The organism is Streptomyces reniochalinae (genome assembly GCF_003323735.1).
Taxonomy (GTDB): domain Bacteria; phylum Actinomycetota; class Actinomycetes; order Streptomycetales; family Streptomycetaceae; genus Streptomyces; species Streptomyces reniochalinae.
The window spans coordinates 1-115057 of record NZ_QOIM01000028.1; the positions used below are offsets into that span (position 1 = coordinate 1).

Consider the following 115057-nt stretch of genomic DNA (forward strand, 5'->3'; position numbering starts at 1 on the left):
TCGTGCTTGTCCATGATGGCCTTGGCCTCACGGATCCAGCCGTCCAGGTTGTCGGGGTAGGACTTGCCCTTCTCGGCCTTCTTCTCGCCGGCCTTGTCGGCCTTCTTGTCGCCCTTGTCGGCCTTGTCGTCCTTGTCGGCGGCCTTGGTGGCGTGGGCCGCGGGCTTGGCCTGGGGCGCGGTGGCGGCGTGGGCGGTGCCGCCCAGTGCGGTGGTGGCGATGCCGGCGGCGCCCAGGAGGGTCAGGCCGGTGGTCAGCTTGGTGTTGCGCAGAGCAGTACGCATGCGAGCGGGATGCCTTTCGAGGGGGGACACATCCGGCCGCGTCTCCGGGCGGGTGTGCCCGGTCTCGTCGCGACCTGGGTGCCACCCTGCGGACCGGCTCCCCGCCCCGACAACTATGTGACGTACTATCCCGCTTCGTCCGCTTCACCGGCCGCCGTGCGCCACTCCACCCCACCCTCCCGGTCCCGGGCCCTCGGACATCCGAAGGCGCTTCGTATGTGACCTGGCCCCTATGGGTGCCCTCACACCCGGCCCCCGCCACCCCCACCCCCAGCACACCGACCCCTCACGCCCGGCCACCATGCCGGGCTGAGGGGCGGCTCCCGGTCAGCGGGGGAGGGGGAGGCGCGTTTTCGAGGCGGCCACCAGATCGGGGACGGTGGCGAACTTGCTGCGCGGCCTGCCGCTGCGGCTGCCCCTGGCCTGCTCGGCACGGTCGATGGCGGCCAGCCCGCGCGCGTCCACCACGTGGCGGTTGCGGCGGCGTACCAGGCGCCGGAACGCCTTGGCCGAGTACGCGGGCCGCGCAAGTGCACCGCTTGCGGCGTCGTCGAGGAGGGTGGCCACGGTCTCGGCCGCGCAGGCGCGGTTGGCGCCTATTCCGCCGCTGGGGCCGCGCTTGATCCACCCGACCACGTAGGTGCCGGGCCAGCCGGCGACCCGGCCCTTCTCGTGCGGAACCGTCCCGTCGCTCTCGTCGAACGGCAGCCCGGGCACGGGTGCTCCCCGGTAGCCGATGGCCCGCAGCAGCATGCCCGCACCGATGTCCACGTGCCCCGCGCTTCCCGTGACCCGGACGCCTGCGACGCCGGGTGCGGCCCGGCCCTCTCCGTCGGCGCGCACCTCGGCGGGGGCCGAGTGGAACCGGAAGACCAGGCGCCGCCTGTCGGCGTGCGGCGGCTGCGCGTAGTCGACCTGCTCGCGGTCGATTCCCCTCAGCAGCGTCGCCTTGTCCTCGGGGCCCGCCTCCTCGATCGCGGGGCCGATGCGGGGGTCGTGGTCGTCGACGACGAGGTGGACGCCGGGCAGGTGGGTCAGGGCGAGGAGCTCGGGCCGGGTGCAGGCGGCGTCCTCGGGGCCGCGGCGCCCCAGCAGCACCACTTCGCGCACCGCGCTGGTCCGCAGCGCCTCCAGCGCGTGGTCGGCGATGTCGGTGCCGGCCAGTTCCTCCGGGTCGGTGAGGAGGATACGGGCCACGTCGAGGGCGACGTTCCCGGTGCCGACCACGACGACACGCGGAGCGGACAGGTCGATCGCGTCCGCGGGGATGTCGGGGTGGGCGTTGTACCAGGCGACGAACGAGGTGGCGGAGATGCTGCCGGTCACCTCCTCGCCTGGTATGTCCAGCCGTCGGTCGCCGGGGGCGCCCACCGCGTAGACGACGGCGTCGTGATGGGCGGCCAGCTCCTGCGCGGTGAGGTGCTCGCCGACCTCCACACCCAGCATCATCCGGACCCGCGGGTGCTGGTGGAATCTGGCGAAGGTCTCACCGATCTTCTTCGTCGCCGGGTGGTCGGGCGCCACGCCGTACCGCACGAGTCCACCAGCCACCGGCAGCCGGTCCAGGAGCGTGACCTCGGCCGCCGTGTGCAGCAGCAGGTCCTCCGCCGCGTACATGCCGGCCGGGCCCGTTCCCACGATCGCGACCCGGGGCGCGGTGAAGTCGGCGGGCAGGGTCCGGGTGAAGGCCGGCTCGCTCCAGCTGTGGAAGTTGGGGCTGTCGGCGGCCGGCTGCGGTGTCGGTGCCTTCGCGTAGTAGTCGGCGTTTATCCGGGCGTACGTGCGCTGCGGCCCGGTGAGGCTCTCCACGGGGAAGACCGCGTCCACGGGGCAGGCGTCGGCGCAGGCACCGCAGTCGATGCACGCGGCGGGATCGATGTACAGCATCTCGGTGCTGCCGAAGTCCCGCTCTCCGGGGGCCGGATGGATGCAGTTGACCGGGCAGACGGACACGCAGGTGGCGTCGTTGCAGCAGTTCTGGCTGATGGCGTAGGTCATGGGGCCCAGTTCTGTCGGCGCCTGCGTCGGCGGAGGGTCAGATCAGGTGGGCGCGCTTGTAGAAGACGAGCGCCGGTTTGGTCAGCAGCCGGGCCGAGGCGAGGAACTCCATCAGCCCCGCGCAGCTGGAGCGCATCATCGACTTGTGGTGCTCGTTGGCGCCGGCCTCGGCGAGCGCGCGCTCCTCGTCGAGCCCGGCGGTGGCGTACACCTTCTTGTTCACCATGCTGGTGACGATGACGTAGGAGGCGATGGAGATCACGAAGGCGTTGATCTGCCGGCGCACCCACCCCGCCTTCGCCAGCCGCTTGCGGGTCTCGTCGCGGGCGAACTTCATGTGCCGCGACTCCTCCACGACGTGGATGTTGTTGATGGTGCGCACGAACGGGACGACCCGCTCGTCCCGCATCCAGTCCCGCTGCATGACGTCGAGGACCTCCTCGGCGACCAGGATCGCCGCGTAGGCGGCCTCGCCGAACGCGAGGGTCTTGAAGGCGCGGCCCAGTTCGCGGGCGAGGAAACGCGGCTGGTAGGCGGGGGCCCGCAGCTTCTTGGCGCCGCGGGCGAACATGATCGAGTGCCGGCACTCGTCGGCGATCTCGGTCAGGGCCCACTGGACCTTCTCCTGGGAGGGGTCCTTGGCGTAGACGTCGCGCAGGATCATCTGCTGGAGGATGATCTCGAACCAGATTCCGGTGCCGGCCACCGAAGCGGCTTCCTGGCGGGTCAGCTCCTTGCGCTGCGCCTCGGTCATCTCACGCCAGTAGGAGGTGCCGTACAGCGTGCTCCACTCCGGGCTCGCGCCGTGGTAGCTCTCGTCGAGTGGCGTGTCCCAGTCGACCTCCGTCCGGGGGTCGTAGGACAGCTTCGCGGAGGAGTCCAACAGTCGTCGGGCCACGTCGTGTTCGTCGTGTGCGGCGTGCCGGTCTGTGCTCGCGGGGTCGGCGCTCGCGGGAATGTCCGGCCGGGTGGTGCTGCTTGCCATGCTGCGACTCCTCGGTTCGGATCTCGGGCCTTCCCGGTCGGCCGCCGGTGCGTCCTGGCCGATGCCGGCCGACGGGCGGCCGCCCTCTACCGGGCCTCGCGGTGCGAGGACCGGCCGCTGGCAGGCGTCTGGGTGGGGCGTGCCCGGAGACGCCCCACGCCTCTTGTTAGACGGACTGTATAACAAGCGCCAGGCCGTGCCTACCCTCCAGTAGAAACCGCCTCCCGGCCCCACGTACGCGCGTTCTCGCGGGTGAACCGGCCGGGTCGTTCGCGGGCGCGGCGGATGTGGTGGTGTCGGTATCGTGGCCGTTCAGGGGCCGGATAGGCTGCGTACCGTCCAGGCGGGGCATGTGCCCGACGCGTGGCGGGAGTTGGAGCGAGCGGCGGAGGAACTATGACGCACACCGGCAACACGCACGACGAGACCGCCCCGGGAGCGGCGGAGGGCGCCGCGGGCGCCCAGGAGTCGAGCGGAGCCAGCCTGCGGATCGGGGAGGCGCACTCGGCCCGCATGTACGACTACCTGCTGGGAGGCAAGGACAACTACCCCGCCGACCAGAGCGCCGCGGAGAAGGCGGTGTCGGCCTTCCCGACGCTGCGCACCGCGGCCAGGGAGAACCGCAAGTTCCTCGGCCGGGCCGTGCGGTACCTCGTCGAGGAAGCCGGCATACGCCAGTTCCTCGACATCGGCTCAGGTCTGCCCACCGCGCACAACGTCCACCAGGTCGCCCAGGCCCACGACCCCTCCGCGCGCGTCGTCTACGTCGACAACGACCCCATCGTCCTCGCCCACGGCAGGGCGTTGCTGAGCACCGACGAGCGCACCACCGTCATCCAGACCGACATCCGTGACCCCCGCGGGATCATCGAGCATCCCGAGACGCAGGCCCTGCTCGACTTCACCCAGCCGGTGGCGGTGCTCGCGGTGGCGATCCTGCACTTCTTGTCCGACGAGGAGGATCCCGCCGGCGTCGTCGAGCAGCTGAGGGGGGCGCTGGCCCCCGGCAGCATGCTCGTCCTCTCGCACGCCACCGCTGAGATCTCCCCCAGCACGGCGCTCGGTGTCCAGACCGCCTACCGCGCCCAGGGCGTCCCCCTCACTCTGCGCGACCGCACGGCGCTGGCAGACCTGTTCGACGGCTTCGAGCTCGTCGACCCCGGCATCCAGGTGGTCTCCGACTGGCGTTCCACCGTGCCGGAAGCCGAGCGCCCCTCCCACGCCGAGGTCTCCTGGTACGGCGGTATCGGCCGCCTCGCCTGACGGACCGCCTCCGGCGCACGCGGGGGCCTCCGCGCTGCTCGTGCCGCACGCGGCGTCCCCGGGCCCCACGCACCAGCCACAGCGGCCTGGCGGTCGTCGTGTCGGCGGGCGCTGACGAGCTGTCAGCGCCCGCCGACCGCACTCACTTCCCGCTCACTGCGCGCGCGGGCCCGGCGGCGCGCGGCAGCAGCCCGACGAGCAGCACCGAGAGGGCCGTGAGCGCGGCCGCCGCCAGATACGCGGCCGCGTAGCCGTCGGCGAGTTCGCCGGGCGAAGGGCGGGCGCCGTGCGGGGCCGTGGCCGCGACGACGGCGCCCAGGACGGCCAGCCCGAGCGCGCCGCCGATCTGCCGCGAGGTGTTGACCAGCCCGGCCACCACCCCCGCCTCGCGGACTGCGGCCCCGGTCGTCGCCGCGTCCGTCAGCGGCGTCATCAACAGGCCGATGCCGCCCGCCATCAGGACTCCGGGGCCCAGCAGGCTGCCCCAGAAGGTGCCCTCGGCCGTCAGGACGAGCCCCTGCCAGGCGAACCCCGCCGTCGCCACCACGCCGCCCGCGGCCACCATCAGACGGGTGCCGAACCGGTTCATCAGCCAGGGCGCGGCCTTGGACCCGGCGATGACCGCCGCGGTGTGCGGCAGAAAGCACAGCCCGGCCCGGATCGCCGAGTAGCCGAGCACGTTCTGCATGTACAGCGAGAGGAAGTACCACATCGCGAAGGCGCCGGTCATCGCGACGAGGGTCACCACGTTCCCGGCCGCCACGGCACGCAGCCGCACCAGCCGCAGCGGCACGAGCGGCGCGGCGGAGCGTGCCTCCACCGCGACGAAGGCGGCCAGCGCGAGGAGCCCGCCCGCCAGCGGCGCCACCACGCCGGCAGCCGTCCACGAGTGCGACTCCGTCTGCCCGACCCCGTAGGCGAGGGCCGCGACCCCCACCGTCACCAGAGCGGCACCCGGCAGGTCCAGACCCCGTCGGCCGTCCCGCTCGCCACGCTCCCGCAGCCCGAACACGACGACCGCGACGACCAAGGCCCCGACCGGCGCGTTGACCAGCAGCACCCAACGCCACGACAGCAGGTCCGTCAGCACCCCGCCGACCAGGCCGCCTGCCGCACCACCGGCCGTCCCCACGGCCGTCCAGGTGGCGATCGCCCGTGTGCGCGCCGGCCCTTCAGGGAAGGTGGAGGTCAGCAGCGAGAGGGTGACGGGGGCGAGGACTGCGGCGCCGATCCCCTGTGCGGCACGCGCCGCGACGAGCATCTCCGCGGTCTGCGCCAGGCCGCCCACCAGGCTGGCCGCGGTGAACAGACCCAGCCCCGCGAGGTAGACCGGCTTGCGCCCGAACAGATCGGCGGCCCGCCCGCCCAGCAGCAGGAAGCCCGCGAAGGTCAGTGCGTAGGCGTTGACGACCCACTGCAACGCCGTGCCGCTCAGCGCCAGCCCCTCGCGCATGCTCGGCAACGCGACGTTGACGACCGAGACGTCGAGGACGACGAGGAACTGACCGATGCTGGAGGCCAGCACGACGGCCCACGCGCGCGAGGCGGGCCCGGGCCGAGGCCGCGTGTCAGGACCCGCCGCGTGCCCTGGAGCGTGCCGGGTCTCGGCCGCGACGACAGTACCGGAGGCGCTCCGGGACCCGGCGTCGCCGCCGGTCCCGTTCCCGGCTCCGGCCCCGGGTATCGAGGGTGAGGGTGTGGTTGACATGGTGGCCATCGTGCGGGCCCGCGCCGCGCGCGGGCATCGGCACAAAGGCGTGGTCCGTCCCGCTCTTTCGGCCTAGGCGGTTTCGCGGAGATGATCCACTCGTCGGTCGGGGTGTGTCGCCGGCTGACGGGCGGTGGGCGCGGATCCTCCCGTTACCGGGTCCATCAGACGCGGCCCCGCGCGTGAGCGGCCTGTACTCACGGCGTCTTCGACTCCTCGGCAGTCCGGCCCCCGTCGTCGGGTGTCAGGCGAAGGAGAAGCGTGCCGCGGCTTCGGCGGGCGTGGTCCCTTGGCGGCGTCCGGGGACGTCGTGGACGGTGGTCGCGCCCTCGGACCGGAGCCGGCCGGCCCCGGCGTCCCGGGTCATGACGGCGGCGTAGGCGCGGACGTCCGCGCAGGTGAGGTCGGTGCGGCCTCGCTCGCCGTACTGCTGGAGGAGGTCGGTGACGTCCGGGTCGAAGCGCAGCATGGCCACCGGGGCGTCGAAGCGCCTGGCGATGGCGATGATCCGTGCGCGTGCCCGCGGCGTGACGTTCGTCGACTCGGCGACTGCTGTCCGTCCGGTGGCGAGCCGGGCGACGATCCTGCGGTCGCGCTCCTCGAAGACCTGTGCCTCCGCCGCGTCGGATTCCGCTTGTGCGGGCGAGGCGCCGAAGAGCTCAGCGCGGATCTCGTCGCTGGACACCCCGGCTTCCGCGTCGATCTGACGGCGCGCGAGCAGCGCCCGAACGAAGCTGGTCTTGCCCCAGGCTGGTGGGCCGACGAGGACGACGAGTCCGGCCGGCACCCGGATGGCGTCCGCGTGGGGCGAGCGTGCGCGGGCGCGGCGGTTCCGGCGCCGGTGCAGGTGCTGTATCGATTCCGGAGGGTTCTTCGGCACGGTCCCATCCTGCCGGGTGCCGCGACGGCGCCGCACAGCTGTGGGAGGACGGGAGCCGACTGGTGTCGATCCCGGTCGGCTTCCGTCCGGGATCGAGACCCGGGGCGGCGAGCACGTACGGCGTGCCGTGCCGCCGGGCGCGCACGTGCTCAGACGCCCGCGCCGACCGCCTCCGACGAAGCCGGGCCCGCGTCCGGAGCCCGTTCCGCGTGCGTACGGGACTCCATGTCCGCACTCGGCTCCGCGTCCGCACGAGCCGCCTCGCAGGGGCACGGCCGGTACGCGAGGCCGAGTTCGCTGTCGACGGCTTCGCTGCTGCGGGTCGCGGCGTCGCTGACCGCCTTCCAGGAGCCGTACTTGGCGTGGAGCTGGTCGGCTGTCGGGCCGAGCGGGTTGCCGTACTTGTCCCGGTTGCGCTCTTCGAGCCGCTTCACCTCCTCGGAGGACATGCCGGCGCGCGTGATGTCCTTGGCGTCGTTGCGCATGCGCACCAGCGTGCGGGCGATGTCCTCCTCGGAGCGGCCCTCGGCCCGCATGGCGCACTCCTTGCGGTCCATCTCGCCGAGCAGCGCGTGGTAGCGCATGCGGGTCTCGCGGGACTCCGCCCGTTCTTGCGGGGTCTCGGCCCGGATCATGCACACGACCTTCTCGGGGCTGGTGCACGGGCCCGTGCTCGGCGGTTCCTGGGAGAGCGGGGCCACGACGACGGAGCGGCCGCAGGACTGCTGTGCGCAACCGTCGTGCGCCGGGGCTGCGGCTGCCGCGGCCGTGCCCACGAGTGCCTGTGCGGCCACGACCAGGGGCAGGGACAGCCGGGCGAGGGAGCGGAGACGAAGAGGTGCCATGGCCCGCATCCTGGTCACGGCGCGCGGGCCGAGGGGCGATACGGGGTCACGTTCCCCCGTTCGGGCAGGCACCTCCCTCCTGGGGGTGACGGGGCCCCTTCTCGTCAGTCGCCCGCCGCTTTGGCCGCGGTTCGCGGACGGGCTCCGCTTCGACGAGCAGCCGTACTTCCTGTGTGCGGTCGGACGAAGGCCCTGTCTCCAGGGCGAGTTCGCCGGGCTCGACGGCCGGTTCGAGGTCGCGGCCGATCGATGCCAGCGTCTCGTGGCCGATCTCGAAGACGGCTTCCGCCGCCTGCCCGGGCGCGAGGGCGAGCCGGGTGAAGCCGCGCAGTTCGCGGGTGCGCGGCCACGACGAGCCGCCCCACACGCGCCGTACGTACAGCTGCACCGTCTCGCGTACGGGCCGTTCACCGGTGTTGTGCACGGTGACACGGCACGTCAGAAACGGGCGGTCGGTGGTGACGCGGGAGCGGGACAGCCGGGGTGGCGCGTAGCCGACCGTGGTGTAGGACAGGCCGTGGCCGAAGGCGTGGCGGGCGCGGGCGCTCTGGTCGACGTAGCCGCGGTAGCCGTGGTCCTTGCCGTTGTAGTAGGCGGGGAGTTGGGCCGACGAGCGGGGCACGGAGACCGGGAGGCGCCCTTCGGGGCCGGCCGTGCCGAACAGTACGTCGGCGAGGGCGCGCCCGCCCCAGGGGCCCGGGTACCAGGCGCTCAGCAGGGCCCCCACCGTGCCGGACAGCTCGGGCAGTGCGTGCGGCCGGCCCTGGATCAGGACCACGACGACGGGCACCCCCGTGGCCGCCACGGCCCGCAGCAGTTCTTGCTGGCCGGCGGGCAGCCGCAGGTCCGCGAGGTCGGTGCCTTCGCCCGCGGTGGTGCCCGACAGGTCGCTCGTCGGCGGCAGTGCGGCGCCGTTGGCTGCGAAGGCGGTGTCCTCGCCTCGGGCGCTGGATCCGCCCAGGACGAGGACGGCGACGTCCGCGTCCGCCGCCAGTGCCACGGCGCGCGGGACACCGCCGAGGTCGGCGCCGACCAGCCGGCAACCGGGTGCGTGGGTGACGTCGGTGCCGGGCGGTGCGGCCGCGCGGATGCCGTCCAGGACCGTGTGACCGACTCCGGGCCTCTGTGGGGCGGTGTAGTCGCCGAGCTGCTGGGGGAGGGAGTCGGCGCCCGGTCCCAGGACGGCGATCCGGCGCGCCCGTTCGGTGAGCGGCAGGGTCCGCCCGTCGTGGGCGAGCAGCGTGACCGAGGCGCGGGCGAGGCGCTCGCTCAGCCCCCGTAGCGGCGGGTGCGGGGGCGGGAGGTGTTCCGGCGGCGCTTCCCGGGCTGGGGACTGCTCGAACAGGCCGAGCCGGAACTTCAGCGTCAGTACCCGGGCCACGGCACCGTCCAGGGCCTGCTCGGTGACCAGGCCGCGGGCGACGGCCTCGGCGAGACGGGGGAAGCAGGTGTCCCACAGGCTCAGGTCGCACCCGGCTTCGAGCGCCAGCGCGCCGGCGGCGACCGGGTCGCCCGTGAGCCTGACCAGGCGGTCGATGGCGGTACCGTCCGCCATGACGAGGCCGTCGAAGCCCCACCGTCGCCGCAGCAGGTCCGTCAGCAGCTCGCGGTTGGCGACGCAGGGCATTCCGTCGAACTCGTTGTAGGCCGCCATCACCCCCGCGGCGCCCGCCCGGATACCGGCCCTGGCCGCCACCAGGTGTATCTCGTGGAGTTCGCGTGCGCCGAGTTCGGTCGCCGCGCTGTTGCGGCCGCCGAGCGTCGCGCCCTGGCCCGCGAAGTGTTTGAGTACGACGGCCGCGCCCGCCGTGCGCATGCCGCGTACGAGGGCCTCGGTGAACCGCGCGGCCAGGTACGGGTCCTCGCCGAAGCACTCCTCTGTACGGCCCCAGCGCGGATCGCGGACGAGGTCGAGGGCGGAGACGAGGGCCACATGGCCGCCGCGGCCGCGCAGTTCGGCCCCGGCTCCGGCGGCGGCCGCCTCGTACAGCTCGGGGTCCCAGGTGGCGCCCACGGCCAGGTTGACGGGCAGGACCGTGCCGTCCAGCGCCTGGTGGCCGTGGGGCACCTCCTCCACCAGGAGCACCGGGATGCCCAGGCGGGTGTTCTCCACGACGTGCCGCTGCACCGCGTCGGCCACGCCGGCCGCGTCAGCGGCCGTGATGCCGTCCGCGTGGCCGACGCCGGACCAGGCGTCCGCGCGCTGGAGTCCGTAGAGGGCGCCCATGCCGTCGTAGGCGGCGACCTCGGCGCGGAAGGCGTCGCTGATCCGGTGTCCCTGGGGCATACGGGTGTAGGCGTGCCAGCCGTACATGCGCTGGTTGACCTGGCCGACCTTCTCCCTCAGCGTCATGCGCGCGAGCAGGTCGCGCACCCGCTCGGGCACCGGCGCGGACGGGTCACGGTAGCGGGGCCCGCTCACCTCAGCTCCAGCACCCGCACGCCCCAGGGGGCGAGCGTCACCGCGGGCTCCGGGGCGCCGGAGCGCAGGTCGTGCAGGGTGCCGTCGGCGGCCGGGCGGACGGTGCGCTCCTCGTCGCACTGGCTGATCAGCCACACGAAGCGCCGTCCGTCCTCGTGGACGATGACGTCGGCGCCGACGTACGGGTCGTCGACCGTCACGGGGCGGTGGATCCCCGCGACGTGAGCGAGCGCCGCGTACAGGCGGTGCGTGTCCTCGGGGTTGACGCGGGCGGTGCGGGCGGCCATGTGCTCCAGCGGGTAGGTGGCCAGGACGGTACGCCCGGCCCCCGTCTCGTGCACCAGCAGTGCGGGCCTGCCGTGTGCGTCGACGGCCACCACGCGGGCTCCGCGCGGGACGACGGGCAGGTAAGCCCGGCTGTCCTCGTTGCCGGCGACGGGGAAGCGCAGCACGTCACCGGCGGCCAGGGAGCCGAAGTCCTGGGTGAACGTCATCTCCAGCTCGTCGTCCTCGATGGGTTCGGCGACCCCGTAGGACAGCTGGAGTTCCACGCCGAAGAGGCCGTCGAGGTCGTCGAACCAGGGCCCGCGGGTGCCCGGGTGCTCGCCGGAGCAGAACGAGAGGTAGACCGTCGCTCCCTCCTCTGCCCGGCGCCGGAGCGCCCGCCGGGTGCGGGTGGTGAACTGCCGGGTCGCCGGCAGCAGGTACAGGGTGGCCTCTCCGGTGAGCCCGTCGGCCTCCCTGGTGAAGCCCACGGGCAGGTCGGCGGCGCGTGCGCTCACGTAGCTCTGGTGCAGCGAGGTGAAGATCAGCGGGCGGTCGGCGGGACGGCTGTAGGGGTAGTCGCGCTCCAGGAAGGCGGGCACGACCAGGGCGGCGTCCGCGTCCGTGCGGCGGCAGCGGGCGAAGTCGACCGCTTCCAGCGTGTCGGCGAACGCGGCGAGTTCCCGCAGCGGTTCCTTGGGTGCCCCGGTGCGGTCGGTGATGCCGAAGTGCATCTCGAAGGGGTGGTGGTCGTAGGGGGCGCGGTCCCACAGGTCGTCGTAGTCGGTGTTGTTCCACGCCATCCAGCCGGTGGCGCCGCCCAGCAGCGAGGTGTGCAGCGTCTGCCGGTAGTAGACACCCGCGTTGCGGGCGGAGACGGTGTCCGTCGAGACGCCGAACTCCTCCAGGACGACGGGCTGCCCGGTGACGGCGGCCAGTTCGCACTCGAAGGCCGCGCGGTGGTGCTGGCGGGCGCGGTCGGTGTCGGAGCGGTAGACGTGCGGTCCGACGAAGTCGACGTACTCGGCGGTCTCCCGCAGGGAGAAGCCGTTGTCCCGTCCGGTGACCTCGATGCCCCACGCGCCGTCCCCGAGGGAGACCGGCTGGGTGCCGCCCGCCGCCCGCACGGCGTTGCACATCGCCTGTGCCCAGGCGGTGACGACCTCGCAGGAGGGCGGATCGACCTGGTACACGCGGCCGTACCCCGGCATCTCGTTGGTGATCAGCCAGCCGGTCACCGCGGGGTGGTCCTTGAAGCGGCGGGTCATCTCGGAGACGAACCATGCCTGCCTGCCCACCATCCACACGTCCTCGTACAGGTCGCGGCCGCCGCGCCAGGCCGGGTCCCAGTTCTCGCCGGACATGTGCCCGACGATGAAGGTGGGCACCGTTGCCATGCCCGCCTCGGTGTGCGCGTCGAGGAAGTCGGTGAAGTGGCCGCACAGCGCCTCGTCGACGCGGTGCGGTTCGGGGTGGAAGTCGGGCCAGTAGAAGAACGAACGGGTCATGTTCAATCCGTGCTCGCGCAGGACCCGCAGCTCCTCGCGGACCGTCTTGGGACAGTAGTCGCGCCACATCAGCGGCCCGCCGGTGCGCGACCAGAAGTTGGCGCCGAGCCAGGGCAGGACGGCGGGGTCGTGGGTGAGTCGGGCGCTGTGGCGTCGCATGGTCCTTCTCGTCCTCGTGGTGCGGTGGGTGGTTCCGGTGGCTCGGTGGCGGGCAGGTGGTCAGCCGGGTGCGGGTCCTGTGGACTCGCGGACGACCAGCCGTGGCCGGTCCTCCAGTACCGGTGCGGCCACGTCCTCGCCGCAGCGGGCGAGCAGGGCGCGGGCGGCCGCGCCGCCGACCCGCTGCACCTGCTGGTCGACCGTGGTCAGCCGGGGATGCAGCCAGCGGCCGAGCGGCAGGTTGTCGTAGCCGACGACGGACAGGTCCTCGGGCACGCGCAGGCCGGCGCGCTGTGCGGCACCGGCGCCGCACACGGCCATGGAGTCGTTGGCGTAGACGATCGCGGTGGGCCGGTCGGGGGCGGCCAGCAGCGCCTCGGTCGTGGCCGTGGCCGACACCTCGGTGAAGTCGGTGTGCAGCACGGCCCACGGCCGCAGCCCGGCCGCTTTCAAGGCCGTCTCGAAGGCGTCGCGCCGCAGCCGTGTGTGGTGCAGCTCGGCGGGACCCGCCACGTAGGCGATGCGTTGGTGCCCGAGTCCGGCCAGGTGTGCCACCACCTCCTCCACGCCCGCGCCCTGCCGGCCCAGGCCGACGCTCGGCACGGGGCCTGCCGCGTCGGGCGGCCCGAGCACCACGGCGGGCAGCCGCAGGCGGGCCACCAGCGCGGGGCGGGGATCGTCGGCGCGGGCGTCGGTGAGGAGGGCGCCGTCGACCCGCCCCTCGGCGGCGAATCGCTGGTAGAGGGCGGTCTCTTCGCGCACTCCGGCGACCAGGTGGAGGAGGAGTCCGTAGCCGCGGGGCGACAGCTCGCCCTCGATGCCGGTGATGAGTTCGCTGAAGTGCGGGTCGGCGCCCAGTACGTCGGTGGGGCGCCGCACGACGAGCGCGAGGGTACGGGTGCGCGCGCTGCGCAGTGCGGCGGCCGGCGCGTTGGGCGACCAGCCCAGCTCGAGGGCCGTCGCCAGGATGCGCTGCCGGGTCGCTTCGGCCAGGCGGCCCTTGTCGTTGAAGGCCTGCGAGACGGCGGCGGTCGACACCCCGGCCGCGGCCGCCACCGCCTTGATGGTGGGGCGTTTGGCGGGAGGCTGTCCGGTGGGCGCGCTCACATCTTCACCGCCCCGCTGACGAGGGCCTGCTGCATGCGCCGTTGGAGCACCGTGTAGACGATCCAGACGGGGACGAGGGTGAGCACCGTTCCCGCCGTGAGGACGCCGTAGTCGGTGCCGGTGATGGCCTTGAGCGTCGGAAGGGCGACCTGGACGGTGCGCTGGGCCGGGTCGGGGCCGATGATCACCAGGGAGTACAGGTACTCGTTCCAGAAGGTGAGGAAGTTCAGCAGCAGGACCGTCGCGATGCCCGGCAGGCACATCGGCGCGTAGACGTGGCGCAGCACCGCGTACGTGGAGGCCCCGTCCATCCGTGCGGCCTCCTCCATCTCCCGGGGAACGGTCCGCATGAACTGGATCAGGATGACGACCGAGAGCGGCATCGCCGTCGCGGGCAGGAACAGCACCATGAACGTACGGGTGTGGAAGAGACCGGTCGCCGCGGCCAGCAGGAAGGTGGGGAAGAGGGCGGCGAAGGTCGGGATGAGGAACCCCAGCGAGAAGACCTTCTCCACCGCCGAGGCCAGGCGGCCCGTCGACCGGGCGAGGGCGAAGGCGGCGGGCAGCGCGAGCGCCAGCGTCAGCACCAGCGCGACGCTGGTGACCAGCGCCGAGTTGACGACGGCGAGCCCGAGGTCGGCGCTGCTGAAGGCCGTGGAGAAGTTGCCGAGGCCGAAGGAGTCCGGCAGTGCGAACGGGTGCGCGAAGATCTCCTCGTTGCTCTTGAACGCCGACGCGAGGAAGTAGTACAGCGGCACGAGCAGCAGCACCGCGTAGCTCCACACCAGCAGGTGTGCGGGTATCCAGCGTTTGCCGAACTTCATGGTGCGTCCGATCAGTAGTTCTGCCGGAAGAGGCGGCGGATGGTCAGCAGTCCGGCGAGCCCGGCCAGGAAGAGGATGACGCCGACGGTCTGGCTGTAGCCGAGGTCGGCCGCGATGAACGCCTTCTGGTAGACGAGGAACGACAGCGTGGTGGAGGAGCTGCCGGGGCCGCCCTGGGTGAGCAGCAGCACGTGCTGCGCCGACCCGAAGAGCGTCCACAGGAACTGCAACATGGTGACCACGCCCACGTAGTCGCGGATGACGGGGAAGTGGACCCGCCACATCGTCCGCCAGTGCCCGGCGCCGTCCAGCTGCGCGGCTTCTCCCAGCTCGTCCGGCACGCTGCCCAGCCGCGCGGCGAACAGCACCGCGGTGAAACCGATCCCGGCCCAGACGTCCAGCGCGATGAGGCAGGCCAGCGCGGTGGAGGGGGAGGCGAGCCAGGCGTCGGTGAGCGAGGAGAGCCCCGCGGATTCGAGCGCGCCGTTGAGCAGCCCGTCGGGGGAGAGCGCGGCGTAGAAGACCATGGCCTTCGCCGGGGTGGAGATCAGCCCGGGTACGAACAGCAGGTAGCGGATGACGCGGTGTCCCGGTGGCCGCTGCGCCACGTAGTAGCCCACCATGTAGGCGCACACGATCATGAGGGGCAGGGCCACGGCGAGTTGGACGGCGGTGTTGCGCACGGCGGCCCAGAAGACCGGGTCGTCGAGCACCGCGCGGAGGTTGCCGAGTCCCGCGAAGGAGACCGGCTGGAGCATGCCGGGCCAGCGCAGTGCGGCGATCACGAAGATGGCCACCATCGGGCCGACCATGAAGACCAGGTACCACACCAGTGCGGGCACGGCGAGGATCGTTCCGCCCTGCTTGCGCGGGCGGGGCCGTGGGCGGCGCCCGGCGGTGCGGGGCGGCGCACCGGTCAGGCCGGGCTCTGCCGCGCCGGGTGTCGGCGTCAGCGTCGTCATGGGGTGTCTCCCGTGGGCTGGGGCTCGGGACGTGGGGGAGCGGAGGCGGGGCGCGGGCTCATGCTCAGCGGTACGCGGCTTCGAGCGCGGCACGTACCCGGGCGGCGCTCACACCGCGGGTGAAGGACGTGCTGGTCGCGGTGATCAGCGGCTGGTTGGCTGTGGGCGGCACGTACACGTCGGGCAGCAGTGCCTGGCCGACGTCGGAGCCCAGCCGCTGCGCCGCGGCCACGAGGGGGAAGTCGGTGCTCAGCGCGTCGGAGCGCACGGCCATGTCGCGGCCGCTCTCGGTGATGAACGCGGAGACGGTGTCGGCCCTGTACATGAAGCGGAGGAACTTCTCCACGGCGTCGATCTTCTTCGTGCCGTTGGGGCTGACCCAGAACCCGATGAGAGTGTAGGAGCGCAGGATGGTGGGCTTGTCGTGGACGGCTCCGTCGGCCAGGGGCCAGCCGCCGACGTCCGTGTGGCGCGCCACCCGCTCGGGCACCTCGGCGAGCGCCGAGGACATCGCCGACTCGATCGCCGCGGTCTGCGTATTGAACTGCGTCATCATCGAGTCCGAGGTGAGGCCCTGCGGTTTGTCGGTGAAGACGCCGGAGTCGCGCAGTTCGACGAAGTAGTCGATGCCCTGCCGCGCGCCCCTGCTCCCGAAGTCCCCGCTCGAGTAGGCGTGCCGGGCCTCGTCCTCGGTGAGGAAGGTCTGGATGATCTGGGCGAGGAGCTTCTGACCTGTCCAGTCGTTGCCGCCGACGGTCACGGGCGCGGTCCCCTTGGCACGCAGCTTGCGCGCGGCGCGGATCAGCTCGTCGCCCGTGGCCGGTATCTCCGTCACGCCCGCCCTATCCAGCAGCGCCCTGTTGTAGGCCACGGGCCAGTTGGTGGCGAAGTACGGGAAGGCGCGCAGCCTGTCTCGGCCGTCGGTCCACGCCGCGAGCGCCTGGGGCAGTACCCGCTCGCGCAGCCCCCAGTCGTCCAGGTAGCCCTTGACGTCGACGGTGGCGCCGACGTCGGTCCACGCCAGCGTCTTGTCGTAGAGGTTGACCATGACGACGTCCGGCTCCTTGCGGGCCAGGCGCGCGGTCTCGTAGACCTGCGCGAGGTCGTCGCCGTTGACCAGGTTCTTGACCTTCAGCCCGGGGTTCTCGGCGCGGAAGCGGTCGAGCGCCCGCAGATAGGTGGCGGAGCCCGGAGCCGTGGTGCCCAGCTGGCTGTGCACGACGAGTGTGTCGGGGGCCCCTTCCGAGGCGGCCAGCGCGGAGCAGCCGGACAGGGCGGGGAGGGTGGTCGCGGCGAGGCCGCAGCCTGCGGCCAGGAGGCCGCGTCGGGTCAGCGGGGACGAGCGCACAGTGGAAGGTCTCCAACCAGGCGGTTAACGAGTGGTTAATCGATGTACCTCTGGAGGTGCGAGGAACCTAGACCTCCCTGGGGCTTCGGTCAAGACCCGTCCCACGAGCAGTGGGCACACACGTGGGAGGGTGGCCCTCACCCGGTGGAGCCACCCTCACGCGTGCGTGCTCTTCCGCGCACCCGACGAAGGCCGAGCGCGGTCGGCGGGACGGTCAGCGCCGTACGGCCGCCAGTACCGCCCGGGGCATGGCCTGGTGTCCCGCGGCGTCGGGGTGGAGGCCCGCGGCGTCCACGGCCTGGTCGGTGGACGCGTTCAGCGCGTCGGACTGCGGCGGATCGAACGCATCGACCCCACGATCGACGCGGTGCTCCGCACCGACCCGACGGCCCTGCGGCAGGCGGCCGCCAGCGACGCACGGCACCGGCACGGCAGGGCCCGCGGCCCGCTGGACGGCATCCCCGTCCTCCTCAAGGACAACGTGAACACCCGGGGCCTGGCGACGGCCGCGGGGTCGCTGGCGCTGGCGAAGCATCCGCCGAGGACCGACGCCGCGCTGGTGACCCGGCTGCGGGAGGCCGGAGCGGTGATCCTCGGCAAGACCAACCTGTCCGAATGGGCCAACTTCCGTGCCGGGAAGCCGACCTCGGGCTGGTCGGCCGCCGGCGGCCAGACCCACAACCCGTACGTACTCGACCGGAACCCGTGCGGCTCCTCCTCCGGGTCGGCCGCTGCGCTCGCCGCGTCGCTCTCCCAGGTGGCGGTCGGGACCGAGACGGACGGTTCCATCGTCTGCCCGGCGGGGATGAACGGCGTCGTCGGCCACAAGCCCAGCCTCGGACTGGTCAGCGGGTCCGGCGTGGTGCCGATCTCCGCCGAGCAGGACACCGCGGGGCCCATGGCCCGCAACGTGACCGACACGGCGCTCACCCTCTCGGTACTCAGCGGCGAGAGGGACGGCAACGACGCGGGGAGCGACGGGGGTACCGCCCGGTCGGGCCACGCGTCGGGCGGCGTCCTCGGCGACCGCGAGGCCGAGCCGACGCACCCCGGCGGGCTGCGCGGCAAGCGGATCGGCCTGTGGCGGCTGCCGTCGCTGGGCTCCGAGGTGGACGCGGTGATGAGCCGTACGGCCGAGAGGCTGCGCGCCGCCGGGGCCGAGGTCGTCGAGGTGACCCCGCCCTACCAGGACCGACTGGCCGAACTCGAGTTCCCTGCGCTGCTCAGCGAGTTCCACCGGGACATCAACGCCTACCTCGCCACCCGCGACGGGCCTTCCGACCTCGCCGAGCTGATCGAGTTCGACCGCACCCACCCGGCGGAGCGCACCTGCTTCGCGGGGCAGGAGCTGTAGGAACAGGCGCTGGCCGCACCGCCCACCACCGACCCGGAGTACCGGGCGAAGCGGGCCGAGCTGGAGGACCTCTCCCGGCGCTCCCTCGACGAGACCATGGCCGCCCACCACCTGGACGCCCTCGCCTCTCCGGCGAACCCGCCCGCCTGGACGACCGATTGTGCGCGGGGCGACAACGGCGTGATCCCGTCCTCCACCCCCGCGGCCGTCGCCGGATACCCGTCGCTGTCGGTGCCCGCCGGGTCCGTGGGCGAACTGCCCGTGGGGCTGCTGCTGATGGCCGGCGACCACCAGGACGGGAAGCTCCTGTCGCTGGGCGCGTCGGTGGAGCGCAGGCTGGACGCCTGGCGCGCACCCCATTGCCTGCCGTCAGTGGGGTCCGGCGCCGCCCGCTGATACGGCGCCGCCCGTCGCCCCGTCCGGTGCCGGGCCGCCCAGCACGCGCCCGGCGAAGTCGGCGAGCTGTGCCCGCAGTCGCTCGCGGGACAGCTGTTGCCTGCCGGCCAGGTGGTCGACGAGGTCGGCGCGGACCGCGGCGAGCAGCGCGTGTGCGGCGAAGTCGCTACCCGTGAAGCCGGGAAGCCGCTCCAGTACGCCGCTGAGCGTGGCGTGCCACCAGTCGTAGTGTGCGGCGCCGTAGGGGCTGTCGGACGCGGCCTCCTCCAGCGCCAGCGACAGGTGCCGGTGGTCGAGTTTGAAGCACAGGAGTGCGTCCAGCAGGGCGAGGGCCCTCTCCCGGGGCGGGGTGGCGGGGCCGAGCGGGTGCGGCCCCTCGGTGACGGCCTGGCGCACCGGTTCGAGACGGGCCTCGAAGAGCGCGTGGATCAGACCGGTCCGGTCCCCGAAGCCGCGGAAGAGGGTGCCCTTGCCGACGCCGGCCGCTGCCGCGATGTCGGCCATGGTCACCTGCGCGGGTCTGTCGCGGTTCGCGATGAGCCGGTCGGCCGCCTCGAGTACGGCTTCCCGGTTGCGGGCGGCGTCGGCGCGGGGCTTGCGCTCGGGCACGGGTCTCCTCCAGTTGCTTAAGCGGACCCTCGGTCCGTATAGTCGTCGACGGAAACGGACCAAGGGTCCGCATTCTATCCCGGAGGGAACACCCATGCCCACGCATCCGCGTCCTGCGGATCTCTTCCGCCACGGCCTGCGACTCCTGCTGGAGAAGAACATCGCCGCCTGGGTCGACCTGTGGGACGACGACGGCGTCTTCGAGTTCCCGTTCGCGCCCGACGGGTGGTCCCGGCGGCTGGAAGGCAAGGCCGCCGTGGCCGACTACATGCGCCACTACCCCGACCACATCGACCTCCACGCCTTCCCGCACGTGCACCTCCACGAGACCGGCGAACCGGACACCGTCGTCGTCGAGATGCGGGGGGTGGGACGGCTGGTGAGCAGCGGTGCCCCCTTCGACATGACCTACATCGCCGTGGTGACGGCCGTGGACGGCCGCATCACGCACTACCGCGACTACTGGAATCCGCTGGACCTCCCGCAGGACGGCGCGGCCGACTTTTCCCGGAGGACCCGATGACCTCGCAGGACACCCACCCCGACGCGCGGCCCGCCGTCCTGGTCATCGGCGCCACCGGCACCACCGGCAGCCGCGTGGCAGCGCGCCTCGTCGCGGAAGGGCACCACGTCAGGGCGGCCGGCCGCCGAGCGGCCCCGGTGCACGGCGCACAAGCCGTCCGCTTCGACTGGTACGAACCCGGCACCCACCAGGAGGCGCTGCGTGGAGCCGACCGCGTCTACCTGCTGCCGCCCGTCGGGTCCACCGAACCGGCTGCCGTGGTGCGCCCGTTCCTCAAGCTGGCACGCGCGAGCGGAGTACGCCGCGCCGTGCTGCTCAGCACCTCGGCGATCGCCGCCGGAGGGCCGGCGGTCGGACAGGTCCACGAGATGCTGCCCTCCTCCTTCGACGAGTGGGCGGTCCTGCGGCCTTCGTGGTTCATGCAGAACTTCACCGGCGACCATCTGCACGCCGCCACCATCCGCGCGGAGGGCGTGATCCGGACCGCCACGGGCGAGGGGCGCGTCGGCTTCGTCGACGCCGAGGACATCGCGGCCGTCGCCGTCCGCGCGCTGACCGACGCCCGCAGCCCGGACACCGACCTGGTGCTCACGGGCCCCGAGGCGCTCAGCTACTCCGACGTCGCGCATCTGATCACCGAGGTGAGCGGGCGTGCCGTCACCCACAGCGCGTTGACGTACGAGCAGATGCGGGACCACCTGTCCGCCCAGGTGCCGCCCGACTTCGCCGCCGCGCTCGCCGGCATGGATCTGGCCATCGCCGAGGGGGCGGAGGACCGCACCACCGACACCGTCACACGCGTGACCGGACGTCCCGCCCGCAGCATGCGCACACACCTGGCGGAGGCAGTGACACCCGGGAACAAGGAAGTTAGGCTCGCCTAAGTCGTAAGCCCGGGGGAGCGTACGCCGCCCCCGCGGGCCCGAGGGAAGGGGAGGGGGGCCGCCCCGCGCCGGACGGGCAACCCGGCGCGAGGAGGCGGCGGCCCCGGCCCCGTCCCCACCGGCCCGCAGCCAACTTTCAAGGAAGCGAGGCACTGTGGTCGCAAGCGATCTGTGGACCTTCCGCGACGACCGGGGGCAGGAGGTGAGAGCGGCACGCACGCCCCGGCGCCTCGTCGCCTACGCGCAGGCGGCGGCCGTGCTGGCCGAGCACGGGGTGCCCGTTGCCGCGGTCTTCGGCTCACCGCACGACGAGCCGGGGACCGACCCCGTGGAACGGGAGACCCCCGGCCTCCGTGACGTCGCCTATCTGGGCGCCGGAGCGGAACTGACCGCGCAGGGCATCGCGGGTGCCGAGCCGGAGTTGCTGGTCACCGTCACCTACGACGGCGACCGGCTCTACGGCATCGGGCCCGACCTGCAAAAGGCGCTCGAACCTTCCTTACCTCTGGCCGCTCTCCACGTCGGCCCGGGCACGCGCCTGGCGGACGTACGGCACCGGTTCGCCGCACTGGCCGGCACGCTGGGCCCGGCCCACCCGGACGCCATGGCGGGCGCGACGGGCCAGGGACGGCGACAGGAACAGGGACTGGACGGCAGCATGGGACGGCTCCGCGCGGCGGCGCAGGCGGCCCCGCACGTCCGGGTGCTGGCACTCTCGCCCGCGGGCACCGGCCAGGCGCACGTGGCACGCCCGGCAGGCTGGCCGCTGCTGGGCGAGCTCACTCTGGCGGGCGTGCGGGTGCTCGACCAGCCCGCCGCGGGCGCCAGTTGGGCGACTCTCGGCTGGGAGGAGCTGGCAGGACTCGAGCCCGACGTCATCCTGCGCGACATCCGGGCGAACGCGACCCCGGACGCCCAGCTGGCGGACGTGGCCGCCTGGCAGCGGATGCGCCGCCGCGCCCTAGTGCTGCCCTGGAACCCCGAACTGCCCTTCACCGCCGAAGCCCTCGCCTCCTTCCTGGACACGGTGGCTGGCGCGCTGCGCCGGGCCGCGACGCCGTAGCTCGCCCGTCAGAACCGCCCTTGCGGTGTGTCAGCGCGGCCTCGTCCCGCCCTTCGCCGGTACCCGGCCGTCGTCGCCCAGCGCCCGCCACAGGAAGGTGTGCACCACGGCCTCGACGTAGGCGGCCTGCTCGTGGTCGGCGGCCCCAGCGTGGCCGCCGCCGGTGTTCTCGTAGTAGTGGACGGGCAGCCCGAGTTCCCGCATGCGCGCGGCCATCTTGCGGGCGTGGCCCGGATGGACGCGGTCGTCGCGGGTGGAGGTGGTCAGCAGCAGCGGCGGGCAGGCGCCGCCCGCGCCCCGGCCCGTATCGGGGCGCAGGTTGTGATACGGCGACCAGCGCAGCAGGTGGGCGCGGTCACGGGGGTCCTCAGGGTCGCCGTACTCGGCGACCCAGGACGCCCCGGCCAGGAGCCGGTGGAAGCGCAGCATGTCCAGCAGCGGCACCTCGGCGACGACCGCGCCGAAGAGCTCGGGGTGGCGGGTGAGCATGACGCCGGTCAGCAGGCCGCCGTTGCTGCCTCCGCGGATGCCGATCCGGCCGGACGTGGTGACGCCCCGCAGGACCAGGTCGCGGGCCACCGCCGCGAAGTCGTCGAACGCCCGGTCGCGGTCCGCGCCCAGAGCGGCCTGGTGCCAGGCGGGACCGTACTCGCCGCCGCCGCGGATGTTGGCGACCACGTAGGTGCCGCCGCGCTCCAGCCACGCCCGGCCCGTCACGGCCGAGTGGAAGGGCGTCAAAGAGACCTCGAAGCCGCCGTACCCGTACAGCAGGACGGGCCGAGGACCCTCCTGCCCGGCGGGCCCGACCACGAAGTAGGGCACCCTCGTCCCGTCAGCCGAGACGGCGAAGTGCTGCCGCACCAGCAGCCCCTCGGTGGAGAAGCGGGACGGCGCCCGCTTCAGCGTCTCCACGTCCCGCTCGCCCGCCATGGTGCGGCACAGGGTGGCGGGCTGCACGAATCCCGAGACCGAGAAGAAGACTTCCTCAGCGCTGTCACCGTCCTCGGCCGGCGAGGTCGCCGTCACCCCGGCCGACGACAGCGCGGGCACCTCACCCAGCGGGCGACGCGACCAGCCGCCCGAGCCCGAGGGGGTCAACAGGTGCAGGTGGGAGGAGACATCGGTCAGCGTCTCCAGGACGAGGTGGTGGCGGGTGGTGGCGTACCCCTCCAAAACCGTGCGCTCGTCGGGTGTGAACAGCACCTCGTGGGAGCGCTCGCCCCGCAGGAAGCCGTCGAAGTCGAATGCCAGCAGCGCCCCGGCGGGCCGCTCCAGCCACGGCGACCGCAACGTGATCAGCAGCCACTGCCGGTGCACGTCGACCAGCGCGTCGTCGGGCACCTCGATGCGCACCGCGGGGCCGTCAGGGCGGAGGAGGAAGTGCTCACTGTGCCAGAAGTCGCGGTTCCTGACGGCCAGATCGCGCTCGAAGCCGGGCGTGGGGTCGTGCCAGGCCGTGACGGACACGTCCTCGTGGCTCCCCTCGAAGACGACCGGCGCCGTCTTGAGCTCAGTGCCGCGGCGCCAGCGCCGCACCGTGCGCGGGTAACCGGAGGCCGTGAGGTCACCCGGCCCCGCGTCGGTGCCGACGAAGACGTGGTCCTCGTCGATCCAGCTGACGGAGGTCTTGGCCTCGGGCAGCCGGAACCCGTCGGCCACGAACCCGGCAGCGTCCATGTCGTATTCCCGCACGACGGTCGCGTCCGCGCCGTCCCTGGAGAGTTCCACCAGCGCCCGCCTGTGCTCAGGCCGCAGCACCGAGGCGCCCGCCCACGTCCAGGGCACGCCCTCCTCGTCGGCCAGCGCGTCCACGTCCAGCACCGTCTCCCAGCGGGGGTCGGGCGTGCGGTACTCCTCCAGCGTGGTGCGCCGCCACACCCCGCGCAGGCGGGTGGTGTCGCGCCAGAAGTTGTACAGGTGCGGGCCGCGCCGCACCACGTACGGGATGCGCGCGGAGTCGCCGAGGACCTCGCGCACCTCCTGGCGCAGCGCCTCGAACCCCGGGTCGGCGGTCAGCTCCGCCACGGTCTCGGCGTTCCGCTCGCGCACCCAGGTGAGCGCGGCGTCGCCTTCGATCTCTTCGAGCCACAGATACGGGTCGTCGTCCTCCATCACCCCGCCATTGTCGGACCCGCACCGGTGAGCCCTCCCCACGCCCCGTGTGGGGAACGTGAGGAGGGCTCACTCCGCGCGTTCCGGAGCGCCGCGTCAGGAGCCTGAGCGCGCGGCAGGGGGCCGCGCCTGCTCGCGGGGCGCGGGACCCTCGTCGACGAGATGGTCGGCGGGCCCCTCGGGATCGAGCAGCCTGCCGAGGCGGCCCGGCACGTCGAAGCCGACGAGCAGGACCACGATCATCGTCCCGGCGAAGGTGAGGAGGGCCAGGGACTGGCCGAGGTCCATACCGGAGGCGAGTCTGGCCCCCAGCACGGGGGCCACGGCGCCGCCGAGCGCCCCCACGTTGTAGGTGAAGCCCAAAGCCGCGGCCCGGCTGCGGGTGGGGAAGTGGCCGCCGATGTAGCGGGGCAGCAGTCCCGAGATGCCGAAGCTAGTGGCCTGGAGGAAGAACAGCAGGACGCCGAGCAGCAGCAGGTTGTCCTCGACCGCGAAGACGGGGAAGACGAAGACCAGCGAGGCCACCAGGGTGAACGCGTACGCCTTCTTGGTGCCGATCCAGTCGCCCACGAAGCCGGCCAGCCAGCAGCCGGCCATCGTGCCGAAGCCCGCGTAGTACAGCGCGTCGGTGACCTGGCCGGGGCTGTAGCCGAGGTCCGACTTCAGATAGGTCGGGAGCAGCGCCTGGATGGGCCAGGAGTACAGGAACGCGAAGAAGATCGTCACGATCATCGACACGTACAGCAGCCAGCCGCGCCGTCCGCCCAACTGCACGGCGAAGGCCACGAGGGCGAGTCCGGCGACGAGAGACAGCACCGGCACCAGGCCCTCGCCCAGCGGTGTGAAGACGGCGAAGAGCGAGACGGTGGCCGCCACGGCCAATACCACGTTGGCCGTCCCCCTGGCCCGGGTGGCGAACAGCGGGCGGAACGGGTTGGGCCGCTCCTCCTGCTCGCCGACCTCCGCCTTCCAGTCCGCCGCCTCGGGCAGCGCGCGGCGCATCCACAGCGCGATCACGATGGGGATCAGCCCCACGTAGAACATCCAGCGCCAGCCCAGCGTGGGCACCACCCACTTGTAGACCTCCGCGGCCAGGACGGTGCCCACCGAGTATCCGGAGATCAGGAAGCCGCTGGCCCGGTTGCGCATCCGTACGGGCCAGCTCTCCATGACGTAGGTCGCGCTGGCGGAGTACTCGCCGGCCATGCCCATGCCGATGGCGAGCCGGGCGACGAACAGGCTGGTGTAGTCCCAGGCGAACCCGCAGGCGAAGGTGCCCAGCGAGTACAGCAGGATGCTGACGACCATCGACAGCTTCCGCCCGAAGCGGTCACCGAGGGCGCCCAGCGCAGCGCCACCGAGCCAGCGGGTGATGAACGCGGCCGAGACGAGGCTCGCCGCCTGGACGGTGTCGAGGCCGAAGTCGTCGCTGATCTCGGTCAGTACGAGCGTGATCAGGACGAAGTCGAAACCGTCGAGGAGGTAACCGATCCAGGCGGCGAAGAACGCCTTCCACTGGCTGCGGCCCACCTGGCGGTACCAGCGCGGCTGTGAGGGGGCGGTGTGGTGCACGGTGACTCCAGGATGCCGGACGCACTCGTCGTCGAGCGCCGTCGGGAACGAGCGCCTTGCGGCGCGGCTGCGTCAGGGGCGGGCGAGGCGCTCCACGAAGCGGCCCGCCAGCGCTGTGGGTGCGGTGATGGCGGTGCCGACGACGACGCGGTGAGCGCCCAGGGCCAGAGCCTCGGCCGCCTCGTCGGGGGTGTTGATCCGGCCCTCGGCGACGACGGGCACGTCGAGTGCTTCGGCTAGGGCGGCGACCAGCCGCAGGTCGGGGCCGGCCCCTCGCGGCGTCCCCGGCACGTAGCCGGACAGGATGGAGGAGACCAGGTCGGCGCCCTCCCGTGCCGGGGTCGGCCGGTGGTGCCGCCGCAGTACCGCACCGTCGGGACCGACGAGCGCTGCCGCGGTCTTGGTGCCGCCCAGATCGAGGCCGATCACCGCCGCGGTCGGCGCGGCACGGGCGGTGGGCTGCGAGGCGCGCGGTGGTGTCATCGGACGGTGGTCAGACCGGCGTCGCGCAGCCGCGCGCCGACCTCGGCGGTCGCCGTGGCGTCCAACTGGATCTGCGGGAAGGCGGTGTCGCCGCACTCGATGACGCCCAGCAGCCGCAGGGCCGCCTTGAAGGCGCCGAGCGCGGAGGAGCTGCGCCCCATCTCGGCCTCGGGGCCCGCGTCCACCAAGGCGAACAGGGAGGTGAGCCGCTCCTGCTCCTTGGCCGCCAGCAGCCAGTCGCCCGACCTGGCCGCCTCCCACAGCCGTACGTAGCCGGCCGGGTCGACGTTGCCGAGGCCGGGGACCACGCCGTCGGCGCCGGCCAGCATCGCCGCGTCCACGGTCAGTTCGGAGCCGGTGAGCACGGAGAAGCCGGGGGCGCATCCGCCGGCCCGCCCCTCGCGGCCGCCGAGCTCCACCAGCAGGCGGCGCAGCGATCCCTCGTCGCCGCTGCTGTCCTTGAGCCCCGCCAGGGTGCCGTCGGCCGCGAGCTCGCGCACCAGGGCGGGGGAGAGCTTGCTGTGCACCGAGACGGGCAGGTCGTAGGCGAACAGCGGCAGGTCGACGCGGTCGCGGATCCGGCGGAAGTGGCCGGCGATCTCGCGCGGGTGCGTACGCGTGTAGAAGGGGGCGGTCGCCACGAGGCCGTCAGCACCGAGCTTCTCCGCTTCGCGTGCGTGGTCGAGCACCCGGTGCGTCGTGGTGTCGATGACGCCGGCCAGCACCGGCACCCGGCCGCCGGCGGTCTCGACCACGGTCTTGAGGGCGGTGCCGCGCCGGCTGTCGGTGAGGTAGGCGACCTCGCTGGTCGAGCCGAGGGCGAACAGCCCGTGCACCCCGCCGCCGAGCAGGTGCTCGACCAGCCGGGAGAGGGACGCGGTGTCCACCTCTCCGTCGCTGTCGAGCGGGGTGCACACGGGCGGGACGATCCCGCTCAGGGGCGCGGTCACAGGCATGGTGGTACTCCACAAGTCGCTGAAGCGGGCGGCAGATTGCTCGACGGGCCGCCCGCGCACGTAGGATGTAAGACGTCTTATGTCTGGACTCTAGGTGGCCCCGACACGTGTCATCAAGAGGTAATGGGCCACAATCCACAGCGGGCCGTCGGAGACGGGTCGCCGCAGCCGGGCCATCCGAGAAGGGAACGCACGCGTGCCACGCACCACGGTGTCTGAGGACTTGCAGGCGCGGATCCGGCAGCTGATCCTGGACCGCGGTCTGGGCCCGGGCTCGCCGATGCCCACGGAGACCGAGCTCGTGGAGCTCTTCGACGTCAGCAGGGTATCGGTGCGCGAGGCGCTCAAGGCCCTACAGGCGCTGCGCGTGGTAGAGATCCGGCGCGGCTCGGGCACGGTCGTCGGCTCGCTCTCGATGGCGCCCTTCGCCGAGGGACTCGCGTTCCGCGCCGCGGTGCGTCACCGCCACGGTGAGGCGGGCCTGTACGAACTGATGCGGGTACGCGAGGCGCTGGAGGCCGGCCTCATCGTCGGCGTGGCCACGTCCGTGCCGGCCGAGGACCTCGACGTCCTCCGGGGGATCGTCGCCGCCATGGAGCGCGAGGCGTGCGACGAGGGCTCCATCGCCAGGGCCACCGACCGCGCCTTCCACCTGGCCCTCTACAGATCGCTCGACAACCACCTGCTGAGCGAAGTGCTCGACGCCTTCTGGGCGGCCATGGAAAAGGTGCGCGGCGACTTCGACGGGGGCCATCAAGACCCTCTCACCACCTGCGCCCAGCACCGGGAGATCGTGGACGCGGTCGCGGCCGGCGACGGCCCGCGCGCCGAACGCGCGATGCGCACCCACTTCGACGGCATCCGCGAACGGCTCCTCGCGGGCCAGGGCTGACGGCTCGTCGACGTCCGGAACCAAGTGCGGCAGGGTGACGAGCGACACCGTGCCGGGCTCGGCGAAGTCGAGTGTCTCGCCGGCGTGTTCGAGAACCACCCCGGGGTCGCGGACGTCCGCCTCGGCCGGCTGCTCCTGCTGAAGCGCGGCGCGGGGCGACGTGGCGGCGGAGCCACCGGATACCCGTGTCCGAGGTATTGACCGGTCATTTGAGCCACTACTACGGTCCATTCATGTCAGCGCCGTTGTACCTCCGGATCCGCAGCGAGTGGGAAGCCCGCATCAGGTCCGGCGAACTGCCACCCGGCTCCCGGCTCCCCACCGAGGCCGAGTTGCAGGAGCAGTACGGGATCGGCCGCGCCACCGCGCAGCGGGTCCTGCACGAACTGGCCCAGGCGGGGCTCGTCGAACGGCACCGCCGCCGCGGCACCTTCGTGGCGGACAGCGCCCGTAAGGAGAACCTGCTCAGGTTCGTGAACCCCCGGCTGACAGGACCGGAGATCCCGGGACGGCACGAAGTGCGCAGCGCCGCCGTCGTCCGCGCCGCGGAAGTGACACCGCCGGTGCCGGTGCTGGCGGACGACACACCGGTCAACCACCTGGTGCGCCGCAAGTTCGACGTCGAGGAGACCCCCCTCGCCCTGGAGTACACCACCGTCCCGTTCGCGCTGGCCCCGCACCTGCTCGACGAGGACCTGGCCCACCTGACCCTTCTCTCCTACTTCCGCGCACACCGCGTGCCCGTGGCGACCTCGCGGATGTACCTCGACCCCGTGCTGCTCGACGAACGCGACGCCGGGCTGCTCGCCTGCGACCCCGGCGTCCCCGTGCTGCGCCAACGCAGACTGACCTGGCTGGCGAACGGGGAACTCGCCGAAGCGGCGGCGTACCTGCTGCGGCCCGGCCTCATGGAGTTCTACATCGAGCAGTCGGTCAGCGGTGACTGACCACCCCACCCGCACCGTGTCTTCACGCGTTCCTCCGTAAGGAGCTTGCTCATGACGGCTTCCGCGCCCCGTGTGGCGATCGTCGGAACCGGCGTCATCGGCGCCATGACAGCCTGGCAGTTGGCGTCGCGGGGCGCCGACGTCCTCGCGTTCGACGCCTACGGCCGCGGACACGACCGGGGAGCTTCGGCCGGCGAGTCCCGCATCTTCCGCACCGTCTACAAGGAAGGCGCCTCCTACGTCCCGCTGCTGCGCCACTCCCACCGGCTGTGGCGGGCGCTGGAGGCGGACTGCGGACGCTCGCTGCTGACCCTGTGCGGCGGCCTGACCATCGGAGCGCCCGACGAGCCCGACGTATCCGCGGTACGGCGCTGCGCCGAAGAGGCCGGGCTCCCGCACGAGGTCCTCGACGCGGCGGCCGCCGCCGAGCGGTACCCCCAACACCGGCTCGACCCGGGCGAGATCGCCGTCCGCGACCCCGACGCGGGCGTCCTGCGCCCAGAACCCTCGGTTCAGGGCGCGCTCGACGCGGCCGAGCGCCACGGCGCCCGCGTCCTGCCCTACCACCGCGTGGACGAGTGCGCCGAGACAGCGGCCGGCTGGCGGATCACGGCCGGGGGAGAGACCCACGAGGCCGACCACCTCGTGCTCACCCCGGGACCGTGGTCACCGCACCTGGCGCCCACGCGCCGCATCCCCGTGCGGGCGCGGCAGATCACCGCGTTCTGGTTCGCCGCCCGTGACGTGCCCGCCCACCAGCCGGAGCGCCTGCCCATCGCCATCCGCCGCCACCCGCAGGCCGGCTTCTCCTGCTTCCCGGTCCTCGACGGCGTGGCCGTCAAGATCGTGCCGCACCACCTCGGGTGGCCCCACCTCGACGACCCCGCCGCACTCCCGCGCAGCGCCGCCCCCGACCTCGCCCGCGCGGCCTCCTCCGCCGTCCGCCGCCTGCTGCCGGGACTGGCACCCGACCCCGTCCGCATCAGCACGTACGCGGAAGGGTTCACCCCCGACGAGCACCCCGTCGTCGGACCGCTCCCCGGCGCGGCGAACGCCACCGTACTGACCGGCTTCTCCGGGCACGGGTTCAAGCTCGCGCCGGTCTTCGGCCAGATCGCCGCCGACCTCGCTCTGACCGGCAGCACGGAACACGACATCACCCCGCTCGACCCGCGGCGGTTCGCCCCGGCGGTAGCGGGGCGGTAACCACCGCCGCAGCCGGGCCGCCCCGGTGTCCCCGCCCGGTCACCGCGGTTACCGCCCCTGTTCCTCCCCCCGCATCCCCTCGACCCGTTTTCCCCGCCCGTCTCGACCCCGCTCGACCCGGCACCCGGCCCGCCACGCCGCGCCGCAGCGGTGAAACCCCTCGCCGCCAACGCGCGTGCGCACAGCGACGCGTCGCCCCCGCCCGACCGTGCCCCTTCCCCTCCGCCGGGCACCGTCGCCGATCCGCCGGCGCCGCCGCCGCGAGGTCGCTGGCCCTGGCCGGAGCGGAGGTGACGGTCTTCGAACGCACCGCACCCGCGGCCGGCACCACCGGCACCACGTTCGCCTGGATCAACTCCCACCAGTAGAACCCGCTGTCCTACCACGAGCTCAACGTCGCCGGGATCGCCGAGCAGGAGGCTCTCCAGGAACCCGGTGGCCAGTGGTTCTTCCGGGGCGGCAACCTGGAGTGGGCACGCCCGAGCGGCCACGCGCACCTCGCCGCGGCGCTCACGGAACTGCGCCGCCGCGGCTACCCCGCCGAGTGGATCACCCCCGCGCAGGCCCGGAAACTGGTGCCGGACCTGCGCGTACCGGACGACGTGACCGACATCGCCTGGTATCCGCGGGAGGGCTACGTGCTGCCTGCCGCGCTGCTGGGCCGGCTGTGGGGGGAGGCGCGCGACCACGGTGCCGTCCTCCGGTGCCCTGAGGAGGTTGTCGCCGTCACCGACGAGGGCGGACGGGCCCGGCTGACGTCGGCGTCCGGCGAGAGCGAGCGCTACGACGTGGCCGTCCTGGCGGCGGGCCGCTGGAGCGAGGGCCTGGCGGGGGGGGGTCCGGGCTCGCCCTGCCGATGGCCGACCCGGAGGCCGCCGGCTCTGCCACCGTCGGCCTGCTCGGCTACACGGCGCCGCTGGCCACCCGCCTGGGCCGGGTGCTCACCACTCCCGACCTGAACGTGCGCCCCGAGGGCGGCGGCCGTCTGGTCGTACAGGGCCTCGACCTCGACACGGACGCCGACCCCGCCGCCCCACCGCGGCCCGACGGCGCGCACGCCCGTGAGCTGGTCGCGCGGCTGCGCGGGCTGTTGGCCGGCGCCGAGGGCGCCCGGCTGGAGTCCCTGCGCGTGGGGCAACGCTCGATGCCCGCCGACGGCAGGACGGCCGCCGGGTTCGACAGCGGTGGCTCCGTGTACGCGATCGCCACGCACAGCGGTATCACCCTGGGCCCGCTCCTGGGCCGGCTGGCCGCGGAGGAGATCGTCCTGGGCAGGGAGAGCCCGCTGCTCAGGGAGTTCCGCCCCGACCGGTTCGCCGGTGTGGACAAGGACGCCTTCGCCCCGCTCGCTCTGGCCCGGTTCGCCGGCCAGCAGTAGCGACCGGCGCGACGCGCCGGCGAGCAGCAGCGGCCGGCGCCGTCACGGGGGAGGCGTACCTCCCGTGACGGCGCCGGGTGCCGGTGGCCAGACCGACGAACTTGTACGTGACGAACATGTTCGTTATGGTCGTGGGTATGACACACCGACCTGCCCCCGAGAGCCGCCGGGAGCGCCCGGCGAAGCCCGCGCTGAGTCATGACCGCATCGTCGAGGCGGCCGTCCGCGTCATGCGGACCGAAGGGCTGCGGCGCGTCACCATGAGACGCCTGGCCACGGAGCTGGACACGGGTCCCGCTTCGCTGTACGTCTACGTCGCGAACACGGCCGAGCTGCACGCAGCCGTCCTGGAGGAGCTACTGGGCGCGGTGGACCTGGGCCCCGTGACGGCTGCGGGGGAGTGGCGTGAGCGGCTCGCCGCCGTGCTCGTCTCCTACACCCGCGTGCTCTTCGCCCACCCCCAGCTCGCGCACTCCGCACTCGTGGCCCGCCCTTCGGGACCCCACTACCTGGCCCTGGTCGAAGGGGTGCTGGCCCTGCTCCACGAGGGCGGTGTCCCCGGGGGGCAGGCGGCGTGGGGCGTGGACGTGCTCCTCCAGGTGGCCACCGCCACCGCCGCCGAGCAGTCCGCACGCCAGGACGACGACGCGGCGGAGGAGGAGCACCACGCGCTGGTACGCGCGCTGGCCGAGGTGTCGCCCGACACCCACCCCCGGATCGCCGCGCTCGGCGACGACCTGACCTCCGGCACCCCGCACCAGCGTCTGCGCTGGGTCTTCCGGGCGGTCGTCAACGGCACGTCGGCCACACCCCGGGACGCGACCTGACCCCCGCCCGGCCGAGCGAGCAGCGACCAGTACCGACCGCACCACACCTGACTCCCCGAAAGGCCCAGCACATGACCGGCACCCCTCATCTCCCGATCGCCGTCGTCGGAGGCGGGCTCGGCGGCCTGACGCTCGCCCGCGTGCTGCACGTTCACGGCATCGACGTACCCGTCTTCGACCTCGACGCCTCCCCGCACGCCCGCACCCAGGGCGGCATGCTCGACATCCACGAGGACACCGGACAGGCCGCGCTGCGTGCGGCGCGCCTGCACGAGGACTTCCTGGCGAAGGTGCACCCCGGCGGCCAGGAACTGCGCGTCATGGACAAGCGTGGCCGCGTGCTGCGCGAGGACGGCGACGACACCGGGGGACGGCCCGAGATCGACCGGGGCGACCTGCGCGACCTCCTGCTGTCCTCACTGCCCGGGGACACCGTGCGCTGGAACGCCAGGGTGCTCTCCTGCCGCGCGCTCGCGGAGGGCCGGCACGAGGTCACGCTGGCCGACGGCACGGTGTTCACCACGGATCTGCTCGTCGGCGCCGACGGCGCCTGGTCCCGGGTCCGGCCTCTCCTCAGCGGGGCGACGCCCGCCTACACCGGGGTCTCCTTCGTCGAACTCGACCTGCTGGACGCGGACGCGCGCCACCCCGAGTGCGCCGGGACGATCGGCCGCGGCATGTTCTTCGCGCTCGGCGACGAGAAGGGCCTGCTCGCCCACCGCGAGACCGACGGCAGCCTGCACGTCCACGTGGCCCTGCGTGCGGACGAGGTCTGGTCGGCGACCCTGGACCTCACCGACGGCGGGGACTCGGTGAAGGCCACCCTGCTGCGGTACTTCGAGGACTGGGACCCCGCCCTGCGCAGGCTCGTCGCCGAGGCGGACGGCCCGCCCGTACCGCGCGCCATCCATGCGCTGCCCGTCGGGCACCGGTGGGCCCGCGTCCCGGGAGTGACCCTTCTCGGCGACGCGGCCCACCTGATGTCCCCGTTCGCCGGGGAAGGCGCCAACCTCGCTCTTTTCGACGGCGCCGACCTCGGCCGCTGCCTGGCCGCCCATCCACAGGACGTCGAGGCGGCGCTGACGGAGTACGAGGAGACACTCTTCCCGCGCTCCGCGCATGCGGCCGGGGAGTCCGCGCGGGGTCTGGAGATCCTCTTCTCCCCCGACGGGCCCCGGCCGCTGCTGGAGATGTTCGACGGTTTCGACGCGGAACCGCCCCGGCCCTGACGCGGAACCGCCCCGGCCCTGACGCGGACCGCCCCGGCCCTGGCGCGGACCGCCGGAGCCCTCGACTCGGGCACCCCGCGGTCCGCTCAGGCCGGCCGTCGCCTCCGACGAGAGGCGCTCTACGACCACACGTCGCCGACCCACTCCGGGTGGTCGACGAACGGGTTGCGGTTGTGCTGGAACTGGTCGTATATGACGTCGTTGCGCCGCTTCTCGAAGTCGTCCGGCGGGTCCTGCTCGCTCCACTGCTTCAGTACGGACAGGCGCCCCAGGTTGGGCGCTGAGCCGTTGTCCACCTTGTCGTTGGGTTCCAGGTCGGGGTGGGAGTCGTCGCCGTCATAGCGGACGGCCATGTACAGCACCATGCGGGCCACGTCGCCCTTGACCTCGTCACGCGGCTCGAACGAGTCGCCGTCGGTGAAGTTGCCCGGCGCCTCGCCGACTTCCTCGCCTCCCTCGTCGAAGTCCTTGTTGCCGCGCTCGCTGTTCACGCTGACGTCCGTGGGGCGCAGGTGGTGGACGTCCGTGCCGGGGCCCGGCGAGGTCCCGAAGTCGCCGTGGGACTTGGCCCACACGTGTTCGCGGTTCCACTGGTCGGCTCCTCCGCCGTTGTCGTCGGCGCTCTGCGAGCGGCCGGAGTAGAGGAGGACGACCTTTGAGGAGTCGGCCGGGTCCTGGTCGGTGGCCTTGAGCGCGTCCCACACCTGGTCGTAGGAGAGCGTCTCGGACTCTTTGATGATGCCGTGCAGCGCCGTCTTGAGCTCCGGGCCCGTCTTGCCCTCGGCGTCGTTGTAGTAGTCGTCGGGCGCGGCGTAGGGGGAGGCCGCGGGGGAGTGGGGGGAATCAGGGCTGAGCGGCATCGCCGCCACCGGCGCCTGGGCCAGCGCCAGCAGCGTCGCGGTACCGAGGGTGGCAGCCAGAGGAGCGCGAAGAGCACGCATGGGGGTCCTCTCGACGGTGCGGTCCCGCCTCCGGGGCGTCAACGGCTCCGGGAGCGGCCCGCATTGGGCATGTGACCGGGCAGCCTGCCACACTTTCGAACACGTGCAAGGGGGGCACGTGTTCGCGGCGGTGTGCTGTGCGCGCCCCGGCGGGGCCTGCGGCGCGCGTCGGCCCCCGTCCGTGCGGGGTGGGCTCGCCGTTCGCCGAAGCGTTCAAATTCATTCACGGAGCGGTCAGTTCCGAAACGGCGCCGGTCATTATGCGTGTACTCCTGGCATGTTCCAGTGGAATTTGCCGGAACGCACGACCCCTGGCATGCGAATGCGTAGCGTCAGCCTCACCGTCCGTGTCCGGGCGGTACCAACCGTCGTTCGTGTGCCGTGCCGTGCCGTGCCGTGCCGTGCCGTGCCGGGGAGGGGGTACCAGCGTGTCCGGAATCGACGCATGCCTGCTCGAGGTGATGCGCTTACCCGGTGCGCGCAGTGCCGCCGTCGTCGACTGGATCAGCGGGCTGGCGCTCGGGGTCGCGGGGGACGCGCCCGGCGGCGACCACGAGGCGGCCGCCTGCGAGACGGCCGAACTGGCCCGCATGGTCGCCGAGAACCGCTCGTTCGGACCGCTCGCCCAACCCACCGCACCGCCCCCGCAACACCTGGGCGGCGCACCGGCCGTCGAGGACGTCATCGCGACGAACCGCGACAGCTACCACCTGCTGCGGTTCGTCACCGGCGCGCTCGAAGGCACCGTCTTCCTCCACCTGTGGCTCGCCCGCGACGAGGGGAACCTCGCACTGGCCCGCATCCGGCTCGGGGAGATAGCGGATCGGATGGTGCTCTGATGCGGTACGCCGTTCCGCTGCCCGTCCCCGTCCTCGGCCCCGCGGCCGCACCCCTGCTGAGGGTGCCGCCCGAGCCAGGACAGCAGCGTCCCCCTCGCCCCCGTCCGGCCCAGGCCCCCCGTACGGGCGCCGTCCCCACCCCCGAGGAGCGGCGCGCCCCGGCGCGCCCCGCCCAGGACGTCTCTCCGCGCGACGTCGAGTCCCACGCCGGCGCCCCGTCGATGCTGCGCCGGCTCGCCCAGGAGCGGGCAACCGGCGCTTTCACGCGGGCAGGAGGCACCCTCTTCCTGGTCGAGGGGCGGGTCGCACACGCGGAGAGTCCGGCGGCGCCCGCGCTCGAACTCCTGCTGGCGGCCGCCGGGGTGTCCTCCCGCGCAGGTCGGCATCACCCCACGGCCCCTACGGATGCCGTTTCCGCGAATCTCGTCCCGCCGGCCGATGCGGACACCCACGCGATCCGGTGCCTCGTCGAGGCGGGCCGCGTGCCGGGCGGGATGCTGGAGCTGTGCGCACGCCTCGCGCTGTACGACGCCGCGTTCTTCGTGCTGGAGTCCGCGGGCGGGCCCGGGCGCTTCCGCAAGGGGGTGCGGCACTGGCTGGAGGGCATCGCAGCCGGTGCCGGTGCCGGTGCCGGTGCCGGTGCCGGTTCCGTGACGCTCGCGGCAGCGGAGCGGGAGACGGTACGCCGCCGGGCGCTTCTCGACCGCGTCTGGCCCGACGCGCGCCTGGACGTCCTGCCGCCCGTACCGACCGCGGCAGCGGCCCGACCCTTCACGGGACCGGGCACGTCCGGGGCGCCGGTGCGCACGGCGGCGGGCGGCTCGGCCGTGCCGGTGCCCGCGCGCCGCCTCGCGGTGCTGGAACTGGCCGACGGCGTGCGCAACGCCACCGACATGGCGCGGGCCCTGGGTCGGCCCGCCTTCCACACCCTCATGGACCTGCGCAGGCTGGCGGCCGCCGGGCTGGTCGTACCGCAGCGCGCCGGGGCCCTGGCCGGCACGGACACCCCGGCTCGGCCCGTCGAGCCCGCGCCCGTCCGGTTACCGGAGGCGACCCCGCCGCCGTCCCCGGCGAACGTCCCCCCGCACGCCACGGTGGCCGACGCGCCCCCGGCCACGCTGGGCGACTCGCCCCCGGCCACGCTGGGCGACCCGTCTCCGGCCACGACACCTGACCCGCCCTCGGCTGCGACGGCTGACCCGTACTCGGCCGACCCGGGGGAGGGGGCCGACGTGTCGCCGCCCGCCGTGTTCCCCGACCCGGACGTCGCGCTGCTGCGCCGGCTCAGGGACGCACTGGAGGCGCTGTGATCAGCAGGTTCCGGCAGCGTGCCGAAAGGAGAGTGCTCGTGGCGGCGGAGCCGGGCGTGAGCGAGGAGTTGCACGGGCTGCTGGCCAGAGTTCCGCAGATCGGCGGGGCGTTGGCCGCCACCGTGGACGGGTTCGTCCTCGCCGAGGCGCTCGGTCCCGTACGGACAGCGCGGACCGCCCAAACGGGCCACGACGGCCAGGCCGCGCTGCGGCCCGACGCGGAGCCGCTGGCCGCTTTGACCGCCGCCGCGCTGGGGCTGGCCTTCCGGATGAACGAGGCGACGGGCCGCGGTGCCTTCCGTGAGCTGCTGATCCACGGGGAGCTGGGGTATGTCGCCACGTACGCGGCGGGCCCTTCCGCCGTGCTCACGCTCCTCGCGGACGACCGTGCCAACGTCGGCCGCCTGCATCTGGAGGGCCGGCGGACCGCGGGGCGCATCGCTGCGACTCTCGCCGCCTCCCGGCACTCACCGCCTTTGCCGGCGGCCTCGCCCCCGGCTTCGGCCGGTGGCGCCGTCGTCGCCCGCGACTCTCCCGAGGACGAGTCCCGCAGGCCACCGCTCGAACGGCGCAGGCGGAACCCTCCGTCGCCGCCGTGACATGCGGGCCAACCGCACCACTACCCGCGAACCGCACCACCCACCCGACGAAAGGCGGCACAGCGTCATGGCCAACACCGAAGCCTCCCTCAAGGAAGCGATGGGCAGCATCGACGGCGCGATCGGGGTGGCCCTGGTCGACTACACCAGCGGCATGGCCCTGGGAACCGTCGGCGGCGGCAAGAACTTCGACCTGGAGGTCGCCGCGGCCGGGAACACGGACGTCGTACGCGCCAAGCTGCGCACGATGGAACACCTCGGACTCCAGGACGAGATCGAGGACATCCTGATCACCCTCGGCACGCAGTACCACCTGATCCGCCTGCTGAGAGCCAAGAGCGGCAACGGACTGTTCCTCTACATCGCCCTGGACGCGGGCAAGTCCAACCTGGCCATGGCGCGGCACCAGTTGCGCCGGATCGAGGCGAACCTGGAGGTGTGAGAGACCCGGCAGTACCCGCCGCGCCTCTCCCGCCCGGCAGAGCGCCCGTCGGGGCGCTCTGCCGGAGCGGGGAGGCGCGGTGCGGCATGCCGGGCGGGCTCAGGAGCGCCGCACCGGCTTCGCCGTGCGGGGCTTCTTGGCGGTGTCGCCGGTGAGCGTCACCGCCAGGGGGGTGGCGGTGAAGACGGACGACCAGGTGCCGACGACGATCCCGATGAGCAGCGCCAGGGCGAAGTCGGTGAGGGAGTCGCCGCCCAGGACGGCCAGCGCGGAGAGGATGAACACCGCGCCGAGACCGGTGTTGACGGTGCGGGGCAGTGTTTGCAGGACCGCTTGGTTCGCCAGCTCGGGGAAGGGCACGGTGCGGCGTCCCCTGCCCAGCTCCCTGAGCCGGTCGAAGACGACGATGGAGTCGTTGACGGAGTAACCGATGACGGTGAGGAGCGCGGCCAGGAACACCCCGTCGAGTGGTTTGCCGAGCCAGGCGAAGATCCCGACGAGCACGAGGACGTCGTGCGCCATGGCGACCACCGCCGCCGAGCCGAGCAGCCAGCGGAAGCGTGCCGCGAGGTAGAGGAGTTGCGAGCCCAGGGCCACCGTCAGGGCGATGAGCGCTCCTTGGCGCAGTTCCTCGCCGATGCTGGGCCCGACCACCTCGTCGCGCAGTTTCTCCGCCTGTCCGGCCAGGCCGCTCACCGTCTCGGTGACCTGGTCCTCCTCCGCGTTGGTCAGTTCGTCCGTGCGCACCGTGAGGTTGTCGTCCCCGGAGGACTGGACGACCGCGCGCGGGAAGCCGGCGTCGGCGAGGGCGGCTCGCGCCCGGTCCGGGTCGACGGGGTCGGTGGTGGTGTACTCGATGAGGCGTCCTCCGGTGAACTCGACGCCCAGGTCCAGGCCGCGCACGGCGATGCCCGAGGTGGCGAGCAGGACGGCGGCCGCGGAGGCGGCCAGCCACCGCCGCGGGTGGCGCATCAGGTGCGGGTTGCGGCGCAGCAGCCGGGCCCGCACCGCTCCGGCCCCCGCGATGCCCGACAGCCGGGGACGCTGCCGCAGCACGCGGCGCGAGGCCGCGAACTCGGCGAGCACCCGCGTGATCACCAGGGCGCTGAACATGGACGCGAGGACGCCGATGCCCAGGGTGACTCCGAAGCCGCGTACCGGCCCGGAGGCCAGGAAGAACAGCAGGCCCGCGGCGATGAGGGTGGTGATGTTGGAGTCGGCGATCGCGCTGAACGCGTTGCGGAAGCCGGCCGCGAGGGAGGTCCGGATGCTGGGCCTGCGACGGGCCGTGTACTCCTCCCTGGCTCGCTCGAACACGAGGACGTTGGCGTCCACGGCCATGCCGATCGCCAGCACGAACCCGGCCAGTCCCGGCAGGGTCAAGGTGGCCCCGAGACCGGCCAGCGCGGCGTAGGACAGCAGGCCGTAGCAGGCCAGTGCCACGACGGCCAGCGCCCCCATGAGGCGGTAGACGGCGACGACGAACAGGGCGGTCAGCCCGGTGCCGACGACGGCGGCCCACGCGCTGGCTTCGATGGCTTCCGCACCCAGGGTGGGGCCGACGGTGCGCTGTTCGACGGTCTCGACCGGCACGGGCAGGGCCCCGCCGTTGATGAGGAGGGCCAACTCGCGAGCCTCCTCGTGGCTGAACCGTCCCGTGATCTCGGTGGAGCCGCCGGTGATGCCGGTACGGCAGGTGACGGACGGGTCGACCTGCGGCGAGGAGATGACCTTGTCGTCGAGGACGATCGCCACCCGGCGCGCGGGGTCGCCGGGCTGCCGGCAGGCCGCCTGACCGGTCAGCTCGGCCCACCCGTCACGGCCCTTGCCCTCGAAGTCGACGGTGACGTGCCACCCCGTGCCGCGCTGCTGGTCGATGCGGGCGTCGGCGCTCTTGACGTCCTCTCCGGTCAGCGAGGCAGCCGCCAGGCGCAGGGGCTCGCCGGAGTCGTCCTTGAGTACCCGCTCGCGGTGGGGGCCGCGCTCCTTGCCCTTCTGCGTGCCCTTGTCGGTCTTCTCCGCGGCGCCGAGCACCTCGTGGAAGGTCAGCTGTGCGGTACGGCCCAGCACCTCGGTCGCCTTCTCGGGGTCCTGCACCCCGGGCAGTTCGACGATGATCCGGTTGTCCCCGGACCGGGTGAGCGTGGGTTCGGTGACGCCGAGGGCGTCGATGCGGCCCCGCAGCACTTCCACGGTGCGGTCGGTCGCCTCGCTGTCGGCGGCCGTCGTGGGGGTCGAGCGGGTTTCCAGAACGATCTGGGTGCCGCCCCGCAGGTCGAGTCCGAGGCGGACCGGCACGGTGGCGGCGATGAAAACGGAGAGAGCGAGCACGGCGAGTGCGCACAACGCCCTCACGCGCAGGGAACGCGTCACAGGGATCTCCAACAGGCGTGCCGCGGCCACGGCAGGGGCGCAGCGGCAGGAGGAAAGAACGAATCTCAAGAAGGTGAGGAAGGTGAAAAGAGCGAAGGGCTCAGATGCCTGGAGGAGGGGGAGGGCTGCGGCCCCGCTGCGTGGGCTGCTGTTCTCCGTCCGGTACGTCACCGGCGCAGGACGTCGGCCACGGGTTGAGGGGGGCGGGGCGGATCAGGGGCGCTGAGGGGAGCGCGGCCGCCGGATGGGGCGGGGAGTTCGGCCGCTCCCTGCCGCCGGCGGAGTGGGCCCACGCCGGGGCGGCGCGCGGGGCCGCGCACTCCTCATCCGGCTGCGTGCACGCCTCCTCGACGGGCGAGGCCGAGGGGACGGTGAAGGCGGAGGTGGCCGGAGAGGCAGGAAGCTCGGATGGGAGCAGGGCGGCCGGGGAGATCGAAGACTCGGACGGGACCGAGGCGGCCGGTGAGGCCGAAGAGGTGGACGAGGTGGCGGTGACAGCGAAGGCCGACGTGGCGGAGGCGGGCGCGACAGGGGCGGACCACGGCCCGTTCCCCGTACCGGCGTCGCCGGCCAGGCCCGCCCAGAGCGCCAGGAAAGCCGCGAACAGGGCGAGGAGTGCCCGCACCCGGCAGGCACGGCCACGCGGTGGCGCGGGGCGCGGCGTTCGGCTCATTCCCCGCCCCCTCCCTCGCAGCGGACTCGCACGGTGATGTCGGATCGTGTGCCGCACGCCGCGGCCCGTGGGGCGTACGCGCGGCGGCACCGGCGGCTCAGGGCTCGATCAGGCCGCACCTGATGGCGTAGCGGGTGAGCTCCAGGCGGTCGCGCAGACCCAGCTTGTGCAGCAGGTTCGCCCGATGTCGCTGCACCGTCTTGACGCTGATGAACAGCAGTGCGGCGATCTCCTTGGAGGAGTGTCCTTCCGCGACCAGCTTGAGGACCTCCTCCTCCCGTGCCGTGAGCACCTGGTCGGGCGATTCGTCGCCACGGCGGACGTGTTCGAGATAGGTGCGGATGAGGGCGGTCACGGCGCCCGGGTAGACGAATGGCTCGTCGCGCATCGCGGCACGGCAGGCGGCGACCAGGTCGCGGTCGGCGACCGACTTGAGGACGTAGCCCGAGGCTCCGGCCTTCAGCGCCTGGAAGAAGTACTGCTCGTTGTCGTGCATCGTCAGCATCAGCGTCCGTACGCCCGGCTTGAGCGCGGACAGCTCCCGTGCCGCCTGTAGCCCGGTCATCCGGGGCATGGCGACGTCGAGCACCGCGAGGTCGAACTCCTCGGTGCGCGCCACGGCGAGGGCCTCGGCCCCGTCACCCGCCTCGGCCACGACCTTCAGGCCGGGCTCGCCGTCCAGAATCAGGCGCACCCCGCGGCGGACGAGGGTGTGGTCGTCGGCGAGGAGGATCCGGACCGGGGTGTCAGACATGGGCGGGGCGCTTTCCTGTCGTGGGGACGGTCAGCCGGATCCGGGTCCCGCCGTCGGGGGCGGGGGTGATGTCCAGGCCGGAGCCGATGAGCAGGGCACGCTCCCGCATTCCGCGGATGCCCGCGCCTTCGGTGGCCACGCCCATACCGCGGCCGTTGTCGGTGACGGAGAGGACGACCGTCTCCTCCGTACGGTCCACGGCCACCTCGGCGCGGTCGGCCCCTGAGTGGCGGGCCACGTTGGTCAGACCCTCCTGGGCGATGCGGTAGAGGACCAGTTCCGTCTCCCAGTCCAGCGGCGGCAGATCGGTGGCCAGACGGCGCTTCACATCCAGCCCGGTGTGGGTGGCGAAATCGGTGGCGAGGGAGGTCAGGGCGCTGACCAGACCGAGGTCCTCCAGAACCCCGGGGCGCAGCCTGCGTGCCAGCCGGCGGACCTCGTCCAGGCTGTCCCTCGTGGTCTCCTGCGCCAGCAGCAGGTCCTCGCGCAGCGGTTCGGGCGCGCGGTCCGCCGCCCGCTTGAGCTCCAGCAGCACGGCGGTCATGCTCTGGCCGACCTCGTCGTGGAGTTCCTGCGCGATCCGGCGCCGTTCGCTCTCCTGCGCCACGAGGGCGCGGGCGCTGCTGGTCGCGCGCTCGCTCTCCAGCCGGTCGAGCATCGCGTTGAAGGCGCGGATCAGCTCGGCGATCCCGCCGGGCCCGGGAACGGGCAGCCGCTGTCCCGGCCGCAGCAGGTCGACGGTCGCCATCAGCCGGGTCAGCCGGTCCAGCGGGGCCAGTCCGACACGCAGCAGCGCCGCGTTGGCGACCAGCATCACGGCCAGGCCACCCAGCAGGATCAGAGCCTCGGTCAGCACCACGGGAACGGAGACGGTCACGGGGGCCCACAGCAGCAACGCCGTGGCGGTGCCGAGCACCACGGCATTGAGGGCGAAGATTCGCCAGAACAGGGACACCGGGCTCACGCCTCCTTCTTCGCTGGTACGGCACCCACTATCCGCCATCGCGGTGCGGGCACGGAGCACGCCCACCCGCACGGAGTGCTCGGCCGTAGGCCCCCGGCGCCCGCCGGACCTGCACCGATGGCCCCGGCTCAGGGCCGCCGGCGCGCGCGCCCCGCGGCCTGGGCCGGTGGAGATGGGTCCTTCTGCGCAGCGGATATGGGTGCCGCGCCCCATGGGACTTTCCGTCCTCATCGGCCACTGTGGAATGGCGGCACAGCAGTGCCGCAGCACCGACCGGGCGCCACGCCCCACCCGCAGACAAGGAACCGCCATGTCGTTCGAGACAGCCCGGCCCGCCGCTGCCGCACGGCTCACCGCACAGGAGGCCGGCCAGCGCCTCGAGCACGAGCGCAACGCACGCCTCACCCAGCTGAAGGCTCTCGACGCGGCCGGCTCCGACGCGGACGCGCACCTCGGTTCCGTGCAGAAGGAGGCCATCGAGCGCGTGCTGGCGGAGATCGAAGCCGCCTTCGGAAGGGTGCACGCCGGTACCTACGGGACCTGCATGGCCTGTGCGAAGACCATTCCGGCCGAGCGTCTTGAGATCCTCCCCTACGTCCGTTTCTGCGTCGGCTGCCAGGGCCGTGCGAACTGACCGCTTCTCCTTCTCCGACGCTCTGCCCTTCCGATGACTCTCCGCCCTGTCCAAGGGGTGACGTGGTGCACAACACATCCATCGACGACCGTCGGCCCGCCTTCCGAGCGGACGACCTGGCGACGCTCGCGGAGAACCTGCGCGAGCAGCGGCTCTTCCGGCGCGAGCAGCTGCGCCGGCTCGCGGTGACCCCCGCGGCCTGGCAGGGCACGCGGCCGGGACGGCAGGTGGCGGCACAGGCCGAGGTCCGCCGCCAGCTCGCCGCCTGCGCCCGGATGGTTCTCGTCGATGTGGAGGCGGCTCTGCGCCGGATGGAGGAGGGCAGCTACGGGGCCTGCCACCTGTGCAGGCGCGCCATCGCGCTGGAACGTTTGATGATCGTGCCGCAGGCCCGCTACTGCGGCCGCTGCCAGCAGGTACGGAGGGGGGACCGATGACCGCCTCGCACCGGGTACCGGCCACAGGGCCCGGCAGCGTCTGGCCGCTGTGCCTGCGGTGCTCGGGTGTCGCCCTCGATCTGGGCAGCGCCCGTACCCGTGCGCTGGTGGCGGGGCGGCAACGCGTTCTCGACGTGCCCACGGTCACCTTCCCCGGTGCCTCGGCCGTCCGGCCCATCCAGCGGGGCACCATCGTGGACACGGCGGGAACGGCCCGGCTGCTCGACCGCATGCTCAGCCGCCGACTGCCCCGCTTCGGCCGTCCCCTGGTCGTGCTGACCGCCCCGGTGCTGGGCGGGGTGGCCTACCGCGCCGACGCGCGCACCGCGGTCGAGGTCCTGCGGCCGCGCACCGTGCTGACCATCCCCACCGCACGGGCCGTCGCACTGGCCGCCGGGGCCGACCTGGCACGCCCCCTGCTCGTCGTGGACATCGGCGCCCATCTCACCGAAGCGGTGCTGCTGGCCCAGGGCGCGGTGTTCGACGCCCGCCGTGCCGCGCTGGGCACCGGCGACCTCGACGGGGCGACCACCGCGACCCAGTTGATCGACGCGGTGGTCACCATGGTCGGGGCGATGCGCGAGCAGGACGGCACCTCCCACACCTCGGACGCCCTCCGGCGCGGTGTCGTGCTGGCCGGGGGCGGCGCGCTGTCTCCGGGCATCACCCCGCGCCTGGCCGAGGGACTGGGCGTCCGTGTCACGGCGGTTCCCGCACCGCACACCGCGGCCGTCCGCGGCGCCGCCACCCTGCTGCGCTCCGCTCGCAACCACCCCTCCCTCAGGGGCACCGCACCGCCGGCCGCGCCGACGAACTGACGACAGGCCGCCGGTGCCGTGGCGCACGCCCCATGTCTCACGGGAGCCGGACGAGAAAGCAGACACAGGTGACCAGCGCGATGGCGAGCAGCAGCACGAGCGTCGCGCGGGCCAGGACGCGGCGCCGCAGGTGGAGGTAGCGGGCGCTGTACTCCTCGCGCAGTTCGGCGCAGCGCTCGGTGAGGCCGTGCAGCACGCGACGGGTGAGGGCCATCCGGTCCGCGGTGTAGAGGCGCACGACCTCGTCCCGCTGCCCCGTGGTGAGCCAGGGCATGCGCGCCGCGAAGGCTTCGGCCTGTGCCTCGGCCTCGCCGCGCTCGGCCTGGAGCAGCAGATATCCCTCGATCCGGTTGATGTCCGCCGCGGTCTGCCGCGCGGCGGGGGCAGTGGCCCGCACCGGTCTCATTCCCTGTCCCGGTCGCGGCCGAGCGGGGGTGCGACGCCCGCGCCGGGTTCGACGGCGTCGCGGCGGCCCGCCCACTCCGCCTGGTCCAGTTGGGAGACCTCGGGGTGGTGGAAGTCGAAGGCGGGCGACTCGGAGCGTACGCGGGGCAGTGCCACGAAGTTGTGCCGCGGGGGCGGACAAGAGGTGGCCCATTCGAGGGAGCGCCCGTAGCCCCACGGGTCGTCCTCGTGCACGAGGGGCGCGGTCCTGGCGGTCTTCCACACGTTGAACAGGAACGGCAGCGTCGAGGCGCCGAGCAGGAAGGCGCCGATGGTGGAGAGGGTGTTGAGCGCGGTGAACCCGTCGGCGTCCAGATAGTCGGCGTACCGGCGGGGCATGCCTTCCGCGCCGAGCCAGTGCTGGACCAGGAACGTCAGGTGGAACCCGACGAACAGGAGCCAGAAGTGGACCTTCCCCCAGTACTCGTCGAGCATCTTGCCGGTGAACTTCGGCCACCAGAAGTAGAAGCCGGCGAACATGGCGAAGACGACCGTGCCGAAGACGACGTAGTGGAAGTGCGCGACCACGAAGTAGGAGTCGGAGACGTGGAAGTCCATCGGCGGGGAGGCCAGCAGCACGCCCGTCAGCCCGCCGAAGAGGAAGGTCACCAGGAACCCCGTGGTCCACAGCATGGGCGTCTCGAAGGAGAGTGACCCCTTCCACATGGTGCCGATCCAGTTGAAGAACTTCACACCGGTCGGCACCGCGATCAGGAACGAGAGGAAGGAGAAGAACGGAAGCAGCACGCCCCCGGTCACGAACATGTGGTGGGCCCACACGGTGACGGACAGCCCGGCGATGGCGATGGTGGCCCCGATCAGGCCGACGTATCCGAACATCGGCTTGCGTGCGAAGACGGGGATGATCTCGGAGACGATGCCGAAGAACGGCAGCGCGATGATGTAGACCTCGGGGTGGCCGAAGAACCAGAAGAGGTGCTGCCACAGCAGCGGGCCGCCGTTCTCGGCGCTGTAGACGTTCGCGCCGAACTTGCGGTCGGCCTCCAGCGCGAACAGCGCGGCGGCCAGCACGGGGAAGGCCATGAGCACCAGGACGCTGGTGAGCAGGACGTTCCAGCTGAAGATCGACATGCGGAACATGGTCAGTCCCGGGGCGCGCATGCAGATGATGGTCGTCGCGAAGTTGACGGCGCCCAGGATCGTTCCGAAGCCGGAGAGCGCCAGGCCCATCACCCACAGGTCGGCGCCCATACCGGGGGAGCGGATGGCGTCGGAGAGCGGGGTATAGGCGAACCAGCCGAAGTCTGCGGCGCCCTGCGGGGCGAGGAAACCGGCGATGGCGATGAGCGCGCCGAACAGGTACAGCCAGTAGGAGAGCATGTTCAGCCGGGGGAAGGCCACGTCGGGGGAGCCGATCTGCAACGGCATGATGGCGTTGGCGAATCCGGCGAACAGGGGCGTGGCGAAGAAGAGCATCATCACGGTGCCGTGCATCGTGAAGGCCTGGTTGTACTGCTCGTTGGAGAGCACCTGCGTGCCGGGGCGTGCCAGCTCGGCCCGCATGAACAGCGCCATCAGCCCGCCCAGCAGGAAGAAGACGAACGCGCTGATCATGTAGAGCGAGCCGATCTTCTTGTGGTCCGTCGTGGTGAGCCACGCGACCACGACGTTGCCGGGCTTCCGCTGCCGAGGCTCGTGAGGCGTGTGTGCCTCCGTCGCCTCCGTGTGTACTGCCACCTTCCGCCCTCTTCCCGTGTCCTGATGCCCGTTGGGGACCGTTCGCCGGGCGCGCGGCCAAAAGCGCGGGATGAAGCGCGGCGCGTCGCCCTCGCACGTGGGACGCGCCCAGCGGTGCTCGCGGGCAACTACAGCGTGTCCCGGCCTCTCTCGCGTGCATTCAGCCATTCGTGGGCGCGCAGCGGAAGGAGATCACCGTTGTCACCTCTTGTGGTGATTCTGTGACGGACCTTCGTGGCCTGCGCCACGCTCGGCTGGGCGCGCTCCTGGCCGGGCGATCCGATGCGTGCCGCCTCCCGCCCGCGGCCTGCGGAAACCCCGCGGGGCCCGAGCGGGGCGGAGTGGAGATCACCGGCATGCGGTACCGCTCCCGGCTGCCACCACACCGCCCTCTCGGCCCGGTACCGGATCACCAACCCGGCACCGAACCCCTCGCCCACGCCGTCACGTTCACGTTCGTTCCGGCGTCGGGAGAGGCGATGTCGACCACGGAGCGGACAGTGGGCCCTGCGGGGACCGGGCGGACGGTGCGGCACTCCCTCCCGTACGGAGGCGGACCGAGGCGCGCGAAGGCCGGTGCCCGTCATGGTGACGCCCGAACTCGTCCTCGGAACGACGGGCAAGCTCGGCGTCGGCCCGTGGAGAAAGGAGACCGGTCCCCCGGGCCGGGCCGACCGCCGGCCGTGACAGCCGGCCGGCGGTGGAAGCCTCCTGGGGGCGTAAGGCGCCCGGAGCGGGCGGCCGCCCGGCCGTGAAGGGCGGCCTGCCGCCGGCGGCGTCCGGATCAGCCGTCCACCGTGTGGCGGTCGGCCACGGTGAGCGCCTTGTCCAGGGCCTCCAGTCCCTCCCGCGCCTCGTCGGCGCTGAGGGTGCACGGCGGTACGACGTGCAGACGGTGGTAGTTGGTCATCGGGATCATCCCGCCGGCCTTGCAGGCGGCGACCAGCTCCGTCATGGCGGTGCTGGTGCCGCCGTAGGGGGCCAGCGGCTCCTTCGTCGCCCGGTCGCTGACCAGGTCCAGGGCCCAGAAGACGCCCATGCCCCGCACCTCGCCGACGCAGGGGTGGCGCTCCGCCAGCTCGCGCAGCCCCGGACCCAGCACGGTCTCGCCGATCAGATCCGCGTTCTCCACCACGCCCTCGTCCTTCATGACGTTGATCGTGGCGACGGCCGCCGCGGTGGCCAGCGGGTGACCCGAGTACGTCAGCCCGCCCGGGAAGGGCCTCTCGGCGAAGGTGTCGGCGATCCGGTCGCCCAGCGCGACGCCGCCCAGCGGCACGTAGCCGGAGTTGACGCCCTTCGCGAAGGTCATCAGGTCGGGGACGACGCCGTCGCGCTCGATGGCGAACCACCGTCCTGTGCGCCCGAAACCGGCCATGACCTCGTCCGCGACGAAGACGATGCCGTACCGGTCGGCCAGCGCCCGCACGCCTGCCAGGTAGCCGGGCGGCGGCGGCATGATGCCCGCCGTACCCGGCACGGACTCCAGCACGATCGCGGCGAAGGAGCCGGGTCCCTCGAAGGCGATGACCTCTTCCAGGTGCCGCAGCGCCCGCTCGGTCTCCTCCTCGGGGCTGCTGGAGTGGAAGGGGGAGCGGTAGGGGAAGGGGCCGAAGAAGTGGACGGTGCCGGCGGTCCCGTAGTCGTTGGGCCAGCGGCGCGGGTCACCGGTGAGGTTGATGGCCGTGCTCGTGCCGCCGTGGTACGAGCGGTAGGCGGAGAGCACCTTGTAGCGCCCGGTGTGCAGGCGGGCCATGCGCACGGCGTGCTCGACGGCGTCGGCGCCGCCATTGGTGAAGAACACCTTGTCGAGCGTGCCGGGGGTCAGCTCGGCGATGAGCCGGGCGGCCTCCGAGCGCTGGTCGTTGACGTGCTGCGGCGCGATGGTGCACAGCCGGTCGGCCTGCGCCTTGACGGCCTCGACCACGCGGGGGTGCTGGTGCCCGATGTTGGTGTTGACCAGCTGGCTGGAGAAGTCCAGATACCTGGTGCCCTCGCCGTCCCAGACGTAGCTGCCGCGTGCCGCGGAGACCACCATGGGGTCGATCCGGGCCTGGGCCGACCAGGAGTGGAAGACGTGGGCGCGGTCGAGTTCGTACGCGCGTGCCGCGGCGGCGGTGTCGATGAGGGGCTCGGTCATGCGGGTGCTCTCTTTCCGCGAGAGGTGTCAGACGTTCTGCGGGAAGCCGAGGTCGATGCCGCCGTGGCTCGGGTCGAGCCAGCGCGAGGTGATGACCTTGCCGCGCGTGTAGAAGTGCACGCCCTCGGCACCGTGCGCGTGGGTGTCACCGAACAGGGAGCTCTTCCAGCCGCCGAAGGAGTAGTAGGCCATGGGGACCGGCACCGGCACGTTGATGCCCACCATGCCGACCTCGACCTCGTTGTGGAACCTGCGGGCCGCGCCGCCGTCGTTGGTGAAGATGGCGGTGCCGTTGCCGTACGGGTTGGCGTTGATCAGCTCCAGCGCCTCGTCGTAGGTCTCGACGCGCAGCACCGACAGCAGCGGGCCGAAGACCTCGTCCGTGTAGACGGACATGTCCGGCGTCACGTGGTCGATGAGGGTCGGCCCGAGCCAGAAGCCCTCGGTGCCGCCGTCGGCCTGCACCTCGCGGCCGTCCACGACGAGGGTGGCGCCCTGCTCGGCACCGGCCTGCACGTAGGAGGCGACCTTGTCCCGGTGGGCGCCCGTGACGAGCGGGCCCATGTCGCAGCCCCGCCGCCCGTCGCCGGTACGCAGCGCCGTGGCGCGCGCGGCGATCTTCGCCACCATCTCGTCGGCGATGTCCCCGACGGCGACGAGGGCGCTGACGGCCATGCAGCGTTCACCGGCCGAGCCGAAGCCCGCGTTGACGGCCGCGTCGGCGGCCACGTCCAGGTCCGCGTCGGGCAGGACGACCATGTGGTTCTTCGCGCCGCCCAGCGCCTGTGCGCGCTTGCCGGCCGCGGTGCCGCGCTCGTAGACGTACCGTGCGATCGGCGTGGAGCCGACGAAGGACACCGCCTTGACGTCCGGGTGGTCGCACAGCGCGTCCACGGCCGTCTTGTCGCCGTGGACGACGTTGAAGACACCGTCGGGCAGCCCCGCCTCGGCCCACAGCGCCGCGAGCCAGTTGGCGGCCGACGGGTCCTTCTCGGACGGCTTGAGGAGCACCGTGTTGCCCGTAGCGACGGCCACGGGGAAGAACCACATCGGCACCATGGCCGGGAAGTTGAACGGGCTGATGACCGCGACCGGGCCCAGCGGCTGCCGAATGGACGCCACATCCACCTTCGTGGAGGCGTTCTCCGTCATCCCGCCCTTCATCAGGTGCGCGATGCCGCAGGCGAACTCCACGACCTCCAGGCCGCGGGTGACCTCGCCCAGCGCGTCGTCGAGCACCTTGCCGTGCTCCGCGGTGATGATGTCCGCCAGCTCGCCCTTGCGGGCGTTGAGCAGCTCCCGGAACGCGAAGAGCACCTGGGTGCGCTTCGCCAGCGAGGTGTCGCGCCAGGCCGGGAAGGCCGCACGGGCCGCGGCGACCGCCGCCGCGACGTCGTCCTCGGTCGCCAGCGCCACGTTCTTGGTGGTCTCGCCGGTCGCCGGGTCGAAGACCTCGCTCGTGCGGGAGGCGGCGGGCAGGAACTCCGCGCCGCCGACCCAGTGCGGAACCGTCGTGACACTCGTGCTCATCCAGGACCTCCCAGCCCGTACGGCCGGGACTCTCCGCGGCCGCACTGGCCACTATGGGCGCCGAGGAGGCTGCCGGTGCCCTGCACAGCGTAAGAGAGTGCGGGCGTTCTTTTACACTGTGGCAATGCCTCTCTCCGTCCGTGACGTCCTCGCTCTGGAGCCACTGCGTGCGGGTTCCCCGCAGGTCGTCGCCGGTGCCGAGCGCCTCGCCAGGCCAGTGAGGTGGGTGCACGTGAGCCAGCTTTCCGACCTGACGGGGCTGCTGCGCGGCGGCGAGCTCGTCCTCACCACCGCTGAGGGGCCCGCCGGGGCCCGGGACGAGCCGGCCCTGTCCGCCTACCTCGCCCGGCTGGACGCGGCGGGGGCGGCAGGTGTGGTGATCGAGGCCGTGGGCCCCGCGAGCGGCGGCGAGACGGGGGCGGACGAGCGGCCGCGGGGCGGCGAGAGCCGCCCGCCGGGTGGCGGAAGCGGCCTGGGCGCGGAGCGTCTGGACGCAGACGGCCCGGACTGGGCGGAGGCCCTCGCGCGGGCCGCCGAAGGACTGCGGTTCCCCGTGATCCTCCTGCGGCAGGAGGTGCGGTTCGTGGATGTGACCGAGGCCGTGCACAGCCAGATCGTCAACGAGCACTACGAGGAGCTCAAGTTCGCCCAGCGCACGCACGAGGCGTTCACCACGCTGAGCCTCGAACACGCCGCGCTGGAGACCGTCGTGGGACGCGCCGCCGCGCTCTCCGGCACGGCCGTCGTCTTCGAGGACGTCGCCCACCGCGTGCTCGCCTCCACTCCCGGCCCCGGCGGCTCCACCGTCGATCTGCTGACCGGCTGGGAGAGGCGGTCCCGGCTGGCGCCGGAGCTGGACCGCACCGGCGTCGGCGGCGGCGAGGACTGGCTGCACACACCCGTCGTCGTGCACCAGCGGGTGTGGGGCCGGCTCGTCATGCCGGACGCCCGGGGAACGGACGGCGGCCTCGCGCCCAGGGTGCGGATGGTGCTCGAACGGGCGGCCCAGGCGCTGTCGCTGCGGCTGATGGCCGAGCAGGACCAGGCCGACGTCGAGCGAAGGGCCCAAGGCGGGCTCCTCAACGACCTCGCGGAAGGCCGCGTGTCCGCGGAGCCGGAGGCGCTGGCCCGCGCCGAGGCGGTCGGACTGCGCCCGGGGGCCCGCTACCTTCCGCTGGCGCTGCGCTTCGCCCACCCGCCGGCCGCCGACCCGCTCGACGTCCAGCGCCGCGACCGGCGCCACCTGGAGGCCGTCGTCCGCGCCGCCAAGGCCGCCGGTATCTCCGCCCTGGTCACCGCGAACCACACCGGCGAGATCCGCGTGCTGTTCTCCTGCGCGGGGCCGACGCAGGAGGACCGGCTGCTGGAGCGCTTCGCCGGGCTGCTGGACCAGCAGCTTCCCGGCTCGGGGCAGCACGGGGCCGGACAGCACCGGCGCATCGGCGTCGGGCACGGCGCTTCCTCGCTCCTCGCCGCCGCGCGCCGGCTGCCGGAGGCCGCCCACATCGCGGAGGTCGCCGCCGGGATGGACGGCGCGGAGCGGCCCTTCCACCGCAGCGCGGACCTGCGGCTGCGCGGGCTCTTGTCCCTGCTGCGGGACAACCGGCACCTCCAGGCGTTCGCCGAGACGGAGCTGTACCGGATCCTGGAGGACGAGGCACGCAACGGTCCGGGACTGCTCGGCCTCCTGCGCGACTACCTGGCGGTGAACGGCAACAAGAACGCTCTGGCGCGGCGCACCCGGCTGAGCAGGCCGACGCTGTACACCCGGATCGCCGCGATCGAGCGCCTGCTCGGCGTGGACCTGGAGGACCCCGAGTCCCGTGCCTGCCTCTACGTGGCCCTCCTCACCCGCGACCTGGTCGCCCCGCACACCCGAACGCCGTGAGAGGCGCCGGCGGCGGGGTCCGGGGTCAGACGCCGGCGGCCGACCGTATCCAGGAGCGGTACCGGGTACTCTTCTGATCCGCAGGGTTCCTCGATTCCGAAGACGCGCCTCGCCCCGGCGCGTGGAGGCCAGGGGAATACGGGTCCAGGATTCCGGACGTCGAGGAGACGCGGGTAATACCGTTCTCTCAGAACGCCGCGTTATGGGCCGGGGCTTGGGCGCCGCGACCGGAGCGGTGCTTGTGGCCTCCGTGGCAGGAGACGGGAGCCTCGACGCAGGCGCGGATGAGGAGCGTGGCCAGTGACCAGCCAGACGCGTACAGCACCACCCCGTTCCGCAGACGAACGCGCCACGCTGCGGGCCTTCCTCGACTACCATCGCGCGACCCTCGCCATGAAGTGCGAGGGGCTGACGGACGACGAACTGCGGCAGCGGTCGATGCCGCCGTCCACGCTGTCGCTGCTCGGTCTCGTGCGGCACATGGCCGAGGTGGAGCGCGCCTGGTTCCGCCGGGTGTTCGAGGACAACGACGCGCCCATGGTCTGGTCCGACGAGACCGACTTCCAGGCGGCGTATGACGCGAGTGCGTCCACGAGAAGCGAGGCGTTCGCCGCCTGGGACGCTGAGGTGGCGCACTCGCGCCGTATCGAGCGGGAGGCCGCGTCCCTGGACCAGGCCGGGCACCAGCCGAGATGGAGCGCGGACGTGTCACTGCGGATGGTGATGGTGCACGTGCTGCTGGAGTACGGCCGCCACAACGGACACGCGGATCTTCTGCGTGAGGGCGTCGACGGGACCGTCGGCGCCTGAGCCGCGGGGATGCGGCGAGTTCAGTCGTCCGGCTCGCCGTACGCCTGCTCCTGGGCCTCACGATCGGGGCGCAACGCGTCCCCCGCCTCGCCGGTGTGCTCGTCGTCCTCCTCGACGTGGGTCAGCGCCTCCCGTACCTCCTCTTCCGTCTCTTGCGCGGCGGTGCGCGGGGCCTTCTCGTGCTCGTTCACGTGCGTGCTCCCTTCCGGGGCCGGCGATTCCGCCGTGCGTTCGCTCGTACGTTCCGCCGCACGTCGCGTCGTACGGCGGTCGCCGGGTGCCCTGCCGCGGGAGCGCGTATGCATGTGCCCGGAGCACGGTGCGGGCCCGTGGCCAGGCGCCGCCGGTCACCGAACTGCCAAGGAGGGGCCTGCGGCACGGCTGCCGGCTCAGGCGCGCCGGTGTCCGCCCGAGGCCCCGGCGCGGGGCCGGTTGGCCGCCCAGTGCCGCAGGTCACCGAGGCCGTAGAGCAGCGCGTTGCCGCGCTTGCCCGACGCGGCGGGGAAGGCGGGATCGTTGGCGCGTGCCCAGCGCAGCGCCGCCAGCGTGGTGTCGGGCAGGTGCGCGGGGACCTGGCGCAGGTCCACCAGGTCTCCGTCGTCCCCGGCGCTCGCGGCGGGTGGCGTGTCGGAGGAGGGGACCGGCTTCCCCCGCGGGGCGGGCGGCGGCGGGGCCCAAGCCTCCGGGGCGTCCGGCGCCGCCGTGCAGGTCTGCTCCGGCCGCTGTGGGGCCGGCTCCCCGGCGGGCGTCATGCCGTCGCGGAGGCGGCCCAGGAGCCGGTTCAGGAGGCGGGAGACGTGCATCTGGGTGACCCCGAGGCGCTCTCCGATCTCCGTCTGGGTGAGCTCGTCGACGAAGCGGTAGTGGAGGAGTTTCCGGTCGCGTTTGTCGAGGGCGGAGATGAGAGGGGCGAGGGTGTGGAAGTCCTCGACCAGTTCGAGTGCGGGGTCGGGTGAGCCGATGCGGTGGGCGAGGGCGGTGTCGTCGTCACCGGTCGAGGTGGTGTCGAGGGAGGAGGTGGTGTAGCCGTTGGAGGCCTTCTGCGCCTCGACGACCTCGCTTTCCGGCAGTGACATGAGCGCGGCCAGTTCGGCGACCGTCGGTTCGCGGTCGAGCCGGGAGCGCAGTTCCTCGGCGGCGCGCACGAGTTGGGCGCGGGCTTCCTGCAAGCGGCGGGGGACGTGGACGGCCCAGGTGGTGTCGCGGAAGAAGCGCTTGATCTCTCCGACGATGTAGGGCACGGCGAAGGTGGTGAAGGCCAGTTCGCGGGAGACCTGGAAGCGGTCGATCGCCTTGATGAGCCCGATGGTGCCGACCTGGACGATGTCGTCCATCTCCTCGCCGCTGGAGCGGAACCTGGAGGCGGCGTAGCGCACCAGGGACAGGTTCATCTCGATCAGCGTGTCCCGCACGTAGCTGTACTCGCGGGTGCCCTCCTCCAGGGAGTCCAGGCGGGCGAGGAAGTCCCGCGTCAGCGTGCGCGCGTCCCGGGGAGAGACCAGGGCCGGATCCCCGAGCGGGAAGGAAGGACCGGCTGCCCCGGCCTCGATGCTCCCGCTGTCCGTAAGACCGGTCACCATCATGGCTTCGCCTCCATACGCGTTCCGGCTGGCCCAGGTCACGACTGTGTCACGACATCTGCCCACCGTGCGCCGTTGCATGTCACCCATCGGCGCGCCGTCTTCGCGGCCCGCCCCGATCCGGCCACCCGGCCACTCACGGGTGAGCCCTCTGGTACGCGCGCGCGTCGTCGCCCACGTGCCCGCCTCTGACCGCGCTGGCCGGTGCGGGCGGGCCGTCCGCGCGCCTCTCGTGCGGCACTCCGCCTTCCGGTTCGCCCGCGGTGAGGGGCCCTGGGCCCTCCAGATGTTCCAGGAGTACGCCTTCACGCAGCGCCCACGGGCAGATGAGCAACTGCTCCAGGCCGAGGAGACCCATCGCGGCGTGCGCGGTCACGGCGCCCGCCAGGATCTGGCCGGCGCGGGCCGGTGAGACCCCGGGAAGACGGGCGCGTTCGGCCGCGGGCAGCTCGGCCAGCGTCCCGATCTGCCGCCCGAGCCGGCCGCGGTCCAACGTACGTCGCACGAACGGGCCTTTGCGCCCCGGCGCGGCCCCGCACAGCCGGGCCAGTTGCTGGAAGGTGCGGGAGGTGGCCACGGCCGTGTGCGGTTCCTCCCAGCGGATCCGGGCGGCCACGTCGCGGAGCTGGTGCCTGACCTGGCGGCGCAGCGCCTTGACCGCCCCGCGGGCGGGCGGGTCCGCCGCCCCGAAGTGCTCGCGCGTCAGGTGACGGGCCCCCAGCGGCAAGGACACGGCGAAGTCAGGGAGCCCGGTGCGTCCGAAGGCCACCTCGAGGGATCCGCCGCCGATGTCGATCAGGACGAGGGAACCGGCGCGCCAGCCCATCCAGCGGCGGGCCGCCAGGAACGTCAGTTCCGCCTCCCGGTCACCGGACATCACCTTCAGGTCGATCCCCGCCTCGTCGCGCACGGTCCGCAGCACCTGTTCGCGGTTGGGCGCGTGGCGCACGATGGCCGTGGCGAACGCCATCAGCCGGCGCACCCCCCACCTGCTGGCCTCGTCCCGCGCCGCGGCTGCCGCTTCGACCAGCCGGGCGACCGCGTCACCCGGCAGCTGACCGTCCTCGGCCACGTCGTCGGCCAGCCGCAGCGGGTACTTGACCGTGTGGAGGGGGAGAGGCGCCGCGCCGTCCGCGTCCGCGATCTCCAGCCGGACGGTGTTCGACCCCACGTCCAGCACACCCAGCCGCACGCCTGTCATCGTCTCGAGCCTCCTTGTCGGCACACACCGCGCGAAGGCTCGCGCGGACGGCCGCGCAGACCGTGGCCTGCCTTCCGGTACTCCTCCTCGTCCCGCCGGCCTCCCGGCCGCACCCGCCGACGTCACCGCGGGGTACTCACCCGTCACCGCAGGGTACTCGCCGGCCACCGGTACCCGTTCCCGGGTCAGCCATGCCGCGCCCGGAGGACGTGTCGGCCCGATCCGCGGCCCGCACCCGGGGCGGACGCGCGTGGAGGGGCACCGGACCTGCCGGTACCCCTCCACTGCCGTGCCGCCCTTCTCACTCGCCGCGCCGGCTCACCGGTGTGCGGGGAACTGCACCACCTGCTGGTAGGTCGGGCGGTTCTGCCAGTTGGTCAGATCGTCGGTGATGCCGCCCAGCGGACGCTGCTGGATGGAGTCGGCACACCACTGGTCGCCCGCCTCGCACACGTCGTCGCCCGGGTACGTCTGCTCCGCCGGGGTTTGCGCGGCCTCGGCGAGCGTGCTCAGCAGCGTCGCGCGGCACTGCGCCACGTCACCCGCGCCGCAGAACTTCTCGGGTGCCGCGCCCGGTACCTTCTCGCCGAGGACGCTGCGCAGGTCCTTGTGCACAGAGGACCACCATCCGTGCTGGAAGGCCGAGCCCTTGTGGGCCACTCCATCACCCGGGGTGGAGGGCGTCTCGTCGATCTGCAACGCGTTCGTCAGTGCGTCGTAGAGCTCCCCTCCCATGGCGGGACGGAACGCGCCCTCGGCCAGCAGCGGCCACCAGGCGTCCATCAGCCGGACGGCGTCGGAGTGGGCGTAGGTCTTGCTGCCCGGACTGGTCTCCTTGCGCTCCGCACCGTCCTCCAGCCAGCTGCGGAGGCCGTCGACGGCCTCCTTCTGCCCGGGGTCCGTGACCTTCTCGGTGTCGATGACCTTCAGCAGTTCGGGCAGTACCGCCTCGCCGCGCAGGTCGGTGACCGCCGCGTCCTCCATGGCGCGGGTCAGGGAGGCGCGCGAGACCTTCTTGCCGTCGCTGATCAGATCCTTGATCCGGTTGTCGAGGAGATCGCTGCGGTAGACGGGCCCGTCGCCGAAGCCGGCCACCGTGTACCCCTTGGCGATCTTGTTGTTCCAGGACTCGTAGTAGTCCTGGTCGACGTCGTTGGGGTGTTCGCCGAAGGGCGTGTTCGGGACCGTGTTCGTCTCCGGGTCCCAGCCCCGCCACTCGGTCTTCTCGCTCGCTCGGATGGGCAGGTTCGGATCCACCCTTGGACTGCGCGTCGGGTTGAGGCCGGAGTTGTAGTAGGCCGTGTGCTCGGCGTCGGCGTAGAACCAGTTGAAGGTGTAGCCGATCTTCGAGGCCGCCTTCTGGAAGCTCTCGGGACCCGTCACCGCTTCGGGGTCGTTGAACATCTGGAAGCCGATCAGCGTGTCGACCTCGTGCTGGTAGGTGGAGCGCAGCGTGGTGTAGGCGACCGGTTTGCCGTCGACGGTGGCGCGGTAGCGGACCACCCCGTACTTCGTCCGGTGGGCGACCAGCTTGTACGAGCCCTTCTTCGTGCCGTCGGCGATGGTCGGGCTCCAGGCGTTCTTGCGGACGAGCTTCTCCATCGGCGTGCAGGTGCCGTGGAACAGGTACGCGGTGGAGTTCTTCGTCGCGGGGCTGCCGTCGGTGTTGCACAGGTCGAGGGCGTAGGTGTCGGTCATGTTCTGGTTGGCCGACGTGGCGCTCCAGGCGTAGTCCTGGCCGCGCCCGAGCTGTACGTACAGGTTGAGCCCGGCGAAGGCGGCGCCGCGGGCGCTGAGGCCCGGGCCCTGGATTTCCTGGAGCATCAGCAGCTGCGGCGCGAAGTAGCCGGTCTGCGGGCCGAAGACGGCCACGGGGTTGCCGGTGTCGGTGTGCTTGCCGGAGACCACGAGGGCGTTGGACATGCCGTGCTTGCGCGAGAAGAGGTCCTTGGGAAGGACGCCGTCGGACATCGCGCCCTTCGCCTCGGCCAGCTTCGGCTTGTGGCGCAGGTTGGCCTGAGCGGTGTCCGAGCGGTCCCGCGCCTCGTCGGCGGCGGCACCGCCTCCCTCGCCGCCGGTCCTTCGCTTCGCCTTCGCACCGTCGGCGGCCGACCCCGTGGGGTCGTAGACGACCTGCTGCTTGTCCACCGAGCCGGGGTCGGGCATGGCCACCCCGTGCGGGTTCTCGGGACTGGCCGCGTAGTCGAACCGCTGGCCGTCGTGGAGGGTGAGGTCGGCCTCCGGGTCGTTCTGCATCCGGAAGGCCCGGTAGACCTTCTCGCCCTTCTCCTTGCCGTACTTGTGCTGGGCGGCCTGCTTGACGAGGGCGGCGGCGACCTGCTCACCACCGCCGGAGCCGAACAGGGCGCTGATGACGGTGCCGATGGCGACCAGGTCGGTGGGCTCGAACGGCTCGATCCCCTCGCCGGTGAGGATGTCGGCGTTGCCGGTCAGGTCGTACTCGCCGGGGAAGTACAGTCCCTTCTTCGCGTCGTCGATGTACCGGTTGAGCCCCTTGAGGTAGGCGGTGACGTCCTGGTAGGCCTGCCGGCCCCGCGGCCCGGAGTCGCGTACCCGGTCGACCTGTGCCTTCAGCTCGCTCTCCTTGTACGCGCCGCCCAGGTAGAACTGCTGCTCCAGCTGCCTGTTGCCCTCGGCGCCGCCCGCGAAGGACGTCAGTCGGCCGCGGCCGATGTGCCGGAAGACGTCCATCATCCACAGCCGGTCCTGGCCGGCCGCGTATCCGGCCCCGTACTCCGTGCCGGCGCGGGTCGTCCCCTTGATGTGCGGGATCCCGGACGTGTCCCGGGTGATGGTGACGTCCTTGCGTCCGCCGGGGTTCTTGCTGCTCTCCACCTGGTCGTCGGGCACGCCGAAGGAGGCGTCGTTGAAGAAGGTGCTCAGCTTGCCGTTGGTCAGGCCCGCGTAGTTGTCCACCAGGTCGGCGTACTTGCCCAACTGGTCGTCGGTGTGCTTGGGCTTGGCACCGGTGATCTTGTTGAGGATGATCTGTGCTGCGGTCGCCGAGCCGTTCTGGCCGGGCGGCAGGACGTCGTGGCACTGCCCCTCGCAGTAGTCCGTCACCCGAGAGGACGTCGCGCCAGTACGCTCCGGCGCGGCGGGAGCGGCGACCGCGAGCGAGGGCGCCGCGGTCACCACCAGACAGGCTGCCGTGACCAGGCCGGTCCATCGTTTTCGCATCTGGCGCTCCTCCAGACGATCGCTGCTCGACGGGGCGCGCCGCGAGATCGGCCTGCCGCGTCCTGTGACCGGCACAGAATGCGGTCGCCGGATTATCAGGTCAACCGTCCCGGACGCTTGACCTGTCGAGGTGGCGTGACGGACCCTCAAGCTGCTCTCTGCCCGTATCCACCGCGCACAATTCGGTCCCCAGCCGCCCAAATCCAGCCAGTCCGCGCCCCGTTGAAGTCCGCCGCATGAGCCCGCCCCGGGCTTCTCGCACGGTCTCCACGCGACTTTCACCGTCGCCGTCCGCGGCGAGCCGCCCCGGACCCGAGGAGGAAGCCGACCATGGAACGGCTGCCGTCGACGCAACGGCGCAGACAACTGGTGGAAGCGGCCATCCGCGTGATGACCCGCGCCGGTGTCGCGCGGGCGACGACCCGCTCCATCTGCGCGGAGGCCGGCGTCTCGCTCAGCGTCTTCCACTACTGCTTCGACTCCAAGCAGGCGTTGTTCGAAGACGTCATGGAGACGATCACCGCGCACTCGGTGACACCCGTCGCCGCACGCATCCAGCCCACCGACGGCATGCACGAGAGCGTCAGGGCCGCGCTCGACACCTACTGGGGCCATGTGCTCGCCCACCCGGACGAGCACATGCTCACCTACGAACTCACCCAGTACGCCCTGCGCCAGCCCGGCTTCGAGTACCTTGCCAGGCGCCAGTACGAGCAGTACGCCGCCGCCAACCGCGACCTGATCGAGCACCTGTGCGCGGACCTCGGGCTGCGGCTCCTCGTTCCGCCCGAGACCCTGGTGCGCTACCTCGCCTCGATGATCGACGGCCTCACCCTCAACTACCTCGTCCTCGGTGACGGCGAGGGAGCCGCCGCCGTCCTCGACACCCTCGCCGCACACGTCGTCGGTTTCCTGGCGCACCAGGACACCGCCGCGCGATGAGCCGCGTGTCACGAACGCCGCCGACGCGCCGCGGTCGGCGACCGTGGTGTGGCACACCCCCGCAGACAGGAGCGAACCGGTGACCTCCACCCAGGACGACCAGCCGACCGGAGTGCCAGTACCCGCACCCCTAGGCCCGCTGCGCGACCTGATGTACGGGCACATCCACGCCTCGGCCCTGCGCGCCGTCGTGGAGCACGGGATCGCCGACCTCTTGGCGGACGGGCCCCGCACCGCGGAGGAACTGGCCGACCGCTCCGGCACCCGGGCCGATCCGCTGCGCCGGGTGCTGCGGCTGCTGGCCGCGCGCGGCCTCTTCCACGAGGAGAACGGCGCCTTCGCCCTCACCGACAGCGGCGCGGCCCTGCGCACGGACGTCCCCGGCTCGCAGCACGCCCCCGTCATGATGTTCACGGACGAGATGTTCCGCCGGGCCGCGGCCGGCATCCCCGGCGCCGTGCGCACCGGAGAGCCCGGCTTCGACGCGGCCTACGGCTGTTCCTTCTTCGACCACCTGGCCGCAGCGCCCGACAAGAGCCGGCTCTTCGACGCCGCGATGACCTCGCGCCCCGGCACCGTCAACGCGCACGTCGCCGACGGCTACCCGTTCCCGGACAGCGGCACGCTCGTCGACGTCGGCGGCGGCAGGGGCGGTCTCCTGCGCGACCTCCTCACCCGCTTCCCCGGCCTGACCGGCGTCCTCCACGACCGGCCCGGGACCGTCGCCGAACACCTGCTGGACGAACCGGGCTTGGAAGGGCGCTGGAGCACGAAGGGCGGCGACTTCTTCACCGCCGTACCCCGAGGCGGTGACCTCTACCTGCTCAAGAACGTCCTCCACGACTGGGCCGACGAGGACTGCCTGCGCATCCTCGGTGCCGTGCGGGCGGCGGTGACGCCGGGCACCAGACTGCTGGTGATCGACGCGGTGCTGCCGGACGACGGCACTCCGCATCCCGCTCTCGATCTGGACATCGTCATGCTCATGGTCGTCAGGGGCCGGGAGCGCACCGCCGCGGACTTCCGGGCGCTGCTGGAGAGCTCCGGATTCCGGCTCAACCGCGTCCTTGCGACCCCGTCCCTGTCCTCGCTCATCGAGGCGGAGGCCGTCTGAGCCGCGCCGCGCACGGCCTGTGAGATGGATCTCGAAGAATTCACCGGCCAGGTGGGCAACTGGCCTCCCTTGTGTCTTTTGCCGGGCCGGTTCGCGTGTCGGGTTCTTCAGAGCTTCACTCAAGTCGGGTCAAAAAGCCACTCGCAGTGCTTACGCTGCTGCCGTGCATTTCTCGCCCGTTGTCCTTGACCAGGCTGCCGGGTTCCGCGTGCACGCGCTCTTCCTCGCATTTCCGAGTTCACCGCGAATTCATCGGCCGTTCGCCGTACGGCCTCTTTTCTCCTTCATTCCGCCCTGCCCCCTGGATTGCGCATGCCAAAGCTCACCGTCATCGTGCCGTGCTACAACGTGCAGGAATTCGCGGAGGACACTCTGCGGAGCCTCGCCAACAACGCGGGCGCCGATACGGAGTTCCTCCTCGTCGACGACTGCTCCACCGACGCCACCCCGGAGATCCTCGACAGGTGGGCGTACCGTCTGCCCGGCGCCACCATCCTGCGGCACGAGCAGAACAGGGGCATCGCGCAGAGCCGCAACAGCGGAATCGACGCCGCGCGCGGCGACTACGTCACCTTCCTCGACGGAGACGACTGGTACGGCCCAGGCCATCTCGACGCACTCGTAGGCCGCATCGAGGAGTTGGGCTGCGACTTCGTCCGCACGGACCACGTGCGCAGCACCGGCACCACGCGTGTCGTGCACCGGGCTCCGGCACCGGTGCGCGAGACGGTGCTGCGCCCCCGGGACGTGATCGCCCCGCCGCAGGTGGAGACGATGGTGGACTACCCGTTCGTGTGGGCCGGTGTCTACCGGCGCGAACTGTTCGCCGACGGCGCGCTCCGCTTCGACGCCGGCCTGCGCACCGCGGAGGACCGGCTGTGGACATGGCGACTGCACCTGAGGGCCCGCTCCTTCGCGGCGAGCGGACTGCTCGGCGTCTTCTACCGGCGCGGGGTGGCCACCTCCCTCACCCAGATCCGCGACGCCCGGCAACTCGACTTCATCCCCGCACACGACGCCCTGCTCGCCGACCTCGCCGCCGACCCCGAGGGCGAGCGCTTCCTGCCCAAGGCGGTGCGGACGTACTGCGCGCTGCTCGCCTTCCACCTGGCCGCCGTACGGCGCTATCACGCCCCGGTCGCCAGACGTCTGAAGAAGAGGGCGACCACCGCCATGCGGGGCATGCCCCAGGACGTGCTGGAGGAGACCCTGGCCGGCATGGACCACGCACGCGCCGACATGCTGCGACGCCACCGTGCCGTGCGAAAGGCGGCCTGAGCCGTGAACGTGGAGCGTCACCACGCCCCGGGGAACCGGGCCCTTCGCCCCGTACAGATCTTCGAGGTCTCCACGCTCTACGGGGCGGCGACCCTGGCCGCCTCCTTGGACGCCGGGCAGTTCGGTCCCAGACAGGCCGCCCGCAGGATCCTCCTGGTGACCACCAACGCCCCCACCCCCGAGGCGGCGACCGGGCTCACCGCCATGACCGGTTTCGACCGCCTCGCCGACCGGTTCGACGAGACCATCGACTGGAACGAGGCCATCCGCCCCTTCCACCCGAGCACCTGGGCGCCCCTGCGTGACGAATCCCCCGTGTGGGAGCGGATGTTCCGCCACGCGTGGCGGCTCTCGGACGCGCCGGTCGAGCTGATCGTGGAGTCGGTCCACGTCAGCCCCGCGAGAGCGCTGGCCACGATCTTCAGTGGCAGCGCCGTCCACGTCTACGCCGACGGGCTGATGAGCTACGGCCCCACCCGGGAGCGGCTGCCCCAGTGGCTGGGCTGCCGGATCCAGCGGCTGCTGCACCTGGACCTGGTGCCGGGTCTGCGTCCGCTGCTGCTGGTGGAGCACGCCGTGCGGCCCGAGATCGTGCCGACCGACGCCTTCAGGGCGGTCCTCGGCGAACTGGGCGAGGCCGCCGCCGGGCTGCCGGAGCTCGCCGGTGTCGCGGCCGACGGGCCGAGCGCCGTGCTGCTCGGCCAGTACCTCGCGGCGCTGGGCATCCTCAGCCCCGAAGAGGAGGAGGAACTGCACGTGCGCATGGTGCGCGGGGCGGTCGCGGCGGGACACGAGTGCCTGGTGTTCAAGCCGCATCCCACCGCCCCGGCCCGCTACTCGCACGTCATGGAGAAGACGGCGGCGCAGGCGGGGGTGCGGCTCCACGTTCTCGACAGCCCGGTGCTGGCCGAGACCGTGTACGAACGGTGCGGGCCGACACTGGTGGTGGGCTGCTTCTCCACCGCCATGCTGACCGCGGCCACCTGTTACGGCATCGACATCGCCAAAGTGGGCACGACACCGCTGCTCGACCGGCTGGCGCCCTACCAGAACAGCAACCGCGTGCCGGTGACACTCGTCGACTTCGTCGTCCCGGACCTGGAAGACGCCGCGGCCGGCGCGCGGTACGCGCCCGCGACAGGTCAGCGGACGCACGCGCCTGTGACGGGGGAGCGGACGCACGCGCCTGTGACGGGGGAGCGGACCGGCGAACTCGCCGCCCTCCTGCGGACGGTCGGCTACTGCATGCAGGCCAAGCTGCACCCGCTGCTGCGTGAGGAGGCGATCGCCTGGCTCGACGCCCGCCTCGACGAGGACACCGTGCGCTACTTCAAGCGCCGCCGCCTCACCGCGCTGGCGCTCCCCGGAGGCGGAACGTCGGTCCGCGCGCGGCTGCTGCGCAGCAGCCCGTCCGCGCGCTGGGCGGCACACCGCATCCGCACCGCGCAGCGCGCACTGCGCTGACACGGCGGGCGGGCAGACCGGGAACATTCCCTGCCTGCCTGCCTGCCCGCCCGCCGGCCTGCTTACCCGAGCCAGCGCCGCAACGTGAGCCGGCCCCACAGCATGCTCAGCGCGAAGGAGGGGATCAGCGTCACGACGGCCAGCGCCGCCGCGGCTCCGGCCGCGCCCAGCCATCCGCGTCCGGCGGAGACGAACCAGGGAGCGACCGCGTTCAGCACGAGCACGTGGAACATGAAGGCGCCCAGTCCCGCGTCCGTCAGTCTGCCCAGCACGGGACGGATCCGCTCGGGGATCCGCACCCCGTTGACGGCGAACAGCACGCACACACTCAGCGCGGCCACCAGCACGCTGGCGTTCGGGATGACGAAGTGGACGCGGTCCTGGGACCACAGCACCGCGGCCAGCGCCGCCACCGCGCCCGCTGCCCACCAGCCGCGGTGCCCGCGCGGGGTGGCCGGCAGGCTGAGCAGCAGGGCGCCGACCACGGCGTAGACCAGCGCGTAGCTCCCGGCCTGCCAGCCGAAGCGCGGCACGTCCCACCCGGTGAGCCGGGCGAGGTCGCTGAACGCGGTGGGCCCGGCCGAGACGACCACGAGCGCCGCGACCACTCCCCACGGCCGCTGTCCGGCCTTGAGCAGCATCACCAGGCCCAGGAGCAGGATGAGCGGGACGTGGGCGTAGAAGTACCACAGGTGGTAGGCGGGCTGGACGGTGCCGAACACGGCCTCCAGCGCGAGTTTCGACGTCGGTCCCTCGTTGGTGTCCCGCACCCGGCCCCAGGCGAGGTAGACCGCCGACCAGACGCCCACAGGTACGAGCATGCGCAAGGAGCGCCGGCGCAGGGTCCGGCCGCTGCGCGGGGGAGCGCCCACCAGCACCGCCCAGCCCGCGATGGCGAAGTACATCGGGACGGCCCAGCTGGTGACCGAGTCGAGGAAGAGCCCCGTCCAGTAGACCGCACGCCCGCCGTCCGCGCTCCTGTCGACCGCCTGCATGCACGCGCCACCGACGTGTCCGACGATGACCGAGCAAGCACACACGACGCGCAGCAGGTCGATGTCGTACCGGTGGCCCTGGCTCGCCGGACCGGCTTCGGCGGCTGTTCCGCCTCGGGAAAGTGACTGCGCGGACGTCGAGTCCAGGGAATGCGGCGCCCCCGGGCCCGACTTCCCGGCACTCGTATTTCCGGGACTCGCGTTTCCGGAAGCCGACTCCTCCGAGAGCGGCCGGGGTTCGGGTACGGGGGTTTCCGGTACCACCGGATTCGGGGAGACGTTCTCAAGTGACATGGACCAGCCCTGTGCGTGCGAGGAATGTGCGCTACCTCGCCCGTCACAGGCGAGCAGACCAGCGCATCCTGCCACCCGCCCTCGCCCGGGAACCTGTACGGAAACGGAACAAAGGCCGAACTCCTGCGCTCGGGAAGGGGTTCGGTGCCGCAATTCCCCAGAACACAGCCGGCCCGGCGCCCTGCCGGGTCGTCAGGTCTCTTCCAGCACCGCCCGGATCACGTGCCGGGCGTTGCGGGCCATCGCGGGGTTCGTCGTCCGGTAGTAGGGCAGCGCGATCAGCGCCTGCGAGAGGGCACGGCCCCGGCCGCGTATCCAGGTGGCCTCGTCCACGGCGAGCGCCGCTCGGAAGATCTCCCGTGCGCCTGCCGGCAGCAGGTTCCACGCGGGGAACAGGTCACAGGCGGGGTCGCCCCTGCCCGTGCATCCGAAGTCGATGACGGAAGCCAGCCGGCCCGCACCGTCCACCAGGAGATTGCCCGGCATCAGGTCGGCGTGCAGCCAGACGGGCGGCCCGTCGGGGCCCGGAGCACGCAACGCCTCTTCCCACACACCGGTGGCGGCGTCGACGTCGATGTCCTCCCGCGTGATCCTCCGCAACGCAGCGAGGGCCGCCCGGGTCTCCGCGTCGAGCGCGGCCAGTGGGCCGCCGCGGTGGGCCTTCGGCGCGGCCCCCGGCACGGCGAGTCCCCGCATCGCCGTCACGAAGCCGGCCAGGTCCCGGGCCAGCAGCGACGGCTCGCTCAGCGCCCCCGCCTCGGGGTGCTGCCCCTCCCGCCACCGGTACACCGACCACGGCCACGGATAGCCCTCGGCCGGCTTCCCGGCCCCGCGGACCTCGGGGACCGCGACGGGAAGAAGGGGAGCGAGGCGCGGCAGCCACTCCCGTTCCAGCACGACATCCGCGGCACCACCCTCCGTGAGCGGCAGGCGGACGACCATGTCGTGCCCCAACCGGTACATGGCGTTGACCGTGCCGCCGGACGGAACCCGCTCAACGGCCTGCCCCGCCCACTGCGGGAACCGCCGGGCGAGCAGCCGCCGGACAAGAGCCTCGTCGACGGGGTACTGGCCCGGATGCATCTGCCCTGCGGTCATGAAGGGCCATCCGACAGCCGGGCGCCTCCAGGCGTCAACCGCATTCCGGCCGGGACCCCGCGCCGGGGCCGCGGGAGGTCGTGTGGGTCCAGCCGCACGGCCGGTCGACTCCCCGCACCGGCCGGCCGCGGGGCCGCCGGCCACGGTCTCCGCGCTCAGCGGCGGGTCGTCTGCCGCTCCTCGTCGCGGGCGGCGGCGTTCTTCGCCTTGACGCGTGCCGCTTCCTTGCGGACCTCGGCCTGGGTGGCGCGCTCCTTGCGCAGCCACTCGGGGTTCTCCGCCTTGAGCGCGTCGATCTTCTCCGTCGTCAGCGCCTCGGTGACGCCGCCCCGGGCGAGGCCCGAGATGGACACGCCCAGCTTCGCGGCGACCACAGGGCGCGGGTGGGGGCCGTTGCGGCGCAGGTCCAGCAGCCACTGGGGCGGCTCGGCCTGGAGGGCGTTCAACTCGTCGCGCGAGACCACGCCCTCCTGGAACTCGGCGGGGGTGGCTTCGAGGTACACACCCAGCTTCTTCGCCGCGGTCGCGGGCTTCATGGTCTGGGTGGTCTTGTGCGACGTCATGGGGTCAAGGGTATCGATCGCGTGCGGTGCCTTTCACCACGCCCGGTAGCCTGGCGAAGTGACAGGCTCGGAAACCTCCCCTTCGTTCACGGTCGCGTTCGTCCCCGGTGTGACGCCCACGAAGTGGGTGCGGATCTGGGAGGAGCGGCTGCCGGACGTTCCGCTGCGCCTGGCCCCTGTGACCGCGGCCGAGGCGCCGGGGCTGCTGCGGGACGGCGGTGCCGACGCGGGGTTCGTACGGCTTCCCGTCGACCGTGAGTACTTCAGCGCGATCCCGCTCTACACGGAGAAGACGGTGGTCGTGGTCCCCAAGGACCACCTCGTGACCGCGGCGGACGAGGTGACCACGGGCGACCTGGCCGACGACATCCTGCTGCACCCCCTCGACGACGTACTCGGCTGGGAGGAGCCGCCTGGCCGGCCTGCCAGGGAAAGGCCCGCGACGACGGCCGACGCCGTCGAGCTGGTGGCCGCCGGGGTGGGGCTCCTCGTCGTCCCGCAGTCCCTGGCCCGCCTCCACCACCGCAGGGACCTGACGTACCGCACCGTCACGGACGCCCCCACCTCCCAGGTGGCGCTCGCGTGGCCCGAGGAGCGGACAACGGACGGGGTGGAGGACTTCATCGGCATCGTCCGCGGCCGCACCGTCAACAGCACCCGGGGCCGCAAGGGACCCGAGGCACAGCCGAAGCAGAAGCGCTCGGACAAGCCGGCACCGCGCCGCAAGCCCACGCCCGGCAGGGCCGGAGGCCGGACCGCCCGGGGCGGGGGCGGTGGCAGGGGCGCGCAGGGCGGCGGCTCACGGCGCGGCAAGCCCCGTCGCCCTTGACCCCTCCCGCCTGAGGCGGCCCCCCCGCCTCAGGCGCTGAAGCCGGTCCGTGCCGTCTCAGTCCTCGCGGCGGCCGTCCGGTACGGCGGGGAGGCCGACGCGGTCCTTGACCTCTTCGGTGGCGAGGCCGACCGGCCCGTGCCACTGGGCGAGCAGGATCGTCGCATCGTCGTCGAGCCGCCCCTGGTGGTACTCCAGGTGGTGGCGGATCAGCCGGCGCAGCGTTTCGGGGACGGGCAGTCCGTCCGCCTGGTGGCGGAGGAGGAAGTCGAGGAAGCGGCGAAGGCCGAATTCCTCCCCCTCGGGGCTGCGGGCCTCGGTGATGCCGTCGGTGTAGAGCAGCAGACGGTCACCGGGTTCGAGTTCCGTGCTGCAGAAGTCCTCCGGTGCCCCGAAACCGGTACCCATGGGAGGTGCGGGAGGGCAGTCCAGGTGGAAGGTGTGCCGCCCGCGGACGACGACCGGCGGAGGGTGCCCGCAGCAGACCCAGTGCAGTGCACCGGTGGTCACGTCCAGCTGGGCCAGGATGCCCGTGACGAACTGGTCCCCCGAGAACTGCTCCAGCAGGACGTCCTCCACGGCGGCGGCCGTCTGCGGAAGATCGGCCCCCTCGCGGCGGGCGTTGCGGGCCGTGGACAGCGCGAGGTTGCCGGTCAGCCCCGCGGTGGTGTCGTGGCCCATCGCGTCGAACAGGGCGAAGTGCGCGATGCGCCCGTCGAACGCGTAGTCGTAGACGTCCCCGCTGACCTCGTACGCGGGCTCCATCAGCGCGCTGATCATCAGGCTTTCGGTGGCGAAGCTCCTGGAAGGCATCAGACGCCATTCCATTTCGGTCGCCACGTCCATGCGCCGGCGGCGGACCAGCCGGCTGTAGGAATCACTGAGCCCGCGCTTGCTGACCACCATCAGGGCCACCAGACCGGCCAGCCGGCGCATGTCCAGCTGGGCGGCCTCGTCGGCGTCGGGCGCGGTGATGCGCAGCACGCCGAGCCGGTCCGTACCGTTCACGAGCGGCACCCACCAGTGGTCGCGGTCGGCCGGCGACGCGGGAAGGACCTCCCCGTGCTGGAACGCCCGCCCGGCCACGGTTCCCTCCACGCTGATCTCCTCCGGGCGCAGGCCCTCCCCGCCGGCCGGCGGGGGGTGCGGGGCCAGCGGGGTCAGCAGGTCCTGTTGCAGATCGGCCAGGTAGATCTGCACGTCGCCCAGTCCGACGCGGGCCGCCTGCTCGCACAGGTGGTGCGGGAGCATCTCCAGCGTGGACAGGTGGCTGGCGGTGATGAGCGCCCCGAGCATCGCGGACCGCTCGGTAGCGCTCTGAGGGAAGCGCTCTTCCGGCTCCGTACCGGCACCATGGTCCGGGCCGTGGTCGAGGCCGGGACCGCGGTCCGGAGCGTCGTTGCAGCGGTCACCGCGGCTGCCGTCGTCGCAGCGGTGACCGCGGTCCGTGCCGTCGTCGAAGCCGGCACCGCGACCCGTGCCGCCGTCGAAGCTCATGCGACCTCCCGTGGGGAGAGGGCTGGGCAGCGTCGCTGCCGGGTCGTCGCCCGCCCGCTGCGCGTCACCGACAGTCGGCCGACCGCGACGCCGCGCGGTGCCAGGAAAGTGGCCGAAAGCGTGACGCCGCGCGGTGGGGCCCGGACCGGAGCAGCACCCGGCCCACGCGGTGCCCCTGGCGTCAGGCCGCTAAACCCGCCCGCGCGGCGCCCCCGGCCCCCGGGTGGCGCCGCGCGGGTGTACCAGCACTTCGTCTCAGCCCAGGTGGGCCGGCAGCTTCTGGTACCCGTTGATGCCCAGGGACGGCACCCTGGGAGCCGGCGTGGGGGGTGCGGGAAGGTCTCGGACAGCCGGCTCAGGGCGATCTCCGCCTCGAGCCGGGCGAGGGACGCGCCGGCTGACGCGCTCCTGGGCCGTACGTCCGGCGGATGCCTCGCTGGTGGGGGCCGGTGCCGTGCCGGTCGCCGCGGTGCCCGCCGGTGCCGGCCACTTCGGTGGGTCGCCGGGCCCGGGCCGTGTCCGGGCCCGCTACTCGGACACCCCGTCGACGAAGAGGAGCCGCCGCTCCAGCGCGGACTTCCGCACCGTCAGCGCCGGCGCGTACTCGGCGGACGCGTACCACTCCCTGGCCCGCTCGGCGTCCGGGAACTCGATGACGACGAGGCGCTCGGAGGCGGGCCAGGTGCCCTCCACGGCGTCGGGCACAGCACCGCGGACCAGGTAGCGGCCGCCGTGCCGGCGGATGGAGTCCTCCGCCAGCGCCCGGTAGGTGTCGGCACGTTCCTCGTCCAACACCTCGACTTCGGAGATCACGTAGACAGACATGGCGGTCATGCTGCCAGGTACGTCAAGCGGTGCTCCCCGCAGGAGGCGGGGAGCACCGCTCGGGAGACCTCTTCTCTCACCCCTCGTGCCCGGCGGGAGCGGTGACGTCCACGGCGACGTGGTCGACGAGGAGCGAGCCGCCGGACACGGTGGCGGCCGTCGGGGTGGACTGCCCCGCGTCGCCGTCGGGGAAGGCGCCGCCCATGGCCAGGTTGAGCAGGACGAAGTGGCCGTGGTCCGTGGCGTTCTTCCACGTGGCGGCGTCCATGTCGGACTCGCGCACGGTGTGGAAGAGCCGGCCGTCCTGGTACCAGCGCAGCTCTTCGGAGGCTCCGCTGCGGTCGAGTTCGAGCGCGTACTCGTGGAAGCCGCCCTGGCAGCTGCCGTCGCACGTCGCGCTGTCGCCGATGCCGGTGGTCTCGTTGCAGGGGCCGCCGGGGTTGACACCGCAGTGGAGTACGCCGTGTGCGGCGCTTAGGCCGTTGACGTTCTCCATGATGTCGAACTCGCCCACCCCGGGCCAGTTCTGGTAGTTGCCGCGGTAGTCGGCGCCCAGCGTCCAGAAGGCGGGCCAGTAACCCAGCGCCTGCTCGCCGGAGACCTCGGGCAGTTTCAGGCTGGCCGAGACGCGCATCGTGCCGCCCTCGGGCGCCGCGAAGTCCGTGCGCTTGGTCTCGATACGGGCAGAGGTCCAGGCGTCGCCGTCCTTGAGGGCGGTGATCTTCAGGTGGCCCTCGCCGTCGAGTTGGAGGTTCTCCGGCCTGTCGGTGTACGTCTGCACCTCGCCGGTGCCCCAGTTGGGCGGGCCGCCGGGGTAGCTGGTGCCGGTGTCGACGATCCAGTCGTCGCCGGAGGGCGGGGATCCCGCCGAACCGTCGAAGTCGGTCCGCCACGCTTCCTGCGTGACCTGTCCGACCTGTGCGTGCCCGGCGGCCTGCGGGGACCGTCCGGACGCCCCGTCGGCCTGGGCGCTGGGCAGCGCCAGTGTGCCGAGGGCCGTCACCATCGCGGCCATCACCGCCGGACGGTACCCACGGCGTCTCCTGCCAGTACGGACCATGACGATGCGCTCCTTCGCGGTGGGGGGGGGATGAGCGCTCTCTCGGCACAGCACCGTGCCCAAGGTCTGGACCAACGTCAAGGCTTTGCGTGCGATCGGGCCGACACGGGCACGCACAGCCCCGTTCGGTCCCGCACGGGCTCCGTGCCGTCCAGCGGACGGCGGTCTCACCCCTCCAGGACCGTACGGAGGAAACCGTTGCGGAACTTCCCGCCCGCGTCCCAACGCGACGCCGTGCGGGCGAAGTCGGCCAGGCGCGGGTGGACGTCCCGCAGCCGCTGGTGCGCCACGGCGAAGACCTTCCCCCAGTGCGGGCGGGCCGCGAACGGCGCCAGAGCCTCCTCCACGGCCGCCACCGCCTCCCTCACCAGCGGGAGCCGCGGCGTCCAGGTGAAGTGGACGGCCAGCGAGTCGCGGCCGTACGCCGGACTCAGCCACTGGTCGTCGCCCGCGACCGTCCGCACCTCGCACACCTGGAGCGCCGGCGCGACGGTCTCCCTGACCCCGGCCAGCGCGGCGAGTGCGGGCCGCGTCGCCGTCCGCGGCAGCAGGTACTCGGATTGGAGTTCCGCACCGCTGCTGGGGGTGAACTCCGGCCTGAAGTGGGGCAGCCGTTCGTGCCAAGGGCCCGGAAGGCCGCCCTGCGCGGTGCAGTTCGTCCCCGTCCGGCCGAGCACGGGATGGCGCTGCTCCGTGACGGGCGCCGACCAGGGGAAGCGGACCTCGGGTCCGTCGCAGCGGCGCTTGAGCCACACCTGCGTCCACCTCGGCGCCCGCCAGTCGGTGAACAGGCTGACGCTGGAGGCCGACCCGGTCACCGCCTCCACGTCGCCGTCCGTGTCCAGGTCCGCCATCGCGAACCCGTCGAAGACATGGCTCTCGACCTCGTAGGCCGGCTCCAGGTCGAGCGTCAGCGTCGTCACCACCCCCAGCGCGCCCAGCGAGACCACTGCGGCTGCGAAGTCGGGCTCGCCTCGCCGCACCACGGCAGGCGAGCCGTCCGCGGTCAACAGCTCCACCTCCCGCACCGCGGCCGACAGCGGCGGCGTCGCGTTGCCGGAGCCGTGGCTGCCCGTCGCCACGGCGCCCGCGACCGAGATGTGCGGCAGCGACGCCATCGCCGCCAGAGCGAGGCCGTGGCGGTGCACGTGCGCGGCCAGTTCCGCGTAGCGCACCCCGCCGCCCACCCGTACCGTACGGGCCGCGGTGTCGACCTCCGTCACGGGTGGCAGCCCGGCCAGCGAGACCAGCGCGCCCCGCGAGGTGTCGGTGTCGGCGAGCCGGTTGAAGGTGTGGCCGCTGCCCAGCACCCGTACCTGGCGGCTTTTGGCCACGAGTGCCCGCAACGCGTCCAGCCCGGCGGGGCGGTGCAGCTGCTCGGCCGTGTACCTGATGTTCCCCGCCCAGTTGACCGGCCGGGACGGTACCCCTTGCGCTTCCTTCGCCACCGACGCCTCTCCCGTCACTCTCGCCGGCACCGTCGTGCGGGCTCGGCCCCCACGTGATCACGTCGATCGGTGCGGAGACAACGCCCACGGCGTGACGGTCCCGGTGGCGGACGGGAACCGGCCGCACGCGCCGGCCGACAGGTCGGTGACGTTTGGCGGAAGTGGGTGCCGGTGAGGGTGATGTCGCGCTTTGCGGCGGCCCGCAGTGCCCCGGTCGAGGTGACGCCAAGCCGCACCGGTGGAGCGGTCAACAGTGCCGAGCGCCCGCGGCGTTACCGCGGTTTCCGCTCCGCCGGTGCCGCCCAGCGCGGTCGCAGCACGGTGCCGTCGAGGAAGCGGACGAGCAGCGTCTCCCCGCTGACCTCGACGGTCACCGCCGCACGCAGCGCGCGCGGATCCACGGTGTCGCGGGAGAGCACGATCAAGGAGGCGTGGAGGCCGCCGGCTGCCCCGGCGTCCTGCTGGTGGCCTGTCACCGTCACGGAGGGCGTCGCCGAGTGCGGGCCGAACGCGTTGGCGTGCGTCTCCAGGGCGACCGAGGCCCCGTCCTCGTCCCAGCCGTGCAGCGCGATCACGGCACTCGTCAGCCCGTCCGCCGTACGCGCCAGGGCCCACCCGGGGCCGGTCGCCGTGTGCACGGGCTGCCGGTGGGCGACCGCGTAACCGCTCTCGCGGACCGAGGCGCCCGGCGGGGCCTGGACGCGGTGGGCCCGGACCTCCCACGGCCCGTGCGGCAGCGAGACCGTCTCGATGCGGAACGTATCCGCATGCCCCGGGAGCTCGGCCTCGTGCCAGGACGACGCCTGGCCGTCCGCACAGCTGAGCGGGTGGATGCGGCGGCGCAGCGAGGGGGTGCCGTCGGGGGTGAGCAGCGCGAGGTGGTTGTCCAGGGCCCGCTGCCTGGCGTGCGGGGCGCTGGTGGGCGCCGTGGCCGTCGAGTAGGCGAAGGCGGAGTAGTGCGGATCGTCCTGGCCCGCGCCCCCGGGCGGCTGGTGGTCGCTTCCGTGGTTGACGAGCCGGACGAGGCCGTCGTGCCGGGTGCCGTGCAGCAGCCAGCCGGGGGCCGGGAGCGCGACGCACTGGTCGGTCTCCTCCACGGGCAGCGGGCTTTCGGTCTCCGTCCACACCGGATGGTCCGCGGGCAGCAGCAGCCCGAGGAACCCCTTGCTCGCCCAGTACGGCGACGCGGGGCCCGAGTAGGGCTGCGACGCGGGCAGGAACGTGTCGTACCAGCCCAGCGGCAGCAGCCCCTGTTCGTCGGGGACGCCGCGTTCCACGAAGTGCCGCAGCGTCCCCGAGGCGAGGCGGCGGGTGAGGCCGGGCGCCAGCGGGGTGCAGTCCGCCAGCGCGCCCATCCACACCGGGGCCAGGACCGCGAACCGGTAGGAGAGCGAACGCCCCTGGTGGACGGGTGCTCCGTCGCCGCCGAAGAAGTGCGGATAGGTGGCGAGGTAGGCGCTCAGGCGCCGGCGGTAGACCTCGCCCCGGCCGCCGTCGGCACCCTCGGTTGCCGCTGCCATCCTCGACCAGAGCAGCGGGTACAGGTGCAGGGCCCAGCCGGTGTAGTAGTCGAAGTTGCGGCCGTCCCCGTCGGTGTACCAGCCGTCCGACACGTACCAGTCCTCGATCCGGTCCAGGCCGCTTTCGATGTCGTCCCTGCGGTGCGGGGCGCCCACCGAGGCGAGGAACTGCTCGGAGACCACCTGGAACAGCCGCCAGTTGTTGTCCCAGGTGCGGGCGCCGGCGAAGCCGGAGAACCAGTCGACGACCCGCTCCTGCACCCGGGCATCCAACCGGTCCCACAGCCACGGCCTGGTCTCGTGCAGGGCGACGGCGATCGAGGCGGCCTCGACCATCTGCTGCGAGCAGTCGGTGAGCGCGGGCCAGGTCTCACCGCTGTCCCTGTCGGTCCCCGAGGCGAGCCCGGCGGCGTACCGCTCGACCAGCGCCGGGTCGGCATCTCCGCCCGCGCCCGCGATGCGGCACGCGGCGAGGAGGAAGGAGCGGGCGAAGCCTTCGAGACCGTCGAGGACGATCCCCGACCAACTGCCCCGGCCCGGCAGCCGGTACTGGGCGCATCCGGGGCTGGCGTACGGCCAGAACGCGTCGAGGAGCCGGTCGGCGACCGCCTCCCAGTGGGCGCGCGTCCATCCGGTGCGGGGGGAGCGGACGCGGTCGGTCGGCGGCAGCAACAGGTGGGGCGGGACGGACATGAGGAAGGACCCTCCGGATGCGGGCGGTGTCACGCCAGGCGGGCGTGGTGGGTGTGGCCGCGGGAGCCGCCCACCGCGACGGTCAGCAGCGGGCGGTGCCCAGGGGTGAGGAACACGGTGTCGTCGCTGCTGAGAACGGACCGTACGGGGAAGGGGAGGCGGATGGTGACCCGGTCGGCGGTGCGGCCCGGGTCGGCCACGGAGACGGTCGCCTCGCCGTGGCCGCGGCGTACCAGCACCGAGGCGGGCCCGTCGGCGGTGAGGCCCGCGGCGCTGCCGGCCTGCCAGAAGTGGGCCGCCGTCAGGCCGTCCCGGCGCGACTCGATGGCCTGCACCGTCGGCGAGTTGGCGGCGACGCGTACGGGCCGCGAGACCCGCCAGGCGGCGGTCGCCGCCGCCGAGGCGCCCGGCAGCACCACGTAGGCGTAGCCCGCGTCGGTGGGGGAGGTGCCGTGGTCGAACCAGAGAGTCACGTAGCGCCGCGTCAGCGGGGTGGAGCTGCCGCCGGTGTCCGCGCCGGTGTTGATGTCCCGCCACGCTCCGGTGCGCTCCTCGCGCAGCGCGCGCAGTGCGCCGCCCGCGGGGAAGACGTAGCCGCCGACGCCCTCCAGGTGGGCCCAGCCTGCCCGGTCGAACGTCTTCGACCAGCCCTGGGCGCCTGGCATGCGGACACCGTCGACGCGGAGGGCCGAGGTGCCGTGCGCGTGCAGGTTGCGGTTCTCCACGACGGTCTCGGCTCTGCGGCCTTCCCCGGCGTGGATGCCCGCCCCGAGGGCGACGAGCGCGTTGTCGAGGAAGAACCACGCCTTCTTGGCGCGCGGACTGCCCTCGGCTCCGATCAGCTCCATGGCGGACACCCCGTACCGGGCCTCCAGCGCGGCGCCGCCGGCCACGTGGTTCGACGGCCGGTAGAGGCCGGTGCCGGCCCCGGTGCCCGCGTCCTCGCGGTGCCGCACCTCGACCGTGGTGCCCGGCAGCCGGTACGGGTCGACGGTCGGCCAGAAACCGTCACCGAACTGGCCGAGGTCGTCCTCGGTGTAGAGGTACGTCATGCCGTCGCCGGTGTACCAGCCGTGCAGGTTCTCCCCGTTGCCCGCCTCGTAGCCCGCGATGCGGCGTGAGGAGAGCGAGAGCGCGAGCGCCCAGCGGGGCCGGCGGTGCACCACCCGGTCCATGTCGGCGAAGACCGCGTGCAGGGCGGGGCGCTCGGCGGGACGCACCTGCCCGTCGGCCAGCAGCGCCTTGGCACGCACCACCTGGGGGACGTCCGCCTCGGCGACGTAGGGGTGGCTGCGGTTGCGCTCGATCCAGCCCTTCACCCGTGCCCGCCACTTCTCCGCGCGCTCGGCGGGGACGCTCTCGGCGAGCAGCAGGACGGTGGAGATCAGCGCCGCGCCGGCGGTGTGGTCGCTCTGCTGTTCGCGGGAGACGGCACGTCCGCGTACGGCGTCCGCCATGAGACCGTCGAAGACCAGCGGTGCGAAGGACCTGTCGACCGCGTCGTACACCACCTCCACGCGCGGATCGGTGACGGCCCAGGGGGATTCCGCGAGCAGCGCGATGGCCTGGGCGACGCCGGTGAGCAGCACGTTTCCGTACGAGCCCGTGTAGGCGACGGCGTCGTGCTGGACGAAGGAGCCGTCCTCGTAGAAGCCGTCGCCCGAGGTGACGTACCCGAAGAGGGTGTTGCGCCCGGAGTCCCGGGTGTCGGACAGGCCGTCGCGTGCGGACGCGAGTTTCCCCTCGTCCCGTCCGAGCAGGCCGCGCAGCGCGACGATCAGGCACTTGTCGGCTCTGTTGGCGCCGGTCTCGGAGAGTGAGGGGGCGTTGGTGCGGCGGTCGGGATCGGGGCAGAAGCGGTCGACCGCGGCCAGGTACCGGCTCAGGTCGCCGGCCGGCAGGTGCGCGCGCACGAGCACGCAGGTGTCCAGCAGCGCGCGGGGTGCGCCGATTTCCCAGAACCACCAGTTGCCGCTCTCCTTGGCCTGCGCGTGGTACGCCTCCTCGTGCAGGAAGCGGAGCGCGCCGGCCAGCGCGTCCGCGACCTCGTGCGAAGAAGACAGGCCGGTACCCGGGGTGGCCCATGCGAGGGTGAGGGTGCGCAGGTTGGTGTAGCTCTGTCCGAAGTTGCCCGGCTCGGTGACGGGGGACAGGTCGCTCCACAGCGCGGTCCGGGAGGCGGAGCGGTCCAGCCGCTGCCACAGGTCGGTCGCCGTGGCCTCCAGCCGGTCGAGGGCGGCGGCGACGTCGGCGTCGGCTGGATCGGCGTCGGACCCGGTGAGGAGATGCCCGGCACGAGTGAGCAGGGTCTCGAACACGTCGGCTTTCCCGGCCGGTCCCGCGGCCTGCGCCGCCCGGGCCTCGACGGCGCGGGGGAGCAGGGCGGCGGCCGGTGCGGCCAGGAGGGCGCGGCGGCCGGTCACCATGCGGGTGTGGGAAGAGCACATCCTTGGCTCCTTCGGACTGTAAGTGCGTTGGAGTGAGCGGTCACTTGCGGGGGAGCGGTCACTTGGGAGAAGCGGTCACTCGCGGCCGCGGCGTGTGCCCCGCGGCGCCACCGAGTCCCGTACCACGATGTGCGTGCCCAGCCGGATCACACCGGTGGTGGGCTCACGCCACGGGTCCTCGTCCTCGTCTCGCAGCGCGACGCGCACGGCCTGCCGCCCCATCTCCTCGAGCGGCACATGCACGGTCGTCAGCCTGGGGCGCATCTCCTGCGCCACGGGCACGTCGTCGTACCCGACCAGGGAGACGTCCTGCGGCACCCGCACCCCGGCCTCCTCCAGCGCCTGGGCCGCTCCCGCTGCCACGATGTCGTTCGCGGCGAAGACCGCGGTGAACCGGGTGCCTTCGCCGAGTACCTCGGACATCCGCCGGGCGCCGAAGGCGCGGCTGAAGGCGCCGGGCTGTTCCAGCGCGGGGTCCGCTGCGACGTCGCGCAGTTCCAGCGCGCGCCGGTGGCCCGCGAGCCGGTCGCGGGTGGTGGACAGGCCGGGCGGCCCGCCCAGGTAGAGGATGCGCTCGTGCCCCTGCGTGAGGAGATGGTCGGTGAGCGCGAACGCACCGCCCTCGTTGTCGTACTCGACCGACGCGGTGGGCACCCGCTCACCCAGCGGGGGCCTCCCGCACAGCACGAGCTTGGAGCCGTCCGCGTCCAACTCCCTTGCACGTCGGGCGAGGTCGCTCGTGTACGCGCGGTCGGCGACACTCCCGCCCACCACGATCACCGCGTCGGCGCGGCGCTCGTGCATCAGCTCGACGAAGGCCAGTTCCCGCTGCGGATCCCCCTGCGTGCAGCAGACCAGGCACAGCCTGCCGCCACGGGAGGCCTCCCGCTCCACACCGCGTGCGATGTAGGCGTAGAACGGGTCCACGACGTCGTTGACGATGATGCCCACGGTCCGCCCCGACACCCCCGCCAGTGCCCGCGCGTGGGCGTTGACGACGTAGCCCAGCTCGCGGATGGCGTGCTCGACGCGTTCCCGGGTGGCCGCGGCGACCGGATAGTTGCGGTTCAGCACCCGCGAGACGGTCGCGGTGGAGACCCCCGCGCGCCGCGCCACGTCGGTGACCGTCGAGCGGCGCTGTCCGTCCGCGTCCGTGCCGCTCTGGCGCCCCATACGGCCCATCCCCTCCGTGACGTCGTGTGGTGGCGCAGAGCTTATGACCCGCGGCGTGCGGCCTGTCATGCCAGGCGCTCCAACTCGGCCGCCAGCACCGGGTGGGCGAACGGCTCGCCGCGCGCGAAGCGGGCCAACTCCTCGACGGCCTGGGTGCCGAGCCTGGCGGTCTCGTTGCCCTGGGCGCCGGCCAGGTGCGGCGTGATCAGGACGTTCGGGAGGTCCCACAGCGGGTGGTGGGCAGGGAGCGGTTCGGGTTCCGTGACGTCGAGTACGGCGTCGATCCGTCCGCGCACCAGGTGCTCGGTCAGCGCCTCGGTGTCGACGAGAGCGCCGCGTGCGGTGTTGACGAGCAGCGTGCCGGGACGCATGAGGCCGATCCGGCGGGCGTCCAGCAGGTGGCGGGTGGCCGGGGTCTGCGGAGCGTGCAACGTCACCACGTCACTGGTGGCCAGCAGGGCGTCCAGCTCGACACGGGTGACCCCCAGCGAGCGCGCCTCGGCGTCCGTCACGTAGGGGTCGTACAGGGTGATGTCCACATCGAGGGCGCCCAGCAGCTCGATGACGCGGCGTCCGGTCCTGGAGCCCCCGACGACGCCGACCCTCAGCCCGTTGGTGCCGAGCCAGTGCTGGCGGCCCAGGTCGGCGGCCGTGCGGTGGGTGCGGCGGTCGCGGAAGAGGCGGGCGAGCGGGAAGGCGCGCTTGGCGCCCATGATGACGGCCGCCAGCGTGAACTCGGCCACGGGCACGGAGTTCGCCGCGGCCGCCGACGAGACGACGATGCCGCGCTCGAAGACGGCGGGCGTCAGGAAGGTCTTGACCGTGCCCGCGGCGTGGACGACCGCCCGCAGCGCCGGCGCGCGCTCCAGTACGGACGCGTCCACCGGCGGGCAGCCCCAGCCGGTGAGCAGGACCTCGCAGCGCGCCAGCGCCTCGCGGGCCCCGGGTGAGGCGAACTCGCCGACGGGCGCGGGCGCCTGGAGGTCCGCGGTCTCCTCCAGAAGGGCTCTGGCCGGGGCCGGGAAGACCTCGTCGAGCAGGCCCGACGCCATGGCCAGCAGGGTGCGCGGCCGACGGGAGGGCTGTGCCGTGGTGTCCGTACCGGTGTGAGCCGGCGCCTCGTCGGTAGTGCGCACCTTGCCTCCGGACAGTAAACGCATTCTATGGGCTGCCGGAAAAGCTAGGGAGTCACCGAGCGCCCGTCAAGCGGCCGTCGTACGCACCGCACCAGAGCCGATGACACATCTCTTGACGCTGTGCGTAAGCGGTTACTACGTTGCGGGCGCAGTAGGCCCCGTGGCATCGCCCCAGCCCGACAGGACCGCATCATGGCTGAAACCGCTCCACCCGCACCGCTGGACACACCACGCCCAAGCGCCCGAAGACCGCACGCGAAGGCCCCGGTCCGCCGCCTGACCCTCTGGCAGCGCGTCAAGCGGGACAGGGTGATGCTGCTGCTCGCCCTGCCGGGGCTCGTCTACTTCGTGGTCTTCCACTACGTGCCGCTGCTCGGCTACATGGTGGCCTTCCAGGACTACCAGCCCTACCTCGGCTACATGCACAGCGTCTGGGTCGGCTTCACCAACTTCACCACGGCGTTCGCCCAGCCCGCCTTCTGGTCCGCTGTCGGCAACACCCTGCAGATCGCCGTGATCCAGCTCGTCTTCTTCTTCCCCGTCCCCATCGGTCTCGCCCTGCTGCTCAACAGCGTCGTCAGCGACCGGATCCGCCGCTTCGTGCAGAGCGTGGTCTACCTCCCGCACTTCATCGGCTGGGTCATCATCGTCTCGGTCTTCCAGCAGATCCTCGGCGGCGCCGGGCTGCTCCCCGACGTCCTCGGAAGCCTCGGGCTGCCCCGCTACGACATGATGAGCGACCCGGGAGCCTTCCCCTGGCTGCTCACCCTCCAGATGGTGTGGAAGGACGCGGGCTGGGGGACCATCATCATCCTCGCCGCGCTGCTCAACATCGACCGCCAGAGTTACGAGGCCGCCGCCATCGACGGAGCGGGCCCCACCCGCCGGCTGTGGCACGTCACCCTCCCCGGGCTCGCCCCGGTGATCATCCTGCTGCTGATCCTCAACCTGGGCCAGGTCCTGTCGGTGGGGTTCGAACAGATCCTGCTCCAGCGCGACGCGGTCGGCCCCGGCGCAGGAGAGGTCCTGGACACCTACGTCTACTACCACGGCATCAAGGACAACGACTGGGGCGTCGCCGCCGCCGTGGGTCTCATCAAGGCGGTCATCGGCACCGCACTCGTCCTGGGTGCCAACAAGGTCGCCCATCGCCTCGGCCACGAAGGGGTGTACCGCGGTGCTGACCGCTGAACGGACCACGAACGAGGCGGCCACGGGACCGGACACCGGCGCCCGGACCCACCGCCGCCCTCCCTTCCGACGCCTGGCCACGGGGCGCGGCGGTGTGCGGGGCCGCCCACCGTGGATGGAGAAACCGCGGAAGAGCACGCTGGTCGCGAAGGCCGTGGTCCTGTCCGTGGTCGTCCTCGCGGTCGCCTACCCGCTGCTGGGCGTGATCGGGACGAGCTTCGCCTCCCAGACCGACATCGTCAAAAGCACCGGGCTCGTCCTGTGGCCCGACCACCCCACCGTGGAGGCGTACCGCACCATCTTCACCGGCGGAGTCGTCCTGCGCGCCCTGCTGGTGAGCATCGGCATCACCGTGCTGGGCACCGCCGCCAGCCTGCTGATCACCATAGGCATGGCCTACGGGCTCTCCCGGCGGGACGTCACAGGGTCGCGCTTCATGCTGATGACGGCCCTGTTCACGATGCTGTTCAACCCCGGCATCATCCCCAACTTCCTGCTCGTCAACGAGCTGGGGCTGTACGACACCTACGCCGCGCTCGTGCTGCCCACCCTGGTCAGCGCGTTCAACCTGGTGGTGCTCCGCTCGTTCTTCATGAACCTGCCCGGCGAACTCTTCGACGCCGCACGCGTGGACGGCGCCGGGGACCTGCGCATCCTGGTGCGCCTCGTGCTGCCGCTGTCCAAGGCCGTCCTCGCGGTCATCAGCCTCTTCTACGCCGTCACCTACTGGAACGCGTTCTTCAACGCGCTGCTGTACCTCGACGACTCCGAGAAGTGGCCGATCCCGCTGGTGCTGCGCACCTTCGTCCTCCAGGGGCAGAGCCTGGGCGGCACTGCGCTGGGCGAGAGCACCGCGCCCCACCAGTCCGTACAGATGGCCGTCCTGGTCGTCGCCGTCGTCCCGATCCTGCTCGTCTACCCCTTCTTGCAGCGCTACTTCACCAAGGGCGTCCTCACCGGAGCCATCAAGGGCTGAGCCCCAGCGGTCACCCGCACCGCTCCGCTTGCCTCCTCCCGTCCTGCCCGTCTCACGCAAGGAGACCGCAAGGTGCCCTCCTCCACCCCCGTCGACCGAAGAGCGCTCCTGCGTACCGGAGCAGGGCTCTGCCTCACCCTGGCCGCCACCCCGCTCATGACCGCGTGCGGAGACGGGGGGACGAGAGCCAGGCCCGGCACCAAGAGCCCCAGGCTGCTGCCCCACACCGCGGTGCGCGACATCGGCATCGAGCCCGATCTGCCCGGCACCGCGGAGGGCGTGCCCCAGGCGTTCTTCCGCTACCCGGCCGAGCCGCTGCCGGCCGTCCGGGGCCGGCCCCTCAAGGGCGCCGAACCGGTCTCGGCGGCCATGGAGACCTTCGCCCCGCCGCCGGCCGGGCGCGAGAGGAACGCCGCCTGGCGGGCGATCGAGAAGAAGCTGGGCGGCACCGTCGACCTCACCGCCGTACCGGCCGACGACTATCCGAGCAAGTTCTCCACCATGGTGGCCGGCAACAACCTGCCCGACCTGTTCATGTACCCGGAGACGGGCGGAGTCGACAACAAGGCCGGGTTCCTCGCGGCCACCTGCGCCGACCTCACCCCCTTCCTCGCCGGGGACGGGATCGAGGCGTACCCCAACCTCGCCGCCATCCCGAAGGGCGCCTGGCAGAAAGCGATCTACGACGGGAAGCTCTACGGCGTCCCGATCTCCCGGGCGGTCACGGGCGGTGCCGGCTTCTACCGGCACGATCTGTTCGCCAGGGCAGGTGTCTCGGACCTCGATGAGATCACCGGCCTCGACCGCTTCGCGGAGCTGTGCAGGGAGCTGACCCGCCCCGGTCAGGACCAGTACGCCATCATGGCCGACGTCACCAACCTGCTCGCCATGTCGGCCGGAGCGCCCTACCACTGGCGCATGGACGCCAAGAGCGGCCGGTTCACCGCCGACCTGGAGACCGACGAGTACCGGCTCGCCGTCGAGACCGCACGGAAGCTGCACGAGGCAGGCTGCTTCTACCCCGGCTCGCTGGGCATGTCCGGCGCCCAGAAGGCCCGGTACACGGACCTGTTCAAGAACGGCAAGGCCGCCTACGTCTACGACGGCATGCCCACCTACCTGACGCCCAGCACCGGATTTGTCGCCGCCATGGCCGCGGTCGACGAGAAGTACGACCCCCGCCCGATGACGCCCTTCGGCTCGCGGGCCGTCTCCTGGACGGACAACCTCAGCCTCTCCACCACTTTCGTCAGGAAGGCACCGGCCGCACGCGTCAAGCAGCTGCTCGCCCTCGCCGACTTCGTCGCGGCCCCCTTCGGCAGCGAGGAGTACACCCTCATCAACTACGGCGTCGAGGGCACCGACTTCACCCGCGACACCCGCGGCAACCCGGTGCTCACCAAACGGGGCACCCAGGACGTGGCCGCGCCGTGGAAGATGCTCGCCTCCGCCGTGCCCGCCGTCTTCAGCCCGGCCTCGAAGGACGCGGTCCGGCACGCCCACGCGGCCTACTCGAAGATGATCCCGATGCTGGCCCCCGACCCCACCCTCTCGGTCTTCTCGCCGACCTGGGAGGCCAAGGGCACCGGCAGCCTGCACACGCTCAAGCAGGACGGTCTCAAGGACATCATCTCGGGCCGCAAGCCGATGTCCGCCTACGACAGCCTCGTCAAGGACTATCTCGACAAGGGCGCCGAGAAGGCCCGCGGCGAGTTCGAAGAAGCCCTCCAGAAGGGAAAGAAATGAGCCGCCGACCCTCCAGCAGACGTGCCGCGCTGCGGCTTGGCGGCACGGCGGTGGCCGCCGCACTCGCCGTACCCGCCCTCGGCTCACCCGCCCGGGCCGCCGACGCCGCAGGTGGCGCGGGCCTCGACCCGCGGCCCGGCTCCGACGGCCTCGGCGACCCGCTCTTCCCCACCCTCGGCAACGGCGGCTACCAGGTCAGCCACTACGACCTGACCTTCGACTTCACCCCGCGGACCTACGACTTCACCGGGAGCGTGACCCTGCGGGCCACGGCGACCCAGGACCTGTCCGCCTTCAACCTGGACACCGACGGGCACACGATCGAGACCGTCACCGTGGACGGCCGGGCGGCGGCATGGACGCTCGCCGAAGGGGAGAGCGGCCAAGAGCTCACCGTCACCCCTCGGCGCCCGCTGCGCCGCTCCACCGCCTTCACGGTCGAGATCCGCTACCACGGCAACGGCAAGGCCCCCCGCACGGGCCTGACCGGCTGGAGGTTCGGCTCCGACGGCGGATTCGCCTGCGCCGCCCAGTCCTCCCGCGCCGACACCTTCTTCCCCTGCAACGACCACCCCTCCGACAAGGCGACCTGGACGTTCCACATCAGCGCCCCGCGAGGATACGTCGCCACCGCCAACGGTGAACTGCTGCACAGGACGCCGCGCTCCGACGGCTCCACCGTCTGGCACTTCGCCCTGCGCGAGCGGATGGCCACCGAACTGGTGGGCATCGCGGTGGTCGAGGGCACCTACCTGTACGGCAGCGGCCCCCGCGGTCTGCCGTTGCGGCACGTCGTTCCGCAGGGCCAGGAGGAGACGTACCGCCCGGTCGTGGACCGCACCGCCGACCACCTGGTCTGGCTGGAGGAGAAGTTCGGGCGCTACCCGTTCTCCGTCTACGGCTGCCACATCTACGACGGCTACTCCGACGCACTGGAGAACCAGACCCTCAGCCTCTTCTCGACCGACTGGTTCGAGCCCGACGACGAGGGGCGCCCCGTCTGGGAGACCACCATGGTCCACGAGCTGGTGCACCAGTGGTACGGCGACTGCGTCACGCCCGCCGACTGGCAGCAGGCGTGGCTGAACGAGGGGCCCGCCGTCTACTACGCCGCGCTCTACGGGCAGGAGCGGGGCTGGTCGGTCCTGGAGGACACGATGAGGGCCGCCTACGCCGCGCTGGACGAGGTCCGCGCCGAACACGGGCCGCCTGGCCTTCCCCGGGAGCTGGGCGGCACCAACATCTACGACGGCGGTGCCCTGGTCCTGTACGCCCTGCGCCTGCGCCTCGGCGAGCGGCGGTTCTCCCGCGTCATGCGGCTGTGGCCCGAGCGCTTCAAGGACCGGAACGTCACCAGCGAGGACTTCATCCGCCACACCGTGCGCGTCAGCGGTGACCGCTCCCTCGACCGCTTCCTGCGCGACTGGCTGTTCGGCGCCGTCAACCCGCCGATGCCCCACCGCCCCGACTGGAAGGCAGCCGCGTGAACCGCCTCACCGAAGCAGCACGGCCCGCGGTCACGGCACTCCTGGCCGCGACTCTCCTCCTCTTCACCGGCCCGCCCGCGCACGCCGCCGACAGCGGCCCCCGCACCCTGTACGCGGCCCCGCACGGGCAGGGCGACTCCTGCACCCGCGCGCGGCCGTGTTCCCTGGAGGGCGCGCGGGATGAGGCGCGCACCGTGACCGGTCGCGACACCCGCGTCCTTCTCCTGTCGGGCACCTACGCCCGTACCGAGCCGCTGCGTCTGGACGAGCGGGACTCAGGACGCGCGGGGCACACCGTCACCTGGGCGGCGGCCCCGGGAGCCCGCCCCGTACTGTCCGGCGGCCGGACACTGACCGGCTGGTCCCGTAACGGGAACGGCACCTGGACGGCCGACGTGCCGGACGGGGTCACCCCGCGCCAGCTGTTCGTGGACGGCGAGCGCGCGGTCCGGGCGCGCGGCGCGGCCTGCGCGGCCGACGTGTGCGACGCGACCAAGGAGGGCATGAGCGGCGCCCGGGCCGCCGGAATCGCGGACTGGAGCAGGCCCACCGACGCGGAAGCCGTCATCAGAGTCCGCTGGCGCAACTACCACTGCCGCGTCACCGGCTTGAGTGGTGACGACCTGACCTTCGCCCAGCCGTGCTGGACCAACTCCTCCAGCGGCACCGACCGCACGGGCCCCTCCTGGGACAGCACCACCGTCGACTCCGACCGGTACACCGGTGTCGCCTTCTTCGAGAACGCCGTGGAACTCCTGGACGAGCCGGGGGAGTTCGTGTGGGACTCGGGGGCGCGCACGGTCACCTACCTGCCGCGCGAGGGCGAGGACATGCGCCGGGCGCAGGCCGTCACTCCGCACACCGAGCAGCTGCTCGTGACCGACGGCGCCCACGACCTCACCCTCACCGGCCTCGGGTTCGCCCACGCCGCCTACCGGCAGCCCGGCACCGCCGAGGGCTACGCGGGCACCCAGGCGGGTCTCACCCTCACGGGTGCCGACGGGCCCGTCGACCACGCCGGCCGCCACTACACCAAGCCGTCGGCGGCCCTGACCGTGCGCGGCGGGCGGCGCGTCACCGTAGACCGCGCACGGTTCGCCCACCTCGGCGGCGCCGGCGCGGTACTGGAAGCCGGAACGAAGGACTCGTCCGTCACCCGCTCCTCCTTCACCGACCTCTCCTCCGGCGCCCTGTACGTGGGGGACACCGAGCCACGGCCCGAAGAAGCCCTCGCGGGTGAGCGCAACACCGTCTCCCGCAACACCGTCCGTGAGGCGGGGGCCGAGTACACCGACGCCGTCGGTATCTGGGCCGGTTACGAGGCGGAGCTGACCATCGACCACAACACGCTCGACCGCCTGCCGTACTCGGGCGTCTCGGTCGGCTGGGGCTGGAACCAGCCGGAGGCCAGGCGGTCCGTCCTCCGCGACAACAAGATCACCAACAACCGCATCACGCGCGTCATGGAGGTCTCACACGCCCAGCACGACGGGGGCGCCGTCTACACCCAGGGCTCCCAGCCGGGCACGGTGATCTCCGGCAACTACCTCAACCGCTCCGGTTACGGCAACACCGAACGCGACGGCAACGGCATCTACCTCGACGAGCAGAGCAGCCACATGCGCGTCGAACGCAACGTGGTCACGCGCGTCGGCTACAAGTGGGTCTCCAACTGGGCCGACTACGGAATCGAGAACACCGTCAGCGGCAACTGGACCGACACCGCGGCCCCCGCTCTCGGCGGCCGGGGCTCCGTCATGAAGGACAACCACACGGGTCTGGACGAACTGCCGGCCCGTGCCCTGCACACGGCAGCCTCCGCCGGAGCCGGCAGCGCCCTGCCCGAGCAGCTGCGGCGCGACCTGGCGCGCACCGGTACGCCGAGCCAGTCCTCGGACGACGGCTCGGCCACGGCGAGCCGCGCGGTCGACGGTGACATCACGACCGATACCCGAACGCTCCGCGACGAGGGCGCCTGGTGGCGCGTCGACCTCGGCCGTGCCCGCCACGTGAGCCGGATCGAGGTCTGGAACGACGCCTCGATGACCACCACGGGCTTCGACGTGAGCACGGACGCGGGAACCGTCCACGTGGCGGGCAAGGCCCTGCGCCCCACCCTGGTCGACCTGGCCGGCACCACCCGCCACGTGACGATCAAGGCGACCGGCACAGGCCGGGTGGCGCTCGCCCAGGTCCTCCTCCACCCGTGACCGCCGCCCGGTGACCGACGCGTGCGGCCGGTGACCCGGCCGCACGCGGACGCCCGCCCCCGGGTCAACCGCCCAGCAGGTCGAGCAGGTCGTCGGCGTGGTCCTCCTCCTCTTCGAGGATGCTCTCCATGACCCGCCGCGTCGTGGGGTCCTTGTCACCCAGCCAGCGGATGATCTCCTGGTAGACGCCGATGACGATGCGCTCCGCCTCCAGGTTGTCCCGCAGCATCTGCTTCAGCTCGTTGTCGGGGGTGGCGGTGTAGTCGGTGTGGGAGCGCTGGGCCACGGTGGCCGGGTCGAAATCGGGGTCGCCGCCCAACTGGGAGATGCGCTCGGCGGCGCGCAGCGCGTGATCCCACTCCTCCTTCGCGTGCTCGGTGAACTCAGCCGAGACCTGTGCCCGGTCGATACCGGTCGCGGAGATGGCGTGCCGGGTGTAGCGCATCCAGCACACGACCTCGGTGGCGACCACGTCGTTGAGGACGGCCACCACACGGTCCCGATCGGCTTCGTACGTTCCCGTCACCGGCCCGCTTTCCATCTTCGCCCGGGCGTCGGCACGGATGCGGCTCACGTCGACAACGAAATCGTCCGTCATGGCTCACTGTCCTTCGAGGGCTGGGAGAGGCGTTCGGTCGACCAGTAGAAGTCCCCGAGCCGGCGGCGCCCGGCAAACGCGCTCCACCGCGCCCGCACGTCACCCCAGCGGAGGCTGCACAGGGCCGCTGTCCACACCGCCCCCGACAGCCCTCAGCGCGACGACGACGCGTGAGCCCGTCTCATCGCGGGGAGCCGGCCGCCTCTCCCGCACGACGCGCCGCGGGCGTCGCCGGCTGTGCCGTCCTCTCGCGAGCGCCGGGGGCCGTCTCAGCGCCGCCGCCCGCCGCCCGCGGGCGACGACCCTTCAGAACGAGGACGAGGCCCGCCGTCACCGCCGTACCCGCGGCGATCGCCAGCAGGTACGGCAGCGGGTTCCCGATCAGCGGCACCACGAAGGCTCCTCCGTGCGGGGCCCGCAGCGTGGAGCCGAAGGCCATCGACAGCGCGCCGGTGACCGCGCCGCCCGCCATCGCGGACGGGATGACCCGCAGCGGGTCCGCCGCGGCGAAGGGGATCGCGCCCTCGGTGATGAAGGAAGCCCCCAGCACCCAGGCGGCCTTCCCGTTCTCCCGCTCGGTCTCGGTGAACAGCTGCCCCCGTACGGTCGTGGCCAGTGCCATCGCCAGCGGCGGAACCATGCCGGCGGCCATCACCGCCGCCATCACCTTCAGGCTGCCGTCGTTCGGGTCGGCCAGGCCGCCCACGGCGAAGGCGTACGCGACCTTGTTCAGCGGGCCGCCGAGGTCGAAGCACATCATCAGGCCGAGCACCACGCCGAGGACGACGGCGTTGGATCCGGACAGACCGCCGAGCCAGTCGGTCAGCGCCTTTTGAAGGGCCGCGATCGGCTCACCGATCACGACGAACATCAAGAAGCCCACGACCGCGGACGCCAGGAGGGGTATCACCAGCACCGGCATGATGCCGCGCAGCGTCGGCGGAATGCGCACGCGCTGGATCGCCGTCACCACCGCGCCCGCGAGCAGGCCGGCGACCAGACCGCCCAGGAAGCCCGCGTCGATGGTCACCGCGATCGACCCGCCCACGAACCCGGGGACGAGTCCGGGCCGGTCGGCCATGCCGTAGGCGATGTAGCCGGCCAGCACCGGGACGAGGAAGGCGAAGGCGGCGTTGCCGACCTGGTTGAGCAGGGCGGCCCAGCTGTGGATCTCGGTCCACACGAAGTGGTCGGCGACGGACTTCGCGTCGGCGATCTCGTAGCCGCCCAGGGCGAAGGAGAGCGCGATCAGCAGGCCGCCCGCGGCGACGAACGGCACCATGTAGCTGACACCGCTCATCAGGTAGCGGCGGAGCCGCGAGCCGAAGCCCTCGCCCGCGCCCGGCTCCTCGACGGCCTCGGTCCCCTGGCCGGCGGGCCCGTTCGTCTCGCCGCGCGCGGCCTTGGCGCGCGCCTCGGTGATCAGCTCCGCGGGCCGGTTGATGCCGGCCTTCACGCCGACGTCGACGGTGGGTTTGCCGGCGAACCTGGCCTTGTCCCGCACCTCCACGTCGTGCGCGAGGATCACGGCGTCCGCGCCGGCTATGACACCGGGCTCGACCTTGGTGAACCCTCCTGACCCCTGGGTCTCGACGGTCACCTCGACCCCGGCCTCCTGCCCGGCCCGCTCCAGGGCCTCGGCGGCCATGTAGGTGTGCGCGATGCCCGTCGGGCAGGACGTGACGGCGACGATCCGGAACGGGGCCTCGTCCGCAGCCCCCGTGCCCGCCGACCGGGCGCCCGGCGGTGTGGGGGGCCCGTCGCGGTCCGTATCCGGCTCCGCGCCGTCCGCCGCCGCGGGTTCGTCGTCGTGCGCGGCCGTCGGCCCGTCGCCGCGGATCATGGCAGCCGCGGCGCCCGGGTCCTGTTCCGTGCGGAGCGCCGCGGCGAACTCCTGGTCCGTCAGCCGCCGGGCCAGCGCGGAGAGGATGCTCAGGTGCTCGCTGTCGGCCCCGTCGGGAGCGGCGATCAGGAAGATCAGATCGGCGGGTCCGTCCGGGGCGCCGAAGTCGATGCCGCGCGCGCTGCGGCCGAACGCCAGCGCGGGCTCGGTGACGTGTGGGCTGCGGCAGTGCGGGATGCCGATGCCGCCGTCGAGGCCGGTCGGCATCTGGGCCTCGCGGGCGGCGACGTCGGCGAGGAACCCGTCGATGTCGGTGACCCTGCCGGCCGCCGCCATCCGCGTGGCGAGCGCCCTGGCGGCCGCTTCCTTGGTGTCGGCGGACAGGTCGAGATCGACCAGCTCCGGGGTGATCAGCTCGCTCATCGCGGCTCCTTGGTGACCGGCCGCCCGCTCGGGCGGCTGGGGGAGGGGGAGGGGAACCCGGCCTTCATCGCGTCGGTTCGGTGAGGGCGCGGCTGACGGGGATGTCCGTGGTCGTGGTGACCGGCGCCGGGTCGAGGTCGGCGGGGGCCGGCATCGCGCTGCCCGGCTTCTGCACGGCGGCGGTTCCGTACGCGACGGCCGCGGCGAGCGCCGCCGGGCCCCGGCCGCCGGCGGCCAGGAAACCGGCCAGCGACGCGTCGCCCGCGCCGACGTCGCTGCGCGCGACCACCTCGGCCGCGGTACCGAAGTACGTACCGGACTCGTCCAGGAGCAGTTGCCCGTCGGCGCCCAGGCTGGCCAGGACGGCGCGGGCACCGCGCCCGCGCAGTTCCTGAGCGGCCTTCACCGCGTCACCGACCGTGGCCAGGGGACGCCCGACGGCCTCGGACAGCTCCGCGGCGTTCGGCTTGACCACGTCGGGCCGCCGCCCGAGCGCGGCGGTCAGGGCCGCACCGGAGGTGTCCAGGGCGATCCTGCCTCCGCCCCGGTGGGTGCGGTCCACCACCTCGGCGTACCACTCGGGCCCTGGGCCGCGCGGCAGGCTGCCGCAGCAGGCGATCCACTCCGCGTCCGCCGACCGCGCGCGGACGGCCTCCAGCATCGCCTCGGCGGCTGTCGTGGCGATCTCGGGGCCTGCCGCGTTGACCTTGGTGAGCGTGCCGTCCGGCTCGACGAGCGTGACGTTGACGCGGGTCGAGCCGGCGACGGGGACCCCGGCCACCTCGATGCCGTGCTCTTCGAGCAGCCGGGCCAGCAGCGCGCCTTCGGGACCACCGAGCGGAACCACCGCCACCGTGCGGCCGCCGGCGGCGGCGACGGCGCGGGAGACGTTCACACCCTTGCCGCCGGGGTCCACCCGGTCGCCGGCCGAGCGCAGCACCGCGCCGCGCTCCAGCGCCGGCAGCTCGTAGGTGCGATCCAGGCTGGGATTCGGGGTCAGGGTGAGGATCACGCGCGCACCACCGCCGTGCCTCGACGCTCGATCGCGAGGGCCTCCTCGGGGGCCAGGCCGGTGTCGGTGATCAGCAGATCGACGTCGGAGAGGGCACCGAAGCGGGCGAGGTGTTCCTGGCCGAACTTCGCGGAGTCGCAGAGCAGTACGACCCGGCGGGCAGCCGCGAGTGCGGCACGCTTGACCGCGGCCTCCGCGAGATCGGGGGTGGTCAGCCCGCCGGTGTGGGAGAAGCCGTTGGTGGCGATGAAGGCGATGTCCGCCCGGATCTCGCCGTAGGCCCGCAGCGCCCAGGCGTCGACGGCGGCCCGGGTGCGGTGCCGTACCCGGCCGCCGACCAGGTGCAGGGCGATGCCGGGGTGGTCGGCGAGCCGTGCCGCGGCGGGAAGCGCGTGGGTCACCACGGTGAGGGCGGAGTCGAGGGGGATGAGAGCGGCGAGCCTGGCCGCGGTGGTGCCCGCGTCGAGGATGACGCTGCCCTCGGCGGGCAGTTCGGTCAGCGCGGCGTGCGCGATCCGGTCCTTCTCGTCGGCGGCCACCGCGTCCCGCTCGGCGAGGTCGGGTTCGAAGTCGAGCCGTCCTGCGGGGATGGCGCCACCGTGGACGCGGCGGATGAGCCCCGCCCGGTCCAGCACCTTCAGATCGCGCCGTACGGTCTCCGCGGTGACCTGGAACTCCTCGGCCAGGGACAGCACGTCGACCCGCCCGCTCTCACGGGCCAGACGCAGGATCTCCTGCTGGCGCTCCGGTGCGTACATGGTCTTCTGCGTCCGTTTCATGACTGTCTCTGTGGGGCCGCGGTCATGTTACGAGCGCGGGACCGTGAAGTAAATGCATTCGGACATGAGACGGTCATGGTCGGACACGGCGGTGGTGCCTGGCGGTGCTGCCCGCGCGCAGAAGTGGGACGGTGCGCGTGCTGCCGACGAGGGGACGTGGGGCGCGTGAGGATGGTTGGCTGTCCGGCATGACCGCACCGGATCCGAAGAAGGATCTCCACCGTTATCTACAGACGGCCCGCGACGCTCTGCTGTGGAAGCTCGAAGGGCTGTCGGAGTACGACATCCGGCGCCCGCTGACGCCCACAGGCACCAATCTGCTGGGGCTCGTCAAGCACGTGTCGTACTGCGAACTGGGCTACTTCGGCGATACGTTCGGGCGCCCCGCCGGCCACCTGCTGCCCCCGCTGACACAGGAAGCAGAGCCCAACGCGGACATGTGGGCGACCGCGGACGAATCGCGCGAGGACGTCGTCGGGCGGTACCGCCGGGTGTGCGCGCACGCGGACACGACGATCGAGAGCCTGGCACTGGACGCCACGGGCTGGGTGCCGCACTGGCCGGCCGAACGGAGCGAGGTGACGCTCCACCGGATTCTGGTGCACATGCTCGCCGAGACCCAACGGCACGCGGGGCACGCCGACATCGTGCGGGAACTCGTCGACGGCGCCACCGGGCTGCGGGACGGGAACGACAACATGCCGCCGGCCGACCTCGCCTGGTGGGAGAGGTACCGCCACCGTCTGGAGCGGGCGGCGCGCGGGGTGGGCGCGGACCGGGTCTGAGCGACCCGGCGCGCCACGGCTTCGCCCGGTTCAGCGGATCGCGACCGGGCTGACGGGGGAGCCGACGCCGCCGGTGACGCGCAAGGCGGTGGCCGTCAAGAAGAAGTCCCAGGTGCCGTCGGTGCGGCAGGCGGCGGCGAGCTCCTCGAAGTTCCAGATCTCGCCCAGCATCATGCCCATGTCCCTGATCAGGATGGCGTGCAGCGGCACGAGGCCGTCGCCGGCGGGCTGGACCTCGACCCCCCAGTTGTCGGCCGCCACCATCGCCACCTCCCGCTCGTGGATCCACGAGGCGCACTCCGGGGCGAGCCCCGGTTCGGCGTCCAGCCAGCCGTCCCAGCCCTGGGTCAGCCCCTTGCGCATCCAGCCGGTCCGCACGAGCAGGGCGTCACCACTCCTGAGCCGCGTACCGCAGGCTTCCTCGGCGCGCTCCAGATCGGCCGCGGTCAGGGCGCGCCCCGGCTCCAGCCATTCCCCGCCGTCGAGTCCCGCGACATCGAGGAGGACGCCGCGGCCCGCGAAGCCGGGAAGTGTCGCGTCGATGGCGTTGCGGGTCGCCCCGCGGGCCGGGGCGACGGTATCGACCGGCACTCCGTTGTAGAAGGAGCCGTCGTATCCGACGTGCGTGAGGCCGTCGAGCTGGGTCCCGGACTGGAGGGGCATGGCGATGAAGTCGTCGCTGATGACGAGCCCCTCCGGCGCGGTGAAGTCGTGCGGGGTGACCGTCATGGTGTGGACGGGGTTGATCCGCCGCATCCAGCCGGTCTGCGGTCCTGTGGAGCCGACCGGGATGCTCAACTCGTACCGTCGGCCGGTGCGCACGGACTCGACGGCCTGCCTGACCGTCCGCGGTGTCACGAAGTTGAGCGTGCCCAGCTCGTCCTCCTCGCCCCAGCGTCCCCAGTTGGACAGCTCGCGGCCAGCTTCCTTGAACGCGTATTCGGTCATGGTGTGCCCTTCTCTTCGGGGGTCGGCGGCGCCGGCTCGGTGCGGGGACGGCCGTGCAGCGCCGAGTCCCGCTCAGTGCACTGACTGCACCCTGCAAGGTGTCGTCAGTGCACTCATTGCACTCGCGGAAGGAGAGTACTCTGGAGAGTGCAATGAGTGCAAAGAGCCTGACGGGCGACTTCGACGGGACGAGAGCGTGAGTGCATCGCGACGACAGGCGCCGAGCGAGCGCGAGTACAGGAAGCGGGCGACCACCGCCCGCCTGCGGGACTCGGCGACCCAGCTGGCGGGCCGGTGGGGCAGGGACCAGGTCACCATCGACGACATCTGCGCCGACGCGGGAGTCTCCCGCCGCACGTTCTTCAACCACTTCGCGACCAAGGACGAGGCGTTCCTCGCCTGGGACGCCTCCGACGACGCGTACCTCGTCGGCCTCATCGTGGACAGGCCCAGGGCGGAGAGCGCCGTACGGGCCGCGCTGTGGGCCATGACGACCACCGCCTTCGCGCCCGAGCCCGGCAGCCGCGCCACCGTCGTGCGCGAGGTCATGGCACACAGTCCTGGTGTGGCCGCGCAGGCCACCCAGCTGACCCGCAAGGTCGTGGGCGCCGTCGAGGCGGGCATCGCCGCGCGACTCGGCCTGCCGGCGGACTCCCATGTCGTGCGCCTCGGCGCCGTCACCGCAGTCGCCGCGCTCACGGTGACGATGCGTACCGCGGAATACGGCGAGGCCGAGCGCGAGCGGCTGCTGGAGGAGACCTGCCGGGTGCTGGACGCGGGCTTCCAGGCCGTCCGGCCCGCCGAAGGCCCCTGAGCCCGCACGGTCGGCTTCCCCCGCTGACGGGCTCCTCGGTGGTGTGGGCCGAACGAGTGCACCAATGCGGTGAGGTCTGTGGCACCGCCGCCCGAACGGGTACCCCTGTTCACCCGAGTTCTCCTCCGCGGCGCGGACCGAGCGCCTTCGCGTGCTGAAGGGACCCAAGAGCAGTGACAGACGTAGCCAGCCAGGGATCCGCACCCGGTGACGACCGTCCGGTGCTCACCAACCGGCAGGGTCACAAGGTCTATGACAACCAGAACCAGCGGACGGTCGGCGCACGCGGCCCTGCCACGCTGGAGAACTACCAGTTCCTGGAAAAGATCAGCCACTTCGACAGGGAGCGCATTCCCGAGCGGGTCGTGCACGCCCGCGGTGCGACCGCCTACGGGTATTTCGAAAGCTACGGCGCCTGGGGCCAGGAGCCGGTCAGCCGCTACACCCGGGCGAAGCTCTTCCAGGAGCGCGGCAAGCGCACCGATGTGGCCGTGCGGTTCTCCACCGTGATCGGCGGCCGGGATTCCTCGGAGGCCGCCCGTGACCCGCGCGGTTTCGCGGTGAAGTTCTACACCGAGGAGGGCAACTGGGACCTCGTCGGAAACAACCTGGCCGTCTTCTTCATCCGGGACGCCATCAAGTTCCCCGACGTCATCCACGCGCTCAAGCCCGACCCGGTCTCGCACGAGCAGAAGCCTGCACGGATCTTCGACTTCATGTCGCAGACCCCGGAATCGATGCACATGCTCGTCAACCTCTTCAGCCCGCGCGGTATCCCCGCCGACTACCGGCACATGCAGGGCTTCGGCGTCAACACCTACAAATGGGTGAACGGCGAGGGGAAAACCGTCCTGGTCAAATACCACTGGATGCCCAAGCAGGGTGTGCGCAGCATGACCGAGGAGGACGCGGCCGCCGTCCAGGCCGGAGAACTGGGGCACGCGACGCACGACCTGTACGAGGCGATCCGCCGCGGCGACCACCCCGAATGGGAACTGCTCGTCCAGATGATGGACGACCACGACCATCCGGAACTGGACTTCGACCCCCTGGACGACACGAAGACCTGGCCCGAACAGGACTTCCCTCCCCGGCCGGTGGGCCGCATGGTTCTCGACCGCACCGTCGAGAACTATTTCGCGGAGAACGAGCAGATCTCCTTCGGCACCGGTGTCCTCGTCGACGGCCTGGACTTCTCCGACGACAAGATGCTCGTGGGCCGGACCTTCTCCTACAGCGACACGCAGCGCTACCGCGTCGGCCCGAACTATCTTCAGCTTCCGGTCAACCGCGCCAAGAACGCCACCGTGCACACCAACCAGCGCGACGGAATGATGGCCTACGAGCAGGATCCGCACGCGGGAAATCCGGAGGTCAACTACGAGCCGTCGGTCATGGGCGGACTGCGCGAAAGCCGGTATCCGACGACCGACGACGAAGGGCCCGTGATCCAGGGCCGGGTCACCCGCAAACGCATTCCGCGCACCAACGACTACCTCCAGGCGGGCCAGCGGTACCGCCTGCTGGAGGAGTGGGAGCGCGACGACCTGGTGAAGAACTTCGTCGCCCTGATCTCCCAGGCCGAGCGCGCGGTCCAGGAGCGGATGGTGTGGCATTTCCTGCTCGTCGAGAACGAACTCGGCCTCCGCGTCGGCGAGGGGCTGGGTATCGGTCCTGGCGACGTCCTTGGTCTTGAGCCGCTGGCCGGCCAGGACCTGACGGAGGAGGACCGCGAGCGGCTGGCGCACCTGGGCGACAATCCCGCGCGGGACGTCTCGGGCCTCACCATGACCCACTGCGTCCCGGACGAGCGGCACGTCGTCAGCCGCTGACGCGTCAGGGGGGGACGGAGAGGGAACCGGGGAAGGGGAAACGCGCGCGGGCCACCACGCCGGGAGGCACGAGCAGGTATGGCAGCGACGAAGCGGTACGCGGTCGCCGCGTCGGGGCAGTGGGTGGACGACGAAGACGGCCGCCGCCTGCCCGCGGGCGAGGTGCACGCCTGGGAACAGGGCCTGAACCAGACCGTGTGCGGCCTCTCGCTCAGCCGGTCACGGCTGACACGGTTCGCCCACATCGCCTGGCCCGACATCCTCCCCGACTCCGGGGGAGCGGCGGACCGCGTGCGGCGGGTGTGCCCCCGCTGCGCGTCCGTCGCAGGACGCCGCGGCGGTGAGGGGCGCCCGCGCTGGCACCGCACCAACCCCCGGCCGTGACCGCCCGCCTGAACAGGTCACCGGCCACGGCACGGTGACAGCGGGCTGAGAGCGCGGTGGCAGCGCGATGAGGGGGCGGTGACGCCGGGGTGCGGTGACGGCGTGTCCGCCGCTGCGAGGGCAGCGCGCGCACACCGGGAACGGACCTCGCTTGTCCGGTGGTGATCCATTCCGGTTATGCTGCCTGCGACTCGGCATGACGGTGCGTCACCGGGTCTCCGGTCACGTCCAGTTCTGCACGGGTCCCAAAACGGTGGGGCGAGCCCGTCGGCGGACCGGAGGTGCACTCGCTGCTGCCCACATCGCCTCTTTGCCCAGTCCGTCGAACGATTTGAGGACGCTGATGATGCGCACGGGTTCGTCGCCCGGAGGTCAACGGTCCGCGCCGCCCTGGATGTGGTGGCTCCCCGCACTCGCCATGGCCCTCGCCACGGCCGTCGCGGCCACCCAGGTCCCCGGCGACGCGCGCTCCGCGGTCATCTGGTGCGGGGTCGTGGGGACCGCCGCCGTCGCGCTCACCACCGGTGAACTGTCCCGCAGGGGCCGGGCGCTGGAGGCGCTGCGGAGCCGGTACGCGGAAGACCAGGCGGCCCTCCAGCGGCACCTGCACGAGCAGGAGGCCGCGACCGTGCGGTTGGCCAAGGAGCGGCTGCCCGAAGCGGTGGAAGCGCTGCGCCGGGGCGAGTTCGCCGAGAACGTGGTGCGTTCTGCCGCTTCCGCGGGCCCCGCGGCCGGGCTCGGGGCCGAGTTCGAGGCGGCGCACCACGAGTTGGTGCGCTCGGTGGTCGAGGCGGTGCGGGCCGAGGAGTCGCTGCGTGACTCCGCGCAGCGCGGCGTGGTCAACATCGCCCGCCGCGTCCAGGCCATCGTGCACCGCCAGGCGACCGACCTGCGGGAGATGGAGGAACGGCACGGACAGAGCCGCGAGTTCTTCGCCGACCTGCTGCGCCTGGACCACAGCAACGCCCTGATCAGCCGGCTCGCCGACACCATCGCGGTACTCGGCGGTGCCCGCCCCGGGCGGCAGTGGAGCCAGCCCGTGCCTCTCTACAGCGTGCTGCGTGGCGCGATGTCGCGGATCGCCGACTACCAGCGGGTCTCGCTCCACTCGGTCGCCGAGGTCGCCGTCATGGGACGCGCGGTGGAGCCGCTGATCCACGCGCTGGCCGAGCTGTTGGACAACGCCACCTGCTACTCGCCGCCGCAGACCCGCGTCCACCTGACGGCGGGCGAGGTGCACGCGGGCATCGCCATCGAGATCGAGGACGGCGGATTCGGGCTGAGCGAGGAGGCGCGGGCCCGCGCCGAGCACATGCTGGAGACCGCGCGTGAGGGCATCGACCTCAACGACCTCGGCGAGGCGCCGCGCCTCGGCCTGACCGTGGTCGGGCGCCTGGCGCAGGAGTACGACTTCCAGGTGTCGCTGGCACCGTCCGCCTACGGGGGCGTGCGGGCCGTTCTCGTCGTCCCCCATGAGCTGATCACCACGGCGCCCGCGAGCGCGCGCGCCCACGGCATCGGCGCCACTTCAGGGCAGCGTCCGGCGGACCGGCCCGTGGCGTCCGTGCCGTCGGCCAGGAAGGACACACTGCCGACCTCCGGCCGCGGGGAGCAGGAGCTGATGGAAGAGGAGACGCCGCAGGTCGCCGAGCGCACCGCCAGTGGGCTGCCGCAACGGCGCAGCCGCCGTGGCGGCCGGTCCACCGCCGCCCGCGCGAGGGCCGGTGCCCCCGCGGTGGAGGAGAGCGAGCGGGAGGAGGCGACGTCTGGCGAGCCCGCGCCCGGGATGTGGATGGGCGCCTTCCAGGAGGGCCTGTCAGGCAAGCGATCGGCAACGACTGCCGCCCAGGAACACAGCGACAAGTCGTCGGATGAAGGTGAGTGATCGATGGTTCGGCAGCCCGACATGGACTGGATGCTCAAGGACTTGGCGGAGAGCATCCCGCAGACCCGCCATGTCGTCCTTCTGTCGTCGGACGGCTTGTGCATGGCGCAGTGCCCGCTGGACAAGGACACCTCCGACCGGCTGGCGGCGATCGGAGCAGGTCTTCAGAGCCTGGCCAGAGCGGCTGCCGAGGAGTTCCCGCACAGCAACGGCAGCATGCGCATGGTCGTCATCGAACTGGACGGCGGCTTCCTGCATCTGATGGCGGCGGGCGAGGGGGCGCACCTGGTCGTCCTGGTCGACGAGGGGGTCGACATGGGCCTCGTCGGTCAGCACATGCGCGGCCTCGTCACCCGGATCGGCGCCCACCTCACCAGCCCCCCGCGTGGCGACCGGCTGGCGCGATGACGCAGGTGGGCGAGGAGTGGGACGAGGGCGGTCCGGAGCGGTTGTACGTCCTGACGGGCGGGCGCAGCGGCTTCGACGAGACCGGCCTCGACCTGGTCACGTTAATCGTCTCCCGTACCCCGCCGCAGATCGGCATGCAGCCTGAGCACGAGTCGATCCTGCGGGTGTGCGCGTCCCCGCTGAGTGTCGTGGAGATCTCGGCACACCTGAAACTCCCGGTGAGCATCGTCAGCGTGCTGCTCGCCGACCTCTTGGCCGAAGAACGTGTGGAAGCCAGGGCCCCTGCCCCTGCCCTTCCCGACATCGACATCATCAAGGCGGTGATCCATGGCCTCCAGAACCTTTGAGACGGCAGCGGGGCCTCGGAGCGAGGACGCGCTGCCGGCGTCGGCCACCTCCGCGGTCAAGATCGTGATCGTGGGCGGATTCGGCGTCGGCAAGACGACCCTGGTGCGCTCCGTGAGCGAGATCAGGCCGCTGACGACCGAGGAGACGATGACGCAGGCCAGCACCGGCGTCGACGACCTCGCCGGCGTCGAGCGCAAGTCGATGACGACCGTCGCCATGGACTTCGGCCGCATCAGCCTCAACGACGAGCTGGTCCTGTACCTGTTCGGCACCCCGGGGCAGCAGCGCTTCTGGTTCCTGTGGAACGGCCTGTTCGACGGGGCGCTGGGGGCCGTGGTGCTCGTCGACACCCGGCGGCTGGAGGCCAGTTTCGACGTGCTCGGCCGCCTGGAGGAGTCGCAGACGCCTTTCGTGGTGGCCGTCAACGCGTTCGACGAGGCGCCGTCCTACACCGACGGGGAGCTGCGTGAGGCGCTGGACCTGACCGACGAGGTGCCGCTCATGGTGTGTGACGCCCGGAACCGGGAGTCCAGCAAGGGCGTCCTCCTGGCGCTGATGCAGTACCTGCACTCCCTCGCCATGACTTCGGAGGCGACGTGACCCCGCAACCCCCCAACCCCTCGGACGAGCGGCGGGAGACGCATGTGCCGTTCCCGCGGCCCGAGCCCGGCGCCGGAGCGGGCGCCGCACCGGCCGGCCCACCGCCGGGCTGCCCCGCGCACGCCGCGGGTGCCGGGCCGGGCGGCGGCGCGGACGGGCTGCGCCGCCTCTTCGGTCCCGAGGCCGACACCGACCCCATGAGGCTGTACGAGAAGCTGCGGTCCGAGCACGGTCCTGTGGCCCCGGTGCTGCTGCCCGGCGACGTGCGTGTCTGGCTGGTGCTCGGCCACCGCGAGAACCTCGAAGTGGCCCGCACGCCCTCGCTCTTCTCCCGGGACTCGCGCTACTGGCACGCCATGCGTGAGGGCAGGATCCCCCCTGACCACCCGCTCGCGCCGCTCACCACGTGGCAGCCGCTGTGCGTGTTCGCCGACGGCATGGAGCACCAGCGGCTGCGCCAGGCGCTCACCGACAGCCTGTCGCGCTTCGAGTCGCGCGGTATCCGCCGGTACGTGATCCGCTTCACGCACCAGCTCATCGACGGCTTCGAGAACGCCGGACAGGCCGACCTGGTCGAGCAGTTCGCCGACCAGCTTCCGCTGCGCGTCATCACGCAGCTGTTCGGCATGGAGGAGGAGTACGGACCCCAGCTGGTCAAGGCCGCCAAGGACATGATCCAGGGCACCGAGACCGCGGTCGAGAGCAACGACTTCATCACCGACACCCTCCAGCGGCTGGTGGAGCGCAAGCGCGTGGAACCTGCGCACGACGTGGCCTCCAAGCTGATCGAGCACCCGGCGGGGCTGTCCGACGACGAGGTGCGAGAGCACCTGCGCGTCACCCTGGTCTCCGCCAACGAGCCGACGGTCAACCTGATCGCGAACACGCTGCGGATGCTGCTCACCGACCGCCGTTTCCGGGCGACCCTGGCAGGAGGGCACATGACCCTGCCGGACGCGCTGGAGCAGGTGCTGTGGGACGAGCCGCCGATGACGACGAACATCGGCAGGTGGGCGACGGGCGACACCCAGCTCGCCGGCCGGAAGATCAAGGCCGGCGACATGCTGGTCCTCGGGCTCGCGGCGGGCAACGTCGACCCCGCGGTCCGTCCCGACCTGTCGGTGCCGCTGCACGGCAACCGCTCCCATCTGGCGTTCAGCGCCGGGCCGCACGAGTGCCCGGGCCGGGACCTGGGCCGGGCCATCGCGGACACCGGTCTTGACACGCTGCTCTCGCGCCTGCCCGACCTACGGCTCGCGGTGCCTCATGAAGAGCTGCGCTGGGACTCGGCCCTGATGTCCCGTCGGCTCGTGGCGCTGCCCACCTCGTTCACGCCGCCGCGTCAGGCGGGGCGGGCGAGGCCCGGCGAGACGTCCATGTCGGCCCGGCAGCCCCTGCCGCCGCCCCAGCCCGTCCCCGGCGCCGCTGTGGGCACCCAGACGCGGCGGCCGCCGCCTCCCGGGGAAGCGCCGGCCGCCGGTGCCGTGTCACCGTCCGAGCCGGCACGCGGGACGGGCTGGGCGGCCGTGAAGCGCCGGCTGCGCGGCCGTGGCAGGTGAGCGCCTGACTGTCCGACCTGCCTGGCTTGTCCGGCGCCCGTGCGTTCCAGCGGGTACGCGTCCGTGCGCGTCCCCGTGGGATGGTGCCCGACTTCTCCCCGTCCGGGGCGGAATCACCCCAGCTGCCGTTCCGAATATGCCAAGTGCGCCCTACTGAGTCTCCTGTGGCGTGAATGGTTGCTTGTGGCAATGGATACACATGAGCAAAGAGGGTCACGTCGCGTCATCCGCTCCGTGCCACCTGTCGGCCCGCCCCCACCCGGGGGCGGGCCTCGGCATGGATCCTGGCGTGCGCGCGGCGCCGTGTCCGGAACCCCGGCGCGCCGTCGGCAGACCCTCAAGGAGTGTCCGGGCAAGGAAGCGGCGCGGCCGCAGGAGTGACTGAGGTGATCGATAGTGGAGCACGGGGTACTGGTTCCTCCCGTCTATTCTCCCATTTCCCCGGCGATACACCCCCGGCACGAGCGGATCGACCAACAGACCGCCGCCTGGGCGAAGAGCTTCGACATCGGCTCGCGTGAACTCCGCGAGAAGCTCATCGGCCACGACATAGGAACCTTCGCCGCCCGCATCCTCCCGGACGGCGACGAAGAGGTCGTCTCGCTGCTCGCCGACTTCATCCTCTGGCTCTTCGGCGTCGACGACGGCCACTGCGAAGAGGGAGAACTCGGCGCAGACCCCAAGGAACTCGTCCCCGAACTCTCCCGGCTGCTGCGCGTAGCCCAGAACCCGGAAGCCCCCATGCTCACCGGCGACTCGCTGGCCGCCGGGCTGCGGGACCTGCGGTACCGCATGAACCTGCATGCGACACCGGGCCAGATCGCCCGCTGGGTCGACGCGCTGCGGGAGTACTTCCTGTCCGTGGTGTGGGAAGCCTCGCACCGCAGCAAGGGCACCGTCCCCGACCTCAACGACTACACCCTGATGCGGCTCTACGACGGTGCCACGTCCGTCGTGATGCCGCTGCTGGAGATGGGCTACGGCTACGAACTCCAGCCGCACGAGAGGGACAGCACGTCCGTGCGGGCCGCCGCCGAGATGGCCTACTTCATCATCACGTGGGACAACGACCTCTTCTCCTACCACAAGGAGTCCCGGGGCCAGCAGTACTACCTCAACGTGCTGCGTGTGCTCGAACACCACCAGGCGATGAGCCCCGAGGACGCCCTGCGGACCGCCGTCGCCCAACGCGACCGCGTCATGTGCCTGTTCCTCAGGCTGAGCGCCCACCTCGCCGCCTCCGGCAGCCCCCAACTGCGCCAGTACCTGACAAGCCTCACCTCCTTCATACGGGCCGCGCAGGACTGGGGCATCTCCTCGCGCAGGTACACCACCCCCGAGGACCCCGCCGATCTGCCCACCACGTTCCGCGACACGCCCACGGACGACAGCACCGAACCTCTCGACATCCCGGCCGTCTCCTGGTGGTGGGACATCGTCCCCGAGGGACCCGGAGGACCGGTCCCCGCGGCGCCGCCCGTCCCGCGCCACAGGCAGCCGGCGGGCGGCGAGGGGGCCGCCCCCGTTCCCCACCGCCCCGCGCGCGACCGCGTGGCGATGGCCGGACACCACCACTGCTCCTGCGCCTGAGCACCGACCGCCGAGAGCGTCACGAAGAGGAGCACCGAAGTGAACACCGCCTTGCGCGCGATACCCCGGGCCCCGGGAAGACTGCCCCTGCTCGGTCACGTCGTCCCCCTGCTGCGGCGACCGCTGGACTTCATGCAGTCCCTCAGATCGACCGGCGACCTGGTCAGGGTGGACGTCGGCACCCTCCCGATCTACTTCGTCACCAGCGCCGACCTCACACACGAACTCCTGGTGACCAAGGCACGCCACGTCGACAAGGGCCGCTTCTTCGTCAGGGCGCGGGTCCTGGTCGGCGACTCCCTGCCGACCGCGCCCTCGCACATCCACCGTCCGCACCGCAGGCTGATGCAGCCGGCCTTCCACCACAAGCGGATCGCCGAGTATGCGCGCGTGATGGCGGACCGGGCCACGGCCATGGCCGAGGGCTGGTCCGCCCGCCAGACGATCGCCGTCGACGAGGAGTTGGCGGAGTTCTCCGTCGGCACCCTCGCCGAGACGATGTTCTCCACCGACATCAGCCGGCCCGCTGCCGTGGCCGTCCGCCGCGACGTGCCGATCCTGCTGAAGACCGCACTGCTGCGCGCCGTGACGCCGAGGCTGCTGGACCGGCTGCCGATCCCGGCCAACCGGAAGTTCGACGCGGCAGCCACCCGTCTGCGCAAGGTCATCGACGACGTCGTGGCGGCCTCCCGCGAGCACGAGGAACCGGAGGCCAACGACCTGCTCTCCATGCTGCTCGCCGCGCGCGACAGCGACACCGGAGAGGCGCTCAGCGACCGTGAGGTCCGTGACGAACTGGTCGCCATCATGTTCGCCGGCACGGAGACGACCGCCTCGACGCTGTCGTGGACCTTCCACGAACTGGCCACCCACCCTGAGGTCGAGGACCGCCTGGTGGCCGAGATCGAGTCCGTGGTCGGTGACCGGCCCGTCACCTTCGAGGACGTGCCCAAGCTGGAGTACATGGACCGTGTGCTGCGCGAGGTGTCGCGCATGCACTCCGTCCCGCTGCTGATGCGCCGGGTCACCACGCCCGTCGAACTCGGCGGCGTCGAACTCCCTGTCGGTACCGAGATCGGGTTCAGCCTCTACGCCCTGCACCGGGACGCGCGCCTCTATGAGGCCCCGGAGCGGTTCGACCCGGACCGGTGGCTTCCCGAGCGCCGCCAGGGCCAACCGCGCGAGGGCTACATCCCCTTCGGTTCCGGCAACCGCAAGTGCATCGGTGACGGCTTCGCCTGGGCGGAGATCGTCATCACACTGGCCACCGTGCTGGCCCGCTGGCGGCTCGAGCCGCTGCCCGAACACTCCGTGAAGGAGGTCGCTTCTGCGGTGGCACACCCGGACCGGCTGCCGATGCGGGTGATGCCGCGGACGGCGATGGTGTGACCGCCCGAGCGCGGTAGCCGCTCTCCCTCGTGCCTTCGCCCCCGGCCACTGGGCCGGGGGCGTCGCGCCGGCCTGGAGTCTGGTGCCGTGTCCGATCCGTGAGAACATTCCACGAACCGTGAGCCGAAGTCGGTGCCCAAGCCGGTGCCCGAGCCGGAGCCGGGTCCGAACCGGCGGAGCCGACGGGGAGTCGGGGGCGGCCGCGCGCACCGTCACCGTCCGGGACGCGTCGTCTTCGGGCGCCCCCTCCGTACGGCACGCGCGCCCTCGCGGCGCTCGGCCGTCGAAACTTAGGGGCTAAGATTTCCTCGCTGTCACGGACACGAGGCGAGGGGGCGGTATGGCGGCGGGCAAGGCCGCGGGGCGGCGCGACGCGGTGGCGGGGATCGTGGAGGACTGGGCGCGGGAGCGTCCTGACCTGGACACCGCCCCGCTCGAGGTGCTCGCCCGGCTGCATCGTTCCTTCCTCCACTACAGCGCCCGGATGCAGGGCCCCATCGAGCGGCACGGCCTCTCGGTGGCCGGGTTCGACGTACTGACGGCGCTGCGCAGGGCCGGTGCGCCCTACCGGCTGACAGCGGGCCAGCTGGCCGACTCCGGGCTGGTCTCCTCGGCGGGCGTGACGCTGCGCATCGACCGGCTGGAGAAGGACGGGCTGCTGGTGCGCGAGCGGGACGCCGAGGACCGGCGGATCGTCTACTCGCGGCTCACGGACGCGGGGCTGGCCACGGTGGACGAGGTGTTCGCCGAGCATCTGGACAACGAGCGCCTGATGCTCGGCGGTCTCTCACCCGCCGAGCGCCGTCAGTTGGCCCGGCTGCTGTCCAAGCTGGAGCGTTCCCTGCTGGACGCGGAGGTTCCCGAAGGAGCCGGGGAGACCTGAGCCCCGCTCGCCGCGGCCCGCTCCCTCGCCGGGCCCGCCTGCTTCCCGTCCCGGCCCGCCTGCTCCCTGGCCTGGCCCTGGTAGAGCCTGCGCAGCCGGACAACGCCGAGGTCGTGCTGGTAGAGGTTCTCGCGCTGGTCGGCGTCGCGCGGCATCGCCTCCAGCATCGCGCGGTCCTGTTCCAGCACCTGCCAGTGCCGCTCCTCGATCAGGGTGCGGTACAGGAAGTGCCAGGTGTCGCGCTGCCAGCCCGAGACGCGGCGGTAGCGCCAGAAGAAGACCCCGGTGCGCCCGGCGTCCACGGGGCAGGCCATCCCGACGATGCCGAAGGGACCGCCGGGCCCTGCCGAGGGCGGGTAGGGGATCGACAGGTCGACCCAGTCGACGCCCGTGCGGCACAGCTCGACCCAGTCGAAGTTGACGCCGCGCTGGTCGGTCTTCTCGAAGAAGTAGCCCCGCTCGGTCTCCCTGATGCGGAACTTCGCTGTGGTGTCGCCGTCGTACATGGTGTGCGACTCGTGGTGCAGGAAGGCGCCGTGCATCGGGTCCAGCAGGTTCTCCATGGCGTACCGCCAGGGGACCTCCCACTCGGCGTAGCACAGGAACGAGGAGACCTCGGGGTCGGTCAGCGGCTCGGGAAGGGTGAGCTGGACCGGCTCGGGGTGCTCCTCGTCCCCGAAGTAGGCGAGGATCGCCCCGCCGGTCTCCCGCACCGGCAGGGAGGTCACCAGCGTGCGGCCCTCCAGCGCGCAGCCCGGCAGCCCGGGGACGGAGGTGACGGTGCCGCCTTGGTCGATCTCGACGCCGTGGTACCAGCACGCGATCCGGTCGCCCAGGTGCCGGCCCAGCGAGAGGGGAGCCCCGCGGTGGGGGCAGCGGTCGGCGAGCATGGCGAGGGTGCCGTCGGCGCGGCGGAACAGCAGCCAGTTCTCACCGAGGGCCGTGACCTTGCGCAGCCCGCCGGGCCTGACGAAGTGGGAGGGCACGACCGGGTGCCACTGGTTGCGCAGCCCGTTGGCGTAGATGTGCTCGGCGTCCGCGGCGGTGGACAGCGGGGTGTACTTCATGGTCAGGCTCCCAGGCGGTGCATCTCGGCGGTGAAGGTCTCCTCGGTCCACGGCTGCCCGTCGGGGGTGCGGACCTGGCGGGCGTTGAGCCCGGCGACGACATCGGCCAGTTCGTGCCCGTCCTGGGTGAAGACCTCCTCCAGGGTGCGGGCGAGCTTCATCTCGTAGGGGGTGGGCTCGTGGCTGCGGGACTGGTGGACGTCCAGGGAGGGCCAGGCGTGCTCTGCGGTGCTCATCGGTTGTCTCCAGCGGGGTTCGAGGGGCAGGGGTCACATGTCGAGAACGAGCCGGTCCGAGGCGCACCGCGAGACGCAGATCATCATCGTGGTGTTCGCGGCCTGTTCGGCTTCGCTGAGCAGGAAGTCGCGGTGGTCAGGAGTGCCGTCGAGGACCCGGGTCTCGCAGGTGCCGCAGATACCGTCGCGGCAGGAGCTGGCGACGGGCAGCCCCGCGGCCTCCGCGGCGTCGAGGATGGAGGTGCCGGGGGTGACGTCGAGGGTGACTCCGGAGGCGCGGCATTCGACCTCGAAGGTCTCCTCGTCGCCGTCCCGGGCCCCGGCTCGGCCCCCGGCGGGCGCCGCGAACCGCTCCAGGCGCAGCTGTGCCGCAGGGCAGGCCTCCGCGACCGCGGCCAGCAGCCCCTCGGGACCGCAGCAGTAGACGAGCGTTCCTTCGGAGAGCTGTCCGAGTGCTGCCCGAAGGTCGATGTGGCCCTGCTCGTCCTGCGGTACGCACCGTACGGTGCCGCCGCGCAGGGCCTCCAGCTCCGCGCCGAACGCCATCGAGGTCCGGGTGCGGCCACCGTGCACGAGGGTGTACGGCACGCCGCCGCGCTCTGCCTCGCGGGCCATGGCGAGGATCGGGGTGATGCCGATGCCGCCGGCGAGGAAGACGTAGCGCTCGGCCGCCTCCAGCGCGAAGTGGTTGCGCGGGCCGTGCACGGTCACCGTGTGGCCGGGGCGCAGCGCGGTGTGGATGTGCCGCGAACCGCCGCGCGAGCCGGGCTCGTCGAGGACACCGATGCGGTAGCGGTCGGTGTCGCGGGGGTCTCCGCACAGCGAGTACTGGCGCGTGTGGCCGCCACTCGACACGTCCAGGTGGGCGCCGGGGGCCCAGGCGGGCAGCGGTTTGCCGTCGGGATGGACGAGTTCGAGGGAGAGGACGCCGTCGGCCTCCCAGGTCATGCGGTGGACGAGCAGTTCGAGCGGGACGGCGTCGCCGCCCTCGCCCGTATCGGGCCCGGTGGTATCGGTCATGGCCGGCCTCCTCACGCGCCTGCGGCGGGGATCTTGACGGGCGGGGTGAACGGGTTCTTCATCGGGCCGAGCGCCACCAGGTCGACCTCCACGAGCGTGGGTCCGTGCGCCGCGACGGCCTCGCCGATGACCGGTGCGGCCTCCTCGGGCGCGGCGACGCGTGCGTACGGCAGGCCGCAGGCGGCGGCGAGCCCGGCGAAGTCGGGGGTGCACAGGTCGACGCCGCTGCGGCGCTCGGCGTACGCGTCCTGCATGTTGCGCAGCACCCCGTAGCCGCCGTCGTTGAAGACGAGGAGCGTCAGGCGCGGGCGTTCCTGGGCGAGGGTAAGCAGTTCGCCCAGGTGCACGGCGAGGCCGCCGTCCCCGGCGAGTACCACGGTCGGCTCGTCGGGGCGGGCCAGCGCGGCGCCGATGCCCATGCCCAGGCCCTGCCCGATGCCGCCGCCGCGCGGGAAGACGTTGTCGCGCGGGTCGTAGAGCTCCAGCAGCCGGTTGCCCCAGCTGGAGGAGGGGATGGTGACGTCCCGGGCGACCACGGCCCGGCGCGGCAGCGCGGCGCGCAGCGCGTCGCAGACGGCGGCCTGGGGGCCTATGGAGTCGTGCAGCGCGGCGCGTACGTCGGCGCGCACGCCGCTCACGCGGGCGCCCCAGCTCTCCTGCGGGCGCGCGTCGCTGGGCAGCGCGTCGGTCAACGCGGCCAGGACGCGGGCCGCTTCGCCGTGCAGCGGGTGCGTCACCGGGTAGACGCGGCCCAGCGCGGCGGCGTCCGCGTCGATCTGGAGATGGGTGGCGGGCAGGGCGAGGGCGTAGTCGGCGGTCTCGTTGGAGCGGAAGTGGGTGCCGACGGTGAGCAGTACGTCCGCGTCGGCCAGCAGGGCGCGGGCCGCGGGTGCGGTGGCGAAGTTGCCGATGACCTGCGGGTGGTCCTCGGGCACGGCACCGCGCCCGGAGTTGGAGGTCAGCAGCCCTGCGCCGGTCGCCTCCAGCAGGGTGCGCAGTTGCCGTCCCGCGCGTCCCGCGCCGCCGCCTGCCCACACCAGGGGACGGCGGGCGGTGGCCAGCGCTTCGGCCGCGGCGCGCAGCCCGCTGCCGGCGGGGTGCGGGAGCGCGGCCCGCGCGGGCGGTTCGCTCCGGTCGGTCTGCCGGGCGTACTGGAGGTCGATGGGCCACTCGACGCTGGCCGGCCCGCCGGGGGTGGCCAGCGCGGCGGCGGCCGCGGCGCGCAGTACCCGCCCCGCGTCCTCGGCCGATCCGACGGCGGCGGCGTGGGCGGAGACGGCCCGCAACATGCCGAGCTGGTCCCTGGTCTCGTGGATGAAGCCCCGGCCACCGCCCAGGTAGCGGCTTTCGATCTGTCCGGTGACGTGCAGCACGGACGCGCCCGCGCTGAGGGACTCGACGAGGGATCCGGCGGCGTTGCCCGCGCCGGTGCCCGTGGAGGTGAGGGCGCAGCCGATGCCGTCACGGGAGCGGCCGTAGGCGTCGGCCGCGTTGACGGCGCTCGCCTCGTGCCGTACGGGCACGAACCGCAGTTCGCGGTCGACGGCCTCGACCAGCGGCAGGTTGTGCACGCTGACGATCCCGAAGACCACCTCGACGCCGAGTTCTCGCAGGACGGCGACGAGCAGCTCGCCTCCGTTGTCGTAACGCATGCAGGGTGCTCCTCGGGGGTCACAGGACGCCGCGGCCGACTCCGCCGCAGACGTCGAGGCTGGTGCCGGTGATGTAGGAGGCGCGGGGGGACAGCAGCGCGACGACGGCGTAGGCGACCTCCTCCGCGCTGCCGAGGCGGCCGAGTGCGATACCCCGGTCGGCGGCGAGTTCGGCCTGCCAGTCCGCGTAGCTGAGGCCGGAGTCCGCCGCGGCGTGCCGTCTGGTCCACTGTCCTGTGTCGATCAGTCCCAAACACACCGAGTTGACCCGGATTCCCTCACCGGCCAGCTCGCTGGACAGGGACTTGGAGAGGTTGAGGATGCCGGCGCGGGCCGCGCTGGTGGTGATCAGCCGGGTCTCGGGCTGCTTGGCGAGGACGGCGTTGACGTTGACGACACTGCCCGCGTCCGAGGCCCGCAGGTGGGGCCGGGCCGCGCGCAGGGGGTGGAGTATCCCGGCGAACTTCAGCTCCAGCTCGTCCCGCCAGTCCTGCGCGCTCGTCTCGTCCAGCGTCTTCATGCGGGACCTTCCCGCGTTGTTGACGAGGCCGTCGAGACCGCCGAGTGCCGCGGCGGCGCGGTCGGTGAAGGCGGCCACCGCCTCCGCGTCCCGCACGTCGCACACGTCGCTGAACAGGGCGCCGGGCTCGGCGTGCAGCCGTCCGGTGGCGGCGGCCAGCCGGGCGGCGTCCCGGCCGCAGGTGGCGACCCGCGCGCCTTCCGCCAGCAGGGCGCGGACCGTGGCCAGGCCGACCCCCGAACTACCGCCGGTGACCAGGTAGGCGCGGTCGGCGAGGCCGAGATCCATGGGGGGCTCCAAAGGGGGAAGGGGCGGATGGGACGGCTGAGAGTCAGTGCATGGTGAAGCCGCCGTTGACGGCGAGGAGTTGACCCGTGATGTACCGGGACTCCTCGCTCAGCAGGAAGGAGAGGAGCCCGGTCAGGTCCTCGGGCTGCTGGGCACGGGAGATGGCACGGTTCGCGCGGTAGAGCCCGTGCCGCTCCCCGGGCACCGCGGCGGTCGCCTCGCACTCGGTGAGGCCGGGCGCCAGCGCGTTCACGGTGATGCCCTTGTCGCCGAGCTCGCGTGCCATGCCCCGGGTGAGGGCGATCACGGCGCCCTTGGTGGCCAGGTAGTGGGCCAGCCGGGGCGACCCGTACAAGGCGGCGTCGCTGGCGATGTTGACGATGCGTGCGGGCCCGCCGTGCGCGGTGAGCGGCCCGTACAGCGCCTTGGTGACGAGCCAGGGGCCGCGCGCGTTGACCGCCCACAGCCGGTCGAAGTCCGCGACGTCGATCTCCTGGAACTCCTTGCCGCCCACGCCGTCGGCCAGGGCCGCGTTGTTGACCACCGCGTACAGGGGGCCGAGTGCGGCGACACGTCCGGCCAGGGCGCAGACGGAGGCGGGGTCGGCGACGTCGCACGGGATCGCGTGCGCCACCAGCCCCTCCTCGCGCAGCCGTGCGGCACCCGCCTCGCCGCGCGCGGCGTCGACCTCCGCGACCACGACGCGGAACCCGTCGCGGGCCGCCCGGCGGGCCATGGCCTCCCCCAGACCACGGCCCGCACCGGTCACCACGACCGTCCGGACTGCCGCCGGTGGCTCAGTCACGGGTGACGCCGTACAGGGGCGAGTACTCGGGGTAGGAGGGCACCTGCGGCTTTCGGGTGCCGATGATGACGCAGAACAGCGCGTCCACCTCGCCCTCGTTCTTGAGTGAACGCGTCACCCCGGCGGGCACCACGATCATGTCCCGGTACCCCAGGGTGCGGTACTCGGTCTCCTCGGGGCCGCGGTGGACGCCGACGCGTACCTCGCCCTCCAGGACGAAGAACGCCTCCTCGACGTCGTGGTGGGTGTGCGCGGGGCCCTCGGCGCCGGGCGGCAGCAGCATGTTGGAGAAGGTGAACCCGCCCGAGGGCAGGATGTGGTTGTCGCCCTCGTGGTTGCCGGTGGCGCCGGAGCCGACATAGCGGATCTGGGCGCGCCGGAACTGCGGCCCGGCCTTCTCCTGGAAGGCGAGGGTGTCCCAGTCGGGCTCGCGGGAGGCGCGGGTGGCGATGAGCGAGTCGGTGTAGGCGGCGAGATCGCCGTTGTCGTCGTAGGCGGCGGTGGTCAGCGGCACGGTGGTGTCCTTTCGGTCGGTGTCACGCGGTGACGATGTGCAGGTGGGAGAGCACCCAGGCGTTGAACCGCTCGGGCTGCTCCTGGTTGGCGAGGTGACCGGCGTCCTTGACGATCACGTAGGCGGCGCGGTGGATGCCGCCCGCCAGGACCTGGGAGGCCTCGGGCCCTGTGACGCGGTCCTGGTCGCCGCAGAGCACGAGGGCCGGCGCCGCCAGCGCGGGCAGGTCGGCCCGCAGGTCGGTGGCGGCCATGGACTCGGCCGCGTAGCCGTACCCGGGCAGCCGGACGGCGGCGGCCATGGTGTCGGTGACCCGGCGGACCAGGTCCTCGGGCGCGGTGGGCGAGACCAGCCGCGGGGCCCGCTCCCGGGCGAAGGCCCGGGGCCCTTGCTCCCGCAACCGCTCCGCGCGGGCCCGCATGGCCGCGGCCGCTTCGGGATCGCCGCCCGATCCGGGGGTGGAGTCGGCCAGCACGAGAGACGCGACGAGTCCGGGGTGGCGCAGGGCGAGCCGCTGGGCGACGACGCCGCCCCAGGAGACGCCGAGCACGTGCGCGCGGGTGCCCGGCTCCTCGCCGGCGCCGCGCGAGCGCAGCAGCGCCGCGGCCACCTCCGCGAAGCCGTCCAGGTCCAACGGCACTTCGGGGTCGGCCGAGTCGGCGTAGCCGGGTGCGTCCCAGGCGAGTACGCGGGCGTGCCCGCCGAGTTCGGCCAGCTGCGGTGCGAAGGAGGCGGAGGAGGAGCCGATGCCGTGCAGGCACAGCAGCAGCGGCCCCTCGGCGCCCGCCTCGGCCACGTGCAACCCGCCCGGGTCGTAGGCGGGCCGGGCCGGGGGAGCGGCGGCGGCCTGCCGGGGCGCGGCGGTCACAGGATCCGCCCCGGGCTGTGGGCCAGCGCGGCCAGCCCGCGCAGCACGGCGTGGGGCACCACCTGGCTGGTGGCCGGGTTGCCGGGGTCGGGCAGGTGGTTGACCTCGAAGCGGTAGGAGCCGAACGGGCCGTGCGCCTCGATGACGTGGCGGGTGCGGGTGGCGGCCTGGTCGGCGACGACGCGTACCCGCACCGAGTCCAGGTCGCCGACGGCCAGCGCCACGGAAGCGGCCACGTTCGTGGACCTGGGGAAGTGCGCGGGCACGTCACGGGCCGTTCCCGTCATCACCTCGACGGGCGCTGTCGCGGTGCGCAGCCGGGTCAGCAGTCCCTCGTCCATCCACGGCTGTTCGAGGGTGGCGGGCAGTTTCGTGGTCGTCAGCAGCACCTCGGTGAGCGGGCCCATGGAGCGGGCGGCCTGGAGCAGGTCGAGCCCGCCGACGGCGCCGCCGGTGAAGTGGACCCGGCCAGGGGCCGCGGCCAGCAGCCGCTTGGCGAGTTCGTCGTCGGTCAGCGCGCCGGTGGAGGCGACCAGCAGGTCGGTACCCGCGCACAGCACACGCTCGCCCCACTCGCGGACGAACCCCGCACCCGCCGCCTCCACGAGCACGTCGCAGTGGGCCAGCGCCTCCTCGACGGAGCTCTGCGGGGCGGCCAGGGCGTCGCCGAGGGGGCGGTTGTCGACCACCCTGACCAGCGTGGCGCCGGGCACCCGGCCCGCGGCGAGCGCCGTTCCGACGGTGCGGCCGATGGCTCCCCAGCCGACGAGTCCCACGGCGAGCCGGCTCACGCAGCCACCTCCTGCCCCGCGGCGGCGGGCGGGGTGACGGGGCTGCCGTCGGCGGTGCCCGCCATGTGGTGGCGGATCAGTGGCGACGGGGGGCCCGCTGTGCCCCACAGGTCGGAGAGTTCGGGGGTGCGGCGCCACACCTTGGCGATCCACCGGTCCTCGTCGACCTGCGCGACCTCCGAGGTGTACTCGCACACCAGCCCGGCCGGGTCGGTGAAGTAGGAGAAGGTGTTGTTCCCCGGCCCGTGCCGGCCAGGGCCCCACTGCGGCACGATGCCGTGGTGCCGCAGCCGGCCGAGGCCGCGCATGAAGTGGTCCACGGACGGCATCTCGTAGGCGACGTGGTTGAGCGACGCCCAGTCGGCCTGGTTGAAGGCCACGCAGTGGTGGTCGGCGTTGCACCGCAGGAAGGCCATCTGGTGTTCGGACCAGTCCGAAACCCTCAGGCCCAGCACCTCGCGGTAGAAGCCGACCGAGGCGTCGATGTCGGTGGTGTTGAGGACCGTGTGCGTCACGCCCACCGGCACGGCCTCCTCCCGCCCGCGCGGCGTAACCGCCCAGGTCTCGGCCGACAGTTCGAGCTGCCGCCCCTCGTGGTCGCGGAAGCGCAGCCCGTACCCGCCGCCCACCTGGTCGAGCGGGCCGGGGCCCGCGTCGGGGACGATCCCGCGCGCCTGGAGCCGCCGCGCCGCCTCGTCCACCTCGGCGGGGGTGCCGACGGCGAAGGAGAGCCGCCCCAGGCCGGTGCGGTCCGACCGGGTCAACTGGAGCGCGTGGTGCTCCTCGCCGGTGCCGCGCAGCCAACGCGCGCCCTGCTCGGCCTCGACGGTCTGGAGGCCCCACACCTCCTCGTAGAAGCCGGCGGCCTCCGTGAGGGCGGGGGTGAGCAGTTCGACGGAGCGCAGCGCGCGCAGGCGTGCGACGGGCGCGGAGGGCGCCGGAGGGTGTGGCATGCCGTTCTCCTCAGGTACGGGTGAGCGGTGCGGGTCCTGGCGGGACTCAGGAGGCCCAGGGGAGGGGGGTCTGGGAAGTGCTCCAGTAGACGGACTTCTGGCGCTGGTAGGCGCGGATGGCGTCACGGCCCTTCTCGGTGCCCAGGCCGCTGTCCTTCACCCCGCCGAACGGGGTGGAGATGCTGAACTGCTTGTAGGTGTTGATCCAGACGGTTCCGGCCTCCACCCGCCGGGCGAGCCGCCAGGCGGCCAGCGGGTCGCGGGTCCAGATGCCGCAGGCGAGGCCGTAGACGGTGCCGTTGGCCTGGCGGACCAGATCGTCCTCGTCGTCGTAGGGGAAGGCCACCAGGACGGGGCCGAAGATCTCCTCCTGGCACACCCGCGCGGTGGGCGGCAGCCCGTCGATGACGGTGGGCAGGTAGTAGGCGCCGCGGTCGTAGGGATCACCCGCCGGTGCGCTGCCGCCGCACAGGACGCGTCCGCCCTCCTGCCGCGCGAGCCGCACCCAGGCCGCGACGGCGTCCCGGTGCTCGTGGTGGACCAGTGGCGCCACCTGGGTGTCCGGGTCGGTGCCGGGTCCGACGCGCAGCGCCCGCACCCGCTCCACGAGGGTGGCGAGGAACGTGTCGTACAGCTCGCGGGCGACGAACAGCCGGGATCCGGCGACGCAGGACTGGCCGCTGGAGGAGAAGACGCCGAACATCACCCCGGCGAGGGCCGCGTCGAGGTCGGCGTCGGGCCGCACGATCGTCGGCGATTTGCCGCCCAGCTCCAACGACGCGGGGATCAGCTTCCGCGCGGCCACCTGGGCCAGCTCGCGCCCTGTCGCGGTGCCGCCGGTGAAGCCGACCCTGCCGACCAGCGGATGCTGTGCGAGCGCCGCGCCGACCGTGCGCCCTCCGCCGGGCAGCACCGAGACCAGCGCCGCGGGCAGGCCGTGTTCGGCGAGTGCGGCGCTGATCAGCCGGGCGAGGGCGAGGGAGACCAGGGGCGTCCACCTGGCGGGCTTGAGCAGCACGGCGTTGCCCGCTGCCAGTGCGGGGGCGAGTTTTTGCGCGTCGCTGGCGACGGGCGAGTTCCAGGGGTTGATGGCGGCGACCACCCCGATGGGCTCGTGGACGCTCAGCGACAGATACGGGCCGCGCGAGGGGGTGAGGGACTCCTCGGCCGTCTCCAGCGCGGCCGCCGTGTAGCGGAAGGTGCCGGCCGCGCTGTAAGCGAGGGCGCGCGTCTCGGTCAGGGTCTTGCCGGTGTCGGCGGTCTGGAGCGCGGCCAGTTCCCCGGCCGCCTCCTCGACCAGATCCCCGATCCGGTGGAGCAGCCGTGCCCGCTCGTGTGGCAGCAGGTCGCGCCAGGCGGGGTCGGCCGCCGCGCGGGCCGCGGCCCGCGCGGCCTCGTCCACATCGTGTTCGGAGGCCGCATGGAGGACGGCGAGGACGGTGCCGTCTGCGGGATCGGTGGTCTCCACCAACTCGCCCTCTCCGCGCCGCCACTGTCCCGCGATGAGGATCTCGTCGGCTGGGATGCGCGGCATCTGGGACCTCCAAGAGGTGGGGGCGTGGACTGTGTTGCTCAAGCGCTAGAAATCTAAGGGCTTAACTATTCACTCGCAAGAGTCGAGCCGGATCGATTTTCCCCTGCACGACGTCTTGACGCTCGCCGACGGGGGAGCTGTAGAACTTAAGCCCTAAGAGGCTTTGTGCTTACCGAGAAGCCAGCTCGGGGTCAGGCCGCCGACCGGCCCGCCCACCCCTCGCACACCGACTTCCGCGCCCCTCCTGCCGGGGCCCGATCCGCTCCCCTCGGTCACCACGGACGGCGGCGGAGCCGGAGGACTCCTCCATGACGCTCGACGCACACCACGAACACCCACTCCCGCCGAAACCGCCACCGCCCCGGACCGTGCCCGCCGACGTGGCCGCCAGATTCGAGCGTCTGCCGCTCTCCCGCTGGCACGTCACCGTGCGGCTGATCGTCGGAGTGGTCACCTTCTTCGAAGCGTTCGACCAGCTG

Annotated in this window: 97 protein-coding genes and 5 pseudogenes (1 of these 102 cut by a window edge); 44 read left to right on the forward strand and 58 right to left on the reverse strand. The window is 72.5% G+C overall.

Annotation, left to right across the window (positions count from 1 at the left end; all coding sequences use genetic code 11):
• The 3 genes and pseudogenes from DQ392_RS09440 to DQ392_RS09450 all read right to left on the reverse strand — a co-directional run.
• A pseudogene (locus DQ392_RS09440) lies at nt 1–284 on the reverse strand (transglycosylase SLT domain-containing protein); the annotation flags it as partial.
• Between the two features lie 327 nt (nt 285–611).
• Nucleotides 612–2282, reverse strand: a complete 1671-nt coding sequence (locus tag DQ392_RS09445) for an FAD-dependent oxidoreductase (protein ID WP_114015099.1) — start codon at nt 2280–2282, stop codon at nt 612–614.
• Between the two features lie 37 nt (nt 2283–2319).
• Nucleotides 2320–3267, reverse strand: coding sequence for an AurF N-oxygenase family protein (locus tag DQ392_RS09450; RefSeq protein WP_114015100.1), 948 nt, complete (start codon nt 3265–3267; stop codon nt 2320–2322).
• A gap of 396 nt (nt 3268–3663) precedes the next feature.
• Between DQ392_RS09450 and DQ392_RS09455 the strand changes: the two genes are divergently transcribed.
• On the forward strand, nt 3664–4530 hold the full coding sequence (locus DQ392_RS09455) for an SAM-dependent methyltransferase (protein ID WP_114015101.1): 867 nt from the start codon (nt 3664–3666) through the stop codon (nt 4528–4530).
• 142 nt (nt 4531–4672) lie between these two features.
• Here DQ392_RS09455 and DQ392_RS09460 read toward each other — a convergent pair whose 3' ends face one another.
• The 9 genes from DQ392_RS09460 to DQ392_RS09500 form a co-directional block, all read right to left on the reverse strand.
• Nucleotides 4673–6238, reverse strand: a complete 1566-nt coding sequence (locus tag DQ392_RS09460; protein ID WP_114015102.1) for an MFS transporter — start codon at nt 6236–6238, stop codon at nt 4673–4675.
• 244 nt (nt 6239–6482) lie between these two features.
• On the reverse strand, nt 6483–7118 hold the full coding sequence (locus tag DQ392_RS09465; protein WP_245981285.1) for an AAA family ATPase: 636 nt from the start codon (nt 7116–7118) through the stop codon (nt 6483–6485).
• Between the two features lie 149 nt (nt 7119–7267).
• On the reverse strand, nt 7268–7963 hold the full coding sequence (locus tag DQ392_RS09470; protein ID WP_342774923.1) for a hypothetical protein: 696 nt from the start codon (nt 7961–7963) through the stop codon (nt 7268–7270).
• Between the two features lie 46 nt (nt 7964–8009).
• The gene (locus DQ392_RS09475) at nt 8010–10385 is read right to left on the reverse strand and encodes a glycoside hydrolase family 3 N-terminal domain-containing protein (RefSeq protein ID WP_114015103.1); all 2376 of its coding nucleotides are present in this window, start codon (nt 10383–10385) and stop codon (nt 8010–8012) included.
• Nucleotides 10382–12316 carry a cellulase family glycosylhydrolase gene (locus tag DQ392_RS09480; protein ID WP_114015104.1) on the reverse strand — a complete coding sequence of 645 codons (1935 nt, stop codon included), beginning with the start codon at nt 12314–12316 and terminating at the stop codon, nt 10382–10384. The genes DQ392_RS09475 and DQ392_RS09480 overlap by 4 nt, the downstream gene beginning before the upstream one ends.
• 60 nt (nt 12317–12376) lie before the next feature.
• Nucleotides 12377–13423, reverse strand: a complete 1047-nt coding sequence (locus DQ392_RS09485; RefSeq protein ID WP_114015105.1) for a LacI family DNA-binding transcriptional regulator — start codon at nt 13421–13423, stop codon at nt 12377–12379.
• The gene (locus DQ392_RS09490; protein WP_114015106.1) at nt 13420–14247 is read right to left on the reverse strand and encodes a carbohydrate ABC transporter permease; all 828 of its coding nucleotides are present in this window, start codon (nt 14245–14247) and stop codon (nt 13420–13422) included. Before DQ392_RS09490 ends, DQ392_RS09485 begins: the two co-directional genes overlap by 4 nt.
• Before the next feature lie 11 nt (nt 14248–14258).
• Nucleotides 14259–15209 carry a carbohydrate ABC transporter permease gene (locus DQ392_RS09495; protein ID WP_114015107.1) on the reverse strand — a complete coding sequence of 317 codons (951 nt, stop codon included), beginning with the start codon at nt 15207–15209 and terminating at the stop codon, nt 14259–14261.
• Between the two features lie 64 nt (nt 15210–15273).
• Nucleotides 15274–16557 carry an ABC transporter substrate-binding protein gene (locus DQ392_RS09500; protein WP_114015108.1) on the reverse strand — a complete coding sequence of 428 codons (1284 nt, stop codon included), beginning with the start codon at nt 16555–16557 and terminating at the stop codon, nt 15274–15276.
• A 274-nt stretch (nt 16558–16831) separates the two neighbouring features.
• Here DQ392_RS09500 and DQ392_RS09505 point away from each other — a divergent pair.
• Nucleotides 16832–18307 (forward strand): annotated as a pseudogene (locus DQ392_RS09505) (amidase family protein).
• Here the strand turns inward: DQ392_RS09505 and DQ392_RS09510 are convergent.
• Nucleotides 18281–18916, reverse strand: a complete 636-nt coding sequence (locus DQ392_RS09510; protein ID WP_114015109.1) for a TetR/AcrR family transcriptional regulator — start codon at nt 18914–18916, stop codon at nt 18281–18283. The pseudogene DQ392_RS09505 and the gene DQ392_RS09510 overlap by 27 nt on opposite strands.
• A 94-nt stretch (nt 18917–19010) precedes the next feature.
• Here DQ392_RS09510 and DQ392_RS09515 point away from each other — a divergent pair, with 94 nt between their 5' ends.
• The 3 genes from DQ392_RS09515 to DQ392_RS09525 all read left to right on the forward strand — a co-directional run bounded on the left by DQ392_RS09515 (nt 19011) and on the right by DQ392_RS09525 (nt 21386).
• On the forward strand, nt 19011–19439 hold the full coding sequence (locus DQ392_RS09515) for a nuclear transport factor 2 family protein (protein ID WP_114015110.1): 429 nt from the start codon (nt 19011–19013) through the stop codon (nt 19437–19439).
• Entirely contained in the window at nt 19436–20323 is an 888-nt protein-coding gene (locus DQ392_RS09520; protein ID WP_114015111.1) for an NAD(P)H-binding protein, read from the forward strand. Before DQ392_RS09515 ends, DQ392_RS09520 begins: the two co-directional genes overlap by 4 nt.
• Before the next feature lie 154 nt (nt 20324–20477).
• Nucleotides 20478–21386, forward strand: a complete 909-nt coding sequence (locus DQ392_RS09525; protein WP_114015112.1) for a substrate-binding domain-containing protein — start codon at nt 20478–20480, stop codon at nt 21384–21386.
• A 30-nt stretch (nt 21387–21416) separates the two neighbouring features.
• Here the strand turns inward: DQ392_RS09525 and DQ392_RS09530 are convergent, their stop codons facing one another.
• The 4 genes from DQ392_RS09530 to DQ392_RS09545 all read right to left on the reverse strand — a co-directional run bounded on the left by DQ392_RS09530 (nt 21417) and on the right by DQ392_RS09545 (nt 26509).
• Entirely contained in the window at nt 21417–23498 is a 2082-nt protein-coding gene (locus DQ392_RS09530) for a prolyl oligopeptidase family serine peptidase (protein WP_114015113.1), read from the reverse strand.
• Nucleotides 23499–23594: 96 nt separating this feature from the next.
• Entirely contained in the window at nt 23595–25070 is a 1476-nt protein-coding gene (locus tag DQ392_RS09535) for a sialate:H+ symport family MFS transporter (RefSeq protein WP_114015114.1), read from the reverse strand.
• Nucleotides 25071–25142: 72 nt separating this feature from the next.
• Nucleotides 25143–25553: a nitronate monooxygenase gene (locus DQ392_RS36160; RefSeq protein WP_114015115.1), complete on the reverse strand. Its 411-nt coding sequence runs from the start codon at nt 25551–25553 to the stop codon at nt 25143–25145.
• Nucleotides 25550–26509: a dihydrodipicolinate synthase family protein gene (locus DQ392_RS09545; RefSeq protein WP_114015116.1), complete on the reverse strand. Its 960-nt coding sequence runs from the start codon at nt 26507–26509 to the stop codon at nt 25550–25552. The genes DQ392_RS36160 and DQ392_RS09545 overlap by 4 nt, the downstream gene beginning before the upstream one ends.
• A 196-nt stretch (nt 26510–26705) precedes the next feature.
• Here DQ392_RS09545 and DQ392_RS09550 point away from each other — a divergent pair, with 196 nt between their 5' ends.
• The gene (locus tag DQ392_RS09550; RefSeq protein WP_114015117.1) at nt 26706–27401 is read left to right on the forward strand and encodes a FadR/GntR family transcriptional regulator; all 696 of its coding nucleotides are present in this window, start codon (nt 26706–26708) and stop codon (nt 27399–27401) included.
• A gap of 12 nt (nt 27402–27413) precedes the next feature.
• On the opposite strand, the pseudogene DQ392_RS09555 reads toward DQ392_RS09550, so the two are convergent.
• A pseudogene (locus DQ392_RS09555) lies at nt 27414–27632 on the reverse strand (hypothetical protein); the annotation flags it as partial.
• Between the two features lie 2 nt (nt 27633–27634).
• On the opposite strand from DQ392_RS09555, the gene DQ392_RS09560 reads away from it, so the two are divergent.
• The 6 genes from DQ392_RS09560 (at nt 27635) to DQ392_RS09580 (ending at nt 32988) form a co-directional block, all read left to right on the forward strand.
• Nucleotides 27635–28348 carry a GntR family transcriptional regulator gene (locus tag DQ392_RS09560; protein ID WP_114015118.1) on the forward strand — a complete coding sequence of 238 codons (714 nt, stop codon included), beginning with the start codon at nt 27635–27637 and terminating at the stop codon, nt 28346–28348.
• A 51-nt stretch (nt 28349–28399) separates the two neighbouring features.
• Entirely contained in the window at nt 28400–29554 is a 1155-nt protein-coding gene (gene solA / locus DQ392_RS09565) for an N-methyl-L-tryptophan oxidase (RefSeq protein WP_114015119.1), read from the forward strand.
• Between the two features lie 404 nt (nt 29555–29958).
• Nucleotides 29959–30513 carry an NAD(P)/FAD-dependent oxidoreductase gene (locus DQ392_RS36165; protein ID WP_425470510.1) on the forward strand — a complete coding sequence of 185 codons (555 nt, stop codon included), beginning with the start codon at nt 29959–29961 and terminating at the stop codon, nt 30511–30513.
• The gene (locus DQ392_RS34810; RefSeq protein WP_220182607.1) at nt 30411–30932 is read left to right on the forward strand and encodes an FAD-dependent oxidoreductase; all 522 of its coding nucleotides are present in this window, start codon (nt 30411–30413) and stop codon (nt 30930–30932) included. Before DQ392_RS36165 ends, DQ392_RS34810 begins: the two co-directional genes overlap by 103 nt.
• A 137-nt stretch (nt 30933–31069) precedes the next feature.
• A complete protein-coding gene (locus DQ392_RS09575) occupies nt 31070–31759 on the forward strand; it encodes a TetR/AcrR family transcriptional regulator (RefSeq protein WP_114015304.1) in 690 nt (229 codons plus the stop codon).
• A 71-nt stretch (nt 31760–31830) separates the two neighbouring features.
• Nucleotides 31831–32988 carry an FAD-dependent oxidoreductase gene (locus tag DQ392_RS09580; RefSeq protein ID WP_114015120.1) on the forward strand — a complete coding sequence of 386 codons (1158 nt, stop codon included), beginning with the start codon at nt 31831–31833 and terminating at the stop codon, nt 32986–32988.
• Between the two features lie 119 nt (nt 32989–33107).
• Here DQ392_RS09580 and DQ392_RS09585 read toward each other — a convergent pair whose 3' ends face one another.
• A complete protein-coding gene (locus DQ392_RS09585) occupies nt 33108–33929 on the reverse strand; it encodes an endonuclease I family protein (RefSeq protein WP_114015121.1) in 822 nt (273 codons plus the stop codon).
• A 428-nt stretch (nt 33930–34357) separates the two neighbouring features.
• On the opposite strand from DQ392_RS09585, the gene DQ392_RS09590 reads away from it, so the two are divergent.
• The 4 genes from DQ392_RS09590 to DQ392_RS09605 all read left to right on the forward strand — a co-directional run bounded on the left by DQ392_RS09590 (nt 34358) and on the right by DQ392_RS09605 (nt 37119).
• Nucleotides 34358–34768 (forward strand): hypothetical protein, encoded by a 411-nt coding sequence (locus DQ392_RS09590; RefSeq protein WP_114015122.1) that lies wholly within the window; start codon nt 34358–34360, stop codon nt 34766–34768.
• On the forward strand, nt 34768–36078 hold the full coding sequence (locus tag DQ392_RS09595) for a hypothetical protein (RefSeq protein ID WP_114015123.1): 1311 nt from the start codon (nt 34768–34770) through the stop codon (nt 36076–36078). The genes DQ392_RS09590 and DQ392_RS09595 overlap by 1 nt, the downstream gene beginning before the upstream one ends.
• Before the next feature lie 38 nt (nt 36079–36116).
• Entirely contained in the window at nt 36117–36677 is a 561-nt protein-coding gene (locus DQ392_RS09600) for a roadblock/LC7 domain-containing protein (protein WP_245981286.1), read from the forward strand.
• A 67-nt stretch (nt 36678–36744) separates the two neighbouring features.
• The gene (locus DQ392_RS09605) at nt 36745–37119 is read left to right on the forward strand and encodes a hypothetical protein (protein ID WP_114015305.1); all 375 of its coding nucleotides are present in this window, start codon (nt 36745–36747) and stop codon (nt 37117–37119) included.
• A gap of 99 nt (nt 37120–37218) precedes the next feature.
• On the opposite strand, the gene secD is transcribed toward DQ392_RS09605, so the two are convergent.
• The 4 genes from secD to DQ392_RS09625 all read right to left on the reverse strand — a co-directional run bounded on the left by secD (nt 37219) and on the right by DQ392_RS09625 (nt 41874).
• Nucleotides 37219–39492 carry a protein translocase subunit SecD gene (gene secD / locus DQ392_RS09610; protein WP_114015125.1) on the reverse strand — a complete coding sequence of 758 codons (2274 nt, stop codon included), beginning with the start codon at nt 39490–39492 and terminating at the stop codon, nt 37219–37221.
• Nucleotides 39493–39592: 100 nt separating this feature from the next.
• On the reverse strand, nt 39593–40165 hold the full coding sequence (locus DQ392_RS09615) for a hypothetical protein (RefSeq protein ID WP_147266510.1): 573 nt from the start codon (nt 40163–40165) through the stop codon (nt 39593–39595).
• A 97-nt stretch (nt 40166–40262) separates the two neighbouring features.
• Nucleotides 40263–40919: a response regulator gene (locus tag DQ392_RS09620; RefSeq protein ID WP_114015127.1), complete on the reverse strand. Its 657-nt coding sequence runs from the start codon at nt 40917–40919 to the stop codon at nt 40263–40265.
• A complete protein-coding gene (locus tag DQ392_RS09625) occupies nt 40912–41874 on the reverse strand; it encodes a HAMP domain-containing sensor histidine kinase (protein WP_114015128.1) in 963 nt (320 codons plus the stop codon). Before DQ392_RS09625 ends, DQ392_RS09620 begins: the two co-directional genes overlap by 8 nt.
• A 319-nt stretch (nt 41875–42193) precedes the next feature.
• Between DQ392_RS09625 and DQ392_RS09630 the strand changes: the two genes are divergently transcribed.
• The 3 genes from DQ392_RS09630 (at nt 42194) to DQ392_RS09640 (ending at nt 43772) form a co-directional block, all read left to right on the forward strand.
• On the forward strand, nt 42194–42517 hold the full coding sequence (locus tag DQ392_RS09630; RefSeq protein WP_114015129.1) for a TraR/DksA C4-type zinc finger protein: 324 nt from the start codon (nt 42194–42196) through the stop codon (nt 42515–42517).
• 62 nt (nt 42518–42579) lie between these two features.
• Complete coding sequence (locus DQ392_RS09635) at nt 42580–42954, forward strand: TraR/DksA family transcriptional regulator (RefSeq protein ID WP_114015130.1); 375 nt, start codon at nt 42580–42582, stop codon at nt 42952–42954.
• Nucleotides 42951–43772, forward strand: a complete 822-nt coding sequence (locus DQ392_RS09640) for a rod shape-determining protein (RefSeq protein WP_114015131.1) — start codon at nt 42951–42953, stop codon at nt 43770–43772. Before DQ392_RS09635 ends, DQ392_RS09640 begins: the two co-directional genes overlap by 4 nt.
• Nucleotides 43773–43809: 37 nt before the next feature.
• Here the strand turns inward: DQ392_RS09640 and DQ392_RS09645 are convergent, their stop codons facing one another.
• From DQ392_RS09645 to DQ392_RS09665, 4 genes and pseudogenes are all read right to left on the reverse strand, one after another.
• The gene (locus tag DQ392_RS09645) at nt 43810–44178 is read right to left on the reverse strand and encodes a hypothetical protein (RefSeq protein WP_114015132.1); all 369 of its coding nucleotides are present in this window, start codon (nt 44176–44178) and stop codon (nt 43810–43812) included.
• Nucleotides 44175–45866: pseudogene (gene ctaD, locus DQ392_RS09650) on the reverse strand (aa3-type cytochrome oxidase subunit I); the annotation flags it as partial. The pseudogene ctaD and the gene DQ392_RS09645, both read right to left, overlap by 4 nt.
• Nucleotides 45867–46698: 832 nt before the next feature.
• Nucleotides 46699–48054: an aspartate aminotransferase family protein gene (locus DQ392_RS09660; protein ID WP_114015134.1), complete on the reverse strand. Its 1356-nt coding sequence runs from the start codon at nt 48052–48054 to the stop codon at nt 46699–46701.
• 27 nt (nt 48055–48081) lie between these two features.
• Entirely contained in the window at nt 48082–49584 is a 1503-nt protein-coding gene (locus DQ392_RS09665) for a CoA-acylating methylmalonate-semialdehyde dehydrogenase (protein WP_114015135.1), read from the reverse strand.
• 124 nt (nt 49585–49708) lie between these two features.
• Here DQ392_RS09665 and DQ392_RS09670 point away from each other — a divergent pair, with 124 nt between their 5' ends.
• Together DQ392_RS09670 and DQ392_RS09675 are read left to right on the forward strand one after the other, a co-directional pair.
• Nucleotides 49709–51472: a PucR family transcriptional regulator gene (locus tag DQ392_RS09670; RefSeq protein ID WP_114015136.1), complete on the forward strand. Its 1764-nt coding sequence runs from the start codon at nt 49709–49711 to the stop codon at nt 51470–51472.
• Nucleotides 51473–51772: 300 nt separating this feature from the next.
• Nucleotides 51773–52282, forward strand: coding sequence for a DinB family protein (locus tag DQ392_RS09675; RefSeq protein WP_114015137.1), 510 nt, complete (start codon nt 51773–51775; stop codon nt 52280–52282).
• A 20-nt stretch (nt 52283–52302) separates the two neighbouring features.
• Here DQ392_RS09675 and DQ392_RS34400 read toward each other — a convergent pair whose 3' ends face one another.
• The 4 genes and pseudogenes from DQ392_RS34400 to DQ392_RS09690 form a co-directional block, all read right to left on the reverse strand.
• The gene (locus tag DQ392_RS34400; RefSeq protein WP_181856355.1) at nt 52303–52473 is read right to left on the reverse strand and encodes a hypothetical protein; all 171 of its coding nucleotides are present in this window, start codon (nt 52471–52473) and stop codon (nt 52303–52305) included.
• A gap of 558 nt (nt 52474–53031) precedes the next feature.
• Nucleotides 53032–53865 (reverse strand): annotated as a pseudogene (locus DQ392_RS09680) (SigB/SigF/SigG family RNA polymerase sigma factor); the annotation flags it as partial.
• Nucleotides 53866–53998: 133 nt separating this feature from the next.
• Nucleotides 53999–55054 carry a Ppx/GppA family phosphatase gene (locus DQ392_RS09685; protein ID WP_114015306.1) on the reverse strand — a complete coding sequence of 352 codons (1056 nt, stop codon included), beginning with the start codon at nt 55052–55054 and terminating at the stop codon, nt 53999–54001.
• A gap of 327 nt (nt 55055–55381) precedes the next feature.
• A complete protein-coding gene (locus DQ392_RS09690) occupies nt 55382–58264 on the reverse strand; it encodes a penicillin acylase family protein (RefSeq protein WP_114015139.1) in 2883 nt (960 codons plus the stop codon).
• A 330-nt stretch (nt 58265–58594) separates the two neighbouring features.
• Here DQ392_RS09690 and DQ392_RS09695 point away from each other — a divergent pair, with 330 nt between their 5' ends.
• The 4 genes from DQ392_RS09695 to DQ392_RS09710 all read left to right on the forward strand — a co-directional run bounded on the left by DQ392_RS09695 (nt 58595) and on the right by DQ392_RS09710 (nt 63062).
• The gene (locus DQ392_RS09695; protein ID WP_114015140.1) at nt 58595–59206 is read left to right on the forward strand and encodes a TetR/AcrR family transcriptional regulator; all 612 of its coding nucleotides are present in this window, start codon (nt 58595–58597) and stop codon (nt 59204–59206) included.
• Between the two features lie 79 nt (nt 59207–59285).
• Entirely contained in the window at nt 59286–60320 is a 1035-nt protein-coding gene (locus DQ392_RS09700; protein WP_245981287.1) for a methyltransferase, read from the forward strand.
• Nucleotides 60321–60632: 312 nt separating this feature from the next.
• Nucleotides 60633–61598 (forward strand): glycosyltransferase family 2 protein, encoded by a 966-nt coding sequence (locus DQ392_RS09705; RefSeq protein WP_114015141.1) that lies wholly within the window; start codon nt 60633–60635, stop codon nt 61596–61598.
• Between the two features lie 3 nt (nt 61599–61601).
• Nucleotides 61602–63062 (forward strand): alpha-2,8-polysialyltransferase family protein, encoded by a 1461-nt coding sequence (locus tag DQ392_RS09710; protein ID WP_245981288.1) that lies wholly within the window; start codon nt 61602–61604, stop codon nt 63060–63062.
• 62 nt (nt 63063–63124) lie between these two features.
• Here the strand turns inward: DQ392_RS09710 and DQ392_RS09715 are convergent, their stop codons facing one another.
• The 3 genes from DQ392_RS09715 to DQ392_RS09725 all read right to left on the reverse strand — a co-directional run bounded on the left by DQ392_RS09715 (nt 63125) and on the right by DQ392_RS09725 (nt 66012).
• Nucleotides 63125–64204 carry an acyltransferase gene (locus tag DQ392_RS09715; protein ID WP_114015309.1) on the reverse strand — a complete coding sequence of 360 codons (1080 nt, stop codon included), beginning with the start codon at nt 64202–64204 and terminating at the stop codon, nt 63125–63127.
• Between the two features lie 339 nt (nt 64205–64543).
• Nucleotides 64544–65449 carry an aminoglycoside phosphotransferase family protein gene (locus tag DQ392_RS09720; protein ID WP_181856356.1) on the reverse strand — a complete coding sequence of 302 codons (906 nt, stop codon included), beginning with the start codon at nt 65447–65449 and terminating at the stop codon, nt 64544–64546.
• A 155-nt stretch (nt 65450–65604) separates the two neighbouring features.
• The gene (locus DQ392_RS09725; RefSeq protein ID WP_114015142.1) at nt 65605–66012 is read right to left on the reverse strand and encodes a DUF5997 family protein; all 408 of its coding nucleotides are present in this window, start codon (nt 66010–66012) and stop codon (nt 65605–65607) included.
• Between the two features lie 58 nt (nt 66013–66070).
• Here DQ392_RS09725 and DQ392_RS09730 point away from each other — a divergent pair, with 58 nt between their 5' ends.
• Nucleotides 66071–66841, forward strand: coding sequence for a LysR family transcriptional regulator substrate-binding protein (locus DQ392_RS09730; protein WP_114015143.1), 771 nt, complete (start codon nt 66071–66073; stop codon nt 66839–66841).
• 57 nt (nt 66842–66898) lie between these two features.
• On the opposite strand, the gene DQ392_RS09735 is transcribed toward DQ392_RS09730, so the two are convergent.
• From DQ392_RS09735 to DQ392_RS09770, 8 genes are all read right to left on the reverse strand, one after another.
• A complete protein-coding gene (locus tag DQ392_RS09735) occupies nt 66899–68338 on the reverse strand; it encodes a PP2C family protein-serine/threonine phosphatase (RefSeq protein WP_342774926.1) in 1440 nt (479 codons plus the stop codon).
• A gap of 528 nt (nt 68339–68866) precedes the next feature.
• The gene (locus DQ392_RS09740) at nt 68867–69163 is read right to left on the reverse strand and encodes a DUF1330 domain-containing protein (protein ID WP_114015312.1); all 297 of its coding nucleotides are present in this window, start codon (nt 69161–69163) and stop codon (nt 68867–68869) included.
• Nucleotides 69164–69239: 76 nt separating this feature from the next.
• Complete coding sequence (locus DQ392_RS09745) at nt 69240–70178, reverse strand: glycoside hydrolase family 16 protein (protein WP_114015144.1); 939 nt, start codon at nt 70176–70178, stop codon at nt 69240–69242.
• Between the two features lie 212 nt (nt 70179–70390).
• Nucleotides 70391–71671 carry an FAD-binding protein gene (locus tag DQ392_RS09750; RefSeq protein WP_114015145.1) on the reverse strand — a complete coding sequence of 427 codons (1281 nt, stop codon included), beginning with the start codon at nt 71669–71671 and terminating at the stop codon, nt 70391–70393.
• A gap of 272 nt (nt 71672–71943) precedes the next feature.
• On the reverse strand, nt 71944–73884 hold the full coding sequence (locus DQ392_RS09755; RefSeq protein ID WP_114015146.1) for a DUF2264 domain-containing protein: 1941 nt from the start codon (nt 73882–73884) through the stop codon (nt 71944–71946).
• A 29-nt stretch (nt 73885–73913) separates the two neighbouring features.
• A complete protein-coding gene (locus DQ392_RS09760; protein ID WP_245981290.1) occupies nt 73914–76331 on the reverse strand; it encodes a polysaccharide lyase 8 family protein in 2418 nt (805 codons plus the stop codon).
• Between the two features lie 75 nt (nt 76332–76406).
• Nucleotides 76407–77504 carry a LacI family DNA-binding transcriptional regulator gene (locus DQ392_RS09765; RefSeq protein ID WP_114015148.1) on the reverse strand — a complete coding sequence of 366 codons (1098 nt, stop codon included), beginning with the start codon at nt 77502–77504 and terminating at the stop codon, nt 76407–76409.
• Between the two features lie 65 nt (nt 77505–77569).
• Nucleotides 77570–78556, reverse strand: a complete 987-nt coding sequence (locus DQ392_RS09770) for a hydroxyacid dehydrogenase (protein ID WP_181856368.1) — start codon at nt 78554–78556, stop codon at nt 77570–77572.
• A gap of 276 nt (nt 78557–78832) precedes the next feature.
• Between DQ392_RS09770 and DQ392_RS09775 the strand changes: the two genes are divergently transcribed.
• The 5 genes from DQ392_RS09775 to DQ392_RS09795 all read left to right on the forward strand — a co-directional run bounded on the left by DQ392_RS09775 (nt 78833) and on the right by DQ392_RS09795 (nt 86250).
• Nucleotides 78833–79831 (forward strand): ABC transporter permease, encoded by a 999-nt coding sequence (locus tag DQ392_RS09775; protein ID WP_114015150.1) that lies wholly within the window; start codon nt 78833–78835, stop codon nt 79829–79831.
• Nucleotides 79832–79946: 115 nt separating this feature from the next.
• A complete protein-coding gene (locus tag DQ392_RS09780; RefSeq protein ID WP_114015151.1) occupies nt 79947–80807 on the forward strand; it encodes a carbohydrate ABC transporter permease in 861 nt (286 codons plus the stop codon).
• Between the two features lie 72 nt (nt 80808–80879).
• Nucleotides 80880–82553 (forward strand): extracellular solute-binding protein, encoded by a 1674-nt coding sequence (locus DQ392_RS09785; RefSeq protein WP_114015152.1) that lies wholly within the window; start codon nt 80880–80882, stop codon nt 82551–82553.
• Nucleotides 82550–84040, forward strand: coding sequence for a M1 family metallopeptidase (locus DQ392_RS09790; RefSeq protein WP_114015153.1), 1491 nt, complete (start codon nt 82550–82552; stop codon nt 84038–84040). The genes DQ392_RS09785 and DQ392_RS09790 overlap by 4 nt, the downstream gene beginning before the upstream one ends.
• Entirely contained in the window at nt 84037–86250 is a 2214-nt protein-coding gene (locus DQ392_RS09795) for a right-handed parallel beta-helix repeat-containing protein (RefSeq protein ID WP_114015154.1), read from the forward strand. The genes DQ392_RS09790 and DQ392_RS09795 overlap by 4 nt, the downstream gene beginning before the upstream one ends.
• A 64-nt stretch (nt 86251–86314) precedes the next feature.
• Here the strand turns inward: DQ392_RS09795 and DQ392_RS09800 are convergent, their stop codons facing one another.
• The 4 genes from DQ392_RS09800 to DQ392_RS09815 form a co-directional block, all read right to left on the reverse strand.
• Entirely contained in the window at nt 86315–86848 is a 534-nt protein-coding gene (locus DQ392_RS09800) for a ferritin-like domain-containing protein (RefSeq protein WP_114015155.1), read from the reverse strand.
• Between the two features lie 181 nt (nt 86849–87029).
• Nucleotides 87030–89114 carry a PTS fructose transporter subunit IIABC gene (locus DQ392_RS09805; protein WP_114015156.1) on the reverse strand — a complete coding sequence of 695 codons (2085 nt, stop codon included), beginning with the start codon at nt 89112–89114 and terminating at the stop codon, nt 87030–87032.
• Nucleotides 89115–89178: 64 nt separating this feature from the next.
• On the reverse strand, nt 89179–90126 hold the full coding sequence (pfkB, locus tag DQ392_RS09810) for a 1-phosphofructokinase (protein ID WP_114015157.1): 948 nt from the start codon (nt 90124–90126) through the stop codon (nt 89179–89181).
• Nucleotides 90123–90884: a DeoR/GlpR family DNA-binding transcription regulator gene (locus DQ392_RS09815; protein WP_114015313.1), complete on the reverse strand. Its 762-nt coding sequence runs from the start codon at nt 90882–90884 to the stop codon at nt 90123–90125. Before DQ392_RS09815 ends, pfkB begins: the two co-directional genes overlap by 4 nt.
• Nucleotides 90885–91093: 209 nt before the next feature.
• On the opposite strand from DQ392_RS09815, the gene DQ392_RS09820 reads away from it, so the two are divergent.
• On the forward strand, nt 91094–91690 hold the full coding sequence (locus DQ392_RS09820; protein WP_114015158.1) for a DinB family protein: 597 nt from the start codon (nt 91094–91096) through the stop codon (nt 91688–91690).
• A gap of 30 nt (nt 91691–91720) precedes the next feature.
• Here DQ392_RS09820 and DQ392_RS09825 read toward each other — a convergent pair whose 3' ends face one another.
• The gene (locus DQ392_RS09825) at nt 91721–92638 is read right to left on the reverse strand and encodes a cyclase family protein (RefSeq protein ID WP_114015159.1); all 918 of its coding nucleotides are present in this window, start codon (nt 92636–92638) and stop codon (nt 91721–91723) included.
• 196 nt (nt 92639–92834) lie between these two features.
• On the opposite strand from DQ392_RS09825, the gene DQ392_RS09830 reads away from it, so the two are divergent.
• The 11 genes from DQ392_RS09830 to DQ392_RS09880 all read left to right on the forward strand — a co-directional run bounded on the left by DQ392_RS09830 (nt 92835) and on the right by DQ392_RS09880 (nt 104330).
• Nucleotides 92835–93452 (forward strand): TetR/AcrR family transcriptional regulator, encoded by a 618-nt coding sequence (locus DQ392_RS09830; RefSeq protein WP_181856357.1) that lies wholly within the window; start codon nt 92835–92837, stop codon nt 93450–93452.
• 173 nt (nt 93453–93625) lie between these two features.
• Nucleotides 93626–95284: a catalase gene (locus DQ392_RS09835; protein ID WP_114015161.1), complete on the forward strand. Its 1659-nt coding sequence runs from the start codon at nt 93626–93628 to the stop codon at nt 95282–95284.
• A 78-nt stretch (nt 95285–95362) separates the two neighbouring features.
• The gene (locus DQ392_RS09840) at nt 95363–95668 is read left to right on the forward strand and encodes a hypothetical protein (RefSeq protein WP_114015162.1); all 306 of its coding nucleotides are present in this window, start codon (nt 95363–95365) and stop codon (nt 95666–95668) included.
• A gap of 394 nt (nt 95669–96062) precedes the next feature.
• On the forward strand, nt 96063–97553 hold the full coding sequence (locus DQ392_RS09845) for an ATP-binding protein (protein WP_245981291.1): 1491 nt from the start codon (nt 96063–96065) through the stop codon (nt 97551–97553).
• 3 nt (nt 97554–97556) lie between these two features.
• The gene (locus DQ392_RS09850) at nt 97557–97961 is read left to right on the forward strand and encodes a roadblock/LC7 domain-containing protein (RefSeq protein ID WP_181856358.1); all 405 of its coding nucleotides are present in this window, start codon (nt 97557–97559) and stop codon (nt 97959–97961) included.
• On the forward strand, nt 97958–98308 hold the full coding sequence (locus DQ392_RS09855; protein WP_114015164.1) for a DUF742 domain-containing protein: 351 nt from the start codon (nt 97958–97960) through the stop codon (nt 98306–98308). The genes DQ392_RS09850 and DQ392_RS09855 overlap by 4 nt, the downstream gene beginning before the upstream one ends.
• Nucleotides 98289–98909 (forward strand): GTP-binding protein, encoded by a 621-nt coding sequence (locus DQ392_RS09860; protein ID WP_114015165.1) that lies wholly within the window; start codon nt 98289–98291, stop codon nt 98907–98909. Before DQ392_RS09855 ends, DQ392_RS09860 begins: the two co-directional genes overlap by 20 nt.
• 44 nt (nt 98910–98953) lie before the next feature.
• Nucleotides 98954–100468 carry a cytochrome P450 gene (locus tag DQ392_RS09865; RefSeq protein ID WP_114015166.1) on the forward strand — a complete coding sequence of 505 codons (1515 nt, stop codon included), beginning with the start codon at nt 98954–98956 and terminating at the stop codon, nt 100466–100468.
• Nucleotides 100469–100864: 396 nt separating this feature from the next.
• Nucleotides 100865–102058: a selina-4(15),7(11)-diene synthase gene (locus DQ392_RS09870; RefSeq protein WP_220182608.1), complete on the forward strand. Its 1194-nt coding sequence runs from the start codon at nt 100865–100867 to the stop codon at nt 102056–102058.
• Between the two features lie 39 nt (nt 102059–102097).
• On the forward strand, nt 102098–103447 hold the full coding sequence (locus tag DQ392_RS09875) for a cytochrome P450 (protein ID WP_245981292.1): 1350 nt from the start codon (nt 102098–102100) through the stop codon (nt 103445–103447).
• A 340-nt stretch (nt 103448–103787) separates the two neighbouring features.
• Nucleotides 103788–104330 carry a MarR family winged helix-turn-helix transcriptional regulator gene (locus DQ392_RS09880; protein ID WP_114015167.1) on the forward strand — a complete coding sequence of 181 codons (543 nt, stop codon included), beginning with the start codon at nt 103788–103790 and terminating at the stop codon, nt 104328–104330.
• Here the strand turns inward: DQ392_RS09880 and DQ392_RS09885 are convergent.
• The 11 genes from DQ392_RS09885 to DQ392_RS09935 are packed head-to-tail and all read right to left on the reverse strand — an operon-like array spanning nt 104252 to nt 114578.
• Nucleotides 104252–105397 carry an aromatic ring-hydroxylating oxygenase subunit alpha gene (locus DQ392_RS09885; protein WP_114015168.1) on the reverse strand — a complete coding sequence of 382 codons (1146 nt, stop codon included), beginning with the start codon at nt 105395–105397 and terminating at the stop codon, nt 104252–104254. The two genes, DQ392_RS09880 and DQ392_RS09885, sit on opposite strands and share 79 nt — an antisense overlap.
• A 2-nt stretch (nt 105398–105399) precedes the next feature.
• Nucleotides 105400–105633 (reverse strand): recombinase-like helix-turn-helix domain-containing protein, encoded by a 234-nt coding sequence (locus tag DQ392_RS09890; protein WP_114015169.1) that lies wholly within the window; start codon nt 105631–105633, stop codon nt 105400–105402.
• Between the two features lie 33 nt (nt 105634–105666).
• On the reverse strand, nt 105667–106653 hold the full coding sequence (locus DQ392_RS09895; RefSeq protein WP_114015170.1) for a PDR/VanB family oxidoreductase: 987 nt from the start codon (nt 106651–106653) through the stop codon (nt 105667–105669).
• A gap of 11 nt (nt 106654–106664) precedes the next feature.
• Nucleotides 106665–108305, reverse strand: coding sequence for a thiamine pyrophosphate-binding protein (locus DQ392_RS09900; protein WP_114015171.1), 1641 nt, complete (start codon nt 108303–108305; stop codon nt 106665–106667).
• 19 nt (nt 108306–108324) lie between these two features.
• Nucleotides 108325–109113, reverse strand: coding sequence for an SDR family oxidoreductase (locus DQ392_RS09905; RefSeq protein WP_114015172.1), 789 nt, complete (start codon nt 109111–109113; stop codon nt 108325–108327).
• A gap of 43 nt (nt 109114–109156) precedes the next feature.
• The gene (locus DQ392_RS09910; protein WP_114015173.1) at nt 109157–109918 is read right to left on the reverse strand and encodes an SDR family oxidoreductase; all 762 of its coding nucleotides are present in this window, start codon (nt 109916–109918) and stop codon (nt 109157–109159) included.
• Nucleotides 109911–110432, reverse strand: a complete 522-nt coding sequence (locus tag DQ392_RS09915; RefSeq protein WP_114015174.1) for a cupin domain-containing protein — start codon at nt 110430–110432, stop codon at nt 109911–109913. Before DQ392_RS09915 ends, DQ392_RS09910 begins: the two co-directional genes overlap by 8 nt.
• Before the next feature lie 22 nt (nt 110433–110454).
• Nucleotides 110455–111300: an alpha/beta fold hydrolase gene (locus tag DQ392_RS09920; protein ID WP_181856359.1), complete on the reverse strand. Its 846-nt coding sequence runs from the start codon at nt 111298–111300 to the stop codon at nt 110455–110457.
• Nucleotides 111297–112091, reverse strand: a complete 795-nt coding sequence (locus DQ392_RS09925; protein WP_114015175.1) for an aspartate dehydrogenase domain-containing protein — start codon at nt 112089–112091, stop codon at nt 111297–111299. The genes DQ392_RS09920 and DQ392_RS09925 overlap by 4 nt, the downstream gene beginning before the upstream one ends.
• Complete coding sequence (locus DQ392_RS09930) at nt 112088–113044, reverse strand: VOC family protein (RefSeq protein WP_114015176.1); 957 nt, start codon at nt 113042–113044, stop codon at nt 112088–112090. The genes DQ392_RS09925 and DQ392_RS09930 overlap by 4 nt, the downstream gene beginning before the upstream one ends.
• A 46-nt stretch (nt 113045–113090) precedes the next feature.
• Nucleotides 113091–114578, reverse strand: coding sequence for an aldehyde dehydrogenase (locus tag DQ392_RS09935; protein WP_114015177.1), 1488 nt, complete (start codon nt 114576–114578; stop codon nt 113091–113093).
• 308 nt (nt 114579–114886) lie between these two features.
• Here DQ392_RS09935 and DQ392_RS09940 point away from each other — a divergent pair, with 308 nt between their 5' ends.
• Nucleotides 114887–115057: the start of an MFS transporter gene (locus DQ392_RS09940; RefSeq protein ID WP_114015178.1), read on the forward strand. The gene runs 1365 nt beyond the window's last position; the window shows 171 of its 1536 coding nt (coding positions 1–171); its start codon is at nt 114887–114889; its stop codon lies beyond the right edge, outside the window.

Bases quoted from the DNA above. Each gene is read 5' to 3' on its own strand.
- DQ392_RS09445 (WP_114015099.1), bottom strand. From the start codon at position 2,282: ATGACCTACGCCATCAGCCAGAACTGCTGCAACGACGCCACCTGCGTG.
- DQ392_RS09450 (WP_114015100.1), bottom strand. From the start codon at position 3,267: ATGGCAAGCAGCACCACCCGGCCGGACATTCCCGCGAGCGCCGACCCC.
- DQ392_RS09455 (WP_114015101.1), top strand. From the start codon at position 3,664: ATGACGCACACCGGCAACACGCACGACGAGACCGCCCCGGGAGCGGCG.
- DQ392_RS09460 (WP_114015102.1), bottom strand. From the start codon at position 6,238: ATGTCAACCACACCCTCACCCTCGATACCCGGGGCCGGAGCCGGGAAC.
- DQ392_RS09470 (WP_342774923.1), bottom strand. From the start codon at position 7,963: ATGGCACCTCTTCGTCTCCGCTCCCTCGCCCGGCTGTCCCTGCCCCTG.
- DQ392_RS09480 (WP_114015104.1), bottom strand. From the start codon at position 12,316: ATGCGACGCCACAGCGCCCGACTCACCCACGACCCCGCCGTCCTGCCC.
- DQ392_RS09490 (WP_114015106.1), bottom strand. From the start codon at position 14,247: ATGAAGTTCGGCAAACGCTGGATACCCGCACACCTGCTGGTGTGGAGC.
- DQ392_RS09495 (WP_114015107.1), bottom strand. From the start codon at position 15,209: ATGACGACGCTGACGCCGACACCCGGCGCGGCAGAGCCCGGCCTGACC.
- DQ392_RS09515 (WP_114015110.1), top strand. From the start codon at position 19,011: ATGCCCACGCATCCGCGTCCTGCGGATCTCTTCCGCCACGGCCTGCGA.
- DQ392_RS09520 (WP_114015111.1), top strand. From the start codon at position 19,436: ATGACCTCGCAGGACACCCACCCCGACGCGCGGCCCGCCGTCCTGGTC.
- DQ392_RS09530 (WP_114015113.1), bottom strand. From the start codon at position 23,498: ATGGAGGACGACGACCCGTATCTGTGGCTCGAAGAGATCGAAGGCGAC.
- DQ392_RS36160 (WP_114015115.1), bottom strand. From the start codon at position 25,553: ATGACACCACCGCGCGCCTCGCAGCCCACCGCCCGTGCCGCGCCGACC.
- DQ392_RS09545 (WP_114015116.1), bottom strand. From the start codon at position 26,509: ATGCCTGTGACCGCGCCCCTGAGCGGGATCGTCCCGCCCGTGTGCACC.
- DQ392_RS09560 (WP_114015118.1), top strand. From the start codon at position 27,635: ATGTCAGCGCCGTTGTACCTCCGGATCCGCAGCGAGTGGGAAGCCCGC.
- solA (WP_114015119.1), top strand. From the start codon at position 28,400: ATGACGGCTTCCGCGCCCCGTGTGGCGATCGTCGGAACCGGCGTCATC.
- DQ392_RS34810 (WP_220182607.1), top strand. From the start codon at position 30,411: ATGGCCGACCCGGAGGCCGCCGGCTCTGCCACCGTCGGCCTGCTCGGC.
- DQ392_RS09575 (WP_114015304.1), top strand. From the start codon at position 31,070: ATGACACACCGACCTGCCCCCGAGAGCCGCCGGGAGCGCCCGGCGAAG.
- DQ392_RS09580 (WP_114015120.1), top strand. From the start codon at position 31,831: ATGACCGGCACCCCTCATCTCCCGATCGCCGTCGTCGGAGGCGGGCTC.
- DQ392_RS09585 (WP_114015121.1), bottom strand. From the start codon at position 33,929: ATGCGTGCTCTTCGCGCTCCTCTGGCTGCCACCCTCGGTACCGCGACG.
- DQ392_RS09595 (WP_114015123.1), top strand. From the start codon at position 34,768: ATGCGGTACGCCGTTCCGCTGCCCGTCCCCGTCCTCGGCCCCGCGGCC.
- DQ392_RS09605 (WP_114015305.1), top strand. From the start codon at position 36,745: ATGGCCAACACCGAAGCCTCCCTCAAGGAAGCGATGGGCAGCATCGAC.
- DQ392_RS09615 (WP_147266510.1), bottom strand. From the start codon at position 40,165: ATGAGCCGAACGCCGCGCCCCGCGCCACCGCGTGGCCGTGCCTGCCGG.
- DQ392_RS09620 (WP_114015127.1), bottom strand. From the start codon at position 40,919: ATGTCTGACACCCCGGTCCGGATCCTCCTCGCCGACGACCACACCCTC.
- DQ392_RS09630 (WP_114015129.1), top strand. From the start codon at position 42,194: ATGTCGTTCGAGACAGCCCGGCCCGCCGCTGCCGCACGGCTCACCGCA.
- DQ392_RS09640 (WP_114015131.1), top strand. From the start codon at position 42,951: ATGACCGCCTCGCACCGGGTACCGGCCACAGGGCCCGGCAGCGTCTGG.
- DQ392_RS09645 (WP_114015132.1), bottom strand. From the start codon at position 44,178: ATGAGACCGGTGCGGGCCACTGCCCCCGCCGCGCGGCAGACCGCGGCG.
- DQ392_RS09660 (WP_114015134.1), bottom strand. From the start codon at position 48,054: ATGACCGAGCCCCTCATCGACACCGCCGCCGCGGCACGCGCGTACGAA.
- DQ392_RS09665 (WP_114015135.1), bottom strand. From the start codon at position 49,584: ATGAGCACGAGTGTCACGACGGTTCCGCACTGGGTCGGCGGCGCGGAG.
- DQ392_RS09670 (WP_114015136.1), top strand. From the start codon at position 49,709: ATGCCTCTCTCCGTCCGTGACGTCCTCGCTCTGGAGCCACTGCGTGCG.
- DQ392_RS09690 (WP_114015139.1), bottom strand. From the start codon at position 58,264: ATGCGAAAACGATGGACCGGCCTGGTCACGGCAGCCTGTCTGGTGGTG.
- DQ392_RS09695 (WP_114015140.1), top strand. From the start codon at position 58,595: ATGGAACGGCTGCCGTCGACGCAACGGCGCAGACAACTGGTGGAAGCG.
- DQ392_RS09705 (WP_114015141.1), top strand. From the start codon at position 60,633: ATGCCAAAGCTCACCGTCATCGTGCCGTGCTACAACGTGCAGGAATTC.
- DQ392_RS09720 (WP_181856356.1), bottom strand. From the start codon at position 65,449: ATGACCGCAGGGCAGATGCATCCGGGCCAGTACCCCGTCGACGAGGCT.
- DQ392_RS09725 (WP_114015142.1), bottom strand. From the start codon at position 66,012: ATGACGTCGCACAAGACCACCCAGACCATGAAGCCCGCGACCGCGGCG.
- DQ392_RS09735 (WP_342774926.1), bottom strand. From the start codon at position 68,338: ATGAGCTTCGACGGCGGCACGGGTCGCGGTGCCGGCTTCGACGACGGC.
- DQ392_RS09740 (WP_114015312.1), bottom strand. From the start codon at position 69,163: ATGTCTGTCTACGTGATCTCCGAAGTCGAGGTGTTGGACGAGGAACGT.
- DQ392_RS09745 (WP_114015144.1), bottom strand. From the start codon at position 70,178: ATGGCCGCGATGGTGACGGCCCTCGGCACACTGGCGCTGCCCAGCGCC.
- DQ392_RS09755 (WP_114015146.1), bottom strand. From the start codon at position 73,884: ATGTCCGTCCCGCCCCACCTGTTGCTGCCGCCGACCGACCGCGTCCGC.
- DQ392_RS09760 (WP_245981290.1), bottom strand. From the start codon at position 76,331: ATGTGCTCTTCCCACACCCGCATGGTGACCGGCCGCCGCGCCCTCCTG.
- DQ392_RS09765 (WP_114015148.1), bottom strand. From the start codon at position 77,504: ATGGGGCGCCAGAGCGGCACGGACGCGGACGGACAGCGCCGCTCGACG.
- DQ392_RS09770 (WP_181856368.1), bottom strand. From the start codon at position 78,556: ATGGCGTCGGGCCTGCTCGACGAGGTCTTCCCGGCCCCGGCCAGAGCC.
- DQ392_RS09775 (WP_114015150.1), top strand. From the start codon at position 78,833: ATGGCTGAAACCGCTCCACCCGCACCGCTGGACACACCACGCCCAAGC.
- DQ392_RS09780 (WP_114015151.1), top strand. From the start codon at position 79,947: ATGGAGAAACCGCGGAAGAGCACGCTGGTCGCGAAGGCCGTGGTCCTG.
- DQ392_RS09790 (WP_114015153.1), top strand. From the start codon at position 82,550: ATGAGCCGCCGACCCTCCAGCAGACGTGCCGCGCTGCGGCTTGGCGGC.
- DQ392_RS09800 (WP_114015155.1), bottom strand. From the start codon at position 86,848: ATGACGGACGATTTCGTTGTCGACGTGAGCCGCATCCGTGCCGACGCC.
- DQ392_RS09805 (WP_114015156.1), bottom strand. From the start codon at position 89,114: ATGAGCGAGCTGATCACCCCGGAGCTGGTCGATCTCGACCTGTCCGCC.
- DQ392_RS09815 (WP_114015313.1), bottom strand. From the start codon at position 90,884: ATGTACGCACCGGAGCGCCAGCAGGAGATCCTGCGTCTGGCCCGTGAG.
- DQ392_RS09820 (WP_114015158.1), top strand. From the start codon at position 91,094: ATGACCGCACCGGATCCGAAGAAGGATCTCCACCGTTATCTACAGACG.
- DQ392_RS09825 (WP_114015159.1), bottom strand. From the start codon at position 92,638: ATGACCGAATACGCGTTCAAGGAAGCTGGCCGCGAGCTGTCCAACTGG.
- DQ392_RS09840 (WP_114015162.1), top strand. From the start codon at position 95,363: ATGGCAGCGACGAAGCGGTACGCGGTCGCCGCGTCGGGGCAGTGGGTG.
- DQ392_RS09845 (WP_245981291.1), top strand. From the start codon at position 96,063: ATGTGGTGGCTCCCCGCACTCGCCATGGCCCTCGCCACGGCCGTCGCG.
- DQ392_RS09850 (WP_181856358.1), top strand. From the start codon at position 97,557: ATGGTTCGGCAGCCCGACATGGACTGGATGCTCAAGGACTTGGCGGAG.
- DQ392_RS09855 (WP_114015164.1), top strand. From the start codon at position 97,958: ATGACGCAGGTGGGCGAGGAGTGGGACGAGGGCGGTCCGGAGCGGTTG.
- DQ392_RS09860 (WP_114015165.1), top strand. From the start codon at position 98,289: ATGGCCTCCAGAACCTTTGAGACGGCAGCGGGGCCTCGGAGCGAGGAC.
- DQ392_RS09880 (WP_114015167.1), top strand. From the start codon at position 103,788: ATGGCGGCGGGCAAGGCCGCGGGGCGGCGCGACGCGGTGGCGGGGATC.
- DQ392_RS09885 (WP_114015168.1), bottom strand. From the start codon at position 105,397: ATGAAGTACACCCCGCTGTCCACCGCCGCGGACGCCGAGCACATCTAC.
- DQ392_RS09890 (WP_114015169.1), bottom strand. From the start codon at position 105,633: ATGAGCACCGCAGAGCACGCCTGGCCCTCCCTGGACGTCCACCAGTCC.
- DQ392_RS09895 (WP_114015170.1), bottom strand. From the start codon at position 106,653: ATGACCGATACCACCGGGCCCGATACGGGCGAGGGCGGCGACGCCGTC.
- DQ392_RS09900 (WP_114015171.1), bottom strand. From the start codon at position 108,305: ATGCGTTACGACAACGGAGGCGAGCTGCTCGTCGCCGTCCTGCGAGAA.
- DQ392_RS09905 (WP_114015172.1), bottom strand. From the start codon at position 109,113: ATGGATCTCGGCCTCGCCGACCGCGCCTACCTGGTCACCGGCGGTAGT.
- DQ392_RS09930 (WP_114015176.1), bottom strand. From the start codon at position 113,044: ATGCCACACCCTCCGGCGCCCTCCGCGCCCGTCGCACGCCTGCGCGCG.
- DQ392_RS09935 (WP_114015177.1), bottom strand. From the start codon at position 114,578: ATGCCGCGCATCCCAGCCGACGAGATCCTCATCGCGGGACAGTGGCGG.